This window comes from Stanieria cyanosphaera PCC 7437, from assembly GCF_000317575.1.
Lineage (GTDB): Bacteria > Cyanobacteriota > Cyanobacteriia > Cyanobacteriales > Xenococcaceae > Stanieria > Stanieria cyanosphaera.
Window position 1 is genome coordinate 450,001 of sequence record NC_019748.1, and the last position, 115,343, is coordinate 565,343.

Annotated in this window: 95 protein-coding genes, 2 tRNA genes, 2 rRNA genes, 2 pseudogenes, 2 CRISPR repeat arrays and 2 riboswitches (2 of these 105 only partly in view); of the genes and pseudogenes, 43 read left to right on the plus strand and 58 right to left on the minus strand. The window is 36.4% G+C overall.

Annotation, left to right across the window (positions count from 1 at the left end):
- From STA7437_RS01905 to STA7437_RS01920, 4 genes are all read right to left on the minus strand, one after another.
- Positions 1–977: ribosomal RNA gene (locus STA7437_RS01905) — 23S ribosomal RNA — on the minus strand; it reaches 1,849 nt to the left of the window's first position.
- Positions 978–1,152: 175 nt separating this feature from the next.
- Positions 1,153–1,228 (minus strand) — tRNA-Ala (locus tag STA7437_RS01910).
- Positions 1,229–1,314: 86 nt separating this feature from the next.
- Positions 1,315–1,388 (minus strand) — tRNA-Ile (locus STA7437_RS01915).
- 125 nt (positions 1,389–1,513) lie between these two features.
- Positions 1,514–3,006, minus strand: a 16S ribosomal RNA gene (locus STA7437_RS01920).
- Together the 16S and 23S rRNA genes with 2 tRNA genes alongside form the textbook arrangement of a ribosomal RNA operon.
- A 337-nt stretch (positions 3,007–3,343) precedes the next feature.
- Between STA7437_RS01920 and glyQ the strand changes: the two genes are divergently transcribed.
- The 12 genes from glyQ to STA7437_RS01980 all read left to right on the plus strand — a co-directional run bounded on the left by glyQ (position 3,344) and on the right by STA7437_RS01980 (position 17,251).
- Positions 3,344–4,219 (plus strand): glycine--tRNA ligase subunit alpha, encoded by an 876-nt coding sequence (glyQ, locus tag STA7437_RS01925; protein ID WP_015191679.1) that lies wholly within the window; start codon positions 3,344–3,346, stop codon positions 4,217–4,219.
- Between the two features lie 240 nt (positions 4,220–4,459).
- Positions 4,460–5,215, plus strand: a complete 756-nt coding sequence (locus STA7437_RS01930) for a response regulator transcription factor (RefSeq protein ID WP_015191680.1) — start codon at positions 4,460–4,462, stop codon at positions 5,213–5,215.
- Between the two features lie 116 nt (positions 5,216–5,331).
- Positions 5,332–6,711, plus strand: coding sequence for a sensor histidine kinase (locus tag STA7437_RS01935; protein ID WP_015191681.1), 1,380 nt, complete (start codon positions 5,332–5,334; stop codon positions 6,709–6,711).
- 69 nt (positions 6,712–6,780) lie between these two features.
- Positions 6,781–7,449, plus strand: a complete 669-nt coding sequence (phoU, locus tag STA7437_RS01940) for a phosphate signaling complex protein PhoU (protein WP_015191682.1) — start codon at positions 6,781–6,783, stop codon at positions 7,447–7,449.
- Between the two features lie 402 nt (positions 7,450–7,851).
- Positions 7,852–9,438, plus strand: coding sequence for an iron uptake porin (locus tag STA7437_RS01945; protein WP_015191683.1), 1,587 nt, complete (start codon positions 7,852–7,854; stop codon positions 9,436–9,438).
- Positions 9,439–9,650: 212 nt separating this feature from the next.
- Positions 9,651–10,739, plus strand: a complete 1,089-nt coding sequence (gene pstS / locus STA7437_RS01950; RefSeq protein WP_015191684.1) for a phosphate ABC transporter substrate-binding protein PstS — start codon at positions 9,651–9,653, stop codon at positions 10,737–10,739.
- 264 nt (positions 10,740–11,003) lie between these two features.
- Positions 11,004–11,534 carry a LabA-like NYN domain-containing protein gene (locus STA7437_RS01955; RefSeq protein ID WP_015191685.1) on the plus strand — a complete coding sequence of 177 codons (531 nt, stop codon included), beginning with the start codon at positions 11,004–11,006 and terminating at the stop codon, positions 11,532–11,534.
- Positions 11,535–11,655: 121 nt separating this feature from the next.
- The gene (locus STA7437_RS01960; protein ID WP_015191686.1) at positions 11,656–13,263 is read left to right on the plus strand and encodes a 2-isopropylmalate synthase; all 1,608 of its coding nucleotides are present in this window, start codon (positions 11,656–11,658) and stop codon (positions 13,261–13,263) included.
- 191 nt (positions 13,264–13,454) lie between these two features.
- On the plus strand, positions 13,455–15,476 hold the full coding sequence (gene uvrB / locus STA7437_RS01965; protein WP_015191687.1) for an excinuclease ABC subunit UvrB: 2,022 nt from the start codon (positions 13,455–13,457) through the stop codon (positions 15,474–15,476).
- A gap of 90 nt (positions 15,477–15,566) precedes the next feature.
- Positions 15,567–16,070, plus strand: coding sequence for a DinB family protein (locus tag STA7437_RS01970; RefSeq protein ID WP_015191688.1), 504 nt, complete (start codon positions 15,567–15,569; stop codon positions 16,068–16,070).
- A gap of 77 nt (positions 16,071–16,147) precedes the next feature.
- Positions 16,148–16,924, plus strand: coding sequence for an HAD family hydrolase (locus STA7437_RS01975; RefSeq protein WP_015191689.1), 777 nt, complete (start codon positions 16,148–16,150; stop codon positions 16,922–16,924).
- 135 nt (positions 16,925–17,059) lie between these two features.
- Positions 17,060–17,251 carry a DUF4236 domain-containing protein gene (locus STA7437_RS01980; protein ID WP_015191690.1) on the plus strand — a complete coding sequence of 64 codons (192 nt, stop codon included), beginning with the start codon at positions 17,060–17,062 and terminating at the stop codon, positions 17,249–17,251.
- Between the two features lie 137 nt (positions 17,252–17,388).
- Here STA7437_RS01980 and STA7437_RS01985 read toward each other — a convergent pair whose 3' ends face one another.
- Positions 17,389–18,276 carry a YihY/virulence factor BrkB family protein gene (locus STA7437_RS01985; RefSeq protein ID WP_015191691.1) on the minus strand — a complete coding sequence of 296 codons (888 nt, stop codon included), beginning with the start codon at positions 18,274–18,276 and terminating at the stop codon, positions 17,389–17,391.
- 193 nt (positions 18,277–18,469) lie between these two features.
- Here STA7437_RS01985 and STA7437_RS01990 point away from each other — a divergent pair, with 193 nt between their 5' ends.
- Positions 18,470–18,895: a hypothetical protein gene (locus STA7437_RS01990; protein ID WP_015191692.1), complete on the plus strand. Its 426-nt coding sequence runs from the start codon at positions 18,470–18,472 to the stop codon at positions 18,893–18,895.
- Positions 18,896–18,952: 57 nt separating this feature from the next.
- Here the strand turns inward: STA7437_RS01990 and STA7437_RS01995 are convergent, their stop codons facing one another.
- From STA7437_RS01995 to STA7437_RS02015, 6 genes are all read right to left on the minus strand, one after another.
- Complete coding sequence (locus STA7437_RS01995; RefSeq protein WP_041619091.1) at positions 18,953–20,296, minus strand: ArsB/NhaD family transporter; 1,344 nt, start codon at positions 20,294–20,296, stop codon at positions 18,953–18,955.
- 383 nt (positions 20,297–20,679) lie between these two features.
- A riboswitch (cyclic di-AMP (ydaO/yuaA leader) is annotated at positions 20,680–20,813 on the minus strand.
- A 26-nt stretch (positions 20,814–20,839) separates the two neighbouring features.
- Positions 20,840–20,983: a hypothetical protein gene (locus tag STA7437_RS26415; RefSeq protein ID WP_171815437.1), complete on the minus strand. Its 144-nt coding sequence runs from the start codon at positions 20,981–20,983 to the stop codon at positions 20,840–20,842.
- Positions 20,984–21,020: 37 nt separating this feature from the next.
- Positions 21,021–22,811: a sodium:solute symporter family protein gene (locus STA7437_RS02000; protein ID WP_015191694.1), complete on the minus strand. Its 1,791-nt coding sequence runs from the start codon at positions 22,809–22,811 to the stop codon at positions 21,021–21,023.
- Between the two features lie 5 nt (positions 22,812–22,816).
- Positions 22,817–23,449: a hypothetical protein gene (locus tag STA7437_RS02005; RefSeq protein WP_015191695.1), complete on the minus strand. Its 633-nt coding sequence runs from the start codon at positions 23,447–23,449 to the stop codon at positions 22,817–22,819.
- A gap of 673 nt (positions 23,450–24,122) precedes the next feature.
- Complete coding sequence (locus tag STA7437_RS02010) at positions 24,123–24,302, minus strand: hypothetical protein (protein ID WP_015191696.1); 180 nt, start codon at positions 24,300–24,302, stop codon at positions 24,123–24,125.
- A 517-nt stretch (positions 24,303–24,819) separates the two neighbouring features.
- A complete protein-coding gene (locus STA7437_RS02015; protein ID WP_015191697.1) occupies positions 24,820–25,473 on the minus strand; it encodes an L-threonylcarbamoyladenylate synthase in 654 nt (217 codons plus the stop codon).
- 68 nt (positions 25,474–25,541) lie between these two features.
- Between STA7437_RS02015 and larC the strand changes: the two genes are divergently transcribed.
- Positions 25,542–26,780, plus strand: a complete 1,239-nt coding sequence (gene larC / locus STA7437_RS02020) for a nickel pincer cofactor biosynthesis protein LarC (protein WP_015191698.1) — start codon at positions 25,542–25,544, stop codon at positions 26,778–26,780.
- 64 nt (positions 26,781–26,844) lie between these two features.
- On the opposite strand, the gene STA7437_RS02025 is transcribed toward larC, so the two are convergent.
- The 13 genes and pseudogenes from STA7437_RS02025 to STA7437_RS02085 all read right to left on the minus strand — a co-directional run bounded on the left by STA7437_RS02025 (position 26,845) and on the right by STA7437_RS02085 (position 42,026).
- Entirely contained in the window at positions 26,845–28,698 is a 1,854-nt protein-coding gene (locus tag STA7437_RS02025) for an FAD-dependent oxidoreductase (protein ID WP_015191699.1), read from the minus strand.
- Positions 28,695–29,309 (minus strand): transglutaminase-like domain-containing protein, encoded by a 615-nt coding sequence (locus tag STA7437_RS02030; protein WP_015191700.1) that lies wholly within the window; start codon positions 29,307–29,309, stop codon positions 28,695–28,697. Before STA7437_RS02030 ends, STA7437_RS02025 begins: the two co-directional genes overlap by 4 nt.
- A 5-nt stretch (positions 29,310–29,314) precedes the next feature.
- Positions 29,315–29,500 (minus strand): annotated as a pseudogene (locus STA7437_RS27320) (HigA family addiction module antitoxin); the annotation flags it as partial.
- 26 nt (positions 29,501–29,526) lie between these two features.
- A complete protein-coding gene (locus STA7437_RS24600; RefSeq protein WP_015191701.1) occupies positions 29,527–30,189 on the minus strand; it encodes a 4'-phosphopantetheinyl transferase superfamily protein in 663 nt (220 codons plus the stop codon).
- A 2-nt stretch (positions 30,190–30,191) separates the two neighbouring features.
- Positions 30,192–31,601: a 2-oxo acid dehydrogenase subunit E2 gene (locus STA7437_RS02045; RefSeq protein ID WP_015191702.1), complete on the minus strand. Its 1,410-nt coding sequence runs from the start codon at positions 31,599–31,601 to the stop codon at positions 30,192–30,194.
- A gap of 59 nt (positions 31,602–31,660) precedes the next feature.
- Positions 31,661–33,634: a dehydrogenase E1 component subunit alpha/beta gene (locus STA7437_RS02050; RefSeq protein WP_015191703.1), complete on the minus strand. Its 1,974-nt coding sequence runs from the start codon at positions 33,632–33,634 to the stop codon at positions 31,661–31,663.
- Positions 33,635–33,712: 78 nt separating this feature from the next.
- The gene (locus tag STA7437_RS02055) at positions 33,713–34,471 is read right to left on the minus strand and encodes an acyltransferase (protein ID WP_015191704.1); all 759 of its coding nucleotides are present in this window, start codon (positions 34,469–34,471) and stop codon (positions 33,713–33,715) included.
- A gap of 657 nt (positions 34,472–35,128) precedes the next feature.
- Positions 35,129–35,971, minus strand: a complete 843-nt coding sequence (locus STA7437_RS02060) for a GGDEF domain-containing protein (RefSeq protein WP_015191706.1) — start codon at positions 35,969–35,971, stop codon at positions 35,129–35,131.
- Between the two features lie 39 nt (positions 35,972–36,010).
- Complete coding sequence (locus STA7437_RS02065; protein ID WP_015191707.1) at positions 36,011–36,874, minus strand: universal stress protein; 864 nt, start codon at positions 36,872–36,874, stop codon at positions 36,011–36,013.
- Entirely contained in the window at positions 36,871–38,355 is a 1,485-nt protein-coding gene (locus STA7437_RS02070; protein WP_015191708.1) for a SulP family inorganic anion transporter, read from the minus strand. The genes STA7437_RS02065 and STA7437_RS02070 overlap by 4 nt, the downstream gene beginning before the upstream one ends.
- Positions 38,356–38,548: 193 nt before the next feature.
- Positions 38,549–39,163, minus strand: a complete 615-nt coding sequence (locus tag STA7437_RS02075) for a cytochrome c oxidase subunit 3 (RefSeq protein WP_015191709.1) — start codon at positions 39,161–39,163, stop codon at positions 38,549–38,551.
- Between the two features lie 123 nt (positions 39,164–39,286).
- Positions 39,287–40,972 (minus strand): cytochrome c oxidase subunit I, encoded by a 1,686-nt coding sequence (gene ctaD / locus STA7437_RS02080; protein ID WP_015191710.1) that lies wholly within the window; start codon positions 40,970–40,972, stop codon positions 39,287–39,289.
- Between the two features lie 91 nt (positions 40,973–41,063).
- Entirely contained in the window at positions 41,064–42,026 is a 963-nt protein-coding gene (locus STA7437_RS02085; RefSeq protein WP_015191711.1) for a cytochrome c oxidase subunit II, read from the minus strand.
- 459 nt (positions 42,027–42,485) lie between these two features.
- On the opposite strand from STA7437_RS02085, the gene STA7437_RS02090 reads away from it, so the two are divergent.
- From STA7437_RS02090 to STA7437_RS02115, 6 genes are all read left to right on the plus strand, one after another.
- A complete protein-coding gene (locus STA7437_RS02090) occupies positions 42,486–43,436 on the plus strand; it encodes a COX15/CtaA family protein (protein ID WP_015191712.1) in 951 nt (316 codons plus the stop codon).
- Between the two features lie 94 nt (positions 43,437–43,530).
- On the plus strand, positions 43,531–44,469 hold the full coding sequence (locus tag STA7437_RS02095; RefSeq protein ID WP_015191713.1) for a heme o synthase: 939 nt from the start codon (positions 43,531–43,533) through the stop codon (positions 44,467–44,469).
- Between the two features lie 237 nt (positions 44,470–44,706).
- Entirely contained in the window at positions 44,707–45,510 is an 804-nt protein-coding gene (locus STA7437_RS02100; RefSeq protein WP_015191714.1) for an ABC transporter ATP-binding protein, read from the plus strand.
- Positions 45,511–45,539: 29 nt separating this feature from the next.
- Positions 45,540–46,886: an MlaD family protein gene (locus STA7437_RS02105; protein WP_015191715.1), complete on the plus strand. Its 1,347-nt coding sequence runs from the start codon at positions 45,540–45,542 to the stop codon at positions 46,884–46,886.
- 766 nt (positions 46,887–47,652) lie between these two features.
- A complete protein-coding gene (locus tag STA7437_RS02110; protein ID WP_015191716.1) occupies positions 47,653–48,537 on the plus strand; it encodes a sulfotransferase family protein in 885 nt (294 codons plus the stop codon).
- Positions 48,538–48,559: 22 nt separating this feature from the next.
- Positions 48,560–49,516, plus strand: a complete 957-nt coding sequence (locus STA7437_RS02115) for a glycosyltransferase (RefSeq protein ID WP_015191717.1) — start codon at positions 48,560–48,562, stop codon at positions 49,514–49,516.
- Positions 49,517–49,691: 175 nt separating this feature from the next.
- Here STA7437_RS02115 and asnS read toward each other — a convergent pair whose 3' ends face one another.
- From asnS to STA7437_RS02155, 8 genes are all read right to left on the minus strand, one after another.
- Complete coding sequence (asnS, locus tag STA7437_RS02120; protein WP_015191718.1) at positions 49,692–51,083, minus strand: asparagine--tRNA ligase; 1,392 nt, start codon at positions 51,081–51,083, stop codon at positions 49,692–49,694.
- A 58-nt stretch (positions 51,084–51,141) separates the two neighbouring features.
- Positions 51,142–52,764: a cation:proton antiporter gene (locus tag STA7437_RS02125; protein ID WP_015191719.1), complete on the minus strand. Its 1,623-nt coding sequence runs from the start codon at positions 52,762–52,764 to the stop codon at positions 51,142–51,144.
- Positions 52,765–52,858: 94 nt separating this feature from the next.
- A riboswitch (Fluoride riboswitch) is annotated at positions 52,859–52,946 on the minus strand.
- Between the two features lie 76 nt (positions 52,947–53,022).
- Complete coding sequence (locus tag STA7437_RS02130; protein WP_015191720.1) at positions 53,023–53,205, minus strand: PDDEXK family nuclease; 183 nt, start codon at positions 53,203–53,205, stop codon at positions 53,023–53,025.
- Between the two features lie 56 nt (positions 53,206–53,261).
- Positions 53,262–54,986 (minus strand): peptide ABC transporter substrate-binding protein, encoded by a 1,725-nt coding sequence (locus tag STA7437_RS02135; protein WP_015191721.1) that lies wholly within the window; start codon positions 54,984–54,986, stop codon positions 53,262–53,264.
- A gap of 229 nt (positions 54,987–55,215) precedes the next feature.
- On the minus strand, positions 55,216–56,457 hold the full coding sequence (locus tag STA7437_RS02140; RefSeq protein ID WP_015191722.1) for an MFS transporter: 1,242 nt from the start codon (positions 56,455–56,457) through the stop codon (positions 55,216–55,218).
- A gap of 122 nt (positions 56,458–56,579) precedes the next feature.
- Positions 56,580–57,146, minus strand: a complete 567-nt coding sequence (locus STA7437_RS02145) for a Crp/Fnr family transcriptional regulator (protein ID WP_015191723.1) — start codon at positions 57,144–57,146, stop codon at positions 56,580–56,582.
- 331 nt (positions 57,147–57,477) lie between these two features.
- Positions 57,478–59,184 (minus strand): DUF3685 domain-containing protein, encoded by a 1,707-nt coding sequence (locus tag STA7437_RS02150; protein ID WP_015191724.1) that lies wholly within the window; start codon positions 59,182–59,184, stop codon positions 57,478–57,480.
- Between the two features lie 234 nt (positions 59,185–59,418).
- Positions 59,419–59,673, minus strand: coding sequence for a TIGR03643 family protein (locus tag STA7437_RS02155; RefSeq protein ID WP_015191725.1), 255 nt, complete (start codon positions 59,671–59,673; stop codon positions 59,419–59,421).
- A 718-nt stretch (positions 59,674–60,391) separates the two neighbouring features.
- On the opposite strand from STA7437_RS02155, the gene STA7437_RS02160 reads away from it, so the two are divergent.
- From STA7437_RS02160 to STA7437_RS02170, 3 genes are all read left to right on the plus strand, one after another.
- A complete protein-coding gene (locus STA7437_RS02160; RefSeq protein ID WP_015191726.1) occupies positions 60,392–61,780 on the plus strand; it encodes an MFS transporter in 1,389 nt (462 codons plus the stop codon).
- Between the two features lie 205 nt (positions 61,781–61,985).
- Positions 61,986–63,455 (plus strand): serine/threonine-protein kinase, encoded by a 1,470-nt coding sequence (locus tag STA7437_RS02165; RefSeq protein ID WP_015191727.1) that lies wholly within the window; start codon positions 61,986–61,988, stop codon positions 63,453–63,455.
- A gap of 43 nt (positions 63,456–63,498) precedes the next feature.
- Positions 63,499–64,476 (plus strand): glutathione S-transferase family protein, encoded by a 978-nt coding sequence (locus STA7437_RS02170; protein ID WP_015191728.1) that lies wholly within the window; start codon positions 63,499–63,501, stop codon positions 64,474–64,476.
- Positions 64,477–64,822: 346 nt separating this feature from the next.
- Here STA7437_RS02170 and STA7437_RS02175 read toward each other — a convergent pair whose 3' ends face one another.
- Positions 64,823–65,968: an acyl-CoA dehydrogenase family protein gene (locus STA7437_RS02175; protein WP_015191729.1), complete on the minus strand. Its 1,146-nt coding sequence runs from the start codon at positions 65,966–65,968 to the stop codon at positions 64,823–64,825.
- Positions 65,969–66,084: 116 nt separating this feature from the next.
- On the opposite strand from STA7437_RS02175, the gene STA7437_RS02180 reads away from it, so the two are divergent.
- Positions 66,085–66,810 (plus strand): winged helix-turn-helix transcriptional regulator, encoded by a 726-nt coding sequence (locus tag STA7437_RS02180; RefSeq protein ID WP_015191730.1) that lies wholly within the window; start codon positions 66,085–66,087, stop codon positions 66,808–66,810.
- Positions 66,811–66,905: 95 nt separating this feature from the next.
- Here STA7437_RS02180 and STA7437_RS02185 read toward each other — a convergent pair whose 3' ends face one another.
- Positions 66,906–67,856, minus strand: coding sequence for a hypothetical protein (locus STA7437_RS02185; protein WP_015191731.1), 951 nt, complete (start codon positions 67,854–67,856; stop codon positions 66,906–66,908).
- 215 nt (positions 67,857–68,071) lie between these two features.
- Between STA7437_RS02185 and STA7437_RS02190 the strand changes: the two genes are divergently transcribed.
- From STA7437_RS02190 to STA7437_RS02210, 5 genes are all read left to right on the plus strand, one after another.
- Entirely contained in the window at positions 68,072–68,500 is a 429-nt protein-coding gene (locus tag STA7437_RS02190) for an NUDIX domain-containing protein (RefSeq protein ID WP_015191732.1), read from the plus strand.
- A 9-nt stretch (positions 68,501–68,509) separates the two neighbouring features.
- Positions 68,510–68,899 (plus strand): RidA family protein, encoded by a 390-nt coding sequence (locus STA7437_RS02195; RefSeq protein ID WP_015191733.1) that lies wholly within the window; start codon positions 68,510–68,512, stop codon positions 68,897–68,899.
- Between the two features lie 204 nt (positions 68,900–69,103).
- Complete coding sequence (locus STA7437_RS02200) at positions 69,104–69,400, plus strand: Mo-dependent nitrogenase C-terminal domain-containing protein (protein ID WP_015191734.1); 297 nt, start codon at positions 69,104–69,106, stop codon at positions 69,398–69,400.
- A 251-nt stretch (positions 69,401–69,651) separates the two neighbouring features.
- Positions 69,652–71,007 carry a cytochrome P450 gene (locus STA7437_RS02205; RefSeq protein WP_015191735.1) on the plus strand — a complete coding sequence of 452 codons (1,356 nt, stop codon included), beginning with the start codon at positions 69,652–69,654 and terminating at the stop codon, positions 71,005–71,007.
- 221 nt (positions 71,008–71,228) lie between these two features.
- Positions 71,229–71,690, plus strand: a complete 462-nt coding sequence (locus tag STA7437_RS02210; RefSeq protein ID WP_015191736.1) for a hypothetical protein — start codon at positions 71,229–71,231, stop codon at positions 71,688–71,690.
- Positions 71,691–71,744: 54 nt separating this feature from the next.
- Here STA7437_RS02210 and STA7437_RS02215 read toward each other — a convergent pair whose 3' ends face one another.
- On the minus strand, positions 71,745–72,998 hold the full coding sequence (locus tag STA7437_RS02215; protein WP_015191737.1) for a helix-turn-helix transcriptional regulator: 1,254 nt from the start codon (positions 72,996–72,998) through the stop codon (positions 71,745–71,747).
- Between the two features lie 219 nt (positions 72,999–73,217).
- Here STA7437_RS02215 and csx18 point away from each other — a divergent pair, with 219 nt between their 5' ends.
- Together csx18 and cas1 are read left to right on the plus strand one after the other, a co-directional pair.
- Positions 73,218–73,499 carry a CRISPR-associated protein Csx18 gene (gene csx18, locus STA7437_RS02220; RefSeq protein WP_015191738.1) on the plus strand — a complete coding sequence of 94 codons (282 nt, stop codon included), beginning with the start codon at positions 73,218–73,220 and terminating at the stop codon, positions 73,497–73,499.
- Positions 73,500–73,606: 107 nt separating this feature from the next.
- A complete protein-coding gene (cas1, locus tag STA7437_RS02225; RefSeq protein ID WP_015191739.1) occupies positions 73,607–74,599 on the plus strand; it encodes a CRISPR-associated endonuclease Cas1 in 993 nt (330 codons plus the stop codon).
- Positions 74,600–74,636: 37 nt separating this feature from the next.
- On the opposite strand, the gene STA7437_RS24605 is transcribed toward cas1, so the two are convergent.
- From STA7437_RS24605 to STA7437_RS26780, 7 genes are all read right to left on the minus strand, one after another.
- Positions 74,637–76,124, minus strand: coding sequence for a hypothetical protein (locus STA7437_RS24605; protein WP_015191740.1), 1,488 nt, complete (start codon positions 76,122–76,124; stop codon positions 74,637–74,639).
- A gap of 8 nt (positions 76,125–76,132) precedes the next feature.
- Positions 76,133–78,097 (minus strand): RAMP superfamily CRISPR-associated protein, encoded by a 1,965-nt coding sequence (locus tag STA7437_RS02240; RefSeq protein WP_015191741.1) that lies wholly within the window; start codon positions 78,095–78,097, stop codon positions 76,133–76,135.
- A 74-nt stretch (positions 78,098–78,171) separates the two neighbouring features.
- On the minus strand, positions 78,172–78,603 hold the full coding sequence (locus tag STA7437_RS02245; protein ID WP_015191742.1) for a hypothetical protein: 432 nt from the start codon (positions 78,601–78,603) through the stop codon (positions 78,172–78,174).
- Between the two features lie 48 nt (positions 78,604–78,651).
- Positions 78,652–79,449, minus strand: a complete 798-nt coding sequence (gene cmr4, locus STA7437_RS02250; protein WP_015191743.1) for a type III-B CRISPR module RAMP protein Cmr4 — start codon at positions 79,447–79,449, stop codon at positions 78,652–78,654.
- Between the two features lie 10 nt (positions 79,450–79,459).
- Entirely contained in the window at positions 79,460–80,632 is a 1,173-nt protein-coding gene (locus tag STA7437_RS02255) for a type III-B CRISPR module-associated Cmr3 family protein (protein WP_015191744.1), read from the minus strand.
- A gap of 133 nt (positions 80,633–80,765) precedes the next feature.
- Positions 80,766–83,108: a type III-B CRISPR-associated protein Cas10/Cmr2 gene (cas10, locus tag STA7437_RS02260; protein ID WP_245562068.1), complete on the minus strand. Its 2,343-nt coding sequence runs from the start codon at positions 83,106–83,108 to the stop codon at positions 80,766–80,768.
- 289 nt (positions 83,109–83,397) lie between these two features.
- Entirely contained in the window at positions 83,398–83,835 is a 438-nt protein-coding gene (locus STA7437_RS26780; protein ID WP_216087081.1) for a hypothetical protein, read from the minus strand.
- A 226-nt stretch (positions 83,836–84,061) separates the two neighbouring features.
- On the opposite strand from STA7437_RS26780, the gene cas2 reads away from it, so the two are divergent.
- On the plus strand, positions 84,062–84,343 hold the full coding sequence (gene cas2, locus STA7437_RS02265; RefSeq protein ID WP_041619691.1) for a CRISPR-associated endonuclease Cas2: 282 nt from the start codon (positions 84,062–84,064) through the stop codon (positions 84,341–84,343).
- A 189-nt stretch (positions 84,344–84,532) separates the two neighbouring features.
- Positions 84,533–85,100: a CRISPR direct-repeat array (repeat unit 36 nt; unit sequence CTCTATCTTTTGTAGAGAAACTAATTGAATGGAAAC).
- Positions 85,101–85,145: 45 nt separating this feature from the next.
- Here the strand turns inward: cas2 and STA7437_RS02270 are convergent.
- Positions 85,146–86,501: an IS701 family transposase gene (locus STA7437_RS02270; RefSeq protein WP_015191746.1), complete on the minus strand. Its 1,356-nt coding sequence runs from the start codon at positions 86,499–86,501 to the stop codon at positions 85,146–85,148.
- A 92-nt stretch (positions 86,502–86,593) separates the two neighbouring features.
- Positions 86,594–87,916: direct repeats of the CRISPR family, unit length 36 nt; unit sequence CTCTATCTTTTGTAGAGAAACTAATTGAATGGAAAC.
- A 108-nt stretch (positions 87,917–88,024) separates the two neighbouring features.
- On the opposite strand from STA7437_RS02270, the gene STA7437_RS02275 reads away from it, so the two are divergent.
- On the plus strand, positions 88,025–88,990 hold the full coding sequence (locus STA7437_RS02275) for a carbonic anhydrase (RefSeq protein ID WP_015191747.1): 966 nt from the start codon (positions 88,025–88,027) through the stop codon (positions 88,988–88,990).
- Between the two features lie 7 nt (positions 88,991–88,997).
- On the opposite strand, the gene STA7437_RS02280 is transcribed toward STA7437_RS02275, so the two are convergent.
- A complete protein-coding gene (locus STA7437_RS02280; RefSeq protein WP_015191748.1) occupies positions 88,998–89,561 on the minus strand; it encodes a DUF4340 domain-containing protein in 564 nt (187 codons plus the stop codon).
- Positions 89,562–89,838: 277 nt separating this feature from the next.
- On the opposite strand from STA7437_RS02280, the pseudogene STA7437_RS02285 reads away from it, so the two are divergent.
- Positions 89,839–90,251 (plus strand): annotated as a pseudogene (locus tag STA7437_RS02285) (helix-turn-helix domain-containing protein).
- Between the two features lie 136 nt (positions 90,252–90,387).
- Here STA7437_RS02285 and STA7437_RS02290 read toward each other — a convergent pair.
- The 4 genes from STA7437_RS02290 to STA7437_RS02305 all read right to left on the minus strand — a co-directional run bounded on the left by STA7437_RS02290 (position 90,388) and on the right by STA7437_RS02305 (position 94,608).
- A complete protein-coding gene (locus tag STA7437_RS02290) occupies positions 90,388–91,923 on the minus strand; it encodes a Gldg family protein (protein WP_015191749.1) in 1,536 nt (511 codons plus the stop codon).
- 243 nt (positions 91,924–92,166) lie between these two features.
- Positions 92,167–92,958 (minus strand): ABC transporter permease, encoded by a 792-nt coding sequence (locus tag STA7437_RS02295; protein ID WP_015191750.1) that lies wholly within the window; start codon positions 92,956–92,958, stop codon positions 92,167–92,169.
- A 126-nt stretch (positions 92,959–93,084) separates the two neighbouring features.
- A complete protein-coding gene (locus STA7437_RS02300; protein ID WP_015191751.1) occupies positions 93,085–94,068 on the minus strand; it encodes an ABC transporter ATP-binding protein in 984 nt (327 codons plus the stop codon).
- A 93-nt stretch (positions 94,069–94,161) separates the two neighbouring features.
- Complete coding sequence (locus STA7437_RS02305) at positions 94,162–94,608, minus strand: hypothetical protein (protein WP_015191752.1); 447 nt, start codon at positions 94,606–94,608, stop codon at positions 94,162–94,164.
- Positions 94,609–94,688: 80 nt separating this feature from the next.
- Between STA7437_RS02305 and petN the strand changes: the two genes are divergently transcribed.
- Both petN and STA7437_RS26420 read left to right on the plus strand, forming a co-directional pair.
- Positions 94,689–94,778 carry a cytochrome b6-f complex subunit PetN gene (gene petN / locus STA7437_RS25310; RefSeq protein WP_015191753.1) on the plus strand — a complete coding sequence of 30 codons (90 nt, stop codon included), beginning with the start codon at positions 94,689–94,691 and terminating at the stop codon, positions 94,776–94,778.
- A 3-nt stretch (positions 94,779–94,781) separates the two neighbouring features.
- On the plus strand, positions 94,782–94,925 hold the full coding sequence (locus STA7437_RS26420) for a hypothetical protein (protein WP_171815438.1): 144 nt from the start codon (positions 94,782–94,784) through the stop codon (positions 94,923–94,925).
- Between the two features lie 235 nt (positions 94,926–95,160).
- Here STA7437_RS26420 and STA7437_RS02310 read toward each other — a convergent pair whose 3' ends face one another.
- From STA7437_RS02310 to STA7437_RS02340, 7 genes are all read right to left on the minus strand, one after another.
- The gene (locus STA7437_RS02310; protein WP_015191754.1) at positions 95,161–95,391 is read right to left on the minus strand and encodes a DUF3134 family protein; all 231 of its coding nucleotides are present in this window, start codon (positions 95,389–95,391) and stop codon (positions 95,161–95,163) included.
- A gap of 333 nt (positions 95,392–95,724) precedes the next feature.
- On the minus strand, positions 95,725–96,024 hold the full coding sequence (locus STA7437_RS02315; protein ID WP_015191755.1) for a P-II family nitrogen regulator: 300 nt from the start codon (positions 96,022–96,024) through the stop codon (positions 95,725–95,727).
- Positions 96,025–96,099: 75 nt separating this feature from the next.
- Positions 96,100–96,585, minus strand: a complete 486-nt coding sequence (locus tag STA7437_RS02320; protein ID WP_015191756.1) for a globin family protein — start codon at positions 96,583–96,585, stop codon at positions 96,100–96,102.
- A 41-nt stretch (positions 96,586–96,626) separates the two neighbouring features.
- Complete coding sequence (locus STA7437_RS02325) at positions 96,627–97,127, minus strand: pentapeptide repeat-containing protein (RefSeq protein WP_015191757.1); 501 nt, start codon at positions 97,125–97,127, stop codon at positions 96,627–96,629.
- A 47-nt stretch (positions 97,128–97,174) separates the two neighbouring features.
- A complete protein-coding gene (locus tag STA7437_RS02330) occupies positions 97,175–97,381 on the minus strand; it encodes a hypothetical protein (RefSeq protein WP_015191758.1) in 207 nt (68 codons plus the stop codon).
- A 587-nt stretch (positions 97,382–97,968) separates the two neighbouring features.
- Positions 97,969–98,217, minus strand: coding sequence for a hypothetical protein (locus STA7437_RS02335; RefSeq protein WP_015191760.1), 249 nt, complete (start codon positions 98,215–98,217; stop codon positions 97,969–97,971).
- 22 nt (positions 98,218–98,239) lie between these two features.
- Complete coding sequence (locus STA7437_RS02340) at positions 98,240–98,683, minus strand: hypothetical protein (RefSeq protein WP_015191761.1); 444 nt, start codon at positions 98,681–98,683, stop codon at positions 98,240–98,242.
- A gap of 29 nt (positions 98,684–98,712) precedes the next feature.
- Here STA7437_RS02340 and STA7437_RS02345 point away from each other — a divergent pair, with 29 nt between their 5' ends.
- The 3 genes from STA7437_RS02345 to STA7437_RS02355 all read left to right on the plus strand — a co-directional run bounded on the left by STA7437_RS02345 (position 98,713) and on the right by STA7437_RS02355 (position 102,483).
- Positions 98,713–99,420 carry a 16S rRNA (uracil(1498)-N(3))-methyltransferase gene (locus STA7437_RS02345; protein WP_015191762.1) on the plus strand — a complete coding sequence of 236 codons (708 nt, stop codon included), beginning with the start codon at positions 98,713–98,715 and terminating at the stop codon, positions 99,418–99,420.
- Between the two features lie 663 nt (positions 99,421–100,083).
- The gene (locus STA7437_RS02350) at positions 100,084–101,289 is read left to right on the plus strand and encodes a DUF3747 domain-containing protein (protein WP_015191763.1); all 1,206 of its coding nucleotides are present in this window, start codon (positions 100,084–100,086) and stop codon (positions 101,287–101,289) included.
- A 213-nt stretch (positions 101,290–101,502) separates the two neighbouring features.
- A complete protein-coding gene (locus STA7437_RS02355; RefSeq protein WP_015191764.1) occupies positions 101,503–102,483 on the plus strand; it encodes a GntR family transcriptional regulator in 981 nt (326 codons plus the stop codon).
- A gap of 134 nt (positions 102,484–102,617) precedes the next feature.
- Here STA7437_RS02355 and STA7437_RS02360 read toward each other — a convergent pair whose 3' ends face one another.
- A complete protein-coding gene (locus tag STA7437_RS02360) occupies positions 102,618–103,043 on the minus strand; it encodes an EVE domain-containing protein (protein WP_015191765.1) in 426 nt (141 codons plus the stop codon).
- A gap of 238 nt (positions 103,044–103,281) precedes the next feature.
- On the opposite strand from STA7437_RS02360, the gene STA7437_RS02365 reads away from it, so the two are divergent.
- The 3 genes from STA7437_RS02365 to STA7437_RS24610 all read left to right on the plus strand — a co-directional run bounded on the left by STA7437_RS02365 (position 103,282) and on the right by STA7437_RS24610 (position 110,408).
- A complete protein-coding gene (locus tag STA7437_RS02365; RefSeq protein WP_015191766.1) occupies positions 103,282–105,135 on the plus strand; it encodes a vWA domain-containing protein in 1,854 nt (617 codons plus the stop codon).
- A gap of 394 nt (positions 105,136–105,529) precedes the next feature.
- The gene (locus STA7437_RS02370) at positions 105,530–107,332 is read left to right on the plus strand and encodes a glycoside hydrolase family 9 protein (RefSeq protein ID WP_015191767.1); all 1,803 of its coding nucleotides are present in this window, start codon (positions 105,530–105,532) and stop codon (positions 107,330–107,332) included.
- A gap of 532 nt (positions 107,333–107,864) precedes the next feature.
- On the plus strand, positions 107,865–110,408 hold the full coding sequence (locus STA7437_RS24610; protein ID WP_015191768.1) for a PAS domain S-box protein: 2,544 nt from the start codon (positions 107,865–107,867) through the stop codon (positions 110,406–110,408).
- Positions 110,409–110,433: 25 nt separating this feature from the next.
- On the opposite strand, the gene STA7437_RS02385 is transcribed toward STA7437_RS24610, so the two are convergent.
- Positions 110,434–111,204 carry a hypothetical protein gene (locus STA7437_RS02385; protein WP_015191769.1) on the minus strand — a complete coding sequence of 257 codons (771 nt, stop codon included), beginning with the start codon at positions 111,202–111,204 and terminating at the stop codon, positions 110,434–110,436.
- Between the two features lie 324 nt (positions 111,205–111,528).
- Between STA7437_RS02385 and STA7437_RS02390 the strand changes: the two genes are divergently transcribed.
- Positions 111,529–112,893: an NAD-dependent succinate-semialdehyde dehydrogenase gene (locus STA7437_RS02390; protein WP_015191770.1), complete on the plus strand. Its 1,365-nt coding sequence runs from the start codon at positions 111,529–111,531 to the stop codon at positions 112,891–112,893.
- A 30-nt stretch (positions 112,894–112,923) separates the two neighbouring features.
- On the opposite strand, the gene STA7437_RS26785 is transcribed toward STA7437_RS02390, so the two are convergent.
- Positions 112,924–115,343, minus strand: the end of a protein-coding gene (locus tag STA7437_RS26785) for a PAS domain S-box protein (protein WP_015191771.1). Its footprint extends 3,403 nt past the window's final position; 2,420 of the gene's 5,823 nt are visible here — the last part of the coding sequence; its start codon lies off the right edge, out of view; it ends in the stop codon at positions 112,924–112,926.

Consider the following 115,343-nt stretch of genomic DNA (forward strand, 5'->3'; position numbering starts at 1 on the left):
CCCACCGTCTTACTGGTTGTCGACTCCGAAGTATTCTGAGTTTGCCTCACTTTGGTACCGCTCTCGCAGCCCGCAGCGAAACAGTGCTTTACCCCTTCGGAGTATTTTTCAACCGCTGCGCCTCAACGCATTTCGGGGAGAACCAGCTAGCTCCGAGTTCGATTGGCATTTCACCCCTAACCACACCTCATCCGCCGACTTTTCAACGTCGGTCGGTTCGGACCTCCACTTGGTATTACCCAAGCTTCATCCTGGACATGGTTAGATCACCCGGGTTCGGGTCTACAAACTGTGACTAAAAACGCCCTTGTCAGACTCGCTTTCACTTTGGCTTCGGGTTTTCCCCCTTAACCAGCCACAGCCTGTAAGTCGCCGGCTCATTCTTCAACAGGCACACGGTCAGACGTTCAATCGTCCTCCCATTGCTTGTAGGCTAACGGTTTCATGTTCTATTTCACTCCCCTCGCCGGGGTTCTTTTCACCTTTCCCTCGCGGTACTGTTTCGCTATCGGTTACACAGTAGTATTTAGCCTTACCGAGTGGTCTCGGCTGATTCACACGGAATTCCACGGGCTCCGTGCTACTCGGGATTCAGCCTGGTTGCTTGAGCTTTCGACTACAGGACTTTCACCTTCTCTGGTGCAGTATTCAGCTGCTTCGTCTAGCTTCTGCCTTCCCGTTGTGGCTGTCCCACTACCCCAGCAGACATGTCCGCTGGTTTAGGCTTCTCCCTCTTCGCTCGCCGCTACTAAGGGAATCGCTTTTGCTTTCTTTTCCTCCAGCTACTAAGATGTTTCAGTTCACTGGGTTGGCTCGTTTCTACCTATGTGTTCAGTAGATCGTACTTGGGGTTGCCCCATTCGGAAACCTCCGGCTCAATGCTTGCTTCCAACTCCCCGGAGCGTATCGTCGGTCACCACGTCCTTCTTCGCCTCTGTGTACCTAGGTATCCACCGTTAGCCCTTTCTAGCTTGACCTGCTAGGAGCTTGTCTTGTTTTTCACGAAATAGTTTTTCTGTTTCTATTTCTACCTGCTGGTAATCTCTATGTTTTATGCAGTTTTCAAGGTGCTGTACTGGACTCAAAGCCCAGCATTCCTAGCTTATGATGCTTCAGATGCTGGATTTTTTGATTCCTGATTCGGTTTGACTCTGGTGGAGGTAAGCGGACTTGAACCGCTGACATCCTGCTTGCAAAGCAGGCGCTCTACCAACTGAGCTATACCCCCTCTTTTGATTCACCAGCTTACCATTCCACAATTTTTGGCTTTTAATTAACTTAATTGCCGATTACTGTTTCTTGTTGGCTGATAGGTGGGCCATCCTGGACTTGAACCAGGGACCTCACCCTTATCAGGGGTGCGCTCTAACCACCTGAGCTAATAGCCCATGTTCTTTCAACCGAACCAGTTACTAGTTTGAAGGCTTTAATTTTTTCCCTAGTCCGACCTTGGGATTATTTGAATCTCTACTTATTTGTGTATCTTTCAGTAGACTTCAACAGGTCTCCCTAAAAAGGAGGTGATCCAGCCACACCTTCCGGTACGGCTACCTTGTTACGACTTCACCCCAGTCACTAGCCCTGCCTTCGGCATCCCCCTCCCTTACGGGTTAGGGTAACGACTTCGGGCGTGGCCAGCTTCCATGGTGTGACGGGCGGTGTGTACAAGGCCCGGGAACGGATTCACCGCAGTATGCTGACCTGCGATTACTAGCGATTCCTCCTTCATGCAGGCGAGTTGCAGCCTGCAATCTGAACTGAGGCAGGGTTTGCTGAGATTCGCTTACTCTTGCGAGCTTGCTGCCCTTTGTCCCTACCATTGTAGTACGTGTGTAGCCCAGGACGTAAGGGGCATGCTGACTTGACGTCATCCCCACCTTCCTCCGGTTTGTCACCGGCAGTCTTCCTAGAGTGCCCAGCCTAACTGCTGGCAACTAAGAACGAGGGTTGCGCTCGTTGCGGGACTTAACCCAACATCTCACGACACGAGCTGACGACAGCCATGCACCACCTGTGTTCGCGCTCCCGAAGGCACTCTCTAGTTTCCTAGTGATTCGCGACATGTCAAGTCCTGGTAAGGTTCTTCGCGTTGCATCGAATTAAACCACATACTCCACCGCTTGTGCGGGCCCCCGTCAATTCCTTTGAGTTTCACACTTGCGTGCGTACTCCCCAGGCGGGATACTTAACGCGTTAGCTGCGGCACTGCTCGGGTCGATACAAGCAACGCCTAGTATCCATCGTTTACAGCTAGGACTACAGGGGTATCTAATCCCTTTCGCTCCCCTAGCTTTCGTCCCTGAGCGTCAGTTACGGCCCAGTAGAGCGCCTTCGCCACTGGTGTTCTTCCCAATCTCTACGCATTTCACCGCTACACTGGGAATTCCCTCTACCCCTACCGTACTCTAGTTTCACAGTTTCCACCGCCTGCCCGGAGTTAAGCTCCAGTCTTTGACAGCAGACTTGTGAAACCGCCTGCGGACGCTTTACGCCCAATAATTCCGGATAACGCTTGCATCCTCCGTATTACCGCGGCTGCTGGCACGGAGTTAGCCGATGCTGATTCCTCAAGTACCGTCAGAACTTCTTCCTTGAGAAAAGAGGTTTACAACCCAAAGGCCTTCCTCCCTCACGCGGTATTGCTCCGTCAGGCTTTCGCCCATTGCGGAAAATTCCCCACTGCTGCCTCCCGTAGGAGTCTGGGCCGTGTCTCAGTCCCAGTGTGGCTGCTCATCCTCTCAGACCAGCTACCGATCGTCGCCTTGGTGCGCTCTTACCACACCAACTAGCTAATCGGACGCGAGCTCCTCTTCAGGCGAATTACTTTTACCTTTCGGCACATCGGGTATTAGCAGTCGTTTCCAACTGTTATCCCCGTCCTGAAGGCAGATTCTCACGCGTTACTCACCCGTCCGCCACTAGAATCCCGAAGGATTCCCGTTCGACTTGCATGTGTTAGGCATACCGCCAGCGTTCATCCTGAGCCAGGATCAAACTCTCCATGGTGAACATTTTTCTCATCGCTGAGTTTTTGATGTTCTTTCCAGATTAATTTGGTTCAACTGAACTTCCTTAACCTGACTCATTGTTTAATTTAAGTGTTTATTTTAAACTAGGGCTGGTTTAATTATTTAGCCTTCAAACTATTGATTTGTCTAGGTTCGGAGCGTTGTCTCGGGACGTTTCCCTCAACCGCGCATTTACCAATATATCCACCTTCTCTTTAAAAGTCAACCCCTTTTTGCGGAAATTTTTGAAAAAATTTCAAAGTTGCTTGAGATAAGGTTTTGAAGGCAGATCGATGTTTAATTAGTTTAGTAAGTTTTGAGAGTCGTACCGAAAAATGGTTTTAAATTTTCAACAGATAGTAGCTAAGTTAAATCAATTTTGGAGCGATCGCGGTTGTTCGATTGTTCAACCATACGACACAGAAAAAGGAGCAGGAACAAAAAATCCTCATACTTTCTTGAGAGCTTTGGGACCAGAGCCTTGGTCTGTAGCTTATATTGAACCTTGTCGAAGACCAACTGACGGTAGATATGGAGAAAACCCTAACCGAGTTCAACATTATTATCAATATCAAGTTTTAATCAAGCCTTCGCCAAATAACATCCAAGAAGTATATTTAGATTCTTTGAGAGCTTTAGGAATTCATCCTGAAGACCACGATATTAGATTTGTAGAGGATAATTGGGAAGATGCAGCAGTAGGAGCTTGGGGTGCTGGATGGGAAATTTGGTTGGATGGAATGGAAATTACTCAGTTTACTTATTTTCAACAATGTGGAGGAATAGATTGTCGTCCTGTCTCAATTGAAATTACTTATGGCTTAGAAAGATTAGCTATGTATTTACAAAATGTAGATGCCATTATGAAAATTGAATGGAATGAGCAACTTAGTTACGGAGATATTTTTTTACAGGGCGAAATTGAACAGTGTACTTATAATTTTGAAGCGTCTAATCCGGAATTATTGTTGAATTTATTTTCTCTTTACGAACAGGAAGCTAAACAATTAATTGAACGAGAGTTAGTAATACCCAGTCTAGATTATGTTTTAAAATGTTCTCATACTTTCAATTTATTAGATGCTAGAGGAGTAATCGCTGTAACAGAAAGAACTCGTTACATAGGCAAAATTCGTAATTTAGCCAGACAAGTTGCTCATTTATATTTACAACAAAGAGAAAGCTTGGGTTTTCCGCTACAAAAGGTTTAGTTACTACTTACGCTAATAAATTAATTAAGCAAGTTAAATCCAAATTCACCCCGCGATCGCTTTAAACAATGATTTTTTTCTTATAGCGATCGCGTCATTCACTCAAATTTTTTAATCTCAGTAAAAATATTTAATAACACAGGTTAGAAAATAACAAATAACTTTTTACTAACAATTATCACAACACATCAAGTCAATTTTGGTGTATATGTGGGCATAGGACAATAGGACAAATTTTGTATGCTATCCTTGGACAAAACCCAAACTTCTTCTGAACCCGAATTAACTCAAAAAAACCGTATTCTTCTTATTGAAGATGAAGAGCTAATTCGCGATATGGTTGTTATAGCTTTAGAAGAAGAAGGTTATCAAGTAAAAACTGCTGCTGACGGACGAACGGCTTTAAACTTTCTGCAAAATGACGAAAAAAATCATACTAATGAATTTTTACCAGACCTCATTGTCTTGGACTTAATGTTGCCAGAGATTAATGGACTAGATATCTGTCGTCTTCTGCGTTATCAAGGAAACATTACACCTATTTTAGTTATTAGTGCTAAAGCTAGTGAAACAGACCGAGTTTTGGGTTTAGAAGTAGGAGCAGATGACTACTTAACTAAACCCTTTAGCATGAGAGAATTAGTAGCTCGTTGTCGCGCTCTTCTGCGTCGTCATCGTTACAATGTACAAACTTCTACACCAGTACAAAAATATCGAGAGATCAATTTATTTCTTCAAGAATGTCGTGTAATTGTTAGAGGGGAAGAAGTAAATCTTTCTCCCAAAGAGTTTCGTTTATTAGAATTATTTATGAGTTATCCTCGACGAGTTTGGTCGCGAGAACAATTGATTGAACAAATTTGGGGCCCTGATTTTTTAGGAGATACAAAAACAGTTGATGTTCATATTCGTTGGTTAAGAGAAAAATTGGAAAAAGACCCTAGTCAACCAGAATATTTAATTACTGTTAGAGGTTTTGGTTATCGTTTTGGCTAAATTTAATTGTCCCTAACTTGGTTTTGAAGTAGTCATTAGTTATTTGGTTGAGATTTAATAGCTAGTAATTTATCTAACAGACATTAATAATTAGAAATTGAAAGGGACTATGACTAATGGCTGCTTTAGAATTTCTGCTAGGTTTAATAATAGGTATTACCTTCTTTGCTTGGAAACAATCTCATTTTAAGCATCAATTGCAACAAATTCTTAGTACCTATTCTTCTAGGGCTGATTGGGTGAATTCTTTACCACCTATTTCTCTAATTAAAAGAGAATTAATTTATCTTAATCAACAAAAAAGACAATTAGAAGTAGAAAAAGAAGTTTGGCAAGAGCTAATTGAACAAGCACCCTTTGGTTATCTAAGAGTAGATGGAGAAAATCAATTATTGTGGTGCAACCAACAAGCAAGAGAATTATTACAAATTGATCGCTGGCAAGTTGGACAAGTTCGGCTGCTGTTAGAATTAGTTCGTTCCTATGAACTAGACCAGTTAATTGAAACAACTCGTCAATCGCAACAACCTCAAGTTCAAGAATGGGTTTATTATTTTACCCAACACGCAGCGAATGTAACACATAATGACCGAATCAAAGAATCTCTAGGGTCAACTTCATCTTCATCTCTTGCCAAAGGAGTAAAATCGATTGCTTTAGGTGGACATAGTTTTCCTCTTCCAGCAGGAGAAGTAGGAATATTTATTTTAAATAGACAACCTTTAATTGAATTATCACAGCAAAGCGATCGCGCTTTTTCTGATCTTACCCATGAATTACGTACTCCTCTTACATCAATTAGTTTAGTAGCAGAAAATTTGCTTAAACGATTACAAAATCCTGAACTTCGTTGGGTAGAACAGATGCTAAAGGAAACAAATCGTCTGATTAATTTGGTAGAAGAATGGTTAGAACTAAGTAGATTAAGAGCAGAGCCCAGTCAAATTTTAAATTATGAAAAAATTGAACTACGAGGACTATTATTTTCTGTCTGGCATACTCTTGAACCATTAGCTAATCGCAAAGAAATTAGTTTTAACTATTCTGGAGAAGCTGAAGTTTGGCTACAAGGAGATAAAGGTCGTTTAATTCAAGTATTTCTTAATTTATTCGACAATGCCATTAAACATACTCCAATTCAAGGACAAATCACCATTGAAATTGAAACACAATTAATCGATACTTCCTTATCGTCTTCTCAAATTAAAATCGATATAATTGATTCAGGAACAGGATTTGAAATTGCCGATCTTCCTCATGTTTTTAAACGACTTTATCGTGGAGATAAATCTCGAACGAGACAATCTCTTTCTTCTGAGCAAGGGAGTGGATTAGGATTAGCAATTGTTCAGGAAATAGTTGATGCTCATCAAGGTTCAATTATTGCTCAAAATCATCCTCAAACTGGTGGTGGTTGGTTACAAATCTGTTTACCTTTGTCTGCTTCAGAAAAAAAAATTGGCAATTCGGTTACAAGCAATACACTTCCTCATTAAACCTTAATATTTTCTTGCTATTACTATAAATTAGACCACTAATAATAATTTAAAATCATCAGTTAAATAGTGACTTTATCCTCTCAAGCTCATCATCCGGAACGAACTAATTTTGATCGCTCAATTAGAAGAGTGCAACAAGATGTTATGCGTATGGGTACTCTCGTAGAGGAGTCGTTTCGCCTAAGTCATCAATCTTTATTTGAGAAAAATTTAGAAGCAGCCAAAAAAATTATCTTTTTAGATCAAAGAATCGACCAATATTATCGTCAAATTGAATTAGATTGTTCGACTCTAATGACTTTAGAAGCACCTGTAGCTCAAGATTTAAGGCTTTTAAGCGCATTTATGCAATTGGTAAGAGATTTAGAGCGTATTGGTGATTATGCTCAAGATATTTCTGAAATGGCAATTAAATTAGTTAAATATCCTCCTCATACTTGTCTTAAAGAAGTTGAAGCGATGTCCGATCATGCTCAGTTGATGTTAGCTACTAGTTTAGTGGCTTTAGCAGACTTGGATCAGACAGCAGGCGCAAGAGTGAAAGAATTAGATGATGTTGTTGATGAGGCATATGAACATCTCTATGAAACTTTAGCCTACTCAAGAGATGTTAAAGGTCTAGTTGAACCAATTTTATTGTTAGGGTTAATTATCCGTCATTTGGAAAGAATGGCAGATCACGCTACCAACATTGCTCAAAGAGTTTCTTACATCGTTACTGGACAAAGAAAATAGACATCTCCAAAAATTAATTTAAAAAACAACAAAAAAAAAGTACTTAAATCAGAAATAGCTAAGTATAATTTTTAGTAGCAATGAAAGTAATCATTCAGATTCTTAACCTGAAGCTTACCAATAGTTTACTTTTTAATTAAATAATCTTTTGGAAATGCTGATGGTTAAACTGGATCTACTTTCAATCAACAACACTCAAGTGAATCTATCAATAGATAGATAACAGCGAGATTAATCGAACAGAAAATATTCGATAAATAATCTCAATAACTGTGAATTCTCTCAAGCCATTTGGCAACTATGTAGAGTATACTTGGTGATCGTTATGAGAAAACCGCGAGTTTTCCAACTATCCAATCTAAATTTTAGTGAAGATAGTCAACCTTTAGGTGTGAGGACAAAATGAATAAACTTTTCTGGAATTTACTTAAAGTAACTCCGGCTCTAATCGGTGCTTCTTTATTTACTGCCAACAGTACTTTAGCGCAAACAGTTAATGGTACTCCTGATTCAGTAGGAAATACTTTAGAGCAAATTGATCGCTACAATGAGCAAAATAGCAATCAACCCATGTCTCAGGTAACTAACGTTAATCAGTTGCGAGACGTGTCTCCCACAGACTGGGCTTATGAAGCGTTACGCAGCTTAGTAGATCGTTATGGTTGTATTGCAGGTTACCCTAATCAAACTTATCGCGGTAATCAGGCTTTATCTCGTTACGAATTTGCAGCAGGTTTAAACTCTTGCTTAAACCAAATTGAACGTTTAATAGCTTCTTCTGAATCCGTCTTAAGAGAGGATTTAGATACTATTAACCGACTCACTCAAGAGTTTGAAGCAGAACTTGCTACTTTAGGTGGTCGAGTTGACGATCTTGAAAGTCGCACTGCTTTCTTAGAAGATAATCAATTTTCTACTACTACCAAGTTAAAAGGGGAAGCAATTTTTGCAGTAGTAGATACCTTTGGTGAAGGTGATGAATCTCAAGTAACTTTAAGCGATCGCGTACGCTTAAACTTCGATACTAGCTTCACTGGTAAAGATCGTTTACGCACACGTTTACAAGCTGGTAATGTTCCCGGACTTGATGATGTAACTGGAACTGATATGGCTCGTTTAGGCTTTGACGCTAACAACGGCAATGATATCGAAATTGACGAGTTATATTACACTTCTGGTTTTGGGGAAAATATCAATTTTTACGTCGGTGCAGCAGGACTTGACTTCGACGATGTGTTTGATGTGACCAACCCATCCTTAGAAAGTAGTGGTACTGGTGCTTTATCGCGCTTTAGTCGCTATAATCCCCTTGTTTTCCGTAGTACACAGGGTGCTGGTGCTGGCGCGACAGTTGGTTTGGGAGAAGCATTAGAAATAACTGCTGCGTACTTAGTTGATGGTGGTGGTTCTGATCCATCAGAAGGCGAAGGTATATTCAATGGTTCTTACAGTGCAGCTGCACAAGTCAAATTTTCTCCGATAGAGAGATTGGATATTGCTGCCACTTACGTTCGTAATTTCCAAACTGGAGATAGCATTGACTTGAGTGGTAGTACTGGTAGCGACAACGCTCAAGACCCCTTTGGTAATGGTGCTGCGGTTGCTGCGAACAAATTTGGTTTAGGTGCGACTTTCCAGCTTGGTGAAAAATTTAATCTTGCTGGTTTCGGTGGTTATGCTACTGCTGAAGAACTAGGCAGTAATAATGAAGCAGATCTCTGGACTTGGGGTGCTAATATTGCTCTCCTTGACTTCGGAAAGGAAGGTGCTGAATTAGTAGTTGGTGGTGGTATGCCTCCTAAAGTATCTGATGGTGAAGGGATCACCGAAGACCCAGATACTTCTTATTTGATCGAAGCACTTTACAAATTCCCTCTCAACGACAACGTTTTAATTACTCCTGGTGCTTATGTGATCCTCAACCCAGATCATAATGATGCTAATGAAACAACTTGGGTTGGAGTGCTTCGTACTACTTTCCAATTCTAATTTCCTCAATAAAATCTGTTAAGAATGTTTTCTCCCCGACTGCGGTTAATTAACCAAAGTTAGGGGAGATTTCAGTTCTAAAGAGGATTTTTAAGGTAAAGTTAACCTTCTGCTTACCTAAGCTTTACCTAGGACTAATCGCAATAGCTTAAGGTTAGTATTTGCGTTAGTACACAAATCAAATATTTAAACAATTTGACGATACATTCAATATGGTTACCTTAAAATTTTCTCAAAGACAAATATGGTTAAGTCCTTTACTTGCTCTTACTCTTAGTCTGACTGCTTGTGGTGGTTCTCAAACGACTGCACCTTCTGGTGAACAAAGTCAAACACCAGCTACAGGAGGTGGTCAATCAGTATCTTTAACAGGTGCAGGAGCAAGTTTTCCTGCTCCGCTTTATCAAAGATGGTTTTCTGAATACAATAAACAAAATCCTAACGTACAAATTAGCTATCAGTCTGTAGGTAGTGGTGCTGGAGTTGAGCAGTTTACTCAAGGAACTGTAGACTTTGGTGCTAGTGATGTGGCGATGACAGACGAAGAAATTGCTCAGGTAGAACGAGGAGTTGTTTTACTTCCTATGACTGCTGGTAGTATTGTTTTGGGTTATAATCTTCCAGATGTTCAGGGATTAAAACTATCTCGCCAATTATATACAGATATTTTATTGGGTAAAATTACTAAATGGAATGATCCTGCGATCGCGCAAATCAATCCAGATTTGCAATTACCCGATCAAAACATTACTGTAGTTTATCGTTCTGATGGTAGTGGTACAACAGGAGTATTTACTAAACATCTCAGCGAAATTAGTCCTGAATGGAAAGAAAAAGTAGGGGAGGGTAAAACTGTTTCTTGGCCTACAGGAATTGGTGCGAAAGGAAACGAAGGGGTTACGGCTCAAATTCTACAAACAGAAGGTTCAATTGGCTATATTGAGTATGGTTATGCGGAACAGCAAGACATTCCTGTTGCTTCTCTAGAAAATAAATCTGGAAATTATATTGAACCTACGCCTGAGTCTGCTGCTAAAACTTTAGAAGCAGTAACTTTACCAGAAAATCTTCGGGCTTTTATTGCAGATCCAGATGGAGCAGATTCATATCCGATTGTTTCTTATACTTGGATTATGGCTTATCAACAATATGATGCCAATAAAGGCCAGGCTTTTAAAGATGTAATTAATTGGGCTTTAACTGAAGGGCAAAATTATTCTGAAGAATTGGGTTATGTGCCTTTGCCTGAACCCGTAGTGCAAAAAGTAGAAGCTGCACTAGAAACTATTAAAGTTCAATAATTATCTCAAAAAATTTTCAAATTTAATTAGGAAGTAGAGTTTTAAAATCGGACTCTACTTTTTTTTGTTTTCAGACAACAGTACAAATACTTAAGTTCCTACTAAAGTTAATGTTATTTTGCCGTTGATGTTTACAATGATTTTAGGTGCTTCAACCTAAAACTAAATAAGCCAAAATTGATATAATAATAAATTGCTATAATAGCGGTTTATACTAAAAACTCTAATTTTATCTATTATACAAATACTTAGGTATTAGTTTTTATGGATTGTCCTAATAATTGTTTGAGAGACCGTCTCTCTATTTTTGTAGACGGCAATAATATGTTTTATGCACAACAAAAAAATGGTTGGTTTTTTGATCCAAGAAAAGTTTTAGATTTTTTTACTAAAGATCCAACGGTAGTTTTAGTTAATGCTTTTTGGTATACAGGATTAAAAGATGCCCAAGATCAAAGAGGATTTAGAGATGCTTTGATTAGTTTGGGATATACAGTACGTACTAAAATTCTTAAAGAATATTATGATGATGTCTCTGGTCGTTATTCTCAAAAAGCTAATTTAGATATAGAAATTGTTGTAGATATGTTTAATACAGTTGAGCAATATGACCGAGTAATTTTATTTAGTGGAGATGGAGATTTTGAACGAGCAATTGAATTATTAAGATCAAAAAATACTCATATAACTGTTGTTTCTACGGAGGGAATGATCGCCAGAGAATTAAGAAATGCTACAGATAGATATATAGATTTAAACGATATTCGACCTTATATTGAAAAAAGTGATTATTGACTTTCACTTCTTAATCTAAATCAAAAGTTAAGATCGCAATTACTCTCAAGATAAAAAATAGAATAGCGTATAATTTTCAATAAATAATAGATTCTCCTATATTATAAGCACACATAGGGTTATGGAAACGTCACAAGAGCGCATCATTATTTTCGACACCACACTTCGCGATGGCGAGCAATCTCCCGGAGCTACTTTAAATGTAGAGGAAAAACTTACAATTGCCCGAGCTTTGGCACGATTAGGAGTCGATATAATTGAGGCGGGTTTCCCTTATGCTAGTCAAGGAGATTTTGAAGCAGTTACTAAAGTTGCTGGAGAAATTGGTACGCTAGATGGGCCGATTATTTGTGGTTTAGCAAGAGCAACTCAAGCAGATATCAAAACGGCAGCAGAAGCTTTAAAACCAGCAGCTAAAAGTAGGATTCATACTTTTTTGGCAACTTCTGATATCCATTTGCAATATAAGTTGCGTAAAACTAGACAAGAGGTGTTAGCCATTGTGCCAGAAATGGTGGCTTATGCTAAATCTTTTGTAGAGGATGTTGAGTTTTCGCCTGAAGATGCAGGAAGAAGCGATCCAGAATTTCTCTATCAGGTTTTAGAAGCTGCGATCGCGGCGGGAGCAACTACCATTAATATTCCCGATACAGTTGGTTATACTACCCCTAGTGAGTTTGGGGCTTTAATTAAAGGAATTAAAGATAACGTTCCCAATATAGATCAAGCAATTATTTCTGTTCACGGACATAATGATTTGGGTTTAGCAGTAGCTAATTTCTTGGAAGCAGTAAAAAATGGTGCGAGACAGTTAGAATGTACTATTAATGGGATTGGTGAACGGGCAGGTAATGCAGCTTTAGAAGAGTTGGTGATGGCACTTCACGTCCGTCGTCAGTATTTTAATCCTTTCTTGGGTAGACCGGCAGAATCAACTGAACCTTTAACTAAGATTGATACCAAACAAATTTATAAAACTTCTCGGATGGTATCTAATCTAACAGGAATGATGGTACAACCGAATAAAGCGATCGTTGGTGCGAATGCTTTTGCCCATGAATCTGGTATTCACCAAGATGGTGTTTTGAAGAATAAGTTAACCTATGAGATTATGGATGCCCAGTTAATTGGATTAACGGATAATCAAATTATTTTGGGTAAACATTCTGGTCGTAATGCTTTCCGTAGTCGCCTTAAAGAATTGGGTTACGAATTAAACGAGGTTGAATTAAATAAAGCTTTTGTACGTTTTAAGGATGTAGCTGATAAGAAAAAAGAAATCAGCGATTGGGATTTGGAAGCAATTGTTAACGATGAGATTCGTCAGCCTCCTGAACTATTTCGTTTAGAATTAGTACAAGTGTCTTGTGGAGATAATTCTTGTCCGACTGCTACCGTAACGGTGAGAACTCCCGCAGGAGAGGAATTAACTGATGCTGCGATTGGGACAGGACCAGTAGACGCAGTTTATAAGGCAATTAATCGAGTAGTCAATGTTCCTAATGAACTGATTGAGTTTTCAGTACAATCGGTCACTGCTGGAATTGATGCAATTGGGGAAGTAACGATTCGTTTACGTCATCAAGACCGAATTTATTCTGGTCGTGCAGCTAATACTGATATTATTGTGGCTTCTGCCCGTGCTTATATTCAAGCGTTAAATCGTCTTTATGCAGCTTTGCAAGCTAAAAATCAAGAAAATCCAACCGAGTCAGTAGTGGCTAGTTAAAGATTGATTTAGTTTTAAGTGAATAATTTTTTGTAGGATGGGTAGAGTAATTGTAAAACCCATCTTTATTTTTTAGATATTCAAGCGATCGCTCTTGCTAGCAAACTTGTCAAAACTAAGTAGCTATTATCTAGTTTTTTTATTAAATTAATCTCAAGGGCAGCCATAGTAGAATTGTACTTGAGTTATTTATGAGCGGATTTCAGCTACAAGCACCATTTCAAGCAACGGGAGATCAACCTAGTGCGATCGCTGGGTTAACTAAATCAATTCAAGCAGGTAATCGATTTCAAACTTTATTAGGTGCAACGGGAACGGGGAAGACTTTTTCTATTGCCAATGTGATTGAAAAGATTGGGAAACCTACTTTGGTTTTGGCACATAATAAAACTTTAGCAGCCCAGTTATGTAACGAGTTACGTCAGTTTTTTCCTGACAACGCAGTCGAATATTTTATTAGTTATTACGATTATTATCAACCAGAGGCATATATTCCTGTTACCGATACTTATATTGAGAAAACAGCTTCGATCAACGATGAGATTGATATGTTACGTCACTCAGCAACGCGATCGCTTTTTGAACGCCAAGATGTGATTGTAGTCGCTTCGATCAGTTGTATTTATGGTTTGGGTATGCCAGCAGAATATTTGAAAGCTGCTGTACCTTTGGAAGTAGGCAAGGAAATTGATCAACGAGAGTTATTGAGAGACTTAGTTTCGGTACAATACAATCGTAATGATATAGATTTAGAAAGGGGACGTTTTCGGGTTAAGGGAGATGTTTTAGAAATCGTTCCTGCTTATGAAGATCGCATTATTCGGATCGAATTTTTTGGTGATGAGATTGAAGCCTTGCGTTATGTCGATCCTGTCACAGGAGAGATTTTACAAAGTTTACAACGAATTAGTATTTATCCTGCCCGTCACTTTGTTACGCCAGAAGATCAATTAGAACGGGCTTGTCATGATATTAAAACAGAATTGGAAAACCGTTTAATTGAATTAGAACAAGCAGGAAAATTATTAGAAGCCCAAAGGTTAGAACAGCGTACACGCTACGATTTAGAATTACTACAAGAAGTAGGATACTGCAACGGTGTCGAAAACTATTCTCGCCATTTAGCAGGAAGAAAACCAGGCGAACCACCAGAATGTTTGGTTGATTATTTTCCCAAAGATTGGTTACTTGTAATTGATGAATCCCACGTTACTGTACCGCAAATTCGAGGAATGTACAATGGCGATCGCGCTCGTAAACAAGTTTTAATTGAACATGGTTTTCGTCTTCCTTCTGCTGCTGATAATCGTCCCTTAAAATCTGAAGAGTTTTGGCAAAAAGTTAATCAATGTATTTTTGTTTCTGCTACTCCTGGAAAATGGGAAATTGAACAATCTGAAGACCGAATTATCGAGCAAATTATCCGTCCTACAGGCGTAATTGATCCAGAAATTTTTGTTCGTCCTACCGATGGACAAGTTGATGATTTATTAGGAGAAATTAAAACTAGAATTAACAAGCAAGAAAGAGTTTTAATTACAACTCTAACTAAAAAAATGGCGGAAGATTTAACTGAATATTTCCAAGAAAGAGGTGTTCGAGTTCAGTATCTTCATTCAGAAATTAAATCAATTGAACGAATTGAAATTTTACAAGCTTTAAGAGAAGGAGGATTTGATGTTTTAATCGGGGTAAATTTGCTGCGAGAAGGCTTAGATTTACCTGAAGTATCTTTAGTAGCAATTTTAGATGCAGATAAAGAAGGATTTTTGCGATCAGAAAGTTCAATTATTCAAACTATTGGTAGGGCAGCCCGTCATGTCAAAGGTGAGGCAATTTTATATGCTGATAATTTAACCGATAGTATGGCGCGGGCAATTGAAGAAACAGAAAGAAGACGTAACATTCAGATTGCTTATAACAAAAGAAATGGTATTACGCCTCAATCTATTATTAAAAAATCTAGCAATTCAATTTTAGCTTTCTTAGATATTTCTCGTCGTTTAAATAGTGAACAGTTAGAAGAAGTTTACGAACAATCTGATGAATTACCGTTAGAAAAAATTCCAGAATTAATCGAACAATTAGAATTAAAAATGAAAGAAGCTGCTAAAAACTTAGAATTTGAAGAAGCTGCCAAATATCGGGATAGAATTAAACATTTACGTGACAAGTTACTAGGACATAATTTTTCAAAATCAACTTTTAGGTAATTTAGTTAAAATGCTATGTCTGTACAAAAGCTCAAAAGTTTTATTAATATAAAGTCTGTAGACGAACAATTAACAATCAACAGTTAACAAATGACTAATTTAAAATATTATGAAACAATGGCACAATACAATCAATGGATGAATCAAAAACTTTATCAAATTTGTGCTGATATTCCTGACTCAAAACGTAAAGAAAACTTAGGAGCATTTTTTAAATCAATTCACGGTACTCTAAATCATTTACTGTATGGCGATCTTGCTTGGATGGGAAGATTTTTAGGAAAACCTTTTACTATTACTAAAACATCAGAAGAATTATATAGTGATTTTGAGCAACTTCGTCAAAAAAGAGAAGAAACTGATTTACAAATTATTGAATGGTCAAAAAATCTTCAGCCTCAGTGGTTAGAACAACCTTTTAAATATACTAGTAATGTTGATCACCAAACTCGTATTTTACCTACCTGGTTATTAGTAACCCATATGTTTAATCATCAGACTCATCATCGAGGGCAATTAACAACATTATTAAGTCAATTTGGTTACAATCCAGGTATTACAGATTTACCTTGGTTACCAAATAATTATTTTTAAAAACTAAAAAAAGCTAAATAATTAGGATTCTACGATATGTTTATAAATATGTTACTTACTTAAATATAATTTTTTCAATGAATTTTCCTAATATTCTTGCTCTTGACTTTGATGGAGTTATTTGTAACGGTTTACCCGAATATTTTGCTACTACTAAAAAAACTTATCTTGAGATTTGGGAATCAGATAGTACAGAAAACTTAGATAAATTTGCTTCTAGTTTTTATCAACTGCGTCCTGTCATTGAAATTGGTTGGGAAATGCCTATTCTTTTAAGAGCTTTAAGATTAGGAATTAATGAAATAGAAATTTTAAGTAATTGGTCTTTAGTAGCTAAAACAATTATTGACAATGAAAATTTAAAGCCTCAAGAAATTAGCACTAAGCTTGACAGTAACCGAGACAATTGGATCAATCATGATTTAGATAGTTGGTTAGAATTACATCAGTTCTATCCTGGAATATTATCAATTTTAAAACACATAAATAATTTATCAATTGAGCTATATATCATTACTACAAAAGAAGGACGCTTCGCTCAAAAATTGTTAGAACAACAAGGAATTGACTTACCAAAAGAGCGTATTATTGGCAAAGAATATCAACGTCCCAAATATCAAACCTTAAAATTATTATTACAAGCAAGTAAATCTCCAAAAGATATTACAATTTGGTTTGTAGAAGATCGATTGAAAACTTTGGAAGTAGTACAACAACAACTAGAATTATCAACAATAAAATTATTTTTAGCTGACTGGGGTTACAATACTGAAATAGAGCGAGTAGCAGCCCGAAATAATCCTACAATCGAAGTGTTATCTTTAAAACAATTTCAACAAAAATTTGTCAATTAATTAACAACTAAAACTAAGTTACTAAATTACTTAAGTTAATTTAAGTGTAGACGCGATCGCGATTAACTGTGAATTCGGTATATTAATATTTAGTAGTATTTTTTGCTAAATTAAGCCTGTCAGGAGCAAATAGCAATGGGTTTGCGCTATCGAAAAACAGTTAAACTTCTACCAGGATTTAAATTAAACCTTACTCAAAATGGTTTGGCGAGTGTTTCCATTGGTAGTAGAAAGATTAATATTCATATTAGTCGTAATGGAATCCGAGCTAATTTAGGTTTTTTGAAAAGAAGATTGGCTAACAAAAGTAAGAAAAAATTCAATTAGCCTAGGTATGGTTTCACACCAGGTTTTTGTTGGTTATTAACTAATTTAATTAATTATTTGCACAATTTAAACCGCACAAAACTACCATGAAGGTATTTGTTGAATAGAAAAATGCGTAAGCTTGTCACCACAATAGGTTATTCAGAAGACTTATTAAGCGGAACAGCGTGTTTATTAGGAATAATTTGTGAGCCATATCTTTTAGCATAAACTTGGGTAAACTCTGCACCAAAAAACAAAATTTGAGTTGAATAATAAACCCATGCCAAAATAATTACTAAAGAACCAGCAGCACCATAAGTAGAACCAAAACTACCGCCCCCTAAATAAGCCCCTAAAATAAATCTACCAATTGAAAATAATAAAGAAGTAATAATTGCTCCAATCCAAACATCATTCCAACGAATTTTGACATCAGGAAGAAACTTATACATTAAAGCAAATAGGATTGTAGTAACTACAAAAGAAATCATAAAATTAACAACTTGCCAAATTAACTCTACTCCAGGAACTAACCCATTCAAATAATTACTAAGTGCTGATAAAACTGCACTAATAATCAAAGAAACTAGCAATAAAAAACCAATTCCTAATACTACTGAAAAAGATAAAATTCTCTTTCTAATAAAACCCCAAATACCTTGTTGTGGTCTAGCTTTTACTTCCCAAATTAAATTAAGAGCTTCTTGTAACTCAGCAAATACCCCAGAAGCACCAAATAACAAAACTACGATACTAATTGTCGAAGCAATATTACTAATATCTGGTCGATTGGCATTTTGAATTGCGGTTTCGATTACTTCTGCGCCATTAGTACCAACTAAACCTTGAATTTGTCCAACAATTTCACCTCTAGCTGCTTCTTCACCAAAAATTGCTCCAGCAATACTAATAGCAATAATCAACAAGGGGGATAAAGAAAAAATCGTATAGTAAGCGAGGGATGCTGCTAAACGGGAAGCATTGTCATCCTGCCATTCTTGCCAAGTTTCTTTTAATAATCGCCAAATAATTTTGAAACTCATTCTGATTACATTAATTGATACTTATAAGTTCTTTAACTGATAAAGAAAATTCACTAGATTAAACAAGTATCTAAAGTTAGATTCTTTTTTTCTTAAAATAATCAATTGTAATTGCTCTAAAAAATTTAATCAAAAAATTAAACTATGCCTCTAGTTTCAGATAAACTAAGCTAGATACCCTAAATAAATAACGATGTCCCAATTAGAAAGACTAGTCCTCATGGCAGAGGATGAACTGACTCAATATAGTAGTGATGCTCGCAAAATCGAAAAACTGCGTCAAAAAATTAATTTATCTGTGCCTGTAGCAGAACAAAAACAGATTAAAACAGAATTACTAGCCCAAATGCCGACTAATTTTTTAGCCAAATTAGTTGAAAATCAACGTCAAACAGTTGCCTTACCCTTTTGGGGTATTGCGGGATTAGGATTATTATTAGGAATATCTTTTCAACAACCTATAGATTTTTTAGCACCTGCAATAGCATTCCCCATTGCTTTTAACCTTCAGAAATGGGGTTGGCGACTTCAGGCGAAACGTCTAGTGATTCAGACTTTAGAGGAAATTGAAACGAGAATGAAACCCGCTACTTCTGAAACAATTACAGATAGACAATAAATATAGCACTATATATTCATCTCAGTTTTAAATTTTAAATCTGGAGTATTCCTTTAGTTACAGTAGAAAAAAGACAGTCATGTAAACGGCAGATACTAGTAATTGAGCGCCCATCACAGGTAAACCATAACGAAGAAACTTTTTAAAAGAAATTCGTCTACCGTGTAGTTCAGCAATTCCTGCTGCAACAATATTAGAAGAAGCACCTACCAAAGTACCATTACCTCCTAAAGTTGCACCAAACATCATCGCATAAAATAAAGGTAAAACTTCAACGGGTATTTGACCTGCAAAATCGGGAGATAATATTTCTGAACCAACAAAACCAACATTAACTAAATACTGTTTGAGTAAAGGAATCATTGCTACTACTAAAGGAATGTTGGGAACGACACTTGATAACAAACCAACAAAAGCAATTAGTAACAAAGAACCCAAGAAAATATTTTGACCAATTATTACTCCCAAAAATCCTGATAAACTATTGATTACCCCTGTTTTTTCTAGTCCTCCAATTAAAACGAAGACAAACATAAAGAATAGAAGAGTACTCCAATCTACATCTTGAAGAATGTTATTAACAGTATCAATTTTGGTAGATTGCGCTAACCATAAAGCTAAAGCAGCACCCATTAATGCTGTAGCAGGGGGAGGAATTGGAACAGGTAATAATTCACCAATGACAAAAAATAATAGAACAAAGCTAATAATTAATCCACCCAACATTAAGACACGAGGATGATTAATTTTTGGGTGGGGTAAATTTGCTAAGGTGTCTAGTTTTTTATTCCAGATATCTCTAAACAAAAATGGAACTAGTACTACAATAGTGCCTACTGCTAGTACTCCACCTAAACTTAAACGTGATAAATAATCAGTAAAACTAAGATTAACTGCATCTCCTACTAAAAAAGTAGCGGGATCTCCTACTAAAGTGAGTAATCCTGCACTATTTGCTACTAGTACCATCAAAACTAATAAAGGTACAAAATCAACCCCAATTTCCTCGGCAATTGGCGGAACTAAAGGAGCAAGTAACATTACAGTCGTAGCATTTGGTAAAACTGCACAAATGGGAGTAGTTATTGCCACGATTGCAAGTAGAAGTCTCTTTCCTTGTCCTTTAGCAAGGATAACCATTTGAGTACCTAAATAATCAAAAACTTTAGTTGGTTCAAATGCCCTGACTAATACCATAACTCCAAAAAATAAAGCTAGGGTAGAGTAACTTCGACTGATGTATTCTACTGCTTCTGTCAAAGTCATGATGTGAGCAAAAATTAAGACTAAGGCACCTAAAAATGCTGCAATGGTCAGATGAATCTTTTCTGTCATAATTGCTGTAATGACAGCCACAAAGGTCAAGGCGGTAACTAAAGCCGGCATAGTAGATGAAATCATATTTTCTAGAAATTAATGTAATTAAGCAGAAAGTTGACGTAGATAATTTCTACTATTGATACAGATATTGATGAGTATTAATTAACTATTTATCTCTAGTATTTTTTGTATTTACTGAACTTTTACTTGAGCTAATTTAGTTAAAAAAAATAATTAGGAGCAATAATGAAAAACTAATATAAAACAATGCTATTAAGCATAAGGTTGAGCCAAATCAAAATATAAGGCTGTTTTAAACTTAATTGGTCAAGATAATTGTTTGTGGAAGAATTTATACTTAATTCCATTGGCAATGTCTCACAATTAAGCGGTTAGGTACAAAACACAGCAGTACCAATGAGCAAAACTGATGAGTACAAGACATTGCAGAAATGTTGACTCTTCAGTCCACTCTCAATGCCTACGGAGTTAGCTGACGGACTAGAACTGAGAGTTGTTCTTTTTCACAGATTAACAATGAAAATTAGCCCCAGATTATGGTTCCCCCGTTTCTTATAAGCTTAAGTAATTAATTAAAATTAATAGCTTAAGAATTAGGCTGACTTACTGTAACTTCTTAGCAACTATAGCACAATTATTTACAATTAATAAATAACTTTTGTAACCAAGAGCGATCGCTTCTGCGCCAGCGAAGCTGACCGCACCTGCTGCTACTTCGTAGTCGCATATGTGCCTTTTGTTTAGCAAGACTGCTTTTGAAGAGATTAATAACTTGATTAAATCACTAATCTTCTAAACCTGGTCGTGACATAATTAATATTCTTTTTTTATTGAGTTGACGCAACCAAAATCCTCCAAAGACAGCACCAATCAAAGCTATCCATCCTGTCAGTGGTTGTAATAATAAAAAGCCACCAATTCCTAACATTAAACCAAATAATAATAAACTAGCTGCTACAACTTTGAGGAGATCTCTACCTAAATCTTGGGCCGATGGTAAACCAGTCCGTTCTCTTTGACGTTGCCAACCAATTCCTCCTGGACGAACTCGACGATAAAAATTATCAAGGACGGCATCAGTTTCTGGAGGAGTAAGCCACATAACAGTCAACCAAATAATCGCTGTTACCAAGGAAATAAACATTAAACGCCCACCAAAATCAGCAAAAATTTGATTAAAACCAGGAAAAACACTAGTAAATAGTCCAATACTAAATCCACCAATCATTGCTGCTAATTCGGCTGCTGCATTAATTCGCCACCAAAACCAACGCAAAATTAGAACTAAACCTGGACCAGTTCCGATCGCTATCACTAAACGAAAAACTGTGGTAATATCAGTAGCATAAAAAGCTGCGATCGCTCCTAAAACAGTTACCAATACTGAAGCTATTCTTCCTGCCAATACTAATTCAGCTTGAGTTGCATTAGGATGCAAAAAACGCAGATATAGATCGTTAGTCAAGTAAGATGCACCCCAATTAATCGAAGTAGAAACCGTACTCATAAAAGCAGCAATTAAAGAAGCTACCACTAATCCCAACATTACAGGGGGCAAAAAATCTAGCATTAATTTGGGATAGCTTAATTCGGGATCTTCTAAATCAGGATAAATAACAATTGCTACTAAAGCAACAATAATCCAAGGCCAAGTACGGATAATATAGTTCAAAATATTAAAAAACCAAGAAGCTTTTTCTGCTTCAGCTTCATCTTTAGCAGCTATTAAACGCTGTATAAATTCTCCGCCACCGTCACTACGACGAAATGACCACCATTGAACTAATAAATAAGCAGCAAACGTACTAGCAGTAATTCCTGCTGCATCATTCCAACTAAATCCTTGCCACCCTAATTGCACTGGAAAGAATGATAATACATCGATTGCAGTTGCTTGTTGAACTTGTGGTATTAATTCGGCAATACCACCCACATGATTAACTGCGTAGATAGCTACTACTACCGCACCAATTAAAGCTAAGAAAAATTGAAAAAAATCAGTTGTAACTACTCCCCATAACCCAGAAAACCCAGAATAAATCAGCACAAAGATGCTAACTCCGACTACACTCCAAATTTTAAGGTTTTCTCCAGGATTAAAGCCTAAACTTTGCCATAACTGCAATGCATCAACTACTTTAACCATAGCTAACATGGCATAACCAATTCCAATACAATTAATCGGAACTGCAAACAAAAAAGCTTTAGTTGCCCTTAAAACTGCTGCGGTTGTTCCGCCATAGCGTATCTCAGTTAATTCGGCATCGGTAACTATTTCTGAACGTCGCCAAAGTCGGGAAAAGATGTAAATTAAAACAACATGAGAGATGCCAAAACTCCACCATTCCCAATTACCAGCAATACCGCGACTAGCAACAATACCACAGACATAGAGAGGAGTATCAATCGAAAAGGTAGTTGCAGCCATACTTGTTCCTGCTAACCACCAAGATAAAGAACGTCCAGAAACGAAAAAATCAACTAAACTAGTGGCAGCACGACGAGATAAGTACAAACCTATTCCCATCGTAACTAACAAATACAATACAACGATGAGCCAATCAATTAGATGCATTGAAATTAAATATTAGTGCATTTTTGTTTAACGCGATCGATCAGTCTAAGCCTTTCTTCAGTAACTTGATCCATCTTTTCTAATAATTTTAAGATTTGCTTAGTACCAGACGAATCAGCTTTAATTTTGACACGCTCTTCAAATAAATGGGCTTTTTCAAGTAACTTTTGCGAAATTTCTTGGACTACATTAATTGATTTGCTACTAATTTTTAAATTCTGATATTTTCCTGCTTGTTCTCGTAACCTTTTAGCTCCTTGTTCGTATTCTATTTTAATAGTAAAAAGTGGAGCTACTTCTTCAATATAGCGATGCTTTTCAAATTGATAAACTTGATTTTCGTTGTGATAAATTGTTTCTAATAAAGAAGGACAGTCAAATAAATCAACATTAATATCAGCTTGAGCAATATTTTGCTTTAAACCGACCAAATTTAACCCAAAAAAAATCAAATTTACTCCAAGTACAACAATTATCAGAGAAAAAATAAAAGTTAAAACAAAGGTAATTGTAGTTACAGCTAATTTTAAATTATTATATTTGAGTTGGTAAGTATTATTTAAAATAATATCTATAAGTTTAATTAATATAAATATTACTACTAAAGTAAAAGCAAAAACTAGTACTAGGGCAAACATAATTGACCGCTAAAAATTGTTTTTCATCAAGTTTACCCATTATATCTGGACAATTTATCATTGTTTGGAGGTTACTTTACTTTGAGCAAACAATCAATCTTGGACATTAATTAATATCAAGTCCGTCTATTCTATACAAACAGAGGTATTTTGCGAAATTATTTATTGAATTTAGAATGACCATTGAGCAATCGTACTTCATCTAAAAAATTATGAAGCTTATTTTGCCTTAAGTCTAAAGTTATTCCTCAACAAACAAAACGAAGAGAGTGAAAAGATAAACTGCGGTTTTTCAGGGCTTCAGGGTAGTGAATTAAACACAAAAACAATATAGCGTTTTTGATATTGATAAGGTAAATCTCAATCAACTATTAATCATGAAAAATCAACCATCAACCCGTATCTTAAGGTGTATCTCATAGAAGCGAAAACGGTTATAAATAGTTAATTTGAAATCAAAATTGTTTACGTAAAAACAGTTAAGTATTTAAGCATAATTATTTATACATTTTAAATTTCCTCCTGCCCTCTTTCTCCTCCTGAGCGAAGCGAAGGACTACTGCCTTATCTGTACTAACTAATTAATTTTGCCCGACTACTTAATTTAACTAATTTCATCAATTAGGATTAATCAAATACTTCTCAAACATTTAATTGCTGTCAACAATAACAGCTAAACTGGCTTGCTCAAAAGCTCTGCAATTTCTAACTTCATTTCTACAGTGAAACTTGGTTGACTAACTGCTGTTATTTTGGATTGCTCTTGTCGTAAAGTTTGAATGTCTTGTTCTAAATCTCGAATATTTTTAGCCAAAATTCTAAATACTTTGGTATAAACTTTCAGTTCTGCCATAATTCCATGCCTTCAATTCTTGTTTCACAGTAAATATCCTGAAAAAGGATGTTAGAAAAAATTATTTTAACCAAGTTTATTCTGCATATGACTACTTAAGTAATTTGCACATATACAGATGAACATAAATCACAGCTATGAAGTTTTTAATTGAACTTTTTGTAATATTTTGTATATTTACTTAACTTTTAAGAATGTAAGTTATTTAACTAATGAGGCTTTACTGTTATATTTACCAAAATTTATGACCGTCAAACAATTATCGTTGAAAAATCTAAAAATTTGTCGGAGGGTCATCCATGTATAAAGGAATAACACCAACAAATTTATTGCTTTGCAGACAGTTCTATCATCTATAGCAGTACGCTTGCTTTTAGGTTAAGACACACAGAGGTTTCCTCTGAAAGTGTAATCGACTAAGACGGCAACAGAGAACAACATAATTTCCTAATATTTTCCCGTAGTGCTATAACCTCAAAGACAAAATCTTCTTGACATTAATTTAGTTTCAATAGATTTAACTCAAAACAGATAACCAATTTTCTGCTTCTTCCCAACCTAAACCCTTGCGAATGATCATTGGTTCTTCAGTAGTCAAATCTAAAATTGTTGATAATTGAAATCCTGGTTCTACACCATTATCAAGGATAAGATCGACAGATTTATCTAAAACATCAAATAATCTAGCTTTTTCTACGCCAATTGTTGGAAATTCTCCTTCTTGGTTCGGTAGATGAGCCGAAGTAGAAATAATGGGATTGTCTAAAGCTTTTAATAAGTCTTGACACACTTGATGATCTGGTACGCGAATACCCGTAGTTTTTCGTTTTGGACTCATTACTAATTTCGGTACTAATTTGGTGGCAGGAAGTAAAAAAGTATACGCACCTGGAATTAAATGTTTCATAATTCTATAGGCGCGATCGCTTACCCAAGCATATTGAGAAATATTTGATAACGAAGAAGAGATAAAAGTCAGGGGTTTATCATTGGACATTTGTTTAATTTTTCTGACTCGTTCTACCGCAGATTTAGCATTAAGATCGCAACCGATCGCATAAACAGTATCGGTAGGATATAACATTACTGCACCTTTTTTTAAAGCAGTGGCAATTGCTTCAATCGAACGAGGTTGAGGATTATAGGGATTTAGTTCGTAAATAGTAGCCATGTTCAATTCCTAATAATGAGAAAATATGTTTATCAGCTTTGATAATTAAAATCCTTTGAATAGTAGTAATGGTAAAGTGTGTTTATTTAGAATGTCCCACCGGAATCGCTGGTGATATGTGTTTGGGAGCATTGATAGATTTAGGTCTTCCTTGGGAGTATTTAATAGATCGATTGAACAGTCTTAGTATTTCTCAGGAATATCAATTAAGGAGTGAACAAGTTCATCGTCAAGGACAATTAGCAACAAAAGTTCATATTGATTTACAATTAGCAACTAAACATAATCATCATCATGCTAGACATTTACCAGAAATTACACAAATTATTACCACTGCTGGTTTACCACCACGAGTAACTGATTGGAGTTTGCAAATTTTTCACCAATTAGCGATCGCAGAAGGGGCAGTACACGGCATTGCTCCAGAAAAAGTACATTTTCATGAGGTGGGTGCAACCGATGCCATTGTAGATATTGTGGGAACTTGTTTAGGTTTAGATTGGTTGGGAATTGAGCGTTTATACTGTTCGGCTATGCCTACAGGCGGTGGTATGGTTAAAGCGGAGCATGGGTTATTACCCGTTCCTGTGCCTGCGGTTTTAAAGTTATGGGAATTAAGAAAAGTACCAGTTTATAATAATGGTATCAAAAAAGAGTTAGTTACGCCTACAGGAGCAGCGATCGCGACGACTTTAGCGACTCGTTTTGGTGATCCGCCAGCAATGACAATTGAAAAGATTGGTTTGGGTGCTGGTTCTTTAGATTTACCTCTGCCAAATATTTTGCGGTTATGGTTAGGAACTATTGATGAACAAGAAAACACCATTACCAATCAAACGATCACCCAAGAAGAAATTACAGTTTTAGAAACACAAATTGATGATCTTAATCCTCAAGCGATCGCTTATACTTTAGAACAATTATTAGCAGTAGGTGCTTTGGATGTTTTTACTCAAGCCATAGGCATGAAAAAATCTCGTTCGGGTATTTTATTAACTGTTATTTGTCATCCAGAGCAAGCAGTTATTTGTGAAGAAATTATCTTTAGAGAAACTACTACTTTAGGCATTCGTCGCTTTAGTCAACAAAGAAGTGTTTTAGACAGAGAAATTCAAACAATTACAACTCAATATGGTGCAGTTAGAATAAAAATTGCTAGTCAAAAACAAGAACAAGCAAAACAAATTATTAATATTCAACCAGAATACGAAGACTGTGCTAATTTAGCTAGAAAACATCATCAACCATGGCGAATAATCCATCAAATGGCTTTAGACACTTGGTATCGTAATAATCAAGTTAATTAATCAATTATTAGGCATCTTCAAGATATAAATACTAGTAAAATACTAGTTATAGAAATTAACCAGACTAAACTGAAGAAAATAACGTTACTTGCTTCTCTTGAATACTAACGGTAACAGCAGCAGAAGTTTCATTAACTTCATAATTAAAATCTATTCCCGACACAAAATAATGACCTTCCGAAGAACATCTTAATAGAATAGTTTCTGACTTTTGATCATGTTTTAACAGATGTTTAATTCCTAAGAGAATGGCAAAGTATAACTGAGGATTGCGGTCTAAAATACCAAGCGATCGCTCTTCGGCAGAAAATGCTGTTTGATAAAGAGAATTTTGATTCCACTGAGATAGTGGGGGTAAGCGGAGAATATCGCTGCTATTATCTGTATTAGGAGATTGAGTTCCTAATAAAGAACCATTTTGCTGGTTTTTATCAGTAATAGCTTCTATATCTTCAATCAATAACTTAAAAATTTCCGCAGCACTCGGATGAACAGAACAACTCAACCAGCGAGAATCAGTTACGGGGAGTTCAATTAATACTGAAGCTAAAGCAATTAACTCTGAAGCATCTCGATGACAGATATGAATTGCCTCGACTTTTTGTTCTGAGGAGTTGTATAAATACCAGAGTTTGCCAGTTTCATTATAAACTGCTGACCAACCTAATCCCTTAAAATCAAGCGATCGCCATTGGGGAGATAGAAGTGTCCAGGGAGAACCGACTATAGCTAAAGATTTACGAGCGTGCAATCTAAGAGGTAAACGTTCAAAATCAGTTATTTTAATTGTTTCACCACTAGACCAAGCACGAGCTAATTTTTTACCCTGTAATTCTGCTTCTGTCGCGGAAAGAAAACCGGAAGCATCACCTAATACATAGATATCCGGACGACCAATTACATTAGCTTGTTGAAGATCGAGGTCTAAAATTGTTTTAGTCTTGCCATCTATTTCGGGTAAATTCAACTCTGGTACGCCGTCATATAGTAGATGATCGAAAGAAATAGTTTCTAATTTACCTCGAACTTTAATTGTTAAATTATTGGGTTTACATTCTTGAATTTTGGCAGGAACGATAATTTTAATACCTCTTTTTTCTAATTCTCGTCGAAAATACTGCCAGGATGGTAAATGAGTAAGTGGGGGATTAGATGTAAATATAACTGTAGTGTCAATACTGCGATCTGCTCCGCAGGCGCGTACGCGATCGCACGCAATATCGGCATAGGATAAAGAGGCGAGATTGCCTTCAGAAACAATAACTAATTTGCCATCGGTAATTGTCCAAAAATCTTGTAGGGAACAAGTATTTTCTAGCCAAGGAAATTCCTTTATTTGATTGCCTGTAGCTAAAACTAAACGGTCGAAACTTATTTTCTCTCCCGTTTTTAAGAGGATTTCTTTATTTTTTACTGTCGTTACTTCTCCTGAAATGATAGGATAACCAAGTTCTTGGAAACTTTGTTGAGTAATTTGACGCAGAGAAGAAACAAACTGCTGTCCTTGCTCGACTATTGATGTTGGTGTTTGATGACGATAGGCGGTGTAATATTCTGAAGGCATACAGCCATTATTAACGCATTTACCTCCAAAAAAATTATCGCGAGCAACAATTTTGACTTGTTGATAACCGAGACGATGCAAAGCGCGCAGAAAGGAAAATGCAGCAATGCCAATACCAACTACGACAATTGTTTCCTCTTTCCCTATCGAAAGATTGGATTGGGAATTAGTTTGAACTAGTTTTAGGGGATTGGGTATCGTGCTTTGACTCAAATTAAATCTAAGTTTGTAAAATAAACCCCGTTCCCAAATATGGGATAGAGAACAATAAATTTTTTTGGTTATATTAATGCCAATGTCAGCTATTTTAGCTACAACTGAATTATTAAAATTATTATCGAGTAAACTTTTCATATCAAGTTCGTTTTATCTAAACCAAAGTTTTCTGCATCTTTTAAAAAAATATCGGGAAGATTACAAAGCATCTCATCCCATGTACTTTGAGTTTGTAATGCCTTCACGACAACTTGAAGCGGTTCTGAGAGTACGGCTGGAAAATCTGCTTCTTCGGAAAACTGAATTTTGAAAGCTAACTTTTCATGAGGTGGAGTAAACTGAGCATTAACGCCTTCTCGATTTCCCCTGGCATCAATACGATACCAACCAATTTTAGATAAATAAACTGCGTTAAAACCGTGTAAACTATAAGGCTCACCTCGGTCGTCAATACTTAATCTTTGATAGCAAAATCCTGCGGGGATGTTATTTGCCCGTAGCAACGCTGCTAAAAGGTGACTTTTTGCGTAGCAATATCCTGTTTTGTAGTAGAGTACATCCGAAGCACGACAGGTAACTGGATTCATTTGATAGTCAACGCTGTGATAAATCTCATCTCGAACCCACTCAAAGCAAGCTTTTGCTATTTCTTCGCGTGTTTGATATTCTGAGGCAATTTTCTTGGCAAGTTTTAAAATTTCTGGATGCTGCCAGTCAATAATTTCACTGTTTTGCAGATATTCTTGCATATTTTTTAGTTATATTCTTGTTTACTGGTCAAAACAGCTACTTCCTTGTTTAATCGCTCTCCGATTTCATCTTCAACTACGTCTAGATCGTAATCCATTTGTAATCCCAACCAAAACCGTGGTGACATATTAAAATAACGAGCTAAACGAAGGGCAGTATCTGCCGTAATGCGTTGCTTACCGTGAACAATTAGACAGAAAATATCATCATATTTGATTAATTTAATTTAATTGCCAACACCATTGCTACAGCGTAGTTAGAAGCATGACTGATACTTACTTGAAAATTAAAAGTAGAATTAATAGTAAGATCGCTTGTCGTAATTAAAGGTCTACCTTGTTGATGAGTGACTCTAATTTCTTCCATGCGTAGATTAATTAATTCAGGGGCAGCTTTTTTGAGGGCTTCTTTAGCACAAAAGATTCCGCAAAGATGCAGCTTTGGTTCGTTTTTGAGTAAAGCATAAGATATTTCTTCGGAACTAAAAAGGGTTTGATAAAATTCGTGGGTGCGATAATTGGAAGTGTCGGGTAAATTATTTATCTCTTCAATATCTACGCCAATTGAAACATTTGATAAATTAACGGGTTGTATTTGAGCCGTGTTGCCATTAAAGTTGGCAGCAGTGTTTGGTTGAGCAATAGCACCGTTTGCCTTAGCAGGAAGAGAAGCTACACCAACTTGAGCAGCAATGCGTTCTACCGTCCAACTATCGCCTAAAAAGGGTAATTTTTGCTGATATTGCCGTTCTAAAGCACTTTGAATTTTTAAAATTTGAATTGAAGAAGTAATACCTAAAGAACCCAAGCTAGTTTCGGGTAATACTTGAGTTGCGGATTTTCCAGCAATTTTAGCGACGATTTCTACTACTTTTTCCATCTTTAAAATCCTCCTAAACAAACGTGACAGATATAATCGGTTTCCCCTTGTTCGTTAATGTGAAGTTGCATTAAAGCTTCCGAGCCATATTTTTGATATAAAGAATGCAAATCGATTAAACACTTACTGCATTGCACGTTTTTCGTTTTTGCTAGCTTTTGTGTTTCGGGTAAGTTCGATAAAGCGTAGCTTAGAAGGCGTTTTTTTAATTCGTTGAGGAAAGAAGCTACCTCTCTTCCCGCAGAAAGACGATGATCGAATACGACAGTTAAAGTGAGCGGATAACCTTCAATACTACTATCTCCGCCAATACCCAGAATAATTGCTTGATTTTGATTCAGCAAAGGTTGAAAATGCAGAATTCCTTCATTGGAAAGATCGGTTACGGTAACAGTTCCTCCTATTAAATCAACAGGATCGAGGCGATTATCTAGATACTGAGTAGCGTAGTTAGTAACTTTATCTTGTATTTCTACAGGAGACAGCAGATTGGAATTGCGAAGGATGGGAACTTTCAAGCCTTTGCCTAAATCCATCGCTAAGCCAATGTCAATGCGATCATAATAATAAATTCTCCCTGCTTCATAATAGGCATTAAAAACGGGATATTCTTCTAAGAGGCGAGAAAATTCAAACAGAATTAAAGGTAAGATTTGACCGTTAAGCGAGCCAGTTTCAACCAAAGTTTGCCTAATAGCAGCCGAATTAAATTGCACGGTTAAGAAACTATTAATTCCTCCTGCTTGCCCTGCACTGAGTAAGTTGATTTCAATTTGCTTGGCTTTACTAACTTTTTCAGAACGGAGATTATTGTTAGTAGGAGTGGTAGTAATTACCGTATTTGAGCGATCGCCATTGGCAGGAGTTATAGGTTTAGATTTTTTGCCCAAAATTTGCTCAATCGCCTCGACAGAAACTAAACCCATGCCTTCAAACTGACTGGCATCGAGATTATGCTGTTTGAGGTATTCTTTAGCTGAAGGAGAAAAACGGGTAAAACCAAAAGATGGTTTAGCTGTGGTAGTTACTAAATCCCGTTCGGGTTTTCTGATGTCTGCTAAATCTAACTCAGTTGAAACAGCACCATTATTAACAACTGATTCAAAAATGGGTTCGCCAACAGAAGGAGAGGATTCTACCACCCTATCGCCGTTTAAATCTGCTTCTAATTCCGCTAGTTCTGTATAAATAGTAGCCAGAGGCGCACCAACCCGGATACTATCTCCCACTTTGGCAGAAGTTACAATATAGCCAGAAGCTTCCGATTCAATACTCATTACTGCTTTAGAGGATTCGACATCGGCAATTTCTTGTCCGACTTCGACAAACTGCTTATCCTCTACATACCAATGGACGAGTTCGACTTCATTATCATTTGTATTAACTCGTGGGACTAATATTTCTTGTTTCATAAATTTATGGGAAAAATGGTGTTTACCTGCATGAAGTAAGGGCGAACAGCCGTTCGCTCTTACATTTCCACGATCGCAGCAATTATCTTGTCGACATTAGGTAAAATATCTTTCTCCACTGAACCAGAAGCAGGAATGGAGGTGGCTGGAGGTACAATTCTAGTTACTTTGGATAAGAAGGAAGCATCTGCTTCAGCTAGTTGAGCGACGATTTCGGCCCCAAATCCAGCAAACCCTTGCCCTTCTTCAACGATCGCGAGTATTCTACTTTGGGCAATAATTTCTAAGCAAGGTTTGATGTTAAAAGGATAAATCTGTGTCGGACAGATAATTTGGGCAATTAAGTCGTGTTCTTCAAACAGGCGATCGCAAACTTTGACTAAAGTTTCACTCATGCCACCATAGCCAATTAGAGTAACATCTACGGCAACTGTTTCTGGTTTAAGCCAAACAGTGGGAAGAGGTTCGTTACTAACGAACCGCTTGAAGCCTTCTGGTAATTCCTGCCGCAAATATTGGGAATAAAGTAATTTATTTTCGATGACTAGAGTAGTATCTAGGCTAGTTTCCAGGATTGTTTGGTAGATTGGTTTAGGTTCGAGCAAATTATTAATTGCAATAACTCTTAAGCCTGGAATGCCTAAAAAATGACGGTCTAAGGTTTGACTGTGAGTAGGGCCATAACCCCTGCCTCCTCCCATCGGCGTGCGAATGACCGCGTTGGCTGTAACTTTCTCGTCGTACATATAGCGGAACTTGCTGGCATGGTTGAGAATCTGATCCAAGATCAAGGTGGTAAAATCACCGAACATGATTTCAACGAAAGGATAGTATCCTTCCATAGCTAAACCAGTAGACAAACCAACAATGGCTGCTTCCGAAATTGGAGTATTAAAAACCCGTTCGGCAAATAAATCCGAGAGTTCTTGCGCTACTTTAAATGCCCCACCATAAGGAGATTTAACATCTTCTCCGATAAACAGCATTTTTGGCTGTTCCTGCATTAAATCTTTAAAGGTTTGATTTATAGCTTTGACTAATCGCTGTTTGCTAACAGTTGCTTCTTGCCATTCAATTTTTTGTTCTTGGATAGTTGGCAATTTTACCTCTGGATAGGGAGAAGCTTCTGCCTCTGCTACTGCTTTGTCAATTAACTGTTCGATTTCCTGTTGCAGTGCGATTATTTCTGGATTAGATTCAGCTAACAAGAGATTGAGAGGATCTTTTTGTTCGTAAGGTTCGACTACGCTACGGGGTCGATTATCATCTCCCTTGGAGTGTGCCTTGAGGCGGAAAGTATCTATTTGCAAGAAAGCAGGTTTACCCTCATCTCTAACGTAGTTAACTAGATCATCGGCGATCGCATACAGTTGTTCCCAGTTCCAGGTATCTCCTTTCGCAGTACCAATACCAAAGGCAGCAGCGCGATCGCAGATATCTCCAGCTAAAGTTTCTGTTTGGCAAGTAGACTGAGCATAACCGTTATTTTCCAGTACTACTAACAGGGGTAATTCCCATTTAGCTGCTAGATTAAAAGCCTCATAAATAACTCCCTCCCCTAAAGTACCATCACCGATAAAAACGGTAGCAATTTTACCCTTACCATCTAACTTACGAGCAAAAGCCAATCCAGTGGCAACGGGAACGATCCCGCCTTGAATACCATTAGAGAAAAAGCCATCTTGACATAAATGCTGACTGCCACCTCTGCCACTACAAACACCAGCCTGTTTGCCCATAATCTCTGCGATCAAACCTGTGACATTCTCTGTCCAAGAAAGAAAATGACCGTGACAGCGATGATTAGAAAAAATTGAGTCTCCTGGTTGCAAAAATTCTGTAATTACTGCTCCAGAAAACTCTTGTCCAATGCAAGTATGAACTGTACCAAATAATTTTCCTTGACTATATAATTCTAATAATTTTTCTTCTAGAAAACGGGAAAGCAGAGCTTTACGAATAATTCTTTTTTTTATCTCTGGTGTCAGTTGTTTTACTAAAGAGGTTGTGAATTCTTTTAACAGTGATTCCATAAAAAATATTGATAAAGTTTCTAACTATTGCCAGACATGTAATTCAGGAAGATTTGATAATTAATCTAAAATTTTTTTTTAGACTAAACTCAATTCATTACTTTCTCTTTTAGCTATTACTTTTGCTGGAAATCCGGCAGCAATTGAATAGGGAGGTATATTTTTCATCACAACTGATCCTGCTGCGATTACACTACCTTTACCAATAGTCACTCCATCAACTACCTTGACTCCACTACCTAGCCAGCAATCATCTTCTATTGCAATACCTTTACTGACAAAACCTTGTTCTTTAATCGTTTTATTAGGGTCAGAAAATATGTAATTGTGGGCATAAATAGAGCAATGGGAAGCGATCAAACAGTCTTTACCAATAGAAATTGTTCCATATCCAGAAATGCAAGTATATGGCCCGACATACGTTCTCTCTCCAATGTAAATCTGACCGCCACCGTGCGCCCTTAGTTCCACACCTCGGTCTAAACTAACTACATTATCTAACTCAATTTTATTTTGCTCCTCGGTACAACTAATCCCCACATCTCTAGCTAAATTAACGCGATCGCCAATTTTTAGTTCATTATCTGAATTTAGATTTATTTCGACTCCTTGATGAAGAACAACTCCAAATCCTATTTCAATATTTTGAGCATTTTTTAATCTTACATCAGGATAAATCTTGACCGAACGACCCATTTTTTTAAAGATAAAAGGGTAGAATAAATATCTTAATCCTAATCCAGGTAAAGAAGGAATCCAGCCTAATAAAGTTGTTAATATTGGTGTTTTCCACTGAAACTCTTTCAAAAATAATTGAGTTAGTTTTAACTTATTCATAAATAAAAAAGTGATTAAATAATTATGCAATTGAGCAAAATTCTAATTAAAATTAGAAAAAATTTACTGGTCACAAATTTTTTATCTTATAAATAGATGATTTTGGGAAAGCGATTTAAAGAAAGTAAATTAATCTTTGAGTTAATCCAAAAATTAATTCACTGAGCCATCTCAGTTTTGTCACTAAAGTTTAAATATTTACCGACCTTATTTCTACTTTTTGAAGCTGGAAAGAAATGAAGGTTTAACTAGATAAATTTTGCTCAAAATATTTTATGGGGGACACTGACCAGGTATTCTGGGACTTTGGACAGTTTTTTCAACTAAATTTTTAATCTGGTTTAAATTAACCATAGCTTTTTTGAGCCATAAAGTTTGAATGGCTGTAAAATATTTTACTAATTTAAGTTTTTTGACTAAGAAATTTTTCACGTTAAGTCAACTACTTAAAAATTTTGTTTTTAATTTAATTAATTATAGAACAATAATAAAAAAAATAAAAATTATCTTTATGTCAAAATTCAACACCTGATTTTTGAGAAGAGCGAAAGCTTGGTTTGAAAACAAGTAAAGGGTTCGTGACTGGATTTTTCAGGGGTAGAAACACTTATAAACAATAAAATACTTTTTACAATTAATCGATTTATTTATGAAGAGCTAAAATATTTGATGTTCAATTCCATTTTTACCTCGTTGTTTAACTAAATACATTAAAGCATCTGCTTTCTCAAGAATGTCATCAATCGATCTGGGTACATCTAAAAAAGTTGCTACACCGACACTAAGACTTACAGATGAAAACTTAATTTGTATGTTCTGGTTAATTAAAGTTTGAATCCGCTCAATTACTTGTTGAGTGTTATTATAATTGCTTTTGGGTAAGACTAATAGTACTTCATCTCCACCCAAACGAATTAACAAATCATAGCCACGAATGGATTTTCGGATAATTTTAATTATTTCTTTTAATAAGTTATCACCAGCTTGGTGACCTAGGCGATCATTAACTTGTTTAAAATTATCTAGATCGAAATAGGCTACACTAAAAGAATGCTTAAACCGACGAGAGCGATTAATTTCTGTAGCTAATAAATTAAGACCGAATCGACGATTATAAATACCTGTTAAACCATCATATCTTGCCCAATATTTTTCCTGTTCATAGGCTAATTTTAATTGGGACAATATATAGGTAATAAGGATAAAAATGCTTAAATCAACTAAACCATTCCAAATAGTAATACTATAGGCATGATCTTTAGCTATTAATTCAGCAAATAGCCATAAACAGGCTGCTAAAATCGATATGATAAAACCATAAAATCTATTGGTCAACCAGGTAGTGGAAATTATTGGTAACAGATAAACATTAGAAAGAGATATATCTAATAAAATTAGATAGTCAAGATAACCAATTGATAATGTCCAAATTATATTTATCAGTAGGCAAAATTTGGGATGGTGAATGAACTTAAAATATTTTTTAAATCGAGAATTCATAAATTTGTTACCAATAAAAGGAAAATTAACTCACCATGATCATCGAAATAATAAAACGGGAATATGACTGCTTTTAAACATTTGAGCCGTAGTACTACCGATTACTAAATGACGAATTCGGTTATGTCCGTAAGCACCCATCAACAATAAATTAATGTCTTGTTCAGTAATATACTGCGAAAGTTTTGGTTCGGAATGTCCTTCTAGTAAATAACAAATTGGTTCAAATCCAGCCTGTTGTGCCAATTGCCTTGCTTCCTCAATTAAAGCGATCGCTGATGGTTCTTCTCTACTCTTAGCAACAGTAACAATATGCAGTTCTAAACCATCAAATACGCAAGAATCTGCGATAAATTGCATAATTTTTCGGCAATTTGAACTACCATCATAGGCAATCAGAACACGTTCTATTGGTTTAAATTGGGGAGAAGTTACTAAGCAGGGTTTCTGACTACTGCGAACAACTGCTTCTAAATTTGCTCCCAATTGTCCAGAAGTCGAACTAGTTGTTTCACCTCTTTTTCCTAACAAAACCAGATCGCAATCAGCCTCAAATTTTGCCAAACAATCGACTAGAAAACCCGTTTCGTGGAGAAGATTAATCTGGTTTACTCCTTCTGCTTTAAGGTTTTGGGCTGCTGCTTGCAAAACTAACTTTGCTCGTTGGTGATTGATCTTAGCTTGTTCATGTTCCAATTTCACCAAATGATTGAGTAAATTTTCTGAAGCATCAATGCCAATCGTACCGCTTAAGTTTTCTGTAGACACTGCTTGTTGAGTGCGAATATCGCTTACGCAGAGAACATCCACTTCTGCCTGTAGGCGAGTAGCAAACCATGCTCCATAACGGTAGAGATTTTCGGCAAAAGCCGAACCATCGGTACAAAGTAAAATTTTGTTCATGGTTCAAAGTTTTGATTTTTTATGACTACGGATTCTTTATTAATTGCCAATCGGTCAAATAAAGTTGCACTGGCTTCATTCAAACCAACCACTTCTACGTCTGCACCATTCCGACGAAATTTATTGACTGCTTTATCAACTACTTCCACTGCTCCTTGATCCCAAAGGTGAGCCTGAGTTAAATCAATGGTAACGCGATCAACTAGTTCCCTAAAATCAAAGGATTGTAAAAAATCTTCTTTCGATAAAAAGAAAATTTGACCAGCTACTTTATAAATGCGGTGAGTTCCATCATCACTTAATACTTTATCCACAAAAACTAACAAAGCAATCTTACGGGAAAAGAATACCGTACTCATGACAATTCCGGTTGCTACTCCCAGAGCAAAATTACGAGTAAAAATAGTGACAAACATGGTAGTTAACATCACTACCGTTTCGGTGCGAGGAATGCGGGGAATATTTTTAAAAGATGACCAACGAAAAGTCCCAATCGAAACCATAATCATCACGGCAACGAGGGCAGCCATTGGCATTTGTTTGACCCAATTTTTTAACACCAGAATGGCAAACAACAGAAAAACCCCAGCCGAAAGAGTTGATAATCTACCTCGACCACCCGATTGTACATTGATTACCGATTGTCCAATCATGCCACAACCCGCCATACCGCCAAAAAAAGCTGTCACAATGTTGGCAATACCTTGCCCTTTGGCTTCTTGGTTTTTATCACTGGGAGTATCTGTAAGATCGTCTACCAAAGCAGCCGTGAGAAAAGAAGCTAACAAACCTACGATCGCCATTGTCAAAGAATAGGGGAAAATAATTCTTAAAGTTTCCAGATTAAATGGCACTTGAGGCAAGGCAAATAAGGGTAGTGTGGTGGGTAACTCTCCCATATCTCCCACAGTAGGAACATCTAGCTTGAGTGCGATCGCAGCTATGGTCATTACTGCTAAAGCCACCAGGGGAGAAGGAACGGCTTTGGTAAAGCGAGGCAAAATATAAATAATTGCCAAGGAAAGAACCGTTAGGATATAGACCGTTACGGGGACATTAGTTAGTTGAGGTAACTGCGCCAAGAAAATTAACACAGCTAAGGCATTGATATAACCAATCATCACCGCCCTAGGTACATATTTCATTTGTCGACCTAGTTTTAGTACTCCAAATATTACCTGTAATACTCCTGTTAAAAAAGTGGCTGCCAAAAGATACTGTAAACCATGATCCTTAACTAGATCGATCATCAACAGTGCCATCGCTCCTGTCGCAGCCGAAATCGATCCTGGTCTTCCCCCCAAAAAAGCTGTTATAACAGCAATAATAAATGAAGTATAGAGTCCTACTTTGGGATCGACTCCAGCAATGATTGAAAAAGCGATCGCTTCTGGAATCAATGCCAGTCCTACTACTGCCCCTGCCAAAAGATCTTGTCTGGTGTTAAAAAGCCACTCCCGCTTTAAAATTTGAGTATTCAACCTAACTCCTTAATATAAATTGAAAAAATTCAATTATCACAAAAAAAAGTCCCAGCGTAAAACTAGGACTGTTTCTTTTTGGTATAAAACGAAGCTAGAAATAGTTAAATGAAAGTTTGGCGAGAATTAGAGCCAAATATCCTTAATTAAAAGCCAATTTATCCAAAAATAATTGTGGTCAATCAAACCAAAATTACAACAAATAAACCAGAACAAACAGAATTACCCAAATAACATCAACAAAGTGCCAATAAATTTCTGCTGCTTCCACACCGAAATGATTACTACTAGAATAATGGTTCGCATCACGCGATCGCCAGAGAACGGATAAAATGAGTAACAATCCGACAGTTACGTGCAAACCGTGAAAACCAGTCAAAGCAAAAAAGCAACTGGTAAATAAGTTAGTAGTCAAACCAAACTCGGCATGAAAATATTCATAGCCTTGCCCCATCAAGAAAGCAGCCCCCATGACTGCGGTAATACCAAACCAAAGACGTAAACCAGCTACATCATTATTTTTAATAGCGGTTTGTCCTCGGTGCATCACAAAACTACTAGAAACCAGAATAATTGTGTTGAGGATGGGGATGAATAATTCCAATTCTGGCGTACCTTCAGGAGGCCAAGCAGGCATAATGCTGCGATAAATTAATAAAGCAGCAAAAAAGCCCAAAAAGGTCATACTATCAGAAAGCAGAAACACAAAAATTCCAAACATCCGATGATCGGGATGACCATGATGAGCTTCCGCTTCTTTATGATAATTAAGATTGAGTTTCGACTCTTCTATAGTTGAACCTTGCATAAATTCCTTTTGTAATTAGTTTTTCGAGATGATGGGTTACCAGCTAGTCTTCATTGAATTTCAGTAAATGATGTACGGACAATTCATTAATTATCTTTACTGGTAACTGGTAACTGATAACTGTTATGGTGCTTCCGCACCTACTTCTGCCAACATATCTTCAACAGATTCATCACCATCAATACTTTCGGTATCGATCCCATAATCATAAGGGCCTGCCCATAACACGGGTTCTTCTTCAAAGTTTTCAATAATTGGTGGTGAAGAAGTTTGCCATTCTAAAGTAAGAGCGCGCCAAGGATTACGACCAGCTTTTTCGCCTTTATACAAACTCCAGACAACATTGATTACAAAAGGAATGGTCGAAACTGCCAAAATATAAGACCCTACCGTACAAACCTGGTTTAGAAATTGAAATTGGGGGTCGTATAAAGCAACGCGACGGTTCATACCCTGTAAACCTAATTGGTGCATAGGCAAGAAAGTCATATTTAGACCAATAAAAGTCAAAATAAAATGAATTCTACCCCAAGTTTCATTGACCATACGCCCCGTCATTTTTGGAAACCAGTGATAAACTGCACCAAACAAGCCTAAAACTGCTCCACCAAAAAGAACGTAGTGGAAATGGGCAACAATGAAATAAGTATCGTGGACATGAATATCAAAGGGTACGGAGGCAATCATTACCCCACTTAAACCACCGATTAAAAAGGAAGAAATAAAACCCATTCCAAATAGTAAAGCGCTATTGAGATTGAGTTTTCCGCCCCAAAGGGTGGCACACCAACTAAAAACTTTAATGCCTGTTGGTACAGCGATAATCATGGTAGTTGCCATAAAAAACATCCGCAACCAACCAGGAGTACCACTAGTAAACATATGGTGCGCCCAAACGATTAACCCTAAAAAAGCAATGGCTAAACTCGAATACGCGATCGCTCTATAACCAAAGATCGGTTTACGGGCATGAACGGGTAATATTTCGGAAATTGCGCCAAAAAAGGGCAACACCATGATATAAACGGCTGGATGGGAGTAAAACCAGAACATATGTTGATAAACAATCGGATCTCCTCCTCCTGTCGGGTTAAAGAAAGCCGTTCCTGCAATCAAATCGAAGGAAAGTAAAATCAAAGCTGCTGCTAAAACTGGTGTACCTAGTAAAACCAAAGCAGAAGTAGCCAACATCGACCAGCAAAACAAAGGCATACTATGGATATCCATATCTGGGATGCGCATCGTCAAAATAGTGGTGAGAAAGTTAATCGCTCCCAAAATTGAGGATGTTCCCAAAATTAAAATGGTCATAATCCAAAGTTCTTCGCCCCATTTACTTGCAACTAAGCTTAAAGGAGGATAAGAAGTCCAGCCAGCTTGCGGTGCGCCGACAAAAAAGCTACTTAATAGTAAAACTCCTCCAACAGGCTGCATCCAGAAAGCGACTGCATTCAACCGAGGAAATGCCATATCTTCTGCCCCAATCATCAGAGGAATCAGATAGTTAGCAAAAGCAGCCCCTGCGGGAATAATCCACAAAAACAACATGATCGATCCGTGCATCGTCATCGTCTGATTGTAAAACTCAGGCTGAATAAAATCGGGATCGGGAGTTGCCAATTCGGTGCGCATTACTTCAGCCAACGCACCACCAACAAAATAGAAAAAGAAAGCTGTAACTAAATATTGAATACCGATGACTTTATGGTCGGTATTAAAAGTGAAATAATCTTGCCACTTCCTTGGTTGATGTTCAACCCCATGTCCATTAATTTGAGAAGTAGCAGTATCTGCTGCTGATGTACTCATAAAATCCTAAATCTTGAATGTTTGTTTGCCAACGGTTTAGACTTATAACTGTTTTTTAGGTCAATCTGGTTGGCGATGAAACTGGATTAATTTAATGATGAGAATGATGTAGTAGTGCTAAAGAATTGGCTTCTAAACCGATTTTTTCGGCATAAGGAGCTAACAAATCCGGCTCTGTAGACTGAGAATTAAAAGCTATAGACTGATTTGTTTCACCATCTGCGATCGTATTTTGCTGTACCCATTGCTCGTATTCTGCTGCTGTTTGTACGTACAACTGAGTTTTCATACCGCCATGATAAGCCCCACATAATTCAGCACAGATCACAGGATATTGACCAATTCTAGTGGGAGTAAAGGTTAATTGTACTTCTCTACCTGGGATAGCGTCTTGTTTAATGCGAAATTCTGGTAGCCAAAATGCGTGTAGCACATCTCCAGCAGAAATATTAAGTTGGACTGGACGATCTACAGGAATGTGTAACTCTCCAGAAACAATACCTGTGTCAGGATAGGTAAACACCCAAGCGTATTGAATGCCATTGACATTAATAATTAAAGGATTAGCTCCTTGATTGCTCTCAGGAGAAGCTCCTAAACCTAAAGCTAATTGTTGGTTTTCTGAATTAAAAGCAATCAATTCCGATTGATGAGAGTGGGCAAGCTTTTTAGGTCCCATATCATGGGCAGCCATCGGATCGAGTCCACCCATAGCATTGTAGACTTCAAAACTGTAGATAGACAAAATGAAAACGATCACAGCAGGTATGGCAGTCCAAACAATTTCTAAAGGAACGTTTCCTTCTATTGAGGGGCCATCGGTAGTATCGCCTTCGCGTCTACGAAATTTAATCAGGATGTAGACTAGAACTCCTTCAATTAACAAAAATAGACCTGTAGCAATGGTCATCATTAAATTAAAAAGTTCATCTACTTGAGTTGCTTCATTAGAAGCAGCTATTGGTAATAGTCCATGATTTTGACCGTACCAAAGACTGATCAAAGTTAGTACTATACCTGCAATGAGAGTAACTATATTACTGGGAATATTCACGGGTATCTCTTCTCTAAATCTGCTAGCTAGGAATGAAATGAATTTATTACGACAACGGAGACACAATTAGTTCAATCACGACAATAAATTGAATTTAAGTTATTTACCTTCCTTTGTACTAGGGTAAGACAAACTTCTAGCTAGGAGTTAGTTAGAGACAGAATCTCAGATTATTTTTTAGATTTTTTTCGGGATCACTAAAGTTAAGATTAGCATTTTTAAAACAATCAGATGAGCGATCAAGAAAAAAACAAATAACTTTAATTTTTTATTTAGAATTTGATGAATTTTTATTAATTAAATTTTAAGTCAATCTGAAGAATCTCCAAAAGAATTTATCTCTAGTAAAAACGTCGCTAGATTGATAGATAGGGGAAAAAATTTGTTTTTTCTTTCGACTCTTTTGCAATTGAGCAATCACAGAAACACTAATCAAGTTTTATAAACGTATTTATTGCTATGGCACAGTCAATATTTCAGCCACAAGTTAAACCAAGTAACCAAAATTTCTCTCAATCTCAACCTCAGATTTGGCTACGTCGTTTAGTGTGGAAAATAGCGATCGCGACTTTACTATTGATGGCAGTAGGTAGTGCAACCAGAGTAATGAATGCAGGTTTAGCTTGTCCAGATTGGCCTTTGTGTTATGGTCAACTAGTACCGACTCAACAGATGAATCTCCAAGTGTTTCTAGAATGGTTTCACCGCCTAGATGCTGCTTTGATTGGTTTAAGCGCGATCGCTTTAGTTGGTTTATCTTGGTGGCATCGGGCGAAAGTACCTACTTGGCTACCTTGGGCTGCTTGTTTTGCGCTTTTTTTAATCGTATTTCAAGGTATTCTTGGTGGGCTTACAGTAACTCAATTACTGCGTTTTGATATTGTTACGGCTCATTTGGGTACAGCTTTACTTTTTTTCTGTACTTTGATTGTGATCGGAACTTGTTTAACTCCTTATCAAGGTACTCAAGTAGCAGGAAAGTTAGCTTTCGTTGGTTTAAGCGCAGCTATTTTGGTTTATCTTCAAAGTTTAATCGGAGCTTTAGTCGCTTCTCGCTGGGCTTTACATCAATGTTTAAGTGACTCGCAATTGTGTCTAGTGATGAATAGTCATATTGCTGGAGTCTTTCCTCCTACCATCGCCACGATTGTTTTAGTATGGTTAGCTTGGCGTACCCCTGCTTTATCCGAACAGTTGAGACAATTAGCTAATACTGCTGCTGGTTTAGTTGGCTTACAAATTTTACTAGGAATTGCTACTTTTAAATTACATCTTCAAGTCGAACCTTTGACTGTAACTCATCAAGCTGTTGGTGCAATTTTACTAGGTGTATTAGTAGCATTTACTGTTTTAGCTTTACGAGATCGCTCTGGTAATCAAAGTTACCAAAAAGAAGCAATTAGGAACTAAACCTTAAAAATGAGCGTTAAAAAAATGATTTACGCTTTAATGCCTGTAGAAGCTCCTATTTGATTTATTAATATAGAATTTGGGAATAGTAAGAATGACTGGGACAAGTGTTGCCCGAAGCAATGAGAATTTTCTAGAAGTAATCAAAAGTTACTATCAATTAACCAAACCTAGAATTATTCCTCTACTTTTAATTACAACTGCTGCCTCGATGTGGATTGCCTCGAAGGGGAACGTAGATTCTTTCTTGTTGATTATTACTTTGTTAGGAGGTACTCTTGCTGCTGCTTCGGCTCAAGTCTTAAATTGTATTTACGATCAAGACATTGATTATACGATGGTGCGGACGCGCAAACGCCCAATCCCTTCTGGAAAAGTACAAACTCAACACGCTTTAATTTTTGCCATCATTTTAGGAGTACTTTCTTTTGGGTTGTTAGCTCTATTTGTCAATCTTTTGGCAGCTAGTCTAGCTATGTCAGGAATTGTTTTTTATATGCTGGTGTATACTCACTGGCTTAAACGTCATACCACCCAAAATATTGTCATTGGTGGTGCTGCTGGTGCGATTCCTCCTTTGGTAGGTTGGGCAGCCGTAACAGGTGATTTGAACTGGATACCTTGGTTACTATTCGTAATTATTTTCCTGTGGACTCCTCCTCATTTTTGGTCATTAGCTTTGATGATTAAAGATGATTATGCTCAGGTGCAAGTACCGATGCTACCAGTGATTGAAGGAGAAGAAATTACAGTTAAACAAATTTGGCTCTACACAATTTTGGTAATTCCGTTTACTTTATTATTGATTTATCCAATTGGTAGCTTGGGGATAGTTTATGGTGCGATCGCTCTTAGTTTAAATGTGATTTTTCTCCGTAAAGCTTGGCAACTGAAACAAGCACCTCAAGACAAACAATTAGCTCGTTCTTTGTTCAAGTATTCAATTCTCTACATGATGCTGTTGTGTACAGGTATGGTAATTGATAGTTTATCTTTTACTCATCATTTAGTTGCTTTGTTAATGCCCCAATAATTAAAACTTTCCTAAGCAAATTTGCCAGAATTTAGACTTCTATCCTCAAGGAGTCTCTTTTTTTTTGGCTAAAGCTGTTTCAGAAATAAATCTATAAAATAAGAGTTTGTCTGATGGATTATCCCAACAAATCCTAGGTCAAAACTTGCTACCTTATAGATACTTGTGTGTACTAAGTTGCATAGATAATTATTTATACTGGCAGCTTTGGCTCACCTGCAATCTTGATTGACTTTTATGGCAGCAAACTTAGACCAACCAAGAGAACCTCTGATCGAACTAAAGGGTGTCAGTAAGTCCTTTGGCAACAACGTTATTCTCGATCACGTCGATTTAACTATTGAGAGGGGAGAGGCTTTAGTCATTATTGGTCCTTCTGGTACAGGAAAATCAACGATTTTACGAATTATTGCTGGTTTGCTTCCATCCGATGCAGGAGAAATTTACATCAAGGGACAAAAACGAACAGGCTTAATTGAAGACGGCGAAGATCCGATTGGGATTAGTATGGTTTTTCAGCAAGCAGCCTTGTTTGATTCCCTGACTGTAGAAGAAAATGTTGGTTTTTCTTTATATCAACATTCCAATTTATCCAAAAAAAAAATTAGGAAATTAGTTGAAGAAAAGCTTGAAATGGTAGGTTTAGGTGGAACTGGCGATCGCTATCCGGCGGAACTATCGGGAGGGATGCGTAAACGAGTTAGTTTTGCTCGCGCTATTATGTCCAACCCCGAGACTCCTCAAGCAAATCCAGAGGTTATTCTCTACGATGAACCTACTGCTGGGCTAGATCCAATCGCGTCGACTGTAATCGAAGATTTAGTTCGTCGTCTTCAGTGTAGTACTGGAGTATGTGGTACGTACGTCATGGTTAGTCATCAAAACAGCACCATACGTCGTACTGCCGACCGAATTATTTTTCTTTATGGCGGTCAAATTCAATGGCAAGGAAATGTTCAAGAAATTGATACCACAGATAATCCTTTGGTGAGACAGTTTTTTAGTGCCAGTATTAAAGGTCCAATTCGGATTATCGATTAAACTAAATTTTCAGTGAGAGGAAGGATAAGATGTTGCGATCGCGAACAATTCGGGAAGGTTCTGTTGGGTTATTGGCTTTGATTGGTATTGCTTTATTTGGTGCGGTTGCTTTGTGGCTGCGAGGAATAAATTTTACTGAAAAAAGTTATCAAGTCATTGCCCAATTTCCTAATGTTAATGGGATTCAAGTCGGAGATTCGGTTCGTTATCGGGGTTTAAAAGTTGGCAAAATCACCGATATTATGCCTGGAACTAATGGTGTAGACGTAATGATGGAAATTTCCTCTTCCGATCTCCTAATTCCGAAAAACGCTCTGATTCAAGCTAGTAGTTCAGGATTGATTGGAGAAACTTTTGTGGCTATAATTCCCCAAAACCAACTTCCCGATCAAGCTCAAGCTACCAATCCTTTGAGTCAAAATTGTGATTCAAGTCTGATTATTTGCAATAACGACCGCTTAGAAGGACAACCAGGTATTACTCTTGACGATCTGATGCCTTTGATGTACCAGATGAGTACTCTTTACAGCGATCCGCGATTTTTTGACAATATCAATACTGCGGTGCAAAACACTTCGATGGCTGCGGGTGAAGCAACTCAATTAAGTCGAGATCTTTCTGTGTTGGTAAAAGATCTCAGAGGACAATTAAAAACTTTTTCTAATACAGCTAATGCCATTACTAAAGTAGCCGAAAATAGTTCAGAACAAATTGCTTCTACTGCCGAACAGTATAAAAAAACAGCTAATCAAATCAGTGAACTTACAACTAGTGTCAATCAGCTAGTAACTCAAAATCGTAGTAATTTAGTAGCCACTTTAGATAATATTAAAACTACTAGCGATCGCTTACAAAATTTAACGGTACAAATAGACAAAAGTTTAGGTAATACTAATACCGAACAGTTAGTTCAAAACTTAGAAACTTTAACAGCAAATGCAGCAGAAGCTTCAGCTAACCTTAAAGATATTTCAGCAACTTTTAGCAACCCAAATAATTTAGTAACTTTACAACAAACCTTAGATTCTGCCAGAGTAACTTTTGTCAATGCTCAGAAAATTACGGCTGATCTAGAACAAATCACCGGCGATCCTGCTTTTGTGAATAATGTTAAAAATTTAGTCAATGGTTTAGGTAATTTAGTTTCTTCAACTGAACAATTAGAACAACAAGTTCAGACTACACAAATACTCGAACCTGTCCAACAACAGTTATCTTTAGGCTCAAGTACTGACAATTTTAATTTGGCTGAAAAATCACTCAAGTTAGAATCAACAGAGCAAAATGTTTTGTTAGAAAAGGAAACTAATTTCCATTTAAATTCTTCTGCCGATTTTCCTGTTCCTGAGCTAAACAAACAACCCAAACGATTTTAATTTATGAATAAGATTGGATACTCGGTAAATTAATCGATTTAAGCAGGGTAGTTTTCTACAGCAGGAGAAAAAAGAAATAGAATAGGCATTAAACTAAGATCCATTCTGTACTTAAACAATAACCCTTCAATACACACATCCGCGATCGCTTCTGCGCCAGGCTACGCGTGATCGCGGATGAGCCTCGCTTCCAGGCGAGATCGCGCTTGACGAACATCTTATATCAAGTTCGGTTGAATAATTATATTAAAGTTGAGGTCAGATATAGCAGTTCTTATACTGGTGAGGTACAAAGTATTTGGATTTAAGGCAGGAGGCAGGTGTTAAGTGTACCTTGTGGATTCGAGAAACGCTATAACAAGTAATTAGTAATTAGTAATTAGTAATTAGCAAATGCAACCAGGCTTTTTTATTTCAACCAATTATTCGTACTTGATATTACTATCTTTGAGTATGGCGATCGCTTGTATCGTAAAAATACTGATTAAACTAATTTAAAAGAAGTATTTCATCTAATTTTTACCAAACAATTCAGTATTTTTATCAAGTCTTAATTAAATAGATTTAATATATTAAATGTCTCTCAAAAAAAACAATAAAATCTTGACATTATAACTATTGTAGGTTAATAAATTAATTCTGTCAAAACTATAACCAAAATAAGCATAAACATTTTAATTAATTGTAGAGTACGATTGGTTAAAATTGAAAAAATTACTTGATATTTCCAATAATGTTGCGTCAATAATTGAGTAAAAATAAAACTATGAGACTTCCCAACTTCTTAATCATTGGCATTCAAAAAGCTGGCACAACTTCAATTTATAACTATCTTCAAGAACATCCTCAAATTTATATGAGTCCAGTTAAAGAAACTAATTTTTTTGAAAAAAATTGGGAAAGTCTTCCAGTAGAAGAACGTAATAAAAAAGGTATTATTACCTTTGATGATTATTGCCAATTGTTTACTGACGTTCAAGATGAAATTGCGATTGGCGAGGCTTCTCCTAATTATTTATTTCATTATCAATCTTCTGCACCAAAAATCAAACAATATCTTCCTAATGCTAAATTAATTGCTATTTTAAGAAATCCTGTAGAACGAGCCTATTCTGATTATTTGATGCATATTCGAGATGCGATCGGTTCTCGTCCTCTTTCTGAACAAATTAAATATAGCGCGCATAAATCTTTTATTATTCGTAAAGGTTTTTATTACGAGCCATTAAAATTTTACTACGATCAATTTTCCCCTGAACAAATTAAAGTTTTTCTCTACGAAGATTTTTGTAAACAACCTCAAGAGATCATGCAAGAAATGTATCGTTATTTGGATGTAGATGATACTTTTTGTCCTGATGTTAGCAAGAAAGCTCAAGTTGCGAAAGTTCCTAAAAATCAAACTATTAATAATTTACTTCAACGCCAAAATCCTCTCAGAACTCTTGTTGCTAATAGTCTTAAAATTATTGTTCCTTTAGAAACTAGACAAAAACTTCGAGATAGCTTGGTTAATTTCAATTCTGTTGATAAAAAACAAGCTCCCTTGTCAGAAGAAGACCGTAAGCAATTAATCAAAATTTATCAAGAAGATATTTTGAAATTACAAGATTTACTGCAAAAAGATTTATCAATGTGGCTAGCATTATAAAAAAATCGAACAGTTACAAATTATGAGTAATGAAGCAAAATATTTTCCTTCAATATCAGTAATCGTTCCAATTTATAATGGTGAAACTGATTTACCCCAATTGATTGAATGTATATTGAAACAAACTTATCCAAAACAATTAAGTGAATATTTATTAGTAGATAATAACAGTAGCGATCGCACTCCAATTATTTTAAAAGAAGTCCAACAAACAGTTTCTGAAACAGGAATTAACCTAAGACATCTTACCGAAAAAGAAATTCAAAGTTCTTATGCTGCGCGTAATTTAGGAATTCGTCAAGCTAAGGGAGAAATTTTAGTTTTTACTGATGCTGATTGTCGTCCCCAACCAAATTGGTTAGAACAAATTGTTCAACCTTTTAATAACTCTCAAATCGGTATTATTGTAGGTGAAGTAGTTGCCTTATGCGGAAATACTTTACTAGAAAAATATGCTGATCGCAATCAGGTTATGTCTCAAAAATTTTTGCTCCAACACCCTTTTTATCCCTACGGACAAACTGCTAACATTGCCATTAGAAAAGAAGCTTTTGTAAAAGTAGGATTATTTCGTCCTCATTTAACTACTGGTGGTGATGCTGATATTTGTTGGCGTATTCAAAAAGAAACTTCATGGCAATTAGCTTATGCACCAACTGCAATTATTGAACATCGCCATCGTTCTAATTTAAAAAATTTTCGTAGTCAATTTCGACGTTATGGAAGTTCTAATCGTTATCTACATGAACTTCATGGTGTTGATTTAATGAGAGAATTAACTCCTCAAGAAGTTTTTTATCGTATTAGTCGATGGTTACTTAAAGAATTACCTACAGATAGTTTAAAAGCGATCGCAAGAAAAACACCTTGGATCGATCTGATCAAAACTCCGATAGATTTGATTGGTTTTCAAGCACGAACCCAAGGACAACAAGAAAGTAAATTACCAGAAGCAGCTAGAAAGATTGAATGGTTATAGTTATAGATCAAGGTTGATAGGGAGAGTTTTTTTATTATTAACCAAACAATAATACCATCACTGAAATTCAACTTAAAAATGTTAATTTGATCACTATATGTTTAGCATTGGCAAGCATTTTTTTTAATTTACCGTAATTAATTTTTCCTAATCAAAAATGCCCACCAACACTATTTTAAAAATCAGCACTTAAAGGAGTTCTGGGGAAAGGAATTACATCTCTAATATTTCCCATTCCTGTCATAAACTGAACAATTCTTTCAAATCCCAAACCAAAACCAGCATGAGGAACAGTTCCATAACGACGTAAATCCAAATACCACCACAAACTATCAGTTTCCATGTCTAAAGCTTGAATACGTTCTTCTAAAACTGCGAATCTTTCTTCTCTTTGCGAACCGCCAATAATTTCACCAATTTTTGGAGCTAAAACATCCATAGCTGCTACGGTTTTACCATCATCATTGAGTCGCATATAGAAGGCTTTAATCTCTTTAGGATAATTGGTAACAATTAAAGGTTTTTTAAACAATTCTTCGGCTAAATATCGTTCGTGTTCCGATTGTAAATCAATCCCCCATTGCACAGGAAACTCAAATTTTTTATCAGCTTTTTCTAGTAAATTAATCGCTTCAGTATAAGTAATTCGTTCAAATTCATTATTGATAATATTATCGGCTGTCGCTAAAACAGTTTGATCGACCCATTTATTAAAAAATTCCATGTCTTCTGGACAACGATCCAGAACATATTGAAACATATATTTGAGAAACTCTTCTGCTAAATTTTGATCGCCTTCAAGATCGCAAAAAGCCATTTCTGGTTCTACCATCCAAAACTCTGCCAAATGTCTAGAAGTATTAGAATTTTCTGCACGGAAAGTAGGACCAAAAGTATAAACATTTTGAAACGCCATTGCCATAACTTCAGCTTGTAATTGTCCACTGACAGTTAAATAAGCTGGTTTGCCAAAGAAATCTTGACTATAATCAACTTCTCCTTGAGGCGTTTTCGGAATTTTATTTAAATCCAAACTAGTAACAGTAAATAATTCGCCTGCACCCTCACAATCACTAGCAGTAATAATTGGACTGTGAATCCATAAAAAACCTCTATCTTGAAAAAACTGATGAATGGCAGCAGCACAAGCATTGCGTACCCGAAATACTGCACCTAAAGTATTAGTACGCGATCGCAAATGACTGATATTACGTAAAAATTCAAACGAGTGACGTTTCTTTTGTAGAGGATAGGTTTCAGGATCTGCTTCTCCATAGACTTGTGCAGAATCAGCTTTCAGTTCAATTGTTTGTCCTTTTCCCACTGATGCGACTAACGTTCCTGAGACTTCTACCGAAGCACCTGTATTAATTTTTTTGAGTAGCTGCTCGTAATCTGGTAAGCTGGCATCGAGAACTACTTGCAGATTGGCTAAAGACGAACCATCATTAACTTCCATAAAAGAAAAGTCTTTAAGTTCGCGTTTAGTCCGCACCCAACCTTGAATAGTTACGGATTCATCTGGTTGACCATTTCTTAACAACTCTACAATTCTTCTCGTTACCATATTGCCTCTAATATGTTTTACCTAGATTATTTTATCTTTGCTGGCGATAAGACTTGCTCTACAAGTCATCTTCAACCACTAAAACGGGAAACTGACTCATCTCCAAAACGGATTGAGAAACCGAACCCACTAAAACCTCATCAAACGGGCGATGTCCACGTTTACCAATGACAATTTCAGTAACTTCATGCTTTTGTGCGGTAAGAACAATTTCTTCTGGCACTGATCCGAAGGTTGCAATAAATTGATGGCGAATGTCGGCTAAAATTCGTTTGGTTTGCTCCTGTAAAAGTTGAACTTTTTGAGGATCATTAACTCGAATTACGTGCAGTACCAATACTTTACCATCACTTCGACGAGCTAGTTCGGCTGCCTTGGTCAAAACTTGAGTTGATAGGGATGAAGTATCCACCGCAGCTAACAGAATAATAGACCGATTAATCGCAACTTTAGTCGGATCAACCTCACCTTTTTGAAGCAGTTTGGGAGCAAAAGTTGGAATTGCCCAAGCTCCTAAAGGTGCTGTGAGCAAAATTGACAGGGCTGCGATCGCTAGAATTGTGTCTCCTCCTGAGATACCTTGAGCCAGAGGAATCGCCCCAATTGCTGCCTGTACTGTTGCTTTAGCTGAATTTCCTGGTAGTAAAAACAAACGTTCTTTCCAAGTCCAGTTACTACCAAGGGTGGCAAGATACCAACCTAAAGATCTACCAATTAGTGTTCCGATTACCAATATTAGCAAACCAATCAATAAGGTATCGCCTAAAACATTGAGTTGAATACTCGCTCCCAACAGCACAAACAAAATAATTTCAGCAATTGTCCACAAATTGTCAAACCCATTTCGCAAACGTCTTGCTAAAGGTGCATCTAACTCAATCAAGAAAAACCCTGTTGCCATGACAGCTAAATAGCCAGAAAAAACAGGAACATTTTCCGCTACTACTACCAACAATAAAGCAAAGCTAGCAGCGACTAAAGAATCCTGAACTGTTGTTTGAGTCCAATTTTGTTTAGCTAGCAGTAATACCAGGATTTGAGCCGTTACCCATCCCAAGAGTACCCCCAAAACAATTTGGATGATGACTTGAAATGGTAATAACTGCAAAGGACTAAGAGTAATTATTCCTAAGACAGTAATACCTGTAGTTGCTTCCTGGGATAGAAAAGCTAGCAGTAGACTAAACACCAACAACAGCAACACGTCAGAAAGTGCGCTCCCTGTTAAAATCGCATCGGGAATTCCTTTCTGGACTCCCCAACCCAAGCTTTTTAAGCGCAACATTCCTGGTACAATCACCGCAGGGGATTCTGCCCCAATAATGCAGCCTAATAGCAATCCAGTCCAAAAATCAAACTTGAGTAACCAGACAGAAATAACAGCAATAGCGATCGCTTCACAAGCAGCAGGCAAAAAACCTAAGCGTAACGCTACAGTTCCCTGTTGAGCCAATTTTTCGCGATCGAGTCCTAACCCTGCTTTCATCAAAATTACCATCACAGCAATCGTGCGGAAAGAATCTGCCGTATTTAGAACATCTGAACTAATAACCTTGGCTACTTGGGGGCCTAACAAAATCCCAACTAGTACCATACCCACCAAGGCAGGAGCTTTGAGTCGTCGAGCAATTTGCCCGACAAAAAAACCGATTAGTAAAATCAAAATAATACTTGCTAACATCACGCTACGTTAAAGATGAATCGATTGAATAACGTGACTTGCAACAGAAAGTTTAATTAAGGGCATCAATAAACCTACCTTTCCGCTACAAGTCGGAAGAGTAGGAGCTATCAGCCTCTTAAAGATTATGAAAAACTTAAAAACAAAGGGCGGTTTTGGCAAGCTCCATTGCCATCTCTATGTTTATACCATTTTATTGATGGTAGTGGGAAGCGTTTTAAGTAAATCAAGATATTGGTTTAGGTTGGGACAATTTATTTAACTAGAAAGACGCTGACGTAAATAATCAGCTATACTACCGCCATAAGCTGCATGAATTAAGCCTTCTGGATTCATTTCAATTAATTCTCCATCAATCAATTGAATATGGCGGTTCTGTAAAATCCCCGCTTCGATCATTTTGTGATAATCTGTAATCGACCATTTAGCTAAAGAAACCATTTTGCTATTTCAAAAATATTTTTGATAATTTCAAACTTTTTCAAGTTAAAACTATTTTACTGCTGCTGACGTTTCCAGTTCATAATATCCCAGGTACGTAAATCCCAAGGAGTAACTTCATAACCAGTAAGATTATTACTAAAAGCCACTACATCAGCCCGATGAACTAAAGGAATGATAGCAACTTCATCAATTAATAAATCATTCATTTGGATAAATAGTTGCGTTCTTTTTGCTTGATCTAATTCTTTAGTAGATTGTTGCCACAAAGTATCATATTTGGGATTACAATAGCGAGCATTATTATTCCCCGTCCAGTTATTAGCTTGTTGAGGAATTTGAGCGCAAGTCATAAACTGCATATAAGCACCAGGATCGGGATTAGTATTACCCGAAGTATACATTTGTAGATCGGCATAAAAATGTTCTACCGTGTCGTTATTAGCAGGATCGCTCGAAAAATAAACACCAGGATCGATGCTTTTTAATTCCACTCCTATGCCTAAAGATTGCAGATTTTGTTTAACAATAGCTTGAGTTTTTTGACGTAGAGGGTTAACTGAGGTTTGAAAGACGATTTGCATCTCTACCCCATTTTTATCTCTGATGCCATTACCATTAGTATCACGCCATCCTGCCTGATCTAATAATTTACTTGCTTGTTCGAGATTAAATTCATAACTAGTATTACCAGAAACATATTGTTCAGGTGCAACCAAAAAATTAGCAGTAGCTTTTCCTGTCACGCCGTATAATTGTTGAGTAATGGTATCGCGGTCAATAGCCAAATTTAAAGCCTGACGAACATTGCGATCGCTAAAGAAGGGATGGGGAATTTTTACACTAGAACGTTCGCCTTCTGCTGTAGTCTGGTTAGGATCGCTGTGATTGATAATGATCCTTTCCATTAAAGCACCATAGTTAGCTATTACTTTTCCCCTTCCAGCAGCTTCTAGTTCTTTTAAAATAGAAGCTTCGACTTGTAAGTTATAAGCATAATCTGCATCCCCTGTTTGTAGCACTGCCCTGGCAGCGGAAGTGGCATCACCACCACCTTTTAGTTCAACTCTTTGAAAACCTAATGTTTCTGCTTGACGGAATTCGGGATTAGGTTCATAAATTACCGTATCACCTGGTCTAAATTCTACTACTCGATAAGCTCCCGTTCCTACAGGTTTAAGATTGGCTGGTGCTTCTCTAGTATTAACACCGTTGTAAGCTTCGTAGATATGTTTAGGAAGAATCATTCCCTGTGTACCAACAAAAACTAAAGCCCAAGCAGGATTAACTTCTTTAAAATTAATTTTAACTGTATGTTCGTCGATCGCTTCGACACTTTGAATTACTTCATAAGTTCCTGCTGAAACCGAACCAACTTGAGGATTAGTTATAAACTGATAAGTAAAGACTACATCAGCAGCAGTAAACGGAGTTCCATCAGACCATTTAATTCCTTGTTTTAGTTTCCAAGTAACTGATTTGCCATCAGCAGCTAAACCACCGTTTGCTTCTGAAGGAATTACCTCTGCGAGAATTGGAACTAATTCATTATTATTATTAAAACTAGCTAGAGGTTCTAATGTAATGCGACTAGCTTCAGCATCCTTAAATCCTGTGGAAAGATGAGGATTTAGAATAGTTGGTGCTTGCCAATATAATAATTTCAGTGTGCTGTTATCTGTTCCTTGGTTGTTATTGGCTTGAGGAGCGTTACAAGCATTGATAAACAACGTAGATAAAACAGATAAACACAAGAGAGAAGAGAATTTTTGGGCATTCATAAGAAATCAGTTTGGCAGTTACCAGTTACCAGGAAATAAAAAGTAAAAAGTAGCAAGTATAGCAGTACAAAGAAAGATTAGGACATTATTGTAAATCGTAGGGGCGATTGACCAATCGCCCTGACAAGATTTGCGTGTCCTAACCTAAATACGTAGTGTTATAGTAATCAACAATTAACAAAAAATCAGAATGCTAGATTGTACCTTATTAGATAGAAAACTGCCATAACTATTCAATAGCGTAAACATCGCCTTCTTTACCCAAAGCAAATCGCAATGAATGACGCACACTTTTACTAGATTTGGTGAGAAAGATCAATAAAGCGATCGCAGCTAGTCCGCCTGACCAATAAAACATTGTAGAATAACTAACTACCAAAGCTAATGTACCAAGTATTGGTCCTGCGATCGCAACCCCTAAATCAAAGCCACCAATACAAATAGCGTAAACTTTTCCTCTTTCAGTTAAATAAGAGCGATCGCTCATTAGAGCAATTAACATGGGAATTAAGATTCCTGCACCTGTGCCTTCAACAAAAGCAGCGAGGATCAAAATCGAGGGTAGAGTCGCATCCGCGAGTAACAGCATGGAAATGGTATAACAAATCAAGCTAAAAGTAATAAATAATCCCCTTCCCCAAGTATCCGAAGCTTTTCCTACCACCACGCGAGCAATAAAAGATGCGATCGCAGCTACCGCATAAAACAAGCCTGCATTAAAATCTAATTTTGTTTCTTGAATGTATAGCGGTAAAAAAGTTGCTAAAGTACCAAAAACTAAACCAATTAGCAACATAATTATTCCTGGAATGACAAAAGAAGAATGTTTGATTAATTCCCCAAAACTGCGACTGGGTTCTAATTCAAGCTGTGGATCGCGATTTTGACTCTTTAAATTTAGTTCTTCTTTAACTTGACTAGCACAGACAAAAGCAATCAATCCTGCGATCGCAGCAATTAAAAATAATGGTGTATAGCCGAAATTGGCTTGAAGATATCCTCCTAAAGCCGGTCCTAATGCCATACCAATCGGAATTGCCAAACTCATATAACCAATTAATTCTCCTCTTTGCTTGGGTGGAGAAATATCAACCACTAAGGCACTATAACCAGTGGTAAACCCAGAAATGCTAATGCCGTGAAACGCCCTCAAAATCATTAGTAAGGAAACTGAGTTGGCAACCAAATACCCCAACGGCGCAATACCCACTACCGCAGTACCAATTAAAATCGAAATTTTTCGTCCTTGAGAATCAGCTAATTGTCCTAACCAGGTACGAGATAGAAGCAAACCAATAGCAAAACAGCCCATCACTAACCCAATTTGCTGCTTTGTCCCTCCTATATCCCTAATATAAAGAGGTAGTACTGGTAACAAAGAGGTAATACTAAACCAAAATAGTAAACCAGTAATAAATAAGGTTAGTAAATTACGCCGTTTAGTTGGTTCGAGATCGATAAAAACTTTCACAGATTCTTTAACAAACTTAGGATTCTAGCAATAATAAAGCCAATGACTAAAAGATCATTGACTCTATTGTTAACCTGTATTCATCTTAACGATTCTTAACAAAAAAGCGTTCAACTAGAAATTCAAGAGCGATCGCTTTGTAAAATTATTAAATTACGACGAGGACGAGCAATCACGCCTTCTTGTTCTAATTGATTAATCAATTTAGTTACAGTTACTCTAGTAGTACCGATAATTTCGGCTAACTCCTGATGAGTTAAAGGTAAATCGATCAACTTTCCCCGTTCAACTTCTCTACCAAATTTACGTGCCAGCCATACTAAAATTTTTAACAAACGGTGATACATTCGTTCTGATCTAACTATATATAACAGTTCTTCGGTTTGTTGAATATGGCGACAAATTGAATCGGATAACCAGTCACACTGACGAAGAGGAACGCAAATCGCCTCCACAGTAGTTAAACATTCAATTTGATAGGGATTGACCAGAGATAGGGAATGACCGACAATATCTCCCGAACCCCAATAGCCCAAAGTTATCGCTGTTCCCTCTTCGTTCCAGGTACAAGTTTTAACTACTCCTTGTTTGAGTAGCCAAAAATGTTCTGGTTGCAAGGGCATGAGTTCGCGGGGGCTAAAAGTATGTAACCTCTTATTTGTTTTTGAGGTTTCCTGCATCAGTATCATCAACAGTCTCAGTTACAATACTTTCAATTTAAGCGTATTTTGTAAAGAAAAAGTTAATTAATTAACTCAATTCAACACTTTTTTTACATTTTTATGTTGCAATCTTCTAAATATGTAGTTGAACAACACATTTTAAATAAATATTTTTGTAACTGTCTAAAGAAATAATTAAGAAAAACTACTGAACTTAGGTAAGCAATTTATTATATATGTATAGATAAATAAATAAAATCAAACTTTAAATAACGCCAGCGCAAAAAACATAAAATTGCTGGTATATAGTAAGACGCACCCAAAACCTATATAACTTGGGTGCTTATAATTTTTTTGATTAATTATTGCGCTCGCTATTGCTTTCGCTGCTAAAGAAATCATCTTTTTGATCGTAGTAAGGCGGTTGCACGGTGCTACCAATTCCTTGAAGGATACCTTTACCAATTAAACCAATTCCTCTACCAATGACTTGAGTCAAAACATAAACTAAACCACTACCAACAGCAGCTATAATTGAACGTAGTCTAGGAGCGATCGCGTCTCTTGTTTCTAAAATAATCGTAGTTAACCAAGGCAGTCCTTCTAAACGTTCCAGTTCAGCAATCCTCGGTGCATAAATAAACCTAGTTTGAATAGTATGCTGTTGTAAAGTCAACAAACGATAGCGACTTTCAAAAATATTTTGAGGATTGTTCCAATACTTTTCAAGACGGTATCGCCAAGATAACTCATTACGAAAACGAGCAATTGCTCTGGAACTGCGATAGTTACGATGATAAAGATTATATTTCAATATTTCTAAGTCATAAAAGTTATTTAAAATAAACTGCATTACTGAGTTAGCAACTTGAATTAATAAGTTTTCCAGTAAATATTCTGCTCTGATCATAGCTTCAGGAGCATCAGGACGATAAGAGACATTATCAATTACCAAGGGTTTTTCCCACAACAAATATTCAAATAGTTCTCGAATGAAATAGTTTTCTCTAAAAACATTTTCTTGGACAAGAATAAATTCTTGAGTCAAAACTTCACTTAATTGTTGATTAGTAATCAAAACAGAATTATCAATATTTTTTTTCCAAAAATCAATCGTTGCTTCTTGCCAAATCAACCATAAAGTTTGGTCAATTTCTTCTTGTAAATTTTCTTGACTTGATAATTCTAAATATTTAATAATTTGATTAAGAACAATATATAAAATCTCTTGTTTTTTAGCAGTTCTCAAAATATCAATTTCTAAAACAATACCTGTAGAATTAACCGTTCCCAATTGAATTTGAGCAAAAATATTTCTCAGAATTTGGGCGGTAACCGAATCCTGATCAATTTTAGCTAAACTTAATTTTGGTGGTGGTAAAACTAAGTTATCTTGAGTTTTAGGTAAAGCTTTTGGTATAGAAATACGTTCCGAACTATAATTATATTTAGTCGAAGTCAGACGATTAACCAACCAACGAGCTACTAATAATTCTCGTTTGCGACCAGACCAAAATAATTGATCTAAAGTAGATAAATTATTAGTTGTTAATTGGTTATTAATTTGATTAATATTATCTTGAATTTGTTGTTTACCTGAATTACCCAACCGAGATAAAAAGTTTTGCCATAAATTAGGAGTGGGAAGACTTTCTTGTTGCCAATAAACCCCTCCACTGGCAAGACGACGTAAAGCAAATACAATTGTCTCTAAATTAGTTCCTTTAAGACAGTAACCTTTTATTCCTAATGCTTTAGCGGTAAGTAATGACTCAGGTTCGGTTACGGAAGTAAGAATAAAAATAGCTAGATTAGGATACTGTTGTGTTAATTGTTGACAAAGTTGTAAAGAAGATAAACTTTTGCCAGCAAAACTTCCTACAGCTATTTCCAAAATCAAAATATCAGGAATCAATCCTTGTGCCAATAGTTGTAAAGTGTTGGCGATAGTATCTGCTTGGGCAATAACTCGAAAACCAGGAACAGATGCTAAGGCAGTACAAAAACCAAGGCGAAAGATCGGATCGTGATCGACGATCAACAGTTTAGTCTGATTGGGGGTCATTTCTAACCGTCTTGGCACACAAACTTGATAATATTGTTTAATCCAACCTAGTATAAACAGTAGCCAGTTAAAATAAACAAATTCTTAATTTTGAAATTGGCTCTGACTCATTTACAATTAAAATAGTAGTTATTAAAAGTATAAAAGCTTAAAAAACCAGTATATCATTCCTAGAGATTATTAAAACAGCTTTTTTATCAGAAATTGTAGTAGTTTAATTTTAATTAATTACCTTTAGGTTTTTTGACGAGCCGATTTAAATCTACCGACAAAAAAATCTCTTTTTTGTAAATGTTTAGTTTTACGTCCTGTTACTCGTTTGCGCCACATTTTGAAACTAGAGGGTTTCATTTCTTTTCTCATTAGAGCAATTACTTCTTTTTCTGATAAACCAAATTGAAGTTCGATAGCTGCAAAAGGAGTGCGGTCTTCCCATGCCATTTCAATAATGCGTTCAATAGTTTGAGCCTCTAAATCAGGTAAATTCATTTTTAGTAGAAATGTAAATTAAGAGTAAATCTTAAAATTAATTTATCAAAAAATAAAAATTAGTGTTGATTAAACTCAACAATATTATGAGCATTTCTTATTTTAGAGCGAATCATAATTAAATTTTTTTAGAATTAATTTAATACTCAAGCGATCGCTTCTGCGCCAGGCTACGCCTGACCGCGGATGCTGCTACCTTCGGTAGTCGCTTTTCAGCGAAGCATTTTTTCCCAATTTTAATTGCTTAGGTTAATCTAATCATTTCCTAAAATTTGTTTAATTAAATAAAAAATCATTTTCCTCAAAAAATCTACCTAAAGATTGAGTTACAAATACCTAACATTAGTTTGTGGAGATAGAGATTAATTTTTGGCAATCTGGTGATTGAACAAAATCAAGAGAGCTTGTAGAAATAATCTTGATCGACAAAGGTGCTTAATGAGTTTAATTACCTAGATTGATGGTTTACTCGATCTCGCCAAATACAAAATACTTGATCCCGATTTTTTTTGAGGTTACTCAATTAAATCTGAGATTCATCTAAAGTTAGTTTACAAATATTTCATTTTCTTGATATATTTACCTTCATTTAGCAAATTTATTTTGCTGAACCTTAATTAATTTTGATAACTTTTAATACTTTTTAGTTGGAACGAGTCTATTTTAGACCGAACCAATTTTGACGATAGTAAAATTGACTTTAAAAAATTTAGTTTCAATGAGAGAAAATCATTCTCAAGAAGAAAAACTTAGTTTTTCCACGCAATTGGCGTATGGTGTTGCTGATTTTGGTCCTTCGATGGCTGGAAATATTCTAGTGATCTTTTTCTTGTTCTTTTTGACTACTGTAGCAGGACTACCAGCCAATTTAGCAGGAATCATTTTGTTGTTGAGTAACTGCTGGAGTGCCATTAGCACTTTATTAGTAGGAATTTTAAGCGATCGCACTACTTGTGCTTGGGGAAGAAGAAGAATCTGGATGCTTGCTAGTGCGCCGATCTTAGGATTTAGTTTCTTTTTATTGTGGTGGATTCCTCCTAACCAAGACTGGTTGAAGTTTGGTTATTATCTTGCGATCGCTCTTCTGTTTCAGACTGCTGCTAGTGCTTTTGTCGTACCTTATGGTGCATTGATCACAGATTTAAGTGACGATCATAACGATCATCTGCGTCTCAATAGTATGCGTTTTGGTTTTTCCCTAGCTGGTTGTATTGGTTCACTTTTATTGTCTCAGTTAATTGCTCATTGGATTTACAATCCGCGACAGCAGTTATTCGAGTTGGGATTGATTTGTGCTGCCTTTACAGTAGTATCAATTGTTTCTAGTTGTTGGAAGATCAACGAACATCCCCACACGCCAAAATCTACTTCTTCCTATAACTGGCAAGGAATCAAGACAATTTTGTGCAATCAACCTTTATTAATGTTGGTAGGAATATACGCCTTATCTTGGTTAGCAGTACAAATTACTCCAGCCATTTTGCCCTATTTTGTGATTAACTGTCTCAAGCTTAACTCTGCTGTAGTTACCCAAGTAGTGTTATTAATGCAAACCACCGCTTTAGTATCTTTATTTATTTGGGAACCGCTTAGTAAACAACTAGGCAAAAAGAAAGTTTTTGCGTTAGGAAGCATTATTTGGATTGTGGCAGAAATTGGTTTATTTTATCTCCAACCAGGAGAACAATTTACAATGTATTCTTTAGCAATGGTGGCAGGAGTGGGGATGTCTACCACCTACTTTATACCTGCTTCGATGTTACCAGAAGTAATCGATTGGGATGAATTAACAACAGGAGAAAGAAGAGAAGGTTTATTCTACAGTATCTTGATGTTTATTTACCAAATTACTTTTGCTATAGGATTATTTTTTGTAGGACAATGGTTAGATTGGTCAGGTTTCCAAGCTGCAATTCCTGGACCGATTAAATTAGTCCAACCCCATTCTGCTTTAGTGGCAATTCGTCAGGCAATTGTGATTTTACCAACAACAGCATTGATCATTAGTTTGATCTTGACTTATTTTTACCCGATTAATAGTAGAGTTCATCAGTACACTATCGTTAAATTGAAAAAACGTCGTTTAGCAACTTCTACTTCTTCTTAATTAAGGACTAAATTGCCTAGTGTTAAAGCTCATTTTTACGCGATTAAAGAATTAAATTTTTGTAGTATCTCAGAAGAGAAAGTCCGATCAATAGTAGAATTAACTCATTCAGAATTTTAATTGCATAAAAAAACAGACAGAAGCCTACCTAAATGTAATCCTGCCGAGTTTTTTAATCACTTAAATTGAAGACTAGTTAATTCTGATGAATGTCAATCTAATCGGTACAACCCTACGGGGAAGATACTATGTGATCAAACAATTGGGGCGAGGGGGGATTGGCATTACTTTCTTAGCAGAAGATCGACAATGTTTTAATTGTCCTTGTGTTGTCAAACAACTCAAACCCCAAAGAAGCGACCGCAATACTTTAGCAATTTCTAGACGTTTATTTGCTGAAGAAGCTAACACTTTAGTTGATTTAGGAAGTCACGCTCAAATTCCTCGACTTCTGGCTTATTTTGAAGAAAACGAAGAATTTTTTTTAGTCCAAGAATTTATCGATGGTTACGATCTCACCCAAGAAATTATTCCCGAACATTCATTAAGTGAAACTCAGGTTATTGAATTATTAAAAGATATTTGTAATGTCTTAGTTTTTATTCAACAACATGGTGTAATTCATCGAGATCTGAAACCTTCTAATTTGATGAGAAGGAAATCTGACGGCAAAATTATTGTCATTGATTTTGGCGCAGTTAAACGAATTAGCACTCACGTCGCTAACACCCAGGGACAATTTACCCCTGTTACTCCTACAGTAGTAATTCAAAGTCAAGGTTATACTGCGTCCGAACAAATGAATGGTTTTCCTAGTTTTAGTAGTGATATTTATAGTGTTGGTATAATCGCTATTCAAGCAATTACAGGATTATTTCCTAAACAATTATCCTTTGATGATCAAGGAGAAATTATTTGGCGCGGTCGCATTCGTTCTGAATATAAATATTCACCAAATCTCTTAACTATTATTGAGCGAATGGTGCGTTATCTTCCTCAAGAACGCTATCAATCAGCTATAGCAGTTTTAGAAGATTTAGCTCAACTGGAAAATAATCAAAATCAACCCAATTTTACTACATTATCTCCTCAAAACAATCAACCAAAACTGCCAGAGCTTTCTCACAAAATTTCTGTTCGTTTAATTAGTATTTTAGGGACAATTATAGTTATTTTGAGCTTTGGTTTTTGGAAATTATTAACTCCAACAAAAACCACTTTTTTAACCTATAGCGATCCAGAATACGGAATTAAAATTAATTATCCTAAAGATTGGTCTACTGAACCAAGAAATGATTTTTTTACGACAGGAATAATTTTTACTGCACCCGATCAAGAAACGCAAAACAATTTTCAGGAAAATATCAGCGTTATGATCGAAGAATTATCTACTCCTTTATCTCTTAGTGAATATACTAATCAATCAATTCAAGAAATTAAAAAATTATCTGACCCTAATTTAACCTCTGCAAGTGTAGCGACTTTAGCCAATGGAGAAGCTAGAAAAGTAGTCTATCATGGAGAAGAAGGGAGAAATAAACTCCAAAGAATGCAAATTTGGACAATTAGAAATAATCGAGTTTATATTATTACTTATACGGCTGAAGCACAAAAGTATCAAAAATTTAGCCCGATAGTCAATAAAATGCTCAATTCTTTTGTAATTATCAAATAATTTTTAAAATTACTATTTAAATATTCAGCAGAGGATAATCAAAATGGCAACAGGAATAATGATCGATGGCAAATGGCAAAAACAAAGCTATCAAAGCGATCGCAGTGGCAATTTTCAACGCAACCCAACTACTTTTCGCGATCGCATAACTGCTGATGGTTCGAGTGGTTTTAAAGCAGAAGCTAATCGTTATCATTTATATGTTTCCTATGCTTGTCCTTGGGCGCACCGCACTTTAATTGTCAGAAAATTAAAAGGTTTAGAAGATGTTATTTCTCTTTCCGTAGTTCATCCTTTTATGGGCGATGAAGGTTGGACTTTTGCAGATTTTTCGGGTACTATTCCCGATCCAATTCATCATGCTAAATATTTACGAGAAATTTATGCCCATGCTGATTCAAATTATACAGGAAGAGTTACTGTTCCTATATTATGGGACAAACAAACCAACAGAATTGTTAATAATGAATCTCGGGAAATTATCGAGATGTTTGATCAAGAATTGACTGCTTTAGCTACAAAAAAAATTACTTTATATCCAGAACAATTAAAAGATCAAATTAATCAAACAATTGATGAGATTTATAATCCAATTAATAATGGAGTATATCGCGCAGGATTTGCTACTTCTCAAGAAGCTTACAACGAAGCAGTGATCGAACTGTTTGAAAATTTAGATCATTGGAATCATATTTTAGGTGAACAAAGATTCTTATGTGGTAATAGTTTTACCGCAGCAGATATTTGTATGTTTACTACTTTATTACGCTTCGATTTAGTTTATTACGTTCACTTTAAATGTAATCTTCGTCATATTTGGGAATATGAAAATTTATGGAATTATCTCAAAGAAATTTATCAACATTCTGGAATTAAAGAAACTTGTAAATTAGATCATATCAAGCGTCATTATTATCAAAGTCATCCTCATATTAATCCTAGTGGTATTGTTCCTTTAGGTCCAATTATTGATTTTGATACGCCTCACAATCGTAATAAATTTAATTCCAAAGCAAATTAAGTAATGCGATCGCATACATTGGGACAATAATAAAAGGAGAAATAATTGCTTTCAAAGGAGTCAAAAAATATATTTGTTGCTTACAAGAGAATTTGAGAAAAGATCAAAGACACAGCAATTTTTTGAAGGCGTAATTCTGGAGTATCCCCAGAATGTTGACCGCTCGAATTAGATAGGTTTATACGGAAGTTTGTGGGTTGAAAATTTTCAAATATGTCATCATTGGATTGGAAAATTAATGGTACTGACTCCCGACAAACTACCTTTTTACCAACAGAGTATGATAGCGACAAAGCTTATTCTCTCATCCTCAAGAGTGTGTTGTCACCCCCTAGACTTAACGTTCCTAGAACGTGTTAGGTGACACCCCCAGTGCCAACTTACCAGCAAGTTGGCGTTGAGCTTCTTCCCGTAATGGATGATATCTAACACCTTGAGCATCTCGAAACAGTTTTTCTAGACCAAAAGAACGTTGAAAAGCTCTTCCACCAGCAATTTCCATTGCCAAATCCATCGTATTTAATACACTTTTAGCAACTATGGTACGTCCGATCATCACTTGATTGCTAGTTTCTAAACCTAACTGATTAGACTCAGAAAGAACAATCATCTGTTGCAGTGCTAACTTAGCTGTAGCTAATTCATTTTCTAAACCACCAACTAGATAACAAATATGGGAATCATTTTGTCGCTGAGTCGCTTCTTGAACAACTAACTTTCTCGCAGCCTCGGCGATACCAACGTATACGGAGTAAATAATCGGGAAAGCGATCGCCGTAATTAAATGAAAAGCGGGATGCCATTTGCCAGCAGGACGGCGTAAAGCGATCTTCTGTTCTGGCACAAAAACATTAGAGAGTCTCACATTGTGAGAACCAGTTCCCCTCATGCCCATAGCTTGCCATACAGGTTCGACCGATACTCCTGGTGTATTCATTGGTAATGCAAAATGTAGTACTGTTTTTCCTGCTGTAGGGTCTTCATAGACAGCACTGGTAATTAACAAATCCCCTGTGGGAACACCACTAACAAAACTTTTGCAGGCATTAATAATAAAACCACCTTCAGTGAGTGTTGCTGTTCCTGAACCATTAAGCCAGTCTCCACCGCCAGTACTGAGTAACATAATTTGCTCAGTAGCAATGCGACGAAGTAAACCTTCAACATCCGCATTTTGATGCTGCCACTTCCAGACATTGACCATTACTTGATGAGTATGCATCGATAGTGCTAATGCTGTGGAACTGCAATGACGACCTAAAATACGCAATATATCGCAAATTTCTCTGTAGCTTGCACCCCCACCACCAAATTCAACTGGTACTCCTGCTCTTGTTAGCCCAGATTCTTGAAGAAGAGCAAAATTCTTGGTGACAAAACAATCGGAATCATCGGCTAAAAGTTCTTCTTTGGCACATTGTTGTCCTATAGATTCTGCTAAGGTACGCCAATCAACAGTTTGAGACTGAGGATAATCTTTAAGTTCTAGCATAATTATTTGTTGCACTCCATGTGAAATCTTGTGTTGTTTTTATTCTGCGACAGGAAAAATTGTCATACTAGATCACAATCTGAACCTGAGAAGAGAAAGTTAAAAACAGAAGCAAAATGAGTAAGAGTTACGGTCAATATTGTCCAGTTGCCAGGGCAGCAGAAGCCATGTGCGAACGCTGGACACCACTAATTTTGCGTGAAATGATGTCTGGTAGTTGCCATTTCAATGAAATTAGTCGTGGAGTTCCTTTAATGTCACGCGCTCTGTTGATTAAACGCTTGAAGGAAATGGAAAATGCAGGTCTTATTACCCGTCAAGAAAAGAAAATAGGACAAGGCTCACTTTATCTCTTGACAGAAGCGGGGGAAGCTTTACGCCCCATCATTGAAGCAATGGGTGTATGGGCGCAGCATTGGACGAGCGATCGCCTTTTCGCAGAACAACTCGATCCTGCATTGTTTATGTGGTCGCTACGACGAGGTTTTAATTTAGATGCGATGCCTGAAGAAAAAATTGTCTTCCAATTTGACTTGAGAAACATCCCCAAACAGAGCATCCAACAACGTAGTTATTGGGTAGTAGTAGAACAAAGAAGGGTTGATGTCTGTATGCAAGATCCAGGTTTTGAAGTTGATATTTTAATTACAGCAGAGCTTAGTGCGCTCGTTCATGTGGTAATGGGCTACGATCCTCTCGATTTGGCATTAAAATCCCAAAAAATCAATTTTGAAGGAGAGCGAAAGTTAGTTTCTCAAATTCCGACTTGGTTATATCTTAATCAGGAACGAAGATATCTATCGGGAATTGCTCCTAAAACATTGGGTGAAATGTTTGGCTAAATAAACCTAATATTTCTTAGCTTAAAGCGGACATTTCGCAAGTAGGTCAGTAGATTCAATAATATTAAAGTAGAGCAAGGTAGGCATTGCCCAACTTACATTTTATTCATAAATTTTATTTCAAATATATAATCAGTATCGTAAGTACGAACATACAATTTATTGCCTTTACGAATAATATAATCTGGAGCAGTTTTTAAATTAATTTGCTGTAAAACCTTACCGTTATTTTTATCAATTAAATAAAGAAAATCTGGTTCAGCAGTAAAACCATAACCACAGATAATTACTTCATTAATAATTTCAAAATTACCTGCATTACATACTAAGGGTTGACTACGCCATATAATTTGATTATTGTCTGTATTAATTGCGGTGAGATAACCATTCATGCCTAAAGAAGATTGAGCATAAGTATTATGCCTATGAGATACATACAAAATATTATCTTCCTGATTAACCCAAGTTAAACTTTGATTAACAAAATCTAGGTCGCTTTCTACATAATCTGGTGATAATGAATAATTACTGAAATCATAACCAGCAGTAAATTGATGAGAATCTGAATCATAACTAAATAAATAGCGACCATCACCATAATCATTACCATAAATTAAGAAATCGCGGTCGCGGTAATGAATCGCTTTAACTAAAATATTATCTCCAAAAGATCTAGGAAGATAATCAGGAAGATCGCCTAATTGATTAAGATTAAAATTGGGAACTTGATAAGTTGGTAAGGATAAGTTATTACGCTCAAACCAAGCTTCAGTATCAGTAATTTGATTTGGTGTAGTAGAGATTAATTGAAGTTCGATGGAACTTGAGCGATTAGGATTATTTTTAGGTGCATCTTGACGAAAAGGAGGTACTCCTAATTCAATTAAATTAAATTCATTAATATTGTTCGTGTCGTTTTGAATATTGTCGGCTCTTACTAAAGATAAATTAAACATAGATGATAATTTTGTTGTAGTAATACTTAAGATTAAACCGAGCAAACCAGCTAAAAATAATTGATTGACTTTTAATAATTTTTTATTCATTACTAAATAACAAATGACAAATTGTCCCAATTTTTAAAACCATAATCTTAGAACCAATGACGGTTCATTCTTACCAAGATAAAAATACTTTTTCAGTAATTATCAATCTAATCTTGAGACTGATTTTACTAACCAAAAGTTGCTTGATTGCGAATTGTAAATAGACAATTAATGATATGATTTAAAGCCGAGATAAATAAACTACTTTAGTAAATGTGACTCATCGTAATCCTGCACCTACAGTAGATATCATTATTGAACTAAGCGACCGCTTAGAGCGACCAATTATTCTGATCGAACGAAAAAATACTCCTTTTGGTTGGGCAATTCCAGGAGGTTTTATCGATTATGGCGAGTCAGCCGAAACCGCAGCTATTAGGGAAGCCAAAGAAGAAGTAAGCTTAGATGTAGAATTAGTAGAACAATTTCAAGTCTACTCCGAGCCAAACCGCGATCCTCGTCAACATACTCTAGCAATTGTCTTTATTGCTAAGGCAACTGGACAACCTCAAGCAGCCGACGATGCCAAAAATATCGGTATCTTTCACTCTGGGGAAATTCCAACCTCTCTCTGTTTCGATCACGATCGCATTATGAAAGATTATTGGCGTTATCGTCATTATGGCATTCGTCCCCACTATTAAAATTGAAATATGAGTAAAAAAATTATCCGCACCCAAAACGCACCTGCACCTGTAGGGCCATATAATCAAGCGATCGCAACTTCTGGACAAATGATTTTTGTAGCTGGACAAATTGCCCTCGATCCCCACACAGGGGAAATTGTCGGCAGTGGAGATGTTGCCAAACAAACTCAGCAAGTCATGAATAATATTGAAGCGATTTTAAAAGAAGCTGGTGCTAATTGGGAAAATGTAGTCAAAACTTCAGTATTTTTAACCGATCTAGGTACTTTTGGTACTGTCAATCAAGTTTACGCCCAATATTTCGATGAAGCAACCGCTCCCGCCCGTGCTTGTGTTGAAGTATCTCGTTTACCCAAAGATGTTTTAGTAGAAATTGAATGTATTGCCGTAATATAGCGGTTCTCAGGTTAAGGAGATACAGTCAAAACCCCGATCTCAGCTTTAATGAGGTAAGAAACAGATTGCTTTAAAAATCTTTTGATAAATTTAACCAATAAAAGATAAAAGAAACTTATATTGCATTTAGGTTGTCATCTATTGAGCTTATGTCTAAACTGAATATAGTTCAACTAGATAAGATTTCAATAACTAAACATCGATATGTCAAGCTTAACCGAAAAAAACAACTATCAATTGCCCAATCCACTCCGATTCATTCAAAAACAGTTTGATAACTTAGAAATTAAGTCAGAACAAGTAGCACGTCAAATTGTCAGGTTAATTCCTGCTCAATGTCCTTTTGCTCGTGAAGTTCGTTTGTTTGGTAGAGTTATGTTTCGCATTCCTCCACTTTGTAAACTAAATCCTCTTTACGAACAGTTGATGACTTTGAGATTTCGCGCACTTTGTTTTCTTGCCGAGCAATGTGGTGAAGATATTACAATCTACTGTACGTAAATAAAAAGCTAATTTGCCGTTGATTATGCTTTGAAAGGACTTAACCAAACAACTTTTCTGTTTTAATGTCAGTAATTGTAGCGAATATTCATTTTCAATTAATTTACTTCAATTAAAGTTGGTTATGTTCGTTAAGTTTTCCTCACTACATCTTCAAAAGTAGTAATAGTGAATCAACACTAACAATTAACGAGCGCAATCATTAAAAATATTTGTCACAATAAAAAAATTGTTCGCTCAAACTGACTACTATGAGACAACCACCTGGCCCTCCAAATTCTCGCTGGTTGAGAAAGTTACGTCTGTTTAAGTTTATTTTTCAGCCTTTAGAATACTTTAACGAAAACTATCAGCGTTATGGCGATATTTATCAACTTGGCAGACAAAACTCTCCTCCTTTTGTGGTTCTCAGTAATCCTCAAGCGATTAAAGAAGTTTTTACTACTCCATCCGAACAGTTTGAAATTGGTAAAAATAATACCGATTTAAAATTTCTAGTCGGCGAAAACTCTTTAATTATTCAAGATGGGGAATTTCATCAACGTCAAAGAAAGTTGTTAATGCCTGTTTTTCATGGAGAATGTTTGCAAAGTTATGGCGAACAAATAATTGAAATTACTAAACAGGTAACCAATCAATGGCAAACAGGAAAATTGATCCGAGTCCGCACCTATATGCAAGAAATTACTCTGCGAGTGATTTTACAAATTGTCTTTGGACTCAACTCTCAACAATCGCGTTACGAACAACTGCGACAACTTCTTTGTGCTTGGTTAGAGATCATCAGTTCTCCTTTAAGTTCTAGTTTAATTTTCTTTGAATTTCTCCGCCAAGATTGGGGTGCATCGAGTCCTTGGGGTCGTTTTGTTCGTTTAAGAAAACAAATCAAAGAGTTACTGTACGAGGAAATTAAAGCGCGTCGAGAACAACAACCAATAGGCAATGATATTTTAAGTTTACTTTTAGCCACAACCGATGAATCTGGCAAACCCATGACTGATGAAGAAATTCATGATGAGTTAATCACCATGTTGATGGCAGGTCATGAAACTACTGCTTCTGCGTTAGTTTGGGCATTATATTGGGTTCATTATCTTCCTCAAGTTAAAGAAAAAATACTTCATGAATTAAATGAATTGGGTGAGGAAAGAACTTGGCATCAAATCGTTCAATTACCTTATCTCAACGCTACAATTGCCGAAACCTTAAGAATTTATCCGATTACGACTGGTACATTTACTCGTAGATCGAAAGCACCTTTACAAGTTTTAGATTATCAGTTTCCCGCAGGAACTGCTTTTGGTATTTCTATTTATTTAACTCATTGGCGAGAAGATCTTTATCCTCAACCCGAACTATTTCGACCAGAACGTTTTTTAGAAAGACAGTATTCGCCTTATGAATATCTGCCTTTTGGTGGTGGAAATCGCCGTTGTTTGGGTTCAGCTTTGGCACAAATGGAAATAAAACTAGTGATTGCAAGCATCTTATCCGATTGGCAACTAGCACTAACTAATCATCTTCTTCTCAAACCAGTGCGACGAGGATTAACTATTGCTGCCCCTAATAATTTTAAGATCAAAGTATGCGATCGCTTTAATAATTAGTAATTTTGTTCTGTAGAGTCAAGCGCAGTAACATTAATTATTTCAATCTAGAGTAAACTACTCAAACTAATTATTTAAATCGCCTATTGATTTTATCCTCTTTTGTTGTATTATTGTATTGTTGCGTTATTCATAACGTAAGCCAAGACATATTAAGGATTTTTGTCCTCCTATGAACCAGTCCCCAAGGGCTGAGTGTGTCTATTTGTAGGAGGAAATGAATGTCTCTACTCGGTTTACGTTTTCGTCATTGCGCTTCTCGCCTTCAAGTTCTCGATTACCATCATCCAGATTTAGCTTTTGAAAAAGTTTCTGCTTTAGTCACTACCCACCTACCCAACCAATGGTTTGATGCAATCGCTCGCGGACAAGACCCAGACGATCCCTACACTGTTTGGGAACTACTTCATCTAGATGCAGTAATTAATCTAGAAAACTGGCAGGGCAAGTTCACTCGCGTGGGAGTATCTCTAGTCGCAGAAGAAAACCAAGCTTATCGCATTCTTAAGCAAGCTCGACAACCCGCTTTTAATCGGGTGCGCCATTGCCTTAAAATTTATCGCTATTGGGTATTTTGTGTCGAGCCGAAGTACTTTCCCAGTGATGGGGAATGGGTAGATATTCTCTACAGCGAGATTGATCGACCAAATAGGGAAAGCGGTTGCCAGTCGATCATTTTGTAAATAGGATACTAGGATACGATGTCCTCTTACCAAGAGTGAGAGGATATCGCTCACCTATTGATATTGCCGAACTAAATTCAAAGCAGACTGATGATGTTTGGCTACTAATTGGGGAGGAGATAAAACTACGGCTTTGTCTGAGTAACGATTAACCCAAAAACTAAATTCCTCTAAAGAACGAGGTGGTAATTTAATTAAATAATCGAGATAGGTTGGTTTACCTGTCGTAAAATCTAATTTTCCTTTTCTAATTTTCTGTTGGGGATGGCGTAATTCTCCTTCTTCAATAAAATTACTAACGGGAGGAAAAAAACGAACTTTAATCTCGATAAATTCTAATTTACCCTGCAATTCTAATTGTTGTTGTTGTCCATCACCTAAATTTAATCCCCAACCATTATTTAATAATTGATGGGCATTTTGTAGGCTTTGTTTTTGTGCTGCTATTCCCCTACCACCAGGAGTTAAAATTTCTAAATGATTTTTAAATCGATTAACTCTGCCGATTGCTAACGTGCGATCTCGCCCTTGGCGAGGCGCGTAGCGATCGCTTGCATTTTCATAGAGTAAATACCAAGCAATATCATAGTAAATTAACTGTAAGGGAAAAACAGACATCAGACCGATTTTATTATTGCCATAAAGATCGACACTGCGAGAAATTTCAATCGCTTGTCCTTGAATAATTGCCTGTTCTAATAAATTAATTTGATGAAATAAAGTATGGCGATATTCTCCTTTACTCATCATCTCTTCTGGATCTGTATGATTAATTGCTCGATTGAGATGTTGTCTGACGGGATAAAAAAAGTCTTGCTCTCCTTCAAATTCAAATCCTCGTAATCTAAGTTTGAGAGTATAATAAATTTGCCTTAATTGAGGATCGCCTTGATAAATTGCTTGGGATTCTAGTGCATTAAAAGCAGCTTTTAATTGATATTTATCCATCACTCCCGTACCTAGATAGTAACCCCAACGGTACATTCTTTGCTCTAAAATCTGATAATCTCTGAGGAGTTCTAAATCTTTTCTAATTGTTGGGATGGCAGGATAATTTTCGGGTAAATTAATTCCTATTTCTTGAGCTAAATTTCTCAAAGCAGTTTGAACCAATTGTAAGGCGTTATGATGATTTCGGTGAGGGGCTGACACTTGAGGTTTCTTCAAGTCCTTGTACGTCCCGTCGAGTTGAAGTTCTTCATCGCGACAACCAATCCCGGGATATTTAAGTAAGGTAGCAATTAAAAGTAATAATCTCTCTAAAGCTTGAGGATTGAGATAGCGATTTATTTTGGTTTTTTGAGACATTAAATTCAATTATTTTTAGCAAAGAACTACTCGATCTAATTAAGATTGTCAAATTAAAACTGATATTAGTTTTGAAGATTAATAAATTCAGTAAGGCCCGATCTGATTATACTTTGATGATTTAATTTTCTGTTCAGTAAATATTGGTATTTCGATGATTTAAATAAAAAAACTAATTAAATTTAGATAAATATAAGAAAATTATTTTTTTGATTACTGATGTATTTATCAACTCGCGCAGCTATTGTCAGAAATTTTGCCACAGCCATAGTTAATGGAGCAATTACTTTAATTTTACTCCTCATTGCACCTTTGGGTTTAGCAGCAGTTATTAGTAATACTTTTTTAGTGACTGTAGCAAGTTTTTTTGTTAGTACTTTGAGTGATTCAATGGTATCTTGGTTGTCTGCTTCGCCGAGACATAACAGCTTTTCTCCATCTTCTCAAGACATTAACATTACTTACCAAGGAAAAATCAAAAACACAAAAAATAAAGAGTAAAAAAGAAATTATCAATGATAAGTGCTAAATAATGAGTTTTTTAATTCCGCGTTCATCGTTCCTAATTCATCATTATTTTCTTCATTACTATTTATATTTATTTTTAAATGAAAACTCTCTATATTTCTCAGCAAGGTTGTTACCTTTCCCTCAAAAAAGAAACCTTAATTGTCGAACGTCAACGACAAATTTTAACTGAGGTACAAATTCCTCTAGTCGAACAAATCTTGATCTTTGGTAAATCTCAAATTACTACTCAAGCAATTCGGGCTTGTATTTGGCAAAATATTCCCATCGTTTATCTTTCGAGAATGGGTTATTGTTACGGTCGTCTTTTACCTTTAGAAAAAGGATATCGTCAGCTAACTCGCTATCAACAGCAACTATCTCATGGTGAAAGATTAGCAGTGGCTAGAGAAATTGTCATCAGCAAACTAAAAAATAGTCGTGTTTTGTTACAGCGACAGCAGCGTAAAAGAGATTTAATTAGATTATCGCAGGCGATCGCGAGTTTGGATTACCTAGTTACTAAAGCTAAGAACGCAAATAATACAGAACAACTACTAGGCTATGAAGGTGCGGGGGCTGCTAGTTATTTCTCTGCCTTGGGCGAGGTAATTACTAATCGAGATTTTGTCTTTGTCGCCCGTTGTCGTCGCCCACCAGGGAATCCCGTTAATGCCCTTTTTAGTTTTGGCTATCAGGTACTTTGGAATCATTTACTGGCTTTAATCGAACTCCAGGGATTAGACCCCTATCAAGCTTGTTTGCATCAAGGTACGGAACGTCATGCAGCTTTAGCTTCCGATTTAATTGAAGAGTTTCGCGCCCCAATAGTCGATTCTTTGGTTCTTTATCTGGTCAATCGGAGGGTGATGAATGTAGAAGAAGATTTTACTTATCATCAAGGCGGTTGTTATCTTAATGATTCTGGACGCAAGAAATATTTAAAAGCTTTTGTACAACGGATGGAAGAGAAGTTGCAAACTGATGCTGAAGAAAAACAACCCAGATGGGATTTGTTAACCCAACAAGTCAAGTTGTTTAAACAGTTTGTCTATCAACCTACTCAGCTTTATCGTCCTTATTTGATTCGATAATCAATTAGAAATTTAGCAAAAAATTAACTGAGAATGTTTAAAATCTATTATTTTGCGGTTCGTAAGAAATTATCGCTTGTTCTAAAAGTTTATGAATCTGTGACATTAAACTTGCTTCAGTTAGGGAAGAAAAATGTTGTTGGGATATAAAATTGAGAAAGCTTAAAACTCGTTCTTCCCATTCTCGTTGAGTGTTTGTTTTCCAAGCTTGAAAAACTTCTTCTTTTTCCAATTTAAGTAAGCGATGAAAAATTAAATTACGCCACTCTCTAGTATGCCTAAAAAAGTATTGCCAATCAGGATTTGTGTTAATTTTTGGAAACTTGGCTGTGAGGATATTATCTAATTTTGTGCCATAAAGATAAATTTCATTTCTTGGTTCAAAAATCCACTGAAAATTTCTTAATTCAGGAAATTGAGAATCTTGACAGACAGTTCTTGTTAAAGCAGGAGATACAATACCAGATTGTTGCCTGATATAAGTAATATGAGGACGATATTGCTCAATCACCCATTCCGTAATCAGTCCTTCTACAGCTCGAAAACTATGAAAGAAAGCTTCAATGGTATTTCCCTGTTTAAAGCGAATAACGCCGAGATAAGCTGATTCATAGGCTTTTTGCCACCACGATTGAAGTCTTGACTGCTCCAGTGTATCGATTCCTTGAGCAAATCCCTGAAAATCTGCCCTATTCCAACCAATAGCAGCATCAAGCAAATCTCGAATCTTCAAGATTTTGTCATCTTGAGAGTTACGCCAGTAAGGCAGCAAAATTCGCCAAACTCCAGCATAATCGCATCTGTTTAAAAGAGCTAAAGATTCTTTTTGTTTGCGCTCCCATAAATAATTAGTTCCTTGAAATGGTTGAGTATATTGAGAAGGTTCGCCTCGCCTGTTTAGCTTCGTATCTTGAATAAAATCATAAAAGTAGGTATCTTCTCCAAATCTACTTAGAGCAGTCACTCGTGAAGCTTCTGCGGATTGACCGATTCCTCCTTTGAGGCAAAGAATTACTTTAGTTTCTTCTGGGAGCGTTCTGCCAATCTCCCTCCAGGTATTTTTCCACCAACGGAACATCTGTTCAAAGTCCGCCGGATTTTCACCGTTGATACCTTGTTCAATAATCTCAATAGAAACTGGATGATGTTGTTCAATCCACAATTTAATTATTCGAGCAGCATAAAGAGTATCCTTACTCCTAAATTCAGCAGCAATATTATCAGGTTGGTTAGTGGCTACGAGATAAATTTTTCCTAAATTTTGATGCTTATCTGCTAACAATTTACCCAAAATAATAGGCTGTAAACAATCTTTATAGTCTTCCCAAGATTCAACAAAATATTCTGTCAGTAAGCGAAAGTCACATTTCTCCAGCTTTAATTCTTTCTGAACTAAAGCCTGTTCGCTGATAGTATCGCCATCGGGAGAGCGATCGTTGCCAAGATTGTGCCATTCGCCGTTCGAGACGCGAAAAGCGAGATCCCGAGTACCGATAGTAGCCACAAGAATAGATTTAGGAGGCATAAGTTGAACTATTGAAAGGGAAAAATTTGCGCGTAATTTTCTTTTGAAGGATGAGTGCGTAATTCGTCTAAATACCTTTTTCTCGGGTCTTGAGTAGCCCCAAACACCGTGACGACTTGGTAATCACCTAAATCAGCAATCCAGACGGGGGAAGGTTTAACACCACTTGCTACCTTTCCGCATAGATTGCCATCGTAATTGTTGTTGTATTTTAAATTTGGAGAATGAAGTCTTGCCAAAGCATAAGGTTTATTAAAATCTTCGTCACCAGAACAGACTACAATACGACAGTTATTATCGATCGCTTCCTGCCATTGTTGACGGCTAACCGAACCAACTGTTTTAGGAGAACGATAATTGATATCGATCTGAGTTATTTGACCCAATGCCTCGTAGAATTTTTTTAGTTTATTCTGAAATAACTGTTGAAATTCTCTAACAGTTTCTGGTTCATACCAAAAAGATTTAGGGTTTTTTAAATCTGCATCAACAGAAAAAGTAGAACCACGAAACCAAGGTGCATATTCTCGATTTTGCCGAGAATAACAGGGTCTTCTCGCACCTTGTCCGATACCGCCAAGGTTAAACATCATCCAGGTTAGATTTTTTAACAGCGATGAAATTGCTTGAGTTTTATCTTGAGGTGTGGCTATAGAATGGGATAAAGTCAGAATACCTTGTTGTTTGCCACGTCGCTCGTTATCTTTTTTTGGTTCTGGTTGAATTAATTTGCCATTAATAATATTTATTCTTACCCAACCTAACTGCTGTTTGGGATTAATCGCACCAAAAATTTTACCTTCCCAATTTACCACTTGTTCGGCAGGAAAAACTCCTAGAGCAAAAGCCCGAAACCAATAGCGCAGCATTGATTTAAAAGCAGTTGGACGCACTTCGGGAATAGCAATAGTAGCAGATTTTAGTTTGCCATTTTTGTCTGTTTTGAAACTACCATCTTTATTTGTTTGAAATGGTTGTTTGACATTATTAAATTCTTGATTACCGTGAATTAATTGTCCTTCCAAAGCAAACTTAACGTGAAAGAATTCATAACTAGATTTAGTTTTATCTCCTATAACTAACCGTCCATAACCAGTATTAATTTGCGACCCAATACCAGCTTGTAAACCTGAAATTAACCAATGTTTTACTTTGTTTAAAATTTCCTTATCCTGACAATTACTAGATAAACGTAAACCAATCAAGAAATCAGACTTTTGCAGAGATAAAAAGACATTGGGGTTAGACCCGTATTGAGGTTGTTTGTTTTCATCCCATTTCCAAATATTATTTGCCATATCCATACTCAAACCACCAGTTTTACTGGGTAAAGGATAGGCATCGAGAAAAACTATTTTACCCGCACAATCTTCTGCTTTATTTGTTTCAATAGAACCAAAGTAAGGGGCTACTTGTTGTTCTGCTGCCGACCATTTAATGTTTTCGGTGGCAACTATTTCTCTAATTGCCTGAGTTCTAGCTACACCGCGAAGGGTACTGGCTGGAATATAAGGCATTCCCAAAGCATCAAAAGCGGGTAATAAAATACTTTCGGGTCCGCGATGTCCGCCAACACGAATACGCCAGGGGCATTTGACTATAAAGGTATTTTCTTTCCCTGCAATTAATTCGGTACGTTGATTTAATTGCTTCAGGCGATCGCAATAATTGGCATTTTCTTGTGCTATTTGTAATATCTGTATCTTAGTCGCGTCTTTATATTCTCTTTCTGGTTCGCGCATCCAACGCAAGTATTCGACAAAACTAGCTGTAGAGTTTGGTTGGGGTTCATTATCGGAGTTTAGCCAAGGTGAAGGAGGTTCGTTATTTCCTTCATTATTATTTCTTCTATTTCCATGACCGCCGTTATTTCCTCCACCATTATCATTGAAAGATTGTGGTTTGTTACTAACTTGCGATTTAGGTACTGGTTTATTTGGTCTTTGAGGACGTTGAAGAGGTTGAGGAGACATTTTGGATCGTAAATAATAAATGATGAGTAATCGTAGGGGCGATTCGCGAATCGCCCTTACAAGATAGATTTGTTTTAAGCATCGCCTTTGACATCGCTATAAATGGCGTTTGCCCAAAAACTAAATTCTTGTGCCAGGTTTAATCCCAGTCCAGTCAAACCCAGATAATCATCGGCTTTAAGTTGCTTGAGGGAATCTAAACCTTTATTACTAGCTAAATCTTTAACTGAAGAAAGAAGTTGCAGACATTCAAAGTATTTTTTGACCACATCTTCTCTACCTTTTTTGGTCATATCTTGTTTTTCTGTCGGCTTATCATTCTGGTTTAAAATTTGTTCCTCTGCTTTTAATCGCATCATGCCCCAAGTAGCAAGATAAGTGTAAAGTTCGACTGCTTGGCTTTTTTGTGCTTTAAGACGAGAATTATCGTTACTATTATGGTTACGCAACTCTTGTAAAGCTTCGTATACGGGAGTGCTGAGAGTTCGGGGGTCGAAGGTTTGCATAGACTTTAAATAAATGATGAATGATAAGCGATCGATTATGAATATCAATTAGTTTGCTGAAGCTAGCCACTGTTGAACAAAGCCTCTTCCTAAGCTTTCTTGTCCGCCAATTTGTAAGATTTCTTGTTTGGCTAGTAACTGAGTGAATTCTTGATGTATTTGAGATGCTGTACCATTAGCAGCCGAGGTAGTTCCCCAGGTAAAATACATTAAAGTGTCAGGAGGAATGGCTTCTTCGTAGCGAAAACCACCATCAACAGTTTTGTTTTCGTCGAGTTTAATTTTGACCTGTCGCCACAGACTCATTTGAATTAAGGTGGCACAATGTTTGTCGGGAAGTACTATCGCTCTTTCAATCGTGTTAGATTGAGAAGTCTGGGGAATAAAATCTTGCCAGTTTTGCCATTGCTTTAATTCGTCTGCTTTGAGAATGGCATCTTTGAGATAAACAGCCGAGTTTCCATTGAGAAAGTTACAACTATATTCAACTGGAATCCGATCCAATTTACCTGTAAACCTAGCCCACCGTTTTAATAACATCGGGCAACTAACCCAAACTACTCCATGACTCAAGGAAGGTACGGGAAGCCAAAGTAAAGCACCATCGCCAATCCAAATATTTCCCTGTTCTAATTGGCTAGTATTTTCTAAATCCGTACCAAAGAGTTTAAATTTTTGGTCTTTGTCTTCTACACTAGCTCTTAATCTGCCACGAATGCTGCTAGAAGGAATATAAGGAAAATTGGTATGAGATTCACGGGCAATTCCTAACAAATTACCTTCTTGAGTAGTTCCGCCTGTATGTAGGGGAGAAAGTAAATAAAGATATGTGTAATTAATGGTCATAATGGTTGTTTTAGTTATTTAAATAAGAAATCCATAATAATTCGGAATAACCTAGCGATCGCCAGCGTTTAACTTTATTTGGTGCTTCATCTGTATCTTGAAACAGAATATCTGGTCGATTTAGGTAATAAACACTACCAGCCGGGGCAGCAAATACTTGAGGTGCAGGAATACTTTTTAAGGATGAAGGATGAGTGCTGAATGATGAATTTTTTGATTCCGCATTCATAATTCCTAATTCATCATTATTCTTGTCCTCATCTCTAACTCTTCCACTAATCGGTAAAGGTTGGGCGGTTGCTACACTAACTAAGTTGCCTTCTTTTTGATTGGAATTAACTGTATGGGCTAGTTTCCACTCCCAAGGATAGGGTTGGCAAACTGCTTTTTGGTCTTTATGGATGCGTTCAAACACTCCAGGAGTAATTAAATAAGCTAAAGATTTACCTCCTGCTTCATAGTTGCGTTGGGATTGCTGTTGTAATTTTTCCCATTGTTCGCTTAATTCGGGACATTCTTCGACTAATACCCGATGCCCTTCTCCTCCCAGTCTCATAGAGGTAGGGGTATTAGGTATTTTTTTATCTATACCAATAGCTAAACTCCAACCTGAATGCAGACGAATGGCATTTTCGACAAAGTAACCATCGGCATCTTTTACCTGACGAGTACCCGAATCCAAACAGTTATGAGAACGAGTTTCTACTGACCACGGTTGAGGCTTTTCTCTCTCTTGACATAACCAATCTTCGGATTTTAATTCTTTGTTATCTAATAGTTTAGTAATTACAGAATAAGGTAAATAGTTTCGTGGTTTTCGTGCAATGTTATTTTCTTTTTCCTCCTCTTCATCTGGAGCTTTTTTTAACAAAGGGGCAGGAGAAAAACGATTCCAAATCATTTGTCGATAGGGTGAGTCTTTATCCAACCAAGTTAAGGGATGGAGCAAATTTTTACCAACATAATTAAGGGGGCGAGGCAAATAAAGTTTCTGTTGATAACAAAGAAAAACACCTTTTAGAGTTATTTTTTGGTCATTATTTAATAATCCTCTAATTGCTCCTGCGATCGCGTGTCCGTTAGGAGGAAAGACACTTCCAGCCCAGGCTCTTTCTCCTGGAGTAAAAGGTTTAGCATCGCGGAATAATAATATGTCTAACGGCGTGAGAGTGTACCAGAGCATAAAGTAATAAGTAATAGGTAATAAGATTTTTTTGATATTTTCAGAGATGGTTTGCCAAATTTTTAATCTTGAAATATTTTTAGTTTTCAATTACTGACATTTTGCTTATTCAATAATTGATTTTTACTAGTGCCTATTTCCTGTTCCCTACTTTTCTATTTCTCAAAGTAAATGCTGCTAATTTGAGCCAATTTTTTATTTCTAAATCTCGGTGTTTATCGCTCGGATTATAAGTAAATAACTTACTTAGTAAATCGCTTAGCTTTATAGCAAAAAGATCGCGAGAATCTAAATTATTTTTAAATATATTTCTTCGTTCACAAAATGCTTTCGTCCATTGTTCAATTGCTTGCTGGGGTGAGGGATGTTGTGACCAAATTTCAGCAGCTTGTTCAAAAATTGCCCAGTCTAATTCTTGATGTTTTTGAGCAAATTCTACTAACTCACGCCAACAGTTAAAAACATTAAATTTAGCGGTAGCTTTTAAAATATTACCGTTGCCATAAATAGCTCGAACTTGAACCGCATCTTTTTGTGTTTTTTTATCATTAGGAATATAGTAATGTTCTTTTGCTTCTTCTTCAGCCTCCCAAAGATTTTCTAAAGCAATAGCTAGAGGTACGGAATGATGGGCGATAACAATACCAAAACTAATAGTTGCTTCCGATCCTAAAGTAAATAAAGGACGATTTAGTAATGATGAAGGATGAGTGCTGAATGATGAATTGTTTTTTAATTCCGCGTTCATTATTCCTAATTCATCATTTTTATATTGCCAATAATCTCCTTGACTAACAAACTCATTACCTGGGTCTTCTTGTCCTTTAAAACATTGACGAATATCCCACAGCCAACTATCCCATTCCCAAAGATTTGTATAGGCTAAAATATCATCGCCACCGCAATAAATCAGTCTGCCAGCATAGCGAGATTGAGTAAGATAGGGTACTAATTGATTGGCGAAATCGAGTAAGGAACGACTCAAGGCACTGTGGGTAGCCGGTCCCATTCTTTTGTCAACTTTGAGAAATTCTTTGACTGGTTGTTTTATTTCATCGGGAAAGTTATTAATTTTGTCTTGTAATTCTTGGGGAATATATTCTCGATATTCTTTTAATTTTGTTCCTTTTAACCACTCACTCATACTATCGCCATCACCAGCAGCAATTACGTACCAGTCGGTAGGGTTTTTACCAGGAGGAAAATGTTTAGTAATGGTATCTCTGAGTTTAGTCAGTTCTGCTTTTTTCTCATTAGTATCCTGAGAAGGAAAGTCTTCTATTAACCAACCAGAATTGATTAAGCGAGGGTTAGGTAAATTACGATGATATCGATTAATCCAGGGAATACCCCAAGCATTTTTGTTTTTATCTTCAGTTATTTTTTTTACCCAATCAAAGCGATCGCAAATTTCTTGACAAGCAGTTTGATAATATTTAATTACTTCTTCATCTCCAGTAATTTCTGCCTGTTTTAACCAACCAGCAACCCCAGAACTGAGGTCGGGATAGGTGAGGGATAAATCGGAAATACCTAAGATTTCTGGAAGTATTCTGTGTAAAACTCGCTTAACAACTTCAGTAGCGTTTAATTCTTCAATGCCATCGAATAAACCAAGGTTTTTTTCATGTTTCCAAAAGTTTTTAGTTTCTCCTTCGGTTGCCCAGTCAGATTGATGGTTATGCACAACCGAACCAATTCCAGAAATAGTAGAACGAGTACCAAAAGCAGTTGGCATTGACCAAGTACGGGCATTTTTGACTGCGGTTAGATTATACCGAAGGCGATCAAATATATTACCCCACCAAGAACCGACATTAAGATTGGGTTGCCTGGAGTAAGATTTAGAATCAGTTTCTGTTTTTTCTAATAAATTGAATACGGCTTTAAGAAATTCTGCCTCGTTAGTTTCAAATAAAGCTAATCGCTCTTTTAAATTGGTAAAATCATTTTGTTTATCGCACCACTGCTGATATTCGTCCTGTTGGCGTGGCGATTGAGTTAATTCTGTCTCTAAATTACCTATGGGTAAAGCTGTCCAATAGGTTTGCCATTGAGATTCTAGCCAACCTTCCCAAGTATGGGGGTTAATTTCTTTCCAGGTTGGATTCATATTTTGTAGAAACTTTAATGATTTAGTTCCTAATTTTTCCCACTCTTTTTCTAAAACCTGTTTGGCATATTGAGTCGCTGCATATATAGGATTATCTTTAATTTCATCTCCTTGTTTACCATTGTCTGGGAGAATCATGACAATGACATTGGGAAAACCAGCAGTTAATAACTGTTGTGCTGTAGGTTTTTCAAGCCACTGACTAAATTCGGGATATTCTTCTAATAACCAATGATCGATTAAAGGTTGTTGATACAAACAAGGATATAAAAGTGTATCTGCGCCGTATTTTTTAGCCAATTCCCAAGAAACTTTGGCTGATAAATAATGCAGCAACCACGAACCAGCCCAAAAATCTCGCATCTTTCGGCTAGCTTTGACTAATTCTTGTACGGGAGAAAAAGTAAATACTATTAAATGAGGACGAGAACGAATAAAAGTTTGGTTTTTACGAGGATATTCTTCTTTGTGGCGATAATATCCTGCTAATCCGCCAGCCAGAGCCGAAGTAATACTGGTATGACTCCACAGGGAAGCATCGGGAAAACGGGTTTCGGCAGGAAGTAAGTATACTTCTAAAGCTTCTTTAGATAATAAGTCGGGATAACAACGCCACAGCCACCAATGTACTTGACGCGGATCTTGACAATCCTTAAATTAGGTTTAAAACTTCTAGTTCTTTCTGCTCTAAAAATTCTTTACGTCTACTTTGTTGTAATCTTTGATGCCATTGAGGTATTTGTATTTGTTGGGCTTTACCAGATAGTAAATGGTGAATTTGTAATCCGTTGTTTTGATAGCTAATGGCACTGTATTTAGGATCGAGTCTTCCTATAGTACTTCTATCACTTGCTGAAGCAATCAAATCGCATAGCCCAATATGTTTTAACCACGTGCTGTTAAGAGATTCGGCTTTGATCGGATTTAAAGATTCATATTCGCATTTAAGTTTTGGGGATTTCCATCCTGCCATACATTGTAGAATGTACCATTGTCCTTCTCTACCTAAATCTTGTGTATGAGATAAAGCTTTCAAACCTGGGTCGTGAAGTAAACCCCAGATTTTAGCTTGCCAGTAAAGTTCTGTCATGAACTTATGTTGCTCTGCATCAAATTGCTTTTCAACTCTAACTGAGTCATTTTAAATAGTCGAGCAAGTAATAATACTGAAGTAAATATCTTTGGATAGCTTGAACTTTAATCTAGACAAAGGTTTTAGCTAATTTATCCAGACGATTAACAATATCTTCTTTGACTTGTTTTTATTTAAAAAACTTAATATCCTAGATTTAATTCTTCATCCCTTCAAAAAAACCTTGTTACTTTATGTAATTGTTTATGATATTCCTTGTGATAAAAGAAGAAAAAAAGTTGCTGATTTGCTAGAAGGATACGGTACACGAGTGCAATATAGTGTTTTTGAATGTGTTTTGCGAAAAGAACAATATCATCAACTTTGTTCTCGTCTTAAAAAAAGGATCGAGTTGCAAGAAGATAGTATTAGAATTTATCCTCTAACGCGCCATACTCTTGATAAAGTTGAAACCTGGGGAGTAGGAACACCAGTTACTTCGCCTCCTGGTTCGATTATTGTGTAATTAAATTGATTGCGAACGATAACAAAAATGTCTGAAACCTTTATTCTTTGGTAATGAGCCTCGAACTATTACTATGACTAGCTTGTAGCTTTTTCTTTTGTTCTTTTTTACTGTTTCGGACTCTTTGAAAGTCTATCATTCGCAAACATACTCTGGACATCAGACTGTATCTGGGTTTTAATGAAGGGACTCTATCTTTTGTAGAGAAACTAATTGAATGGAAACCTTGGTGACAAAATAATTAACGTTTCTGCCCATTTCAGCCATTCTCTATCTTTTGTAGAGAAACTAATTGAATGGAAACCGGAGTAAAACCCCAGCTTCCCATTGCCATTCAAGTTCTCTATCTTTTGTAGAGAAACTAATTGAATGGAAACAACGGTTAAGTTTCCAATTACGCCAGGATCGCTATAACCTCTATCTTTTGTAGAGAAACTAATTGAATGGAAACAAAGAGCCGAGAACGACATCAGGACGGGAGGGACTTACCTCTATCTTTTGTAGAGAAACTAATTGAATGGAAACCAAGCAACACATTCTTGTGTTTTTTTCCAAGGGTATTCTTCGCCAACTCTATCTTTTGTAGAGAAACTAATTGAATGGAAACCTAAAATTTTTCTGAGGTCTTTCGATAAGTCTGACGCCTCTATCTTTTGTAGAGAAACTAATTGAATGGAAACCTTTTAAAATCTCTTGGGAAAGCGATCGCCTTCTTTGGATTCTCTATCTTTTGTAGAGAAACTAATTGAATGGAAACTCGTCGTGGATTTTTTGAATATCTTCGGAGCTCGACTTTATCCAATCAAGCAGCATAAATAGCCAGATCTCTCAAACGATTGAATAAAGAACGAGGGACTTTTATGATGTCAGTAGGTTTAGATGATATCGAAAAAGTGCTAGCCCACAGAAATCGGCGTACTAAAGCTAAGGCATCAGAAAAAGTAGGTAGAGATTTAACATACCAACTTTTTTGTCTAGTAGTCCAAGTAAAATTGGCTTGTAAACGATGAGCCAAAAGAGTAACTAGAGAAAAAAGTCCTAAAATAAGAGGGGTGGTGCGTGCAATTGCTAAATCTGACCACTGACGTTGAGTTTCCATACCCAAGTGTCTTCTAGCTTCTTCAAAAGTTACTTCTATTTGCCAACGACGCGAAAACCATTCAAGAATCTGTTGAGATTGATATCTTTGATTGGTACACAACAGAGCTTGTGGTCTAAATTTATCTAAAGGGTCGCGGACTAAAACCCAGCGAATTGGCACAACAGGTAGTCCAGTATGATACCAGACAGCTACCCCAGTTGACATTTCAACTGGGCGATTTGCTTCTCCATACCAATTAGATAGTGTAATTTTTGACCATTGTGTATCAGCATCAATGAGAATTTGTTCCAAGTTAGGCAATCTTGTTCCTTTAAGACGAGGACGACCCATAGTACCTGTAGGTCTTGATGGAGCAGGTTCATAAAGAGCAGCATCCAAGCGTAAACGGGTAATCATTGAAGTAGAAGTAGTTTGGCTCACTGAGGAAAGTAATTCTAGACAGGTAAAACTACTATCTGCCACTACTACCAGTTCTCGATTCCAAAGCCATCGTCTAACTTGAAAAATCATCTGTCTTGCCCAATCAGTTAGTTTTTTGTGTCGATGTTGTAATTGCTGATGATAACGCTCAGACGGAGCTAGTGTTGTAAAAAACGGTAATCCCCAAACCTTTTTTGCCCAAGGGATTTCCACAAGCAACATCATTGACAACCAACGTAAACCACTAACCTTAACAAAGTGACTATGACTTGACCTGACTGGGTCGCGATAAATACCTTTAGCTTTTATTTTCTTGCCTTTTCGACGTTCTATCGTATCGTCTATTCCACAGACAACTATGCCACAAGGAATAAATGTCATGACTAAGGTTGTTAGTAGTATTTTGCTTGCTTGAAGGTTTGACCAAACTGCACGATTTAATACCCGATGATAATTCTGGAAGTTAGACTCAGCAGACAATCCCATCACTTCTAATATTGAAGTTACAGTTCTTTTTCCTGTGGCTAAAATCGCACCAATTAACATGATTTGAACGTAGTTCCAAACCTTTTTAGAAAACAGACCAGCAAAAGGTAAAAGAATACTAATAATTTCAACGGGTAAATTAAAACTCATGCTTCGAGCCTAACGATACACTCAAAAATACTGTATCGTTGTTCGACCTCACTTTTCTCTCACAATGGATAAAGTCGAGCGGAGTCGATGTTCTCTATCTTTTGTAGAGAAACTAATTGAATGGAAACAAAGAAACCCCTTGATAAAGGGGTGCCGTATTACCAAAATCTCTATCTTTTGTAGAGAAACTAATTGAATGGAAACATTGTCCCGACACGAGAATTAATGCCTGGGATGGTTTTGGAACCTCTATCTTTTGTAGAGAAACTAATTGAATGGAAACTTTGGGTCTAATTGCTTGGCAATCTCGGCAATTCTCTCTCTCTATCTTTTGTAGAGAAACTAATTGAATGGAAACACCAAATTTCATGCTCCTGTTGTGTTATGGGGTTATTTTCCTCTATCTTTTGTAGAGAAACTAATTGAATGGAAACTTTTTTGTTTAAATATTCTGAGATTAATTGTCGTCATCTCTATCTTTTGTAGAGAAACTAATTGAATGGAAACTGAAATACCTGCCTAATCCCCCAAAGTGAACTGGGTCTAGAACTCTATCTTTTGTAGAGAAACTAATTGAATGGAAACGAAAATGATTACAACTTACAACTTTTAGAAAAAGAACTCTATCTTTTGTAGAGAAACTAATTGAATGGAAACTTTTTTGTTTAAATATTCTGAGATTAATTGTCGTCATCTCTATCTTTTGTAGAGAAACTAATTGAATGGAAACCCGAACCATTCCCAGACTGAGATAATATTCATCCAGTAGATCTCTATCTTTTGTAGAGAAACTAATTGAATGGAAACAATAGTCTTTATAAATTTGTTCCGAGTCAAAGTTTTTTTCTACCTCTATCTTTTGTAGAGAAACTAATTGAATGGAAACCTGATAGTCTCCGTATCCAGGTATATCCTTACAAGCCACTTTCTCTATCTTTTGTAGAGAAACTAATTGAATGGAAACCGCCAAACACTTAAATATAGCTGAAGCAGCAATTATCAAACTCTATCTTTTGTAGAGAAACTAATTGAATGGAAACACTGTGTTTAAATCTGCAATGCGGAATAGTTTATCGACATCTCTATCTTTTGTAGAGAAACTAATTGAATGGAAACTAGCACTGTCGATAATCCGTAGTATGTGTACTGTAACTCTATCTTTTGTAGAGAAACTAATTGAATGGAAACTGCCTTTTATTAGTAGTAGCCTCATACACTCTATTTACTCTATCTTTTGTAGAGAAACTAATTGAATGGAAACTAGATATTTGCATTTTGCATTTTGCCTTTTGACTTATCTAACTCTATCTTTTGTAGAGAAACTAATTGAATGGAAACTAGACAACTATTGGGATATACCGCTACTAAATCTCTTCTGACTCTATCTTTTGTAGAGAAACTAATTGAATGGAAACCTTCGTTAATTTTCTAAATACACAGTGGTACTAGCTATTTAATACATCTTTACGGGATAATAGAAAACATAACTCTACACTCCTCGATCTCAAGGAAAATAAACCACAGTGAAAAAGTTAATTAGCGGTCTTGATAAGTTTCGTCATACTTATGTACCCACCCACCAACAACTTTTAGCACAACTTTCTCATGGTCAAAAACCTAGAGTCCTGTTTATTACTTGTTCCGATTCACGAATAGATCCAAACCTCATTACTCAAACAGATGTAGGGGAACTGTTTGTGATTAGAAATGCAGGTAATATTATTCCTCCCTATGGTGCAGCTAACGGAGGTGAAGGAGGTACGATTGAATATGCTATCCATGCACTGGGGATTGAACAAATAGTAGTGTGTGGACATTCTCACTGTGGTGCAATGAAAGGATTGCTGAAACTTAATGAACTACAGGCTGAGATGCCTTTAGTCTATGACTGGTTAAAACACGCAGAGTCTACTCGTCGTCTGGTGAAAGAAAACTATTCCAATTATCAGGGCGAAGAGTTAATGGAGATTATGGTAGCAGAAAATGTTCTGATTCAGATCAATAATCTCAAAACCTATCCAGTTGTCCAAGCTAAATTGCATCAAGGTAAACTACAAATCTACGGTTGGATTTACCATATTGAGACTGGAGAAGTTTTAGCTTACGATCCAGAAACTCATACTTACGTTTCTCCTCAAAGTCAATTACCAGATTACAGAAATAAAAGTCTTTTCCCAAATAATAAATTTCAAAGTACTAATGCCCCTCCCGTTGCTTGCGAATTATTAAAAAGTAAGAAGCAATCTTCCCAGTCAAATGGCGATGGTTGGTTAAATTTACAATCAATTGAGCAAATTAGGGAAGAATTAGAAGGTTTACTTGCGAATACTCCTCGATCCTCAACTGATGCAGCCCAAGCAATGCGATCGCTTGAAGAGCTATTTAATGAAGCGCGTCAATCAGGTATGAGTTCTAATGAACTACGAGGTTTTCATTACAGATTCTCTGAACCAATTCAAGTTTGGGCAAGAAAAATCCATAGCAGATAAATTGTTATTAGTTTGTAGGGTTTTGTTGCCATTCAGACAATTCTCTATCAACTGCATATTGCCAATTTCTGGAGACTAAAAGTACATTCAGACCGGTTTTTGTTCCTGAAACAGGGGTATAAGCATAAATCAATTCTTCATTGAGACTAGGTTGTCCTAAAAAAATTTCTTGAGTTGTTTGATTGTTTGATTCAATCATTATATGAGCAATGGGATTATCTAAACCATATTGACTCAAATCAGATTGAGGCACAGTAAAAATGCGATCGCTTTTTCCGTTGGTAATTAAATCTAATAAAAAAGCTATAGTAGCATCATTAGCAGGAACATTTTGAGGTTGTTTCATCTGCCAAGGTTGTTCATTTTTTCCTGTACGTTCAAATTCTAAAGTTTGGTTTGATTTTTGAATAATAATTTTATTAATTTGGGCTTCAGTTAAATTAAAAATTTGCTGTTGGTTTGTTGCTGAAATAGTTTTTTGTTGTTCCCCTCTAATTTCATAAAAATAAACCCAGCTACCAAGAATAGCTGCAAAAATAATTAATAAGCAAGTAGTTCTTTGTAGTTTCATAATTAATTTCAAGCATAATAAAGTATTTATTAGCAAGGTTTTAACCCATGCCGAATACAGCAAGGAAGATTGGAAACAAGATGATTGGTATTAGTGATTAATAACCTATTAATAGGATAATTATTATAAGTAAATTCGTTTTTTTTATTTTGTTAGCTAAATTCTCTTCTAGTTTTATTGTAAGTAAAATTAGCGAAAAACAATCAATTTTTACAAGATTAACTCCAAAAATTATTTGATATCAAAATTAAATTTAAAGTAATTATTAGCTAATTTTATGACTGATAAATACATTCAATTACTTCAACAATTTTCCCCTTGTAGTATTACCAGTGATGAAGAGTTAAAAGCTACTCAAACTCAAATAGATCGTTTACTTGATTGCCAGGAATTAAGCCCAGAGGAATCAGACTATCTTAATGTTTTGGGAGCATTAGTTTTTGAATACGAACAAGCTCAAGAACCCATTCCCGATCTTTATGGTATAAATTTATTAAAAGTTTTAATTAAAGAAAGAGAACTACGTCAAAAAGTCTTGTACCTATTTTTAAAACTGAGTCTATTGTCTCCGATATTTTAAATGGAAAAAGACCGTTAACTGTACGTCATATTCAAGAGTTAGCTCAATTTTTTAATCTTGCTCCTGCGGTATTTTTACCGACTGGACAAAATGAAAAAGCTATTGCTTAATATTAAAGTATTTTTCACATTAATGGAAATATAGTTAAAATTTTAGTTTTTTGTTGATAGTTAATTGTTTGTCCACCGATGAACACTGATAAACACAGATGTAGTAAAGACAATTCATGAATTGTCCCTACTCTGTTTATCTTCTCCGCCACCAGGTAAAAATCGCCATACCTAAAGCAATCATTGGCATAATAAATAAAGCCATCAGACTAATAATTCTAGCTTGTAAAGGAGCAAGATTAATCCGACGATTAGTGGGTTCTTTGGCACTAATAGATAAAGTTTGTTCGTCTTCTCCTGCTAACCAATTAATTGAATTAAGTAAAAGATCGCTATTTAATTGTTGTTGTAACCAACCATTGGTTGCAAAAGTGCTGCTTCCAAAAATTACTAAACGGGATTCTTTTGATTGAGCATTTTCTTTACGACTGAGGGCAAAAGCTAAATCTAAAGGACCTTTAATATCTGTGGCAGAATCAAATTGAAGTTGTTGATTTGATAAGTCACTTTCTGCCCAACTTTGTTCATTAGTAATGACTAAAGGTGTAGCTGTTATTCCTTCTTTTGGAACTATTTTTAATGGTCTTGATTCAGGAAAAATAGCAATATCTTGACCAAAATCTTTCGTAATAGGATGTTCACCATAATTATTAATTATTGGTGCAGCAGGACCTAGTCCTAAAATATTTCCTGCACCAGAAGCATCAATAACTAATCGACTATCTAACTGAATGCCCCAATCATCCAAGATAGGGGTTAAACCAGGGTCAGTTTCAGGTGGTAACATTAATAAAAGATTACCACCATTATTTAAATATTCTTGGATAATTTTTACTTCGGCAGGAAACAGTTTTCTATTTGCACCTGCGATCGCGATTACGTTAGTATTTTCTGGTATTTTTCCGCTAGTTGCTAATGTTAATGGTTGGACTTGATAACCTCTATTTTCTAAACTTTGAACTGCTTGAGAAAGACCACCTTCAATATCTTTTAAAGGTGCTTCTCCGTGTCCTTGAAAAAAATAAATAGTTAAGGCGCGATCGCGTTTAATTTTTTCTATGGCATTAGTTAATTGTACTTCAGTTAAAACATTTCCCGAACGAGGATCTAAGGTTTGAATTCGTTGTTTTTTATTACCGTATTCTAGATAAACTTCACCTGGAGACTGAACATTAAATTTACCTTTGGCTAGTTGAATATTTATTTCAGGATCGACAACTTCAAACTGAAAATTTTGGCTATAACGACGATAATTTTGTAGTAAAGATTCAATTTCTGGATCGACGTTGCGATCAAAGATCCAGACTTTGAGAGGTTGAGATAAATTTTGAACAATAGCTTGAGTTTGAGGAGATAAAGTAAAGATTTTATTTTCAGTTAAATCAAATCTAAAAGAATTACGTATGGCAATAAAATTAATTAAGCCAATAATTAGGAAAATTGCTGTAGTTGCAATGAGGGCATTAGTTCCTACTTGCATTCCTCGTTGATGCCAAAAACTGCGATTTGATCTAATCATTAAACCAAACCAAACTGTGATTAAAATTGTACCAACAATTAAGAAACCTAGAGGTAACCATGACCATTGATTAGTAATTAAGCCAACAACTAATCCAGCGACAGCGAAAATTAAGCCAAAGAATAAACACAATTTATCTAAGATTTTTTTCATGGTTTAAGCTGTTGTGAATTTCATTTTTAGCTAAAAAATAAGTTTCAATTTATAACTAGTTGTGCTATTGATAGGGTTGAGGAAGAGAATGGGGAATAAAAAAGTGTAATTAATTTTGCCTGGATAAGCTGATAAACTGATATACATTATTATTCTGCTATTAAAAAAAAATCAACCTTTAAACCCCCTCCCTATCTGTGTGTCAATCTCAATAAACAAATTAAATCCCTAAAAACTTACTTATTAATTGCGAGTAAATCTAAATAATTCAATTGATTGAGCAGTTAAAAATATTCCTAAGAAAATATAACTGAATAATAAAATCAAATCGCTAGTCTCAAAAATTCCTTGAACTAAATTATTATAACTTTCTAATAAAGAAATATGTTTTAAAGCATTGCCAAATGTTCCACCAATACTATTAGCAATTAAATCAATAATCCAAAGAAATAAGACTAAAGTAAAAGTCAAAATTGCAGCAATAATCGAATTATCGGTGAGAGAAGAAATAAACATTCCTAAAGACAAAATTGCTGCTGCTAGTAAAATTAAACCAAAATGAGCTAAAAGTGGAACAGCAGGAGGAACAGCAGGATTAGCAGCACTAAAAGCGATCGCTTCGTATAAGAGAAGTGGTAAAATCATTACTAAAAAAAAGGCTACTACTGCTAAAAGTTTTCCTAAAGCAACTACCCAATTTGTGACGGGAGATGTAGCTAACAATTCAATCGTGCCTCGTTTTCTTTCTTCGGTATAAAGATTCATCGAAAGAATCGGTAAAATAAATAAAGATAAAGAACCCATTACGGCAAACAAGGAATTTAAAAAGACATAAGCTACATCAATATTGGTTGGCATTCCCATCTGTTCACTAATAGCTACTTGTTGAATAATGCCTTGTTGTCCTAATAAAAGTTCAATAAAAAATAAACCAGAAAGAAACCAAAAAACTGCCGTGACAATATAAGCCAAAGGAGAAACAAAATAACTTTGTAATTCTTTTTGGAAGATTGCAATAATATTAGCGATAATCATAATTAACTGTTAATTGTTTGTCCACAGATAAAAACTAATGAAGTTATCGGTGAGTTATATGTTGTGTTGAACAGATTAAGTTCGTACTGAGTGAAATAAAAAAACAGATAATTGATCGATTTTAGATTAATTGTTCATTGTTGTATTTTCTTCATCAGAAGCAACCATTAAATCTTCAGTAGTTAATTCTAAAAAGACATCTTCTAAAGAAGGACGAGTGTAGCGCATTTGATACAATCCTAATCCTTGATTAACAATTGTCGCTGCAATTTCTTTACCAGGTTCACTATTGGCCCGACAAACAATCTGAAGTACATTACGATTAGGTTTAACTATTTCTGATTGAATCACTTTGACTTGACTAACTCCAGTTATCTGGGATAATAAAGGTAAAATCGAGTCGAGATTGCCTTCAACTTCTACTTCATAACCAGAATTACCTTGAAGCTGTTCCATCAAATTGATTGGAGTATCACTAGTTACTACCTTACCGCGATTAATAATCGTTACGCGATCGCAAGTCATACTAACTTCTGGGAGAATATGGGTAGAAAGAATAATTGTATGTTCCCCTGCCAGACTTTTAATTAAATGACGCACTTCAATAATCTGACGTGGATCTAAACCTACTGTGGGTTCATCTAAAATAATTACAGGTGGTTCATGAACGATCGCTTGAGCAATACCTACCCGTTGACGATATCCTTTAGATAACTTGCGAATAATAGTTCTACTTTTATCCTTCAATTGACAACGAGCGATCGCATTTTGAACTTTTTGAGAACGTTCTCCTGCCGAAATTCCTTTAATTTTGGCAACAAAATGTAAAAAACTTTCTACTGTCAAATCTAAATACAACGGTGGATTTTCAGGTAAATAACCAATCCTTTTTCTTACCTCCATTGATTGTTGATGAACGTCATAACCAGCAATTTTGGCTGTACCGCTACTGGCAGGTATGTACCCTGCTAAAATTCTCATAGTGGTGGTTTTTCCTGCACCATTAGGACCTAAAAAGCCGATGATTTCTCCTGCTGATACTGAGAAATGAACGTCCTCAATTGCAGTTGTAGAACCATAGATTTTACTCAGATGTTCAACTTCAATCATAAGATTCTGTTGCAAAAATAAATTTTAAATCAAAACTAATAGCTTCTGCCTCCTGCCTCAACTCAATCAGGTTTGGGAAACTTATGAAAAAATCTAGAGAAAAGGTTTGATAAACTTACGTTCTAAGGCAAAATCAAGCAAAAAACGCGTTAAAGCAAAACAAAATAAACTCTCACCAAATAATAAACCCACCAACCATAATTGTCCCGAGATAATACCCATCCCTTCCCATAAAGCTAATCCTCGAACAATTCCAAAAGCTAATACCGAACCATCTTTAAGATGAGAGTTATTATCCCCCCGAATAATATAACGATAAGTTACTCCAAACAAAAAACCGCTAATAACTGCGATCGCTAATCGACTCAAAAACTCTATCTCCAAAGAGACTGTGAAAATTGCCAACTGTTCCCCTTGAGATAATAAAACAATTGTATTGAATAATTGCATTCCTAATTCGCTCATCGAAAAAGCGATCGCAGCTAGTACCCCTGCTTTGCAAGATTCTATTCTTTCAGTTTGTAAACTAGGCAAAGTCATCACCAGAAAACTTCAATAACAAAGTATGATAGATTTTGTATTAGTTTGATTAGTTTTATTAACAAAAGAAACATATAGCTATGGATATTTTGACATTAGGTTGGGTTAGCCTACTTGCTTGCTTTACTTGGTCTATTGCAATGGTCGTTTGGGGTCGTAACGGATTCTAAGTTGTGGAAACAGCATATTTAGTTAATACTCTTTTTTTGATAGCTCTGGCACTGCTCATTATAGTCAGTGGAGGAATACTTTATCTTTCTGCGATTAAATGGCAAGATCGTCGCCGTCAAAAAAATGATGAACGTCTTAATCGTTAACAGTGGTATCTATTTTTCAATTTTGAGCAGTTTTAATTTCAAAAGTGGTAATTAAAAATTTTTGCTGCTTAAAAAAGTGTTTATAAAAAATTATTCAAACAAACTAAAGGGTGTTAAGTATAACTTAACGCCCTATTATTTATATTCCGCTTTGATCATTTTCCGAGATTTACTAATAACAATACCAATTCTCGAAACTATCTAAATACATAACCAAATTATTTCCTGAGAAAGACTATAGCGATTCTTCATCGAGTTCTAAATCTAATTCCTCTTCTTGACTTAGAAGATCTTCAAATTCATCTGTTGCCTTATCATCGTGGTACTTATCAGATTGATAGGGTTTGAATCGACCAGTACTTTGTATCCATCTAAAAATAGATTCATCTTCTCTGGGAGCAATAATCGAGGCTGGTTCACCTATCGGTTCTTCTTGAAGTGCAGGGTATGTGTATTGCTTATTCATTTTTGCCTACTTCCTAGGTTGTGGTTCGTCATATCTGTTGGGATCTTTCTTTTGTTTATTAGTCTTATCCAATTGTTTTTTTTTGTTTTTTAGATTCTCTATTGCCTTTTTTCTTTGACATAACATAACGATTCCTAAATTAGATATTTATAATGGATTGTCGTTTGATGGGCTACTCGGACAGTAAAAAAAAATTTGAAATACCATTAAGTCATATGTTTAAGAAATTGCGACCGCTATTAAAATTTTCAGCTAGTCGAAGTGCAATCATAATCGAATATTAAGTAATCATAGAAACGCAGACAACCAAGTTGAATCAATAGGTTTCGTTATCTAATCAAACAAACCTTCTACATTTTGTCGAAAGGCAATCAAGGCATGAGTTCCCTGAAATGGCTTTAGCTCTTCGAGCAATTGGTCAGATATTTCTGGCGGAACGATAGTTTTGACTTCAATATTGGTGTTATAGCCAGCCAGATCTCCCATCCGTTTACCATGACTACCTGCACCCTGGGCTGGAATAATGGTGTAACCAGAGACATCTAATGTTTGTAGTAACTTAATCAAACGGTCTTGTAAAACTGCTTCACAGATAATAGTGACCATAGTACCCTGGTGAAAAGAAGTAGACATAAGAATTCTCAAAACACTTGTATTGTTTTTTTTGCTAATCTAGCGTGGCGATCGCTTGAAGGTTATTTCTGTTGTCTATTGAAGAGCAGCAATGAGGTAGTCGAAGTAAGTACCAACTTCACTAGCATCTTCTCCAGACAAAATTGAGGTAGCGATCTTCTTCATGGCACGGACACTTTCGGCAACGGAGTCAATGGGAGTGCCAAGAGATTTGTACATTTGACTGACACCAACAATCCCAAGCTCTTGAATTGGCGCACCATCTCCAGCAGCAATACTGTAGGAAACTAAGCGCAGATAATAATCCATATCTCGTAGACAAGTAGCTGTTTTCTCTTTGCCGTAGGCATTGCCACCAGTAGAAACAAGGTATGGACGGCTTTGAAAGAGTTGATTGGCAGCTTGTTTAACAATGTAACTACGGCTTTCTGTTAAAGCTTTCACAAGTTTTAAACGGCGATCGCTATTTTTGATAAACAGATTGATTTGCTCCAATTCTCCAGGGGTAAGATAGCGAATCTCAGCATCTGCATTGACAATCATTTTTGTAATAATACTCATCAACTGACTCCTGAAAGGTTTAAATTAACGTAAATTTAAATTCATTGAACTCTTCTTAATTCAACTTCCTGAAGTTCTGACTCTTCCAAATAAGCTCCCTTTAAGTCGGCTCTATTTAATCTAGTTTCTTTGAGATCGACTCCTGTTAAATCAGCCCCTCGTAAGTCTGCTCCTTCTAAATTAGTCCCTCGTAAATTTGCGCCTCGTAAATCTGCTCCTCCTAAATTAGCTCCTTGTAAATCTGCTCCACTCAAGTCAGCTTCTCTCAAATCTGCTCCACTTAAATCAGAGTCGATCATTTCAGCATCAATTAGGCAAGCTTGAACTATTTCTGCATCAGCCAGATTAGCTTGATTCAGCTTCGCTTGATTCAGATGTGCTTTAGTTAAGTTTGTTCCTCGTAGGTTCGCTTTAATCAGGTGCGCTCCAGTTAAATGCGCTCCAATTAGATTGGCATTAGTTAGACATACTTGAATGAGACTGACTCGACTAAAATCTCTTTGTCCTGCTGCGTATCGTTTTACAATTTCTTGAGCATCCATATTTTTTTCTCTTGAATTATGTGAAAAGTAAGTTAGTTGAGGAATGGTTATAAAGCTGGCATTTCTTGATAACAGTGACTACAATGCCAATAAAGACCTCCTAAACGTAGATGACGGAGTAAAGTATATGAACAACAAGGGCAAATCTGCTGACTTGTCATGGAGTAGTTAGCATAGATGGCTGCTTTCCTTTGGTTGCTTCCAGTTTTAGGAGGAGCTAATTGTTGAGAAAATCGATTTAATAAATTGGGCATTATGTTAACCAGATTTTGATTAGTATTTAGACTCGCATTGTAGAGAAGGCGACAATTTGTAGTTGAATCCACAATTCTTTTTTCCACTTCAAACTTAAAATCTCTGAATTTTTGACCCCCAAAGCTTTTAGGCATTTAGCTATATCTTTTTTAGTCAGTGATTGTAGGGACAATTCTGAAGCCACAAAACAGGCAAAGCTAGGTGAAACACTAGATAAATTGCTGATATAAATTGACATAGAACATCTTTTCAATACAAGAATGTAGAGATTTAGATTCGGAAAGAAGTCTATGGAGTTAGTCAAGGCTCCGAAAATATTTCTTAACAGTTTGATCTTAACGTGGAACTTCATCACGATAAGATAAAGACACAACTCTTATTGATCAGTTTTCTAGTTCATAGCGTTAGCAGAAGGCCCAATCTATTTTTCTGCCGAAGAGGAACTTAAACTAAATAAGACGTATTTTGTTGATCGTAAAAACTTTTGAAACAAACCTATTTTATTAAGCTATGATTTCCTCTTGTTCAGTAAATCATTTCAAGAAAACAGAAGGAGAAATTAAGATTGTAATTTTTAATCAAGCTCTTATTTTTCCGATTTATAAAGAGACTCTTGAAATTCTCGCCCCATCAAACTACCAAATTGAGACCAACCCATATTAGGAGTTTTAGATAAGGTAGACTTAATTCTTTCGAGTTTTTTTCTAAATCCTATTAATTGTGAAGCGTTAGGCGGTAAAATTTCACTATAAGCGGATGCTAATTCCTCATTAGTCGCCGTATTAAAATCAATAGATTCTCCGACTGCGATTAAATTCCGAACGATAGGCAACATATTATTTCTCTCTATTGTTAAATTAATTAGCTACTTCTAGAAAACAAATCTTTCCTTTAGTCTTACAGATATTAGAGACTTGAGGAGCTAATATTAGGCGAAAATTTAGATTTAGTGTTTGTGATCGCTCTATTCTTTCTTGTGTCAGTTTAGGCACTTGCTCAATCACAACTATTCTCAGCATCAATGAAGGTAGAAGAGAAAAGGAGACGAGCGCAGCGAAGCCCTGAACGCAGTGAAGGAGATAGGGAGATAATAAACATTCATAACTGTACAGACGTAACCTGTTGCGGTGAGACCCTGCGCCACGCCAGTCGCTCCACTTGGGGATACCCCAAGACCGCGCTGGCTCACCTGCGGGCGCAAAGGAACGCTCACCAAGACAAGTTTCTACCGATAACTGATAACTGGTAACTGGTAATTGTATAATTGCGGTCAGCCTTCGGCTGGCACTGCGTGGTCGCATAAATAAATTATTAATCATTAATCAAATCATTGGTTTACCGCATAGTTATTACTCCTGAACAAAAACAAGACGATCGCGTCGTTCTTAATCCTTCACAACAGCATTATTTACAAAGAGTTTTAAGAATGAATAATGGCGATCTCATTATTGTGATGAATGGTCGGGGTCTATCTTGGTTGGCTCAATTAGAGGGCAATCTAGCTCACATTCTTGAACCAATTACTACTTCAACTGAATTACCTTTACCTATAACCTTAATTACTGCTTTACCTAAAGGCAGTGGTTATGAAGATATAGTTCGCTGCTGTACCGAATTAGGAGTTAATACCTTTATTCCTGTAATTAGCGACCGCACTATCTTAAAACCTAGTCCCAATAAAGTCGAACGTTGGCGCAAAATTGCCACCGAAGCAGCTGAACAATCGGAAAGACAAGTAGTTCCGCAGATTACTAATCCGATTAAATTTACTCAAGCGATTAAGCAAACAATTAATCAGGAAAGCGATCGCTATATTTGTGTGGCTCGTGGCGATTTACCTACTTTATGGAGTTGTCTAACTCAAGTCCCAGAACGAGAAATTATTCTTGCAACGGGTTGTGAAGGAGGCTGGAGTCCCCAGGAAATAGAAAAGGCAATTCAACAGGGATTTCAACCAGTTTCTCTAGGAAATCGTATTTTAAGAGCTATTACTGCACCGATGGTTGCGGTAACGATAGTGACTGTCAGACTCAATTAATCAGTGACCAATTACTAATTACTAATTACTAATTATGAGGGATGAATAATCAACAATTAACCATTAACAAAAAACCAAGGTGTCAGACTGTATTTGAATCTAAAATAAAAACTGCTGTATACTTATAAGCTAATCTTTAATAGATATGTGTAATTAATTTAAAATTTCTCTTCAAAGTTTAAAAAAAACTTAAAAAATTATTGAGAATAAAGATTTTTTACGAACGAGTTGATCGAGGTTTGAGCTTATTGTAAATTATTGACAATACAAAAACCGTTTATCCATGATAATATTGCCTATTTATTGGTTTTTAGACTAAAAATAACAAAATTTTACGCTACAAATTAGACAGAGTAAGCAATCAGCTTTTTTCTTAATTTTAATTATTAACAATTCCTGACATTTGCTTATTGACTAAGTATTATTACTAATCTTGACAAAATGAAAATAATAGTTACGATAGTCCGTCGTTAATAGTATCAAATTAAACCAAAAGATAGGAACATCGAGATTGAATAGTTAGTCTGTTTCATTGCTCAATTAAATTACACAAAATCTCTAAAAATTTTTCTGACAATAAAAACAAGAGTATCTTTGCTCATTAAAGATATTCTCAAAGCTTTTGCACTCGAATCGAATTGTTAAAGTAACAAAAAAATTCTTATGAAATTATCACTTCCACTGAAACTTACAGCCATCGCAACAGCAGTTTTAACTACTACAATTACTTTTTCTTCTCTTAAAGCAGCAGTAATTGGAGAAGAACCAATCAACCAAAGCGAAATTGTTGCAGTAGCAGCCCCTTTTGGCAGTAATAAATATAGTTTAGTTGTTGTCGAACAAATTCCTGGTCAAAAACAATGTTGGAGTGAAATGGGTTCTCAACCAACTGTGGTCGAGCCTCTTTGGACTACTTTTGACTTTACAGGACATTGCCGTCGTGCTACCGATGCCAATGGTTATTCTGTTCATCTCGATGGTCAAGATACTAGCCAAGACTATTTATTAGATCTGGTTGAAAAAGATGGTGAATTACAATTGGTTGCCATGAATTTCAAAGACCGTTCTAGAACGGTAGTTGGTAAAACCTTCGGTCTGAATCAAGGTAAATTCTTAAAAGTCTTTTTAAATCCAGGTTGGCAATTCACTAAAAAAACTGTTGACAGTAAAACTGTAGGTCATGTGTACTTTAGTGGTGATACTGCTGCGATCGCTGCTGCGGGAGATACACCTCCTACACCACCACCCGCTGCACCTAGGTTTAGTGATACAGCTAGCGATATTTATAAAGATGAAATCGAACAAGCTGTAGCCCTGGGATTTATTGCTGGTTTCCAAGACAAAACCTTCCGTCCTCAAGATCCTCTAACTAGAGAACAATTAGTATCGATGGTGATTGGTGCTTTAGGCACGATCGCAGATCTCAAAATTCAATTACCTGCTCAAGCTGTCATGCAACCTTATCCCGATGTAGCAACTTCTCGCTGGAGTGCTGCCAAAGTTCAATGGGCAAAAGATAATCAAATTGTCACTGGTTATCCAGATGGTACATTCCGTCCAGAAAAACCAGTTACTAGAGCAGAGTTAATGGCAGTATTAAAACGTGCAGCCGAATTTGTTAGAGTTGAACGAGGATTATCGCCCGAATTAGCTACTAAACCAGCATCAACGTCTTTTTCAGACATTTCTACCCACTGGGGTAGGGATTTAATTGCGCAGATGTCTGGTTATTGTCAAGTAGCTTCTCCTTATAATGAAACGGGAAATGCTTTCAATCCTGATCAAGCTTCAGGACGTAATTATGCTGCTGCTGCGACGTTGAGAGTGCATCATTGTGTTGCCGATCCAACTACTCAAGCTAGTCACTAGACTTTATAACAATTCTACTTTATCAAAGAGGGAGTAAGGGAGGTAGAAGAGATATTTTCTACTTTCCTACTTCTTTCTCTTTTTAGAGATATATTTTTTTCTGCAAGAATAAAAGATTGTAAACCTTAATACCATTTTGATCTTTTTCTCTTAAAATAACGCCTATAAGATTTTCTGCTGTTAGCTAATCTGAGTCATTAGCAATTTAAGAAGATGTTAAATATCCAAATAAAATCAGATAGCGACATTCCTGCTTCTAAACAACTATTCGATCAAATTCAATTTGCGATCGCGTCTGGACAATATTTAGCTGGTCATCGTCTACCCAGTACCAGACAGTTAGCCATGATTACAGGATTGCATCGCAATACCATTAGTAAAGTGTATCAACAATTAGAGGAAGTAGGATTAGTAGAATCGATCGCAGGATCTGGTATTTATGTTAAAGCAGACGGAAATGAAAGGGGAACTGAGTTAAATTCTGCAGAAATTGTTCAAAATAATATTATTAAAGATAGTATTGACGAATTACTCGCTCTTGGTTGCACTCTTAATCAGATTCAAGATTTATTTGTCGCCGAATTAGAATGGCGATCGCGTTGTCTTCAACAATTAGTAGTCACCGTACCAACTAGAGATTTAAACGCAGGGGAATTGATGCGCCAAGCATTGGAACAATCTTTGGGTATTGCTGTTAAGTTAGTACCTTTGCATGATTTACTAACACTAATTACTGAAACTAATTTTGGTACAGTTATAACTAGTCGTTATTTTATTCGAGAAGTTTTAGAAGTAGTTCCCCCCAGAACTTTCCGAGTCTTGACAGTTGATATTTATGACTATGCGAAGGAATTGGAAATAGTTAAAAGCTTACCGCCTCAAGCTTGTTTAGGTATTGTCAGTTTGAGTGAAGGCACGTTAAAAATAGCGCAAAGTATTGTTAGTAGTCAAAGAGGAGAAGATGTTTTAGTTTTGACTGCACCAATTAATGACTCTAAACGAATTAAAGCTTTGATTCATTCGGCTCATAAAATCATCAGCGATCCAGCTAGTTATTCGGCAATTAAAGCTGCGATCGTAGCAGCTAGGGATGACTTGATTCGCTTCCCAGAAGTGATCTGTAGTGAAAATTATATTGCAGAAAAATCAATTAATTTGCTTAAAAAAGAATTAGGATTATCGGGTGAAAAGTAAGTAATATTAATGTGAAATAGAATATAGCAGTTCTCACGTTCTATGAGATACATCCGTTCGATACAGATTTTTGTTAATGGTTAATTGTTGATTATTCATCCCTCATAATTAGTAATTGGTAATTAGTAATTACACTATCCTTTTAATTGATAAACTCTTTCCCATTCTTGAGGAGTAACCTTAAAATTAGTACTATTGGGAGCGCGAATTACAAGTAAATTTTGCAGAGTACGGTCATATTTTAGTTCAAATCGACGTAGAGGTTGTCCGATCAGTTTCCGAATCAAACGGATTTTTACGTGTAATCTATTTTTCTTGAACTTATTGGCATCGATCCAATAATCAAGATCGGAAATTTCTTTTAAAATTTGAGGTGGTTCAATTACTTCTGCGATCGCGTATACTCCTGCATTTTCTCCCGACATCCATACTAATACTCCATCTCCTACAGCTATCTCTTTGGCGTAGCGCGTAACCAACCACGGCATTTCTTTTAGTTCTTTAATTGCATCAAGAAGTCGGTAATAGTTGGGATTTGCTTGAAATAACCAGTAATTCATCAAAAGTCGAAGGTACTCCCTCTTAAAAAGACGAAGCCTGCTTCGACTTCGTCAGAATCGATTTGTAATTGCTTATTTTATCAGTGGTCATACCCGTTTCAAGATAATTATTAAATAAAACTAAGGTGAAAAATAATTTTGCAGCTTATTAAGTATATTTGTATTAATAAAAAGAGGATTTTTAAAATTTTCTTCAAAATCGGGAACTTTATAAGTAACCTGTTTGGAAGTATTGCCAATGAAAGTTAATTACTCCTTGAGTCAAACTGTTGTTGCTGTTAATCAACCTACTACTGTTGATTTAATTTTAAATTTTCAAGGAGTTGAGACTAATCAATCTAACTCTCGTCGTCCGCTTAATCTGAGTTTAGTTTTAGATCGTTCGGGTTCGATGGGTGGAGATCCGCTTCGCTATGCCATTAGTGCAGCGCAACAGTTGGTAGAGTATTTAACACCAGAAGATTATCTTTCGGTAGTAGTTTATGATGATACTTCTCAAACAATTCTTTCTCCCCAACCTGTAGAAAATAAAGCCAAAATTCAAGCAGCTATTGGCAAAATCTATGCGGGTGGGTTGACTAATTTAAGTGATGGTTGGTTAAAAGGTTTTGATTATGTCAAATCGCAACAAAGTAAAGAAAGAATTAATCGAGTTTTGTTATTAACTGACGGACAAGCAAACGTTGGTATCAGCGATCCGCAAGCTTTGATTAAAATAGCCAAAGAAAAAGCCAAAGAAGAAATTATTACTACTACACTAGGTTTTGGTAATCATTTTAATGAAGACTTGTTGATTGGTATTGCCGATGCAGCAGGAGGCAACTTTTACTTTATTCAATCTCCCAAGGAAGCAGTCGATGTATTTCGCATCGAAATGGAAAGTTTAGTTTCAGTAGTTGGACAAAATCTCACTGTAACTTTACAACCAGAAACAGGAATTTCTATTACAGAAGTTTTAAATAATTATCGTTATTTACTTAATGGTGAAGATATAGAAGTTTTATTAGGAGATGTTTACCAGATTGAAAGTAAGCCTTTAGCAGTACAATTTGCTTTACCAGCGATTCCAAAAACAGGAAAAACCAACCTTGCTACCATCTCTTATACTTATCAAACCATAGTTGATGGCAAAATCGATCGCTTTACCGAATATCTACCCATTTCTATCACTGTCGCTTCCACAGACGAAGCTAGTCAAGTTGAACCAGATTCAGCCGTTATTCAACAAGCTAGTCAATTGCGAATTGCCAAAAAGAAAGACGAAGCAGTAACCTTAGCTGACAAAGGAGATTATCAACAAGCAGCCGAAATTCTCCGTCAGACTGTAGCCGAATTAAAATTAAAAGCTTTACAAGAATACTTTGAAATTGCCGAAGAAATCGAACAATTAGATTACTATGCTCAAAATTTAGCACAAAAACGCTTCGATATAGCAATTCGCAAAGAAATGCGCGATCAATCCTATCAAGCCAGAAAACGCGACCGCGATGATTTAAAATTAAGAGGTACTACTACAGGTGCAGCTAATCATTTACCCACTGTTACCGATCCTGGAGAAGGTATTTTAGTCAAATGCGGTCTCGCTTTCAGCGAGGCGCGGAGCGATCGCATTAATGGTAAATTACGCATTCGTGTAATTTCTGAAGGTTATAATCCCGATTTTAATGTGCAGTTTCCTCGTAGTATTCGTCAAGAAGGTGTTACCTACGTTGTCGATCAAATCGAAATTTCAGCCAATGGTACTTTTTATCGCGCTATTGGAAATATTCGCCGTCTCCTTAAACCAGGTGAAAACATTACTCCTGCAAGCACTTCTAAACCCAAGAATTTACAAAAAGCCAAAACCAAAGGTACTGCTGCTGACTTAGAAACTATTGATACTGTTGGTGATGGAGTTTTAGTTCAATGTATCAAAGAAAAAAGTAAATTAAGAGCCAGAGTTGTGTCTGATGGTTATAACCCCGATTGGAATATGCGTTTTCCTCGCGAAATTAGAGAAGAGGGAATGTTGTACGTAGTCGATGAAGTTCAAGAAAGTTCCCAAGGTAGTTATTATGTTGCCTATGGCAAGATTAAAAGATTAGTTCAGTAATTTTAAAAATTATTTCTTTTTATTTTCTACCTATAAAATATAACGAGAGGGGTCATCGTCTCGGTTATTCAGATCAAATCAGTTTAATTAATAATAATAAACTTCACTCTTCAACTTTTTTTCTTTTTTCCTGACTTGAAAGTAACTGAAACAAGACATAAGAACTACTTTCATTCTTGCTATTAAAATTTTTCATCTCAACTACTTTTTGCTTTTTCGTGTGATACTCCTCACAGTGATTATTACTAAATTAATAATTACTAAAAATAAAATCGGTAGATTTGATGAAGCTTTATCAAAAAAAAATAAATTATAAATAAACTATCGTTAAATTTTGTCAAATTCATCAATTCAATATTGTTGAAAGCAAACTTCTTTTAGGTGGAAGCAAATTATGAATAATATTGCTACAAGCAATTGTATGGTTAAAAATATTAATTTTGAAATAGTTCAAGACTGGAATGGTGGATTTAAAGCTCAATTAGATTTTAGTAGCAAACAAGCAATAACTAAAGGTTGGCAATTACAATTTTCAGCCCCCTTTGAAATCAAAGAAATCTATGGAGCAGAAGTATTAGAAAGCAAAAATAATCAATATACTATCGGCAATGTAGATTGGAATGAAAAAGTCTCTGCCAACTCCACACAACAAATTATTATCATTGCCAATGACTTCGGACAACCGGCTCAAAAAGCCACCGATTTTCAACTACTTCTAGAAAACCAACCCATTGAACCTATTCCTAGCGAACCACAAGAACCTGTTACTCCCGAACAACCTACTATTCCCGACTCTGAACCACAACCATCAGACAATCCTAATGGTACAGGTCAATTTAGATACGGAGAGGCTTTACAAAAATCATTCCTCTTCTTTGAAGCCAATCGTGCTGGAGATTTACCCAACGATAAACGTATTGAATGGCGAAGCGATTCAGCCCTCTCGGATGGCTCTGATGTAGGTCGAGATTTAACAGGAGGCTATTATGATGCAGGCGACCACGTCAAATTCGGCTTGCCTATGTCAGCCAACAACACAATGTTAGCTTGGGGTGGTATTGAATACGAATCAGCTTATAAACAAAGCGGACAATGGGACGAACTACTTGAGGCTGTCAAATGGGGAACGGATTATTTTCTTAAAGCTCATGTCTCTGAAGGAGGCAAAACTAAAGAGTTATATGTCCAAGTTGGAGATGGTCACGCGGATCATGCTTACTGGGGTTCTCCAGAAAATATGACCATGGCAAGACCCTCTTTTAAGATTGATGCAGCTAATCCAGGTAGCGATGCAGCAGCAGGAACAGCTTCTGCTTTAGCTTCGGCTTCAATTCTTTTTCGTGGAGTAGATGATGCTTATGCAGATAAACTATTAGATAACGCCAAACAGTTATTTGAGTTTGCAGATACTTATCGAGGTAAATATTCTGACTCAGTGCCTGCTGCTAATCCTTTTTATACTTCTTTTAGTGGTTATTCCGACGAACTAGCTGAAGGTGCAGCTTGGTTATACAAAGCTAGTGGAGAGCAAAAATATTTAACTCGCGCTGAAGACATTTTTGATTCGGAAATTGGCTATCCTTCTGACTGGACATGGATGGCAGACAACAAATCTAACTCAGCAGCGGTAATACTCGCTCAAGAGAGTAGCGACCCGAAATACAAACAGATGGTGGAAGGTTGGTTAGAAAATTGGATTAATGGAACAGGCAATGTTCAATATAGCCAAGGTGGTTTAGCTTGGCGGACTCGCTGGGGTTCGCTCGCACTTTCTTCGGCGACTTCATACTTAGCCCAATTGTATAATGATACGGTCAAACAAGACTCTCGTTATACAGATTTTGCTAACAATCAAATTGATTATATTTTGGGTGATAATCCCAGAAATGCCAGTTATATGATTGGTTTTGGCGAAAATTATCCTCAACAACCACACCATCGGGCAGCTACAGGAAATGCTCCTTATGGTCAACCCTCAGAACATATTTTGTTTGGTGCGTTGGTGGGAGGACCAGGTTCTACTAATGATTTTGATTATAATGATGACCGCAACGATTGGGTAACTAACGAAGTTGGTACTGGATATAATGCTCCACTTACTTCTGCTTTGATTCAGCAATATAACAATTTTGGTGGTGAGCCTTTATCTAATGCTGAACTTGATGCTTTGCCTGGCATTGCTATCGTTGACGTTTAAACCTCTTTTTCGAGCTAGTATATATAGCAATGAGGTTAGGACAAAAAAAACTCTCTAAGGGCGATACGAAGTCCAAGTCTATTGTATGCCCCCTCCCTACGATACCTATAGTTTGATTGCTATAGCCTGAATTCAATTCAGGCGACAACTCCTCCAGAAGTTAAAATAATCGTTTTTCATGAATGATTTAGGACTGCTATATAGCGTTTCTTGTTCTCGTGAGGTACATTAGCACCCTGGTTTTCGTTAATTGTTGAGACCTACGGTAGTGCGCTTCGCTTATGTTAATGGTTAATTGAAAATTGGTAACTAGTCACGGATAATGGTGTACCTTATAACTTCGAGAATTGCTATATTTAGTCGATTGTATGAAAATACTGAATAATATTTAGTTTTTACTTCCTGAAGAACAAAATTTTCTAGCGAAGTTTGGTAATTTGAGGGAGTTTATTTATGCTTATAAATATAAATATATTGTTTTGGTAGTAAACCTAGACTATCAAAATTGTTCTTTTGGTTTACCAATTATTTAATGTCTGGCGAAAGTCAATTTTTGTCTTCTTTTTCCCTTGAAGAATTATTTGATCCTCATCCTTTAATTGTTCAACCAAATCAATTACTCCTAGACGTAATTGAGCAAATGCAGAGTGAACAGACAAGTTCTGAATTCGCTCATCAAGCGAAAGGATATGTTTTAGTTAGTGACAATACAAGTCTGCTTGGCATGGTTACAGAAGCAGAGTTAATCAAAATTATAGTTTGCAAAAAAGACTGGCAAGATACTACGATCGCAGAAGTAGTCTTACGACCCTCAATTTATGTTCAACAAAAAGACATTTTGGAATTTCATCATCTGGTAGATTATTTTACTCGTTATCAAACTTGTTATTTACCCATTGTTGATTCTTCTCATCAGTTAGTCGGGGTCATCAGTCAAAAAAAAGTTTTACTCGCTACAGGAATAGATATTACCGAACGCAAACAAGCAGAAGCTAGATTAGAAAGTCAGCATCGCCAAACTCAATTGTTAGCTGAAATTACCCGTAAAATTCGACAATCTCTCAAGCTTGACGAGATTATGCAAACAGCAGTAACTGAAGTTCAACAATTACTAGCGTGCGATCGCGTTTTAATTTTTAAATTACAATCTAACCATACTGCTATTGCTGTGAGTGAGTCAGTTTTGCCTGGGTTACCTTCTCTTTGGGGTTGGGAAATTTCCGCTCCTCTTTTACAAGATGATTATTTAAACCAATATCGTCGAGGCGAAGTTCTGGCATTAACAGATTTGAATCAAACCAATCTCTCTTCAGAGATTAAAAATTTACTAGCACAGTTTGCGATTCAAGCTAAATTAGTGGTTCCAATCCTCATTCAAGACCAACTTAAAGGTTTATTAATTGTCCATCAATGCAGTCGTCGTGATTGGCAATCATGGGAAATTGATTTACTTAAACAAATAGCTGATCAAATTGGGGTAGCTTTATCTCAAGCACAACTTTTAAATAATTTAGAAGAATTGGTTCAAGAACGTACCTTTAAACTAACTGAAATTAATCAAAAACTAGAACAAGAAATTCAAAAACATCAAGAAACTGAAACTGCTCTTCGAGAAAGTCAACAAAAACTAGCAGGAATTTTAGATATTGCCGAAGAAGCTATTATTGCCATTGATCAACACCAACAAATTCAAATTTTTAATCAAGGTGCAGAAAAAATTTTTGGTTATACAGCTACAGAGGTTTTAGGAGAAAAACTTGATATTTTATTACCAGAAGCTTTTCGTTCTATTCACTGTCAACACGTCACAAATTTCGGTAATTCAGAAACTATTTCTCGTCGCATGACAGAGCGTAATACTACTGTAGTTGGGTTGCGGAAAAACGGTACTCAATTTCCTGCCGAAGCATCCATTTCTAAATTACGGTCTTATCAAAGGCATGATTCAGAGGAAGCAAAATCAGGATTGATTTTTACTGTAATTTTGCAAGATATTACCGAACGTCAACAAGCAGAAGCTGCCTTGCGTCGTAGTGAAGAACAACTCCGCCTCATTACCAATGCTTTACCCATTTTGATCGCTTATTTAGATGTTGAGCAACGTTACTGTTTTAACAATCGCCCTCATAAAGATTGGTTTGGTCGTTCTTGTAGTCAAATCAATGGCTGTCATCTTCAAGAAGTGATGGGACAAACTGCTTATCAACAAGTTCGTCCCTATGTGGAAATAGTTTTATCAGGACAACCAGTCACTTTTGAACTAGAACTATCTTGTTTGGGAAAATCTCGTTGGATTAGTGCCAATTATATTCCTGATTTTAATTCATCTGGAAATATTAAAGGGTTCTTCTCAATGGTTAGCGATATTACCGAAAGAATTGCTGTAGAACGCATGAAAAGTGAATTTGTTTCTGTTGCTAGCCACGAAATGAGGACTCCTCTAACTTCAATTCATGGTGTGATTAGACTTTTGGCTGCTGGTCGTTTGGGTAAGCTTTCGCCTTCTGCTCAAAATATGATCGAAATTGCTGCCAAAAATACCAATCGGTTGACTCGTTTAATCGATGATGTGCTTGATTTAGAACGAATGGAATCGGGTCGAGAAATAATCGAACAGAAAATTTGTAATGCAGCCGAATTAATTCAGCAGGCGATAGACACTATGACAGCAATGGCGAAAGAATATCAAATTACGTTGTCTTCCCAAGCCACTGATCTACAAATTTGGGCTGATTCAGACAAAATCATGCAAACTTTAACGAATTTAATCAGTAATGCTATTAAATTTTCTCGTCCCCACAGTCAGATTTTAATTACAGCAGAACAACAAAACAGTGAAGTTCTTTTTAGGATTAGCGATCGCGGTAGGGGCATTCCTGCTGATAAACTAGAAAGTATCTTTGAACGATTTCAACAAGTCGATGCTTCTGATTCTCGCGAAAAAGGCGGAACAGGATTGGGTTTAGCTATCTGTCGTCATATTGTTCAGCAACATGGAGGCAAAATTTGGGTTGAAAGCATCCTTGGTGAAGGTAGTACTTTTTATTTTACTTTGCCAGCTAATCCAACTTCATAATTAAACCTTGCCTAAAAAAGCCCAACTAAACTTGCTGTTTTAAATATTCATTTTTTAATCTATGAAATTTTACTGGCGTAGTGATATGGTTTTTGATATAAGATAACAAGCTATAAATAAAAATAACGACACCCAACATTTCGAGTAATTCTTTAGCTATCAAAACTAGCCAATAAGCTCTTGTATTAAAACTTATAACATCACCAATATATCCACCAATTGATTCCAGACCCAAAGCTCCACTTACATAAACAGTTCCTGCTAGTAAAAACAAATTACGCGTTTTGGTTGGTAAATTATAAATAAAATCTTTAAAAATTAAGAACAAAACTATTAATAAAATAAAAGCAGGAATAATCCAGGTAAAAAAGAAAAAGCCACTAGCACTCAATGCATTTCTCAATGGCTCAATTGAATGTTCATGGATAGTAACAGCTTCATCTATTGCTAAATAAAGAAAGATAAATGATAATGCTCGCCAAAACTTAGCAAATTTTGATTTGAGAAATTTTTCAAATTTGGCAATTATTGATAATAAATAGCTAGCAAATCCTAAAGTAAGAGCCGAGTAAAAAGTGGGAAAATTATGCTCGCTGTCGAAAACAAAATATTTAGCTGTAAATTTGGTATTGGTTATATCTTCAAGTATATTTAGAAAAATTTCTTCTAATATATAAAAAATAATTAATAACGCGATCGCCGTTAGTAAAATTTTCGTAACTTTGCGAGGTGAAAAATACCAGGCAGAAAAATTAAATTCTTGAGAAATAGATTTTTTTTTCAAATTTTCTTTCATGTAATTAAATATTTCTAAAGACCATACACGCCTTATGCGAGTAGTTTTATAGTCCTATCCTGATAGAACAAAAATTTTACTGAGCTTTTAGAGCGGGAGATTAATCGATTTGGAGGTACTTATGTTCTTCCACCCAGCAACTCACTTAAGTTTATTTTAAGAGTTTAATAACTTATTCTTAACTTATTGATAACTTCATCAAAAAAACACAAAAATTTGATACAAGTTTAAACTTACAGTTAAGTTTCAAATTTTAATGCCCAGTTTTAAAGCTATTTTTCTGTGTAAGAGAGAATTAAAGAAAATAATATATAGGAGGTCTAAATGGCGATCGCAACAATTAATCCCGCTACTGGGGAAAAACTGAAAACTTTTACCGCTTTAAGTGATTCCCAAATCGAAGCTAAACTGACTCTGGCAGCAGAAGTCTTTGATGATTATCGTTATCAGTCGATGGCACAAAAAAGTCAGTGGTTAAATCGAGCAGCAGAGCTATTAGAACAAGATAAGCTTCAATTTGCCAAGATTATGACCATAGAAATGGGTAAACCAATGAAAGGTGCGATCGCAGAAGTGGAAAAATGTGCTTGGGTATGTCGTTTCTATGCTGAAAAAGCAGAGGAATTTTTAGCAAATGTGGCGATTACTAGCGATGCAACGCGTAGTTTTGTTACTTATCAACCTTTAGGCGCAATTTTGGCAGTAATGCCTTGGAATTTTCCCTTTTGGCAAGTTTTTCGCTTTGCAGCCCCTGCTTTAATGGCGGGAAATGTAGGAATTCTCAAACACGCTTCTAACGTACCTCAATGTGCCTTGGCGATTGAAGAAATATTTCAAAAAGCAGGATTTCCCAATGGTGTTTTTCAAACTTTTTTAATCGGTGCGGATCAAGTAGAAAAAATTATTAACGACAATCGTGTTAAGGCTGCTACTTTAACTGGTAGCGAACCAGCAGGAATGGCTTTGGCAGCAGCAGCAGGTAAACAAATTAAGAAAACCGTTTTAGAATTAGGTGGTAGTGACCCCTTTATTGTGCTGGAAAGTGCTAATTTAGAAGCAGCAGTAGCTACGGCTGTCACCGCCAGAATGCTTAATAGTGGTCAATCTTGTATTGCTGCCAAAAGATTTATTGTTGCAGAAAGTATTTATGAGCGTTTTACAACCGAATTAGTAGCTAAATATAAAGCTCTTAAAGTAGGCGATCCATTGCAAGAAGATACAGATATTGGCCCTTTGGCAACTCCCGATATTTTGACTGAACTAGATCAACAAGTTCAAGAAACAGTTCGTTTAGGAGCTAAAGTATTAATTGGAGGAAAACCCGCCGATTTGCTTGGAAATTTTTATTTACCAACAATTTTAACTGAAATTCCTGCTGATTCTCCAGGTGCAAGTGAAGAGTTTTTTGGCCCTGTTGCCTTGCTGTTTCGCGTCAAAAACATTGATGAAGCAATTAAACTAGCTAATCATAGTGCGTTTGGACTAGGAGCAAGTGCCTGGACTAACGAGTCTCAAGAATGCGACCGCTTGGTGCGAGAAATTGAAGCAGGAGCATTATTTATCAACGGTTTAGTCAAATCAGACCCTCGTTTACCTTTTGGCGGTATTAAACGTTCTGGTTATGGTAGAGAATTAAGTAGCCAAGGTATTCACGAATTTGTCAATATCAAAACAGTTTGGATTAAATAAGCGAGCATTAGCTATATTTTTTAATTTAATTTAATGATTTTTTTCCTCGTTCTGTTTAGTTAAAGCAGCGATCGCGTCAAGTAATTTTTCTGGCTCGACTGGTTTTGCAAGATGCAGATCGAAACCCGCAGCTAAAACTTGTTGTTGATCGATCTCGGCAGCATAAGCAGTCAAAGCGATCGCTTTAATTTTTCCTCCTTGTTCTGATGGAAGTTTTCTAATTTGGCGCATCAACATATAACCATCTATTTCAGGCATACCGATGTCACAAATTAATAAATCGGGTACAAAATCCTTAAACTCTTGAAAGGCTTCTGTTGCGGAGGTGGCAATTTTTACTTTAGCTCCTGCCTGTTGTAAAATAAATTCTACTAAATCTCGAATATCTGCATCATCATCTACCGCAAGGATACGAATTCCTTGTAAGCAAGAAGAAGATAGAGAAGGCGTTAATTTTTCCTGGTCTTTGCTCTTGTTTTGATCTTTTAGCAAAGGCAATCTAACCATAAAAGTTGCGCCCTGTCCTTCGCCGAGGCTTTTTGCTGCCACTGTTCCGCCATGAAGTTCTACCAAGTGACGAACAATTGCCAATCCTAATCCTAATCCACCAAACCTGCGGGTTGTGGCTGAATCTTCCTGACGAAAATAGTCAAAGACATGAGGTAGAAAATCAGGAGAAATACCTCGCCCCGTATCCTTAACGCTGATTTGAGCTTGAAAACCAATTGATTTAAGTTTAACTTCAATTTGTCCACCTTCAGGAGTAAATTTAACTGCGTTGGAAAGTAAGTTCCAAACTACTTGCTGTAATCTACTGGGATCGCCCGAAACTTGACCTACTCCAGGTTCAAATTTGGTCTTGATTGCGATGGATTTGGCTTGAGCAGAAAGATTAACTGTTTCTATCGCTGCCTCAATAATAGACACTAAACTGACTGGGTAGACCGTGAGGCTGAGTTTGCCTCGAATAATTCGGGAGATATCAAGCAAATCTTCAATCAATTGAACTTGTATCTTAGCATTCCGCTCAATAGTTTCTAAGGCTCGGTTGGTTGTATCTTGGTCAAACTTTTGGGTTTGTAGAAGTTTTGACCAACCCAAAATAGGATTAAGAGGCGATCGCAATTCATGGGAAAGTACAGCCAAAAACTCATCTTTGATGCGGTTGGCTCGTTCGGCTTCTTCTCTGGCAGCTTGTTCTCTTTGTAAAATTTGCTCCAGTTCAATTTCGGCTTGTTTGCGAAAAGTAATCTCTTCGCATACAACATTAATACCAATAATATCTTCGCCATTTTTGAGAGGTAAAAAATGTTCCAACCAAATTCGCTCTACACCTGGTTGAGCCGGAGTTTTTCCTCGAATTTCCACATTTAGTTTGGGTTCTCCTGTTTCGAGGATCGAACGTAAAATTTGCTCGCTTGCATCGGCGAGATCGGGTAGCAACTCACGAATTGTCTTACCAAAATGGGCTTCAACAGAGTATCCGTTCATCTCTGTCAATCGCTCATTGACACGGGCAAAGCGGAGATTAGTATCAAAAATAGCTAAACCAATCGGTGCGGTTGCGTAAATAGCTTCAATTTCAGCTAGTTGTTGTTGCAGTTGTACTTGACTTTGATGAAGGGCTGATTCTGCTTGCTTGCGTGTAGTAATATCTTGAGCAACCCCAATAACTCGCTCAACCTTTCCCTTCGCATCTCGGACTGCAAACCCACGGTCAAGAATCCAGCGGATTGAGCCATCGGGACGAACAATTCGATATTCAATTTGTTCACCATTGTGGCGCTTACTATTGGCTGAAACTGTTTGCACCTGTTCTCGATCATCTGGATGAATTGTTTCAAACCAAGTGGATAAATTTTGATAAATTTCGTCTCGGGAACGACCCCAAACTTTATCATAGGCGGGACTGACGTATAAAATTTGGGATTTATGAGGATCGTTAATCCAAAAGACATCATCAATCGTTTCTGCCATTTGACGAAACCGTTCTTCTGATGAACGGAGGGCTGCTTCTGCCTGCTTTCGTTCACTAATATCAATCAGTATACCATCCCAAACTTTTCCTGCCGTAGTTTCTTCAGGACTAGAAATACCTTGAATCCATTTAAGCTGACCAGAATTAGTAATGATGCGTCCTTCCCACTGCCAGGGTTGTGATTGTTGGACTGCCATTAACACAGAATCTTTGAGAGATTGTAAGTCGTCAGGATGAATTGTTCTCCAGAAAAACTCAGCATTCTGAAGGATTAGCTCAGGTTCTACTGCTAATAATTTTAAAGAACCGCAACTAACATAAGTAAAAGTATTATTTTCTGGCTGGTATCGATATACCATTCCTGGCATATTTTTAACGAGTGTTTGAAATCTAGCTTCACTTTCACGCAAAGCTTGTTCTGCCTGCTTACGTTCAGTAATATCTTCAAGAACATTTAATAATGATTTGGCAG

Coding starts and splice junctions, on each gene's coding strand:
- STA7437_RS02175 (WP_015191729.1), bottom strand. CDS start 65,968: ATGCTAGAACTTAAAGATTATCCTCAGTCTCAAACTGTTGATTGGCGT.
- STA7437_RS02320 (WP_015191756.1), bottom strand. CDS start 96,585: ATGAGTATTATTACAAAAATGATTGTCAATGCAGATGCTGAGATTCGC.
- STA7437_RS01970 (WP_015191688.1), top strand. CDS start 15,567: ATGACTAATTTAAAATATTATGAAACAATGGCACAATACAATCAATGG.
- STA7437_RS02330 (WP_015191758.1), bottom strand. CDS start 97,381: ATGCCCAATTTATTAAATCGATTTTCTCAACAATTAGCTCCTCCTAAA.
- STA7437_RS02170 (WP_015191728.1), top strand. CDS start 63,499: ATGGCAACAGGAATAATGATCGATGGCAAATGGCAAAAACAAAGCTAT.
- STA7437_RS02370 (WP_015191767.1), top strand. CDS start 105,530: ATGAATAATATTGCTACAAGCAATTGTATGGTTAAAAATATTAATTTT.
- STA7437_RS02145 (WP_015191723.1), bottom strand. CDS start 57,146: ATGATACTGATGCAGGAAACCTCAAAAACAAATAAGAGGTTACATACT.
- STA7437_RS02240 (WP_015191741.1), bottom strand. CDS start 78,097: ATGTCTCCTCAACCTCTTCAACGTCCTCAAAGACCAAATAAACCAGTA.
- STA7437_RS01980 (WP_015191690.1), top strand. CDS start 17,060: ATGGGTTTGCGCTATCGAAAAACAGTTAAACTTCTACCAGGATTTAAA.
- STA7437_RS01935 (WP_015191681.1), top strand. CDS start 5,332: ATGGCTGCTTTAGAATTTCTGCTAGGTTTAATAATAGGTATTACCTTC.
- STA7437_RS02105 (WP_015191715.1), top strand. CDS start 45,540: ATGTTGCGATCGCGAACAATTCGGGAAGGTTCTGTTGGGTTATTGGCT.
- cmr4 (WP_015191743.1), bottom strand. CDS start 79,449: ATGACCATTAATTACACATATCTTTATTTACTTTCTCCCCTACATACA.
- STA7437_RS02390 (WP_015191770.1), top strand. CDS start 111,529: ATGGCGATCGCAACAATTAATCCCGCTACTGGGGAAAAACTGAAAACT.
- STA7437_RS02030 (WP_015191700.1), bottom strand. CDS start 29,309: ATGCAAGAATATCTGCAAAACAGTGAAATTATTGACTGGCAGCATCCA.
- STA7437_RS02015 (WP_015191697.1), bottom strand. CDS start 25,473: ATGGCTACTATTTACGAACTAAATCCCTATAATCCTCAACCTCGTTCG.
- STA7437_RS01945 (WP_015191683.1), top strand. CDS start 7,852: ATGAATAAACTTTTCTGGAATTTACTTAAAGTAACTCCGGCTCTAATC.
- STA7437_RS01975 (WP_015191689.1), top strand. CDS start 16,148: ATGAATTTTCCTAATATTCTTGCTCTTGACTTTGATGGAGTTATTTGT.
- ctaD (WP_015191710.1), bottom strand. CDS start 40,972: ATGAGTACATCAGCAGCAGATACTGCTACTTCTCAAATTAATGGACAT.
- STA7437_RS02135 (WP_015191721.1), bottom strand. CDS start 54,986: ATGAATGCCCAAAAATTCTCTTCTCTCTTGTGTTTATCTGTTTTATCT.
- STA7437_RS24600 (WP_015191701.1), bottom strand. CDS start 30,189: ATGGAAAAAGTAGTAGAAATCGTCGCTAAAATTGCTGGAAAATCCGCA.
- STA7437_RS01985 (WP_015191691.1), bottom strand. CDS start 18,276: ATGAGTTTCAAAATTATTTGGCGATTATTAAAAGAAACTTGGCAAGAA.
- STA7437_RS02150 (WP_015191724.1), bottom strand. CDS start 59,184: ATGACCCCCAATCAGACTAAACTGTTGATCGTCGATCACGATCCGATC.
- csx18 (WP_015191738.1), top strand. CDS start 73,218: ATGTATTTATCAACTCGCGCAGCTATTGTCAGAAATTTTGCCACAGCC.
- STA7437_RS02245 (WP_015191742.1), bottom strand. CDS start 78,603: ATGCAAACCTTCGACCCCCGAACTCTCAGCACTCCCGTATACGAAGCT.
- STA7437_RS24605 (WP_015191740.1), bottom strand. CDS start 76,124: ATGCCTCCTAAATCTATTCTTGTGGCTACTATCGGTACTCGGGATCTC.
- STA7437_RS02160 (WP_015191726.1), top strand. CDS start 60,392: ATGAGAGAAAATCATTCTCAAGAAGAAAAACTTAGTTTTTCCACGCAA.
- STA7437_RS02315 (WP_015191755.1), bottom strand. CDS start 96,024: ATGTCTACTTCTTTTCACCAGGGTACTATGGTCACTATTATCTGTGAA.
- STA7437_RS02180 (WP_015191730.1), top strand. CDS start 66,085: ATGAGTAAGAGTTACGGTCAATATTGTCCAGTTGCCAGGGCAGCAGAA.
- STA7437_RS02215 (WP_015191737.1), bottom strand. CDS start 72,998: ATGTCTCAAAAAACCAAAATAAATCGCTATCTCAATCCTCAAGCTTTA.
- STA7437_RS02115 (WP_015191717.1), top strand. CDS start 48,560: ATGAGTAATGAAGCAAAATATTTTCCTTCAATATCAGTAATCGTTCCA.
- larC (WP_015191698.1), top strand. CDS start 25,542: ATGGTAAAGTGTGTTTATTTAGAATGTCCCACCGGAATCGCTGGTGAT.
- STA7437_RS02045 (WP_015191702.1), bottom strand. CDS start 31,601: ATGAAACAAGAAATATTAGTCCCACGAGTTAATACAAATGATAATGAA.
- STA7437_RS02195 (WP_015191733.1), top strand. CDS start 68,510: ATGAGTAAAAAAATTATCCGCACCCAAAACGCACCTGCACCTGTAGGG.
- STA7437_RS02155 (WP_015191725.1), bottom strand. CDS start 59,673: ATGAATTTACCTGATTTAGAGGCTCAAACTATTGAACGCATTATTGAA.
- glyQ (WP_015191679.1), top strand. CDS start 3,344: ATGGTTTTAAATTTTCAACAGATAGTAGCTAAGTTAAATCAATTTTGG.
- STA7437_RS01960 (WP_015191686.1), top strand. CDS start 11,656: ATGGAAACGTCACAAGAGCGCATCATTATTTTCGACACCACACTTCGC.
- STA7437_RS24610 (WP_015191768.1), top strand. CDS start 107,865: ATGTCTGGCGAAAGTCAATTTTTGTCTTCTTTTTCCCTTGAAGAATTA.
- STA7437_RS02050 (WP_015191703.1), bottom strand. CDS start 33,634: ATGGAATCACTGTTAAAAGAATTCACAACCTCTTTAGTAAAACAACTG.
- STA7437_RS02300 (WP_015191751.1), bottom strand. CDS start 94,068: ATGATTGAAGTTGAACATCTGAGTAAAATCTATGGTTCTACAACTGCA.
- STA7437_RS02305 (WP_015191752.1), bottom strand. CDS start 94,608: ATGACTTTGCCTAGTTTACAAACTGAAAGAATAGAATCTTGCAAAGCA.
- STA7437_RS02350 (WP_015191763.1), top strand. CDS start 100,084: ATGAAATTATCACTTCCACTGAAACTTACAGCCATCGCAACAGCAGTT.
- STA7437_RS02270 (WP_015191746.1), bottom strand. CDS start 86,501: ATGAGTTTTAATTTACCCGTTGAAATTATTAGTATTCTTTTACCTTTT.
- STA7437_RS02360 (WP_015191765.1), bottom strand. CDS start 103,043: ATGAATTACTGGTTATTTCAAGCAAATCCCAACTATTACCGACTTCTT.
- asnS (WP_015191718.1), bottom strand. CDS start 51,083: ATGGTAACGAGAAGAATTGTAGAGTTGTTAAGAAATGGTCAACCAGAT.
- STA7437_RS01990 (WP_015191692.1), top strand. CDS start 18,470: ATGTCCCAATTAGAAAGACTAGTCCTCATGGCAGAGGATGAACTGACT.
- STA7437_RS02335 (WP_015191760.1), bottom strand. CDS start 98,217: ATGTTGCCTATCGTTCGGAATTTAATCGCAGTCGGAGAATCTATTGAT.
- STA7437_RS02110 (WP_015191716.1), top strand. CDS start 47,653: ATGAGACTTCCCAACTTCTTAATCATTGGCATTCAAAAAGCTGGCACA.
- petN (WP_015191753.1), top strand. CDS start 94,689: ATGGATATTTTGACATTAGGTTGGGTTAGCCTACTTGCTTGCTTTACT.
- STA7437_RS02385 (WP_015191769.1), bottom strand. CDS start 111,204: ATGAAAGAAAATTTGAAAAAAAAATCTATTTCTCAAGAATTTAATTTT.
- STA7437_RS02205 (WP_015191735.1), top strand. CDS start 69,652: ATGAGACAACCACCTGGCCCTCCAAATTCTCGCTGGTTGAGAAAGTTA.
- STA7437_RS02255 (WP_015191744.1), bottom strand. CDS start 80,632: ATGCTCTGGTACACTCTCACGCCGTTAGACATATTATTATTCCGCGAT.
- STA7437_RS02310 (WP_015191754.1), bottom strand. CDS start 95,391: ATGAATAAGCAATACACATACCCTGCACTTCAAGAAGAACCGATAGGT.
- STA7437_RS02130 (WP_015191720.1), bottom strand. CDS start 53,205: ATGGTTTCTTTAGCTAAATGGTCGATTACAGATTATCACAAAATGATC.
- STA7437_RS02280 (WP_015191748.1), bottom strand. CDS start 89,561: ATGAAACTACAAAGAACTACTTGCTTATTAATTATTTTTGCAGCTATT.
- STA7437_RS02090 (WP_015191712.1), top strand. CDS start 42,486: ATGGCACAGTCAATATTTCAGCCACAAGTTAAACCAAGTAACCAAAAT.
- STA7437_RS01995 (WP_041619091.1), bottom strand. CDS start 20,296: ATGATTTCATCTACTATGCCGGCTTTAGTTACCGCCTTGACCTTTGTG.
- STA7437_RS02075 (WP_015191709.1), bottom strand. CDS start 39,163: ATGCAAGGTTCAACTATAGAAGAGTCGAAACTCAATCTTAATTATCAT.
- STA7437_RS02125 (WP_015191719.1), bottom strand. CDS start 52,764: ATGTTAGCAAGTATTATTTTGATTTTACTAATCGGTTTTTTTGTCGGG.
- STA7437_RS02005 (WP_015191695.1), bottom strand. CDS start 23,449: ATGTTTGCCCTAGTACTAGTTTTTGCTTTTACTTTAGTAGTAATATTT.
- cas1 (WP_015191739.1), top strand. CDS start 73,607: ATGAAAACTCTCTATATTTCTCAGCAAGGTTGTTACCTTTCCCTCAAA.
- STA7437_RS01955 (WP_015191685.1), top strand. CDS start 11,004: ATGGATTGTCCTAATAATTGTTTGAGAGACCGTCTCTCTATTTTTGTA.
- STA7437_RS02000 (WP_015191694.1), bottom strand. CDS start 22,811: ATGCATCTAATTGATTGGCTCATCGTTGTATTGTATTTGTTAGTTACG.
- pstS (WP_015191684.1), top strand. CDS start 9,651: ATGGTTACCTTAAAATTTTCTCAAAGACAAATATGGTTAAGTCCTTTA.
- STA7437_RS02025 (WP_015191699.1), bottom strand. CDS start 28,698: ATGAAAAGTTTACTCGATAATAATTTTAATAATTCAGTTGTAGCTAAA.
- STA7437_RS02100 (WP_015191714.1), top strand. CDS start 44,707: ATGGCAGCAAACTTAGACCAACCAAGAGAACCTCTGATCGAACTAAAG.
- STA7437_RS02325 (WP_015191757.1), bottom strand. CDS start 97,127: ATGGATGCTCAAGAAATTGTAAAACGATACGCAGCAGGACAAAGAGAT.
- STA7437_RS02065 (WP_015191707.1), bottom strand. CDS start 36,874: ATGAACAAAATTTTACTTTGTACCGATGGTTCGGCTTTTGCCGAAAAT.
- STA7437_RS01930 (WP_015191680.1), top strand. CDS start 4,460: ATGCTATCCTTGGACAAAACCCAAACTTCTTCTGAACCCGAATTAACT.
- STA7437_RS02055 (WP_015191704.1), bottom strand. CDS start 34,471: ATGAATAAGTTAAAACTAACTCAATTATTTTTGAAAGAGTTTCAGTGG.
- STA7437_RS02290 (WP_015191749.1), bottom strand. CDS start 91,923: ATGAAAAAAATCTTAGATAAATTGTGTTTATTCTTTGGCTTAATTTTC.
- STA7437_RS02165 (WP_015191727.1), top strand. CDS start 61,986: ATGAATGTCAATCTAATCGGTACAACCCTACGGGGAAGATACTATGTG.
- STA7437_RS02355 (WP_015191764.1), top strand. CDS start 101,503: ATGTTAAATATCCAAATAAAATCAGATAGCGACATTCCTGCTTCTAAA.
- STA7437_RS02185 (WP_015191731.1), bottom strand. CDS start 67,856: ATGAATAAAAAATTATTAAAAGTCAATCAATTATTTTTAGCTGGTTTG.
- STA7437_RS02010 (WP_015191696.1), bottom strand. CDS start 24,302: ATGGCAGAACTGAAAGTTTATACCAAAGTATTTAGAATTTTGGCTAAA.
- cas10 (WP_245562068.1), bottom strand. CDS start 83,108: ATGCGAGATTTTTGGGCTGGTTCGTGGTTGCTGCATTATTTATCAGCC.
- STA7437_RS02295 (WP_015191750.1), bottom strand. CDS start 92,958: ATGATTATCGCTAATATTATTGCAATCTTCCAAAAAGAATTACAAAGT.
- STA7437_RS02365 (WP_015191766.1), top strand. CDS start 103,282: ATGAAAGTTAATTACTCCTTGAGTCAAACTGTTGTTGCTGTTAATCAA.
- STA7437_RS02060 (WP_015191706.1), bottom strand. CDS start 35,971: ATGAATTCTCGATTTAAAAAATATTTTAAGTTCATTCACCATCCCAAA.
- uvrB (WP_015191687.1), top strand. CDS start 13,455: ATGAGCGGATTTCAGCTACAAGCACCATTTCAAGCAACGGGAGATCAA.
- STA7437_RS02340 (WP_015191761.1), bottom strand. CDS start 98,683: ATGCGACCACGCAGTGCCAGCCGAAGGCTGACCGCAATTATACAATTA.
- STA7437_RS02210 (WP_015191736.1), top strand. CDS start 71,229: ATGTCTCTACTCGGTTTACGTTTTCGTCATTGCGCTTCTCGCCTTCAA.
- STA7437_RS02095 (WP_015191713.1), top strand. CDS start 43,531: ATGACTGGGACAAGTGTTGCCCGAAGCAATGAGAATTTTCTAGAAGTA.
- STA7437_RS26780 (WP_216087081.1), bottom strand. CDS start 83,835: ATGACAGAACTTTACTGGCAAGCTAAAATCTGGGGTTTACTTCACGAC.
- STA7437_RS02200 (WP_015191734.1), top strand. CDS start 69,104: ATGTCAAGCTTAACCGAAAAAAACAACTATCAATTGCCCAATCCACTC.